The sequence below is a fragment of the Luteibacter sp. UNCMF331Sha3.1 genome, assembly GCF_900109915.1.
Lineage (GTDB): Bacteria > Pseudomonadota > Gammaproteobacteria > Xanthomonadales > Rhodanobacteraceae > Luteibacter.
Window position 1 is genome coordinate 279129 of the sequence record NZ_FOBU01000002.1, and the last position, 110831, is coordinate 389959.

The window sequence follows — 110831 nt, forward strand, 5'->3', positions numbered from 1 at the left end:
GATCATGGGTCACTCCAGCTCGCGGTGGAAGGTCAGCACGTTGCCGCGCTCGGCCCGGAAATGCTGGGCCAGCTTTTCCACAAGGTACACCGATCGGTGGCGGCCGCCGGTGCAACCGATCGAAACGGTGACGTAACTGCGGTCTTCGCCCTCGAAACGGGGCAGCCAGGTGTCGAGCCAGCGGGCGACATCGGCGTAGTACTCGGCCACCAGCGGATTCGCGTCGAGGAACTCGCGCACCGGGAGATCCTTGCCGGAGAACGGCCGCAGGCGGGGCTCCCAGTGCGGATTGGGCAGGCAGCGGGCGTCGAAGACGAAGTCGGCGTCGGACGGCAGGCCGCGACGGTAGGCGAACGACTCGAACAGCAGCGTCGTGCCGTCGGACGCGGCGGCGTAGCCGGTGGCGAACAGGCGACGCAGCTGGTGGACGTTGAGATCGCTCGAATCGATGACCTTTTCGGCGATCGACACCAGCGGCCGGAGCAGCTTGCGCTCCTGGGCGATGGAGTCCGCGAGCGACAGTTTTTCCGCCGCCAGGGGATGGCGGCGGCGCGTCTCCGAGTAACGCTTGATCAGGATGTCGTCGCGGCTGTCGAGGAAGATCAGGTGCACGTGCACGCCGGTGGCCGAAAGCTCTGACAACACGTGCGGCATGCGCGAAAGGTCGACACGGCGGTTGCGCACGTCGACGCCCACCGCGATGCGGCGACGCGGGCCGTGCTCGCCCTGGCTGACGGCGGCGACCAGCTGCGGGATGAGCTCCGCCGGCATGTTGTCGACGCAGTAGAACTCAAGGTCTTCGAGCGCGCGCAGGGCCACGGTCTTGCCGCCACCGGACATGCCGGTGAGCACCACGAGGTGAATGCCGTCGGGTTCGACGATGGGGCTGATGAGTTCGTCGGTCACGCGGTCACCACGGTGAGAAGCGGCGCATCTGGTGCGCCTGACGGTCGATGAAGGTCTGCGCGGGGTCGATCCCCTTGCTCTTGAGCACGTGGTTGCGCACGGCCGCCTCGACGAGCACCGCGAGGTTGCGGCCGGGCGCCACGGGGATGGTGATCTTGGGAACGTCGACGTCGAGCACGTTGCGCCGGCTCACGTCGCCGGTCAGGCGCGTCATGGCGTCGCTTTCCTCGCCTTCGCGCATCGGCTTCAGGTGGATCACGAGGCGAAGGTACTTGGACGGCTTGACCGCCGTGTGACCGAACATCTCGCGGATGTTGAGCACGCCGAGGCCGCGCACTTCGAGGAGGTCCTGCAGCAGCTCCGGGCAGGCGCCGTCGATGACGTCGGGCGCGATCAGCGTGAACTCGGTGGCGTCGTCGGCGACGAGGCGATGGCCGCGGCTGATGAGTTCCAGCGCGAGTTCGCTCTTGCCCGAGCCGGGGTCGCCCGTGATGAGGACGCCGATGGAGAACACCTCGAGGAAGACGCCGTGCAGGGTCGTGCGCGGCGCGAGCGTGCGCGCGAGGTGATACTGCAGGTAGGTCAGCAGCTCGTGGCCACGCTTGGTGCTCTGCCACAGCGGCGTGTTGGTTTCCTCGGCGACCTCGCGCAAGTCGGGCGGGATTGACTGGTCCTTCGTGACGATGAGCGCGGCGGGCTGGTAAGCGGCGATCTTGTGGATGGCTTCCCAGCGCTGGCGGGAATCGAGGCCGTCGAGGTAGTTCAGTTCCTCGGTGCCGATGATCTGCACCTTGTTGGGGTAGATCACGTTGAGGTAACCGACCAGGGACGGGCGGCGGCTCTGTTTCGCGTTCGGCTCGAGCACGCGCGATTCGCCGCGCATGCCCGCCGCCCAGCGGAGTGCCATGCGCTCGTGTACGCCGTCGAAGAGTTGTCTGGCGGTCAGCCGGTCCACGCGTTGGTCCCTTGAAGGAAAAAAGCCGGCACGCGGTGCGTGCCGGCTCATGCCTATTGTGCCATCAAGGGCGGGACGGGTCTCGCCGGGCCGTCAGATGGCCGTGCGGGCCTCGCGGACCTCGGCGTTGTGATGGTCCTTGAGCTTTTCCTTGTGCTTCCTCAGCTGGTCGGCGAGCTTGGCGATCATGGCGTCGATCGCGTTGTAGAGCGTGTCACCCTTTTTCTCGTCGTCGAGGCGGGCCACGCCGTCGGCGTGGAGACGGGTGCCGGCGCAGTGCAGGGTCCCGCTGGCCTTGTGCTCGTTCTTGTCGACCGACAGCACGACGTCGAGGGCCTTGATGTTGTCGAAAAGGCGTTCGAAGCGACCGATCTGCTGTTCCACGCGCTCGCGCAGGGCGGGGGTGATGTGGATGTGCTGGCCGCTGATCTGGATTTGCATTGACGCCTCCTGAGTACTGAGGGTGCCGCCGTTCGGCGACGAAATCGGAACGACGCCTGTGTCGTTCCTCTAGCCTTGAACTGGTGGGACCGTGGACCTCCGCAAGGGTTCCTTCGATGCCGTCAATGGGCGCGGACGCGTTCGCTGGAACTCGGGATCCGCATCGCTTCCCGGTACTTGGCTACCGTACGGCGGGCAACCTGAATACCGCGTCGATGGAGTTCCTCGGCCAGTGCCTGGTCGGAAAGCGGACGGCGTACGTCCTCGGCCGTGATGAGCTTGCGCAGCATCGCCTGGATCGCCGTGGCCGACGCGCTGCCGCCGTCTTCGGTGGCCACGCCGCTGGAGAAGAAATGCTTCAGTTCGAACGTGCCACGTGGCGTGTGCATGTACTTGCGCGTGGTCACGCGGGAGATGGTGGACTCGTGCATGCCGACTTCCTCGGCCACCTCGCGAAGCACCAGCGGGTGCATGGCCTCGGGGCCGTAGTCGAGGAAGGCGCTCTGCCGGCGCACGATCACGTCGGCCACCTTCTGCAGGGTCTCGGCGCGCGACTGCAGGCTCTTCAGGAGCCAGCGGGCCTCCTGGAGCTGGCCTTTCATCCAGCTCGCGTCGTCGCCCCGCGCACGCGCGATGAGGTTGCAGTAATGCTGATTGAGGCCCAGCCGCGGCTGGGCGTCGGGATTGAGGCTGACCTGCCAGCGACCGTTCTCGCGACGTGCGTAGACGTCCGGCGCGACGTATTCCACCGGCGTGGCGTCCAGCGCCGCGCCGGGACGCGGGTCGAGGCTACGGATCAGGCTGGCGGCCGCGGCGACATGGTCTTCGGCGGCCTTGAGCCGCCGCGCGATCTTCGCCGTGTCGTTGCGCGCGAGCAGTTCGAGTTCTTCGTTGACGATGCGGATGGCCAGTTCGCGATGCGGCGTCGAGAGCGCGAACTGCGCCAGCTGGCAGAACAGGCAGTCGCGCAGGTCGAGGCTGGCGATGCCGGTGGGATCGAAGCGCTGCACGCGCTGGCGCACGGCTTCGATGTCGTCGAGATCGGCGTTCAGCTCGGGGGGCAGGGCGGCCTGCACGGCCTCCACGCCATCGCGCAGATAGCCATCTTCGTCGAGCGCGTGGATGATGGCAGTGGCGATCGCGTGGTCGCGGGGCGAGAACTGCGACAGGTTGAGCTGCCACTCCAGGTGCTGCTGGAGGCTTTCGGGCGCCGCGTTCTGCGGCTCGAAGCCGTCGTCATCCGCGCCACCCGCCCGTGACGGGGCACCGGCATAGTCGCCGGCCTCGCCATGGAAACGGTCGTCGTCCCAGTCGGGAGCCAGCTCTTCGGAAGGGGTCGCGATGAATTCGTCGTCGTCCTTGGACGACTTCGCGGGCGCTTCGTCCCGGGGAGGCGGCGCGTAATCGCTGGTGTCGAAACCGGCCTCGTCGTCCGCGCCGTCGTCCTCGGATTCGGCATCTTCGGCGAACTCCAGCAACGGGTTGCTTTCCGCGATCTGGCGGAGTTCGGCCTCGAGCTCGAGCTGCGACAACTGCAGCAGGCGGATGGCCTGTTGCAGCTGCGGTGTCAGCGTGAGCTGCTGGTTGAGGCGAAACTGAAGTCCGGGTTTCATGCCTGCGACGCTTGGGGTTCCCGATCCATCCTAACCCCTGAGGGGGCCCGCAAACCAGCGTCGCGGCGGGCTATGCCCAACGGTGTCTCAAATACGGAATTCACGGCCCAGATACACCTCGCGAACCTTCTCGTCCGCCAGGATGTGCTGGGGCGTGCCGCGGGAGAGGACCTCGCCGTCGTTGAGGATGTAGGCGCGGTCGCAGATACCGAGCGTTTCGCGGACGTTGTGGTCCGTTATCAGCACGCCGATGCCGCGCTCCTTGAGGTGACGCACGATGCGCTGGATCTCGCCCACGGAGATCGGATCGACGCCGGCGAACGGTTCGTCGAGCAGCATGTACCTGGGGCGGGCGGCCAGGGCGCGCGCGATTTCCACGCGTCGGCGCTCGCCGCCGGAGAGGCTGATGCCCTTCTGCTCGGCGATGTGCGAGATCTTCAGCTCGTCGAGCAGGCTTTCCAGCTCCTCGTCGCGCTGCTTCTGGGTCATGCCGTCGCGGAGTTCGAGCACTGCGAGGATGTTGTCGGCGACGCTGAGGCGGCGGAACACCGAGGCCTCCTGCGGCAGGTAGCCGATGCCCAGCTTGGCGCGCGCGTGCATCGGCAGGCCGGTGATGTCCTGCTGGTCGAGCTTGATGGTCCCGGCGTCGGCCTGGATCAGGCCCACCACCATGTAGAAGCAGGTCGTCTTGCCGGCGCCGTTGGGACCGAGCAGGCCGACGACCTCGCCTTCGCGGATCGAGAACGCGAAATCGCGGACCACCTGGCGCGCACGGAAGCGCTTCTGCAGGCCTTGGGCTGAAAGCATGGGATCAGGGCTTCTTCTTGTCGGGCGCCGCCGGAGTCGCCGGAGCGGCCGCGGGCGTCTTGTTCTTGGGCTGGAACGTCATGTGCACGGGGGCGCCGCCGCTGCTCTCGCCGGTCATCGTGCTGTCCTTGGTGTTGTAGGTCAGCTTGTCGCCTTCGGCGCTGCCCTTGGCGGGCTGGTTGACCCACGCGTTGCCGGTGAGGACCGCGACGTCCTGATCGATCTTGTAGTCGATGTTGTTGGCCCGTCCGTCCATCGGCTGGTTCTGATCGTCGAGCTGGTGAATCGTCGCCGGGCTGCCATCGACCACGACGCGCTTGAGGTTGTTGTCGCCGTCGAGGTAGCCGGTCGCCTTGTCGCCCGTGACCTTGAGCGTGCCCTGCTTGAGGAGGACGTTGCCTATCCAGATCACCTTGCCGTTCGGTTGCTGGTTCGTGCCGTCGAACTTGGTCGACGTGATGTCCGTCGGCTGGTCGCGATCCGACTGTTTCGCGATCGCTGGCGCAGCCGCCGCGGCAGCTACGACGAGCAACGCGGACAGGACCTTAGCGCTTGCGCGGCTGGTACGTGCTGTGGACTGCATCGAGAAGCTCCAGGTGCTTGGTGTCGAGATTGGCGCGCATGCCAACGCCTTCCATTGTAGAGGTTCCCTGAACGATACGCGCCGCCTCGGCGGTTTCCAGCCGGTTGTCCTTGGGCCACGCCGTGACCTCGGAGGTGTCGATGCTCGCGGGCGGCGTGGTGCCGAACGCCACGCGATCCATGTGCACCTTGCCCTGCAGCTTGAGCAGGCTGCCGTCCTTGTTCACCCAGCCGTACTGCGAATGCCCCTTCCACGGCGGCACGTCGGCTTCTTTCGTCGACGGCAGGATGAAGTCCGGCGCGTTGATGTAGAGCGATTCGTCGCCCTCGCGGCGCTCGAGGTGCGGCGCGATCAGCGTGAAGGCCGGCTTGCCTTCCTCGTTGAACGAATCGAGGTCGAAGTTGGTGAGCACGTAGCCCGAGCGCGGCGGTCCGACGAAATCCTGGACCTTCTTCTCGGGCGCGGTCGCGTAATAGAGCAGCACGCTGGCGCCGAGCACCAGGGCCAGCATCCCCGCGACGCTCGTGGCGCTGCGGTCGGTGAAGAAGTTCGCGACGCTCACAGCCAGCGGTCCCGCTCGGCTTCCGCCTTGCCCTGTGCGGCCAGGATCATGTCGGACACTTCGCGCGCCGCGCCGTAGCCGCCGATCAGCCGTGTGCGCCAGTGCGCGCGCTCGGCGACCCATGGGTGGGCGTTGGCGGTGGCGATCGCCAGGCCGGCGATGCCCATGGCGGGCAGGTCGGGCAGGTCGTCACCTACGAAGGCCGCCTGGTCGGGGGTCATGCGCAGCGCGTCGAGCAGCCCGGTCAGGCAGGCGCGCTTGTCCTTCTGGCCCTGGTAGACATTGGCGATGCCGAGTTCCTCGGCGCGCAGGGAGACCGGATGGCTGATGCGCGCGGTGATGATGGCGACCCGGATGCCGTTGCGCTCCAGCGCTTTCAGGCCGAGGCCGTCGTGCACGTGGAACACCTTGGTCTCGCGGCCGTCTTCGCCGTACCAGAGGCGCCCGTCGGTCAGCGTGCCGTCGACGTCGAAGACGACCACGCGGATCCGTGCCGCGCGTTCGGCGACATCGGCGGGAATCTCGGTGTAATGGGTGTAGGCCATGGTTCGCTATGTGGGGGCGGTCGGGCGTGTGGGGAACGCCCTTGGGGCGACGTCGTCAGACGACGCGGGCACGGAGCAGGTCGTGGATGTTCAGGGCGCCAACCGCGCGGCCATCGGCATCGACGACGAGCAGGGCGTTGATCTCGTGCTTTTCCATCAGCTGCGCGGCTTCGACGGCGAGCTTGTCCGAGCCGATCGTCTTCGGACCGCGGGTCATCAACTGGGCGACCGAGGCGCTGCGGAGGTCCACGGCGTCGTCGTCGAGCGCGCGGCGAAGATCGCCGTCGGTGAACACGCCGAGGAGGCGGTCGTCGTCGTCGACCACCGCCGTCATGCCGAGGCGTTTGCGCGACATCTCGACCAGCGCCTCGCTCAGGGTGGCGCCCAGACGCACGCGGGGCACGTCGTCGCCGGAATGCATCACATCGGAGATGTGCAGGAGCAGGCGGCGCCCGAGGCTGCCGGCCGGATGCGAACGGGCGAAGTCGTCGGACGTGAAACCCCGGGCCTCGAGGAGCGCCACCGCCAGGGCGTCGCCCATCACCAGCGCCGCCGTGGTGCTGGCCGTGGGGGCCAGTCCGTGCGGGCAGGCTTCCGACGCCACGTTGGCGTCGAGGTTGAGGTCGGCCTGCGTGGCCAGCGACGACTTGGGATTGCCCGTGATCGAGATCAGCGCGATGCCCTGCCGCTTGATCGCCGGGAGAATGTAGAGGAGTTCGTCCGTCTCGCCGGAATACGAGATTCCCAGCAGGAGGTCGTCCGGCTGGATCATGCCGAGGTCGCCGTGGCTCGCCTCGCCCGGGTGCACGAAGAACGACGGGGTGCCCGTGGACGCCAGCGTGGCGGCGATCTTGCGCGCGATATGACCCGACTTGCCCATGCCGGAGACGACCACGCGTCCCTTGCAGGACAGGATCATCTGGCATGCCTGGACGAACGCGGCGTCGACCCGGGCCTCGAGCGCCCGTATGGCGGCGGCCTCGGTCTTTATGACGGTGCGCGCGCTGCGAATGATGGTGTCGGCATTCACGAGGCTGGCGTCGGCTGGCGGGGCGGTGCGTGCGTTCATGCGAGCTCGGTTCCGGGCGGGTTCTGTCCCTGGTCACCCGGGATGTCCATTTCTGCGACACCGGATTTCCATTACCATTACATATTCTCATTTTATCGTCGCTGGCATCGACGGGTGATTCAGGGTCCGTTTCGGAACCGGCACCCCCGCCGCGACCCCCTTACCGGAGACTCCATGGACGCTGCGCGCATCCAGGCATTGATCGAAGCCGGCCTGCCCGGCGCGCGAGCGGACGTTCGTGGCGACGACGGCGTTCATTTCGAAGCCGAGGTGATCTCGGATCAGTTCGCGGGCAAGCTGCCGCTCGCCCGTCACCGCCTCGTCTACGCGACGCTCGGCGACCTCATGGGCGGTGCCATCCACGCCCTGGGCCTCAAGACCCTCACCCCCGAAGAAGCCGCCGGTCGCCGCTGATCACGCGCGCCGGGCCTTCTCGCTCCGTCCTCCTTTCAAGGCACCCCCTTCCATGGCCAAGATCCTTATCAGCGGCGGTCAGCCGCTCCATGGCGAGGTGAGCATCTCCGGCGCCAAGAACGCCGTGCTGCCCATCCTCGCCTCCTGCCTGCTCGCCGACGAACCGGTCAGCATCGGCAACGTGCCGCACCTGCACGACGTCACCACCTTCATCGAACTGCTCGGCCGCATGGGCGTGCGCGTGGTGCTCGACGACCGCATGAAGATGCACATCGACCCGCGACCGGAAAATTCCTGCGTGGCGCCGTACGACCTCGTGCGCACGATGCGCGCGTCCATCCTCGTGCTCGGTCCTCTGGTGGCCCGTCACGGCAAGGCCGAAGTGTCGCTGCCGGGCGGTTGCGCCATCGGCTCGCGTCCCGTCGACCAGCATATCCGCGGTCTGCAGGCGCTGGGCGCCGACATCACCGTGGAGAACGGTTTCATCAAGGCGAAGGCCGGCCGCCTGAAGGGCGCGCGCATCGTCATGGACATGGTCACGGTCACCGGTACCGAAAACATCCTGATGGCGGCCACGCTGGCGCAGGGCACCACCATCATCGAGAACGCGGCGCAGGAGCCGGAGGTCGTCGACCTCGCGCACTGCCTGATCGCGATGGGTGCGAAGATCGACGGCATCGGCACGTCCACGCTGATCGTCGAGGGCGTCGAGCGCCTGCACGGCGCGCATTACGAAGTGCTGCCGGACCGCATCGAAACCGGCACGTTCCTCGTCGGCGCCGCGATGACCGGCGGCAAGGTCCGCGCTCGTGGCGCGCGTGCCAACACGATGGACGCCGTGCTGCAGAAGCTCGAGGAATCCGGCGCGCACATCAGCACGGGTCCGGACTGGATCGAGCTCGACATGCAGGGTCGCCGGCCGAAGGCCGTCAACCTCGTGACCGCGCCGTACCCCGCGTTCCCCACCGACATGCAGGCGCAGTTCACCGCGCTCAACTGCGTCGCGGAAGGCGTGGGCGTGATCACCGAAACGGTGTTCGAGAATCGCTTCATGCACGCGCTGGAACTGCAGCGTCTCGGTGCGGACATTCGTCTCGAAGGCAACACCGCCATCATCACGGGTGTCGCCAAGATGAGCGGCGCGCCGATCATGGCGACCGATCTGCGCGCCTCGGCGTGCCTCGTGCTCGCGGGCCTGGTCGCCGAAGGCGACACCACCGTGGATCGCGTGTATCACATCGATCGCGGCTACGAGAACATCGAGGAAAAGCTGGGCGTACTGGGCGCGCGTATCCGCCGCCTGCCGGGCTGATGCCTGATTGGGTGGGAGCCAGCAGGCTGGCTCCCACCGATTACTTCGTGCTGTAGCTGACCAGCTCGAGCGTGAGGTCGCCGCCGTCGGTCTGCGCGAGCTTCACCGGCACCGGGTATTTCGCCGGCACGTACCACGCGGTGAAGCCCTTCTTCTCGTCGACGCGGTCGACGCGCACGGCGTTGAACGTGCCGGCCGTGACCTTGACCTGCTCGTTGCCGGCGGCCTTGAACTGCTGGCTTTCCACCGCCTGCTTCACCGCGACGGGCATCGTGATGTCCTTCTTCCCGGCGCCGAGCGCGACGCCCAGGGCCAGCGGCAGCGTGTTGCGGTCGACCATGCCCGGCTGCACGGGATAGCTGTAGCTCTTCTTGTTGTCCTGCACCTGCACGGTCGCGCCCTGCACCGTGACGTCGCGGGTCTTCGGCTTGAAGCCTTCCATCGCGTACGTGTAGCTCACCAGCTGCGGCACGTTGCCCGCCCAGGTGAAGCGCGAGGTTTCGGAGGCGCTGACGCCGAGCATCGCCGCGAGTCCGGCCGTGCCCTTGCTCTGGTTCGTGTAGACGAACTGCCCGCCGCCGGCGGGCGCGAGGTGGATCGTCGCCGTGCCGAGCGGGCTGTCGCCCTGCAGCACGTTGTACGTGGCCGTGAAGGTCTGCGGCACGTTCGCGGCGAAGGCGGCGACGGGCAGGGCGAGGGCCAGCGCGAAGCCGGCGCGGAGCAGGGTGGTGGTCTTCATGCTGCCGAGTTTAGCCACCACGGCTGAATGCCGGGCGACGGCGAGGGCTCTGGTGGGAGCCAGCCTGCTGGCGATGGGTGCTCGCGGCAAGCACCCATCGCCAGCAGGCTGGCTCCCACCGATGCGCTGGTCACGCCGTCAGAGCGAGGCGAGATCCAGCGGTCGATCAAGCGCCACCCCATCGAACACCGGGCCGCCGGCCCAGCCGAGCCTGCCCGATGCGATCGCCCCGATCACGGCTGGCAGCAGCTTGTGTTCTTCGATCAGCAGACGTTCCGCCAGGTCGGCCTCGGTGTCGCCCGCGTGCACGGGGATGCGCGCCTGGGCGACGACCGGGCCGCCGTCCAGTTCGGCGGTGACGAAGTGCACGCTGGCGCCGTGTTCGGTATCGCCGGCGTCGAGGCAGCGGCGATGCGTATGCAGTCCACGGTACTTGGGCAGCAGGGAGGGGTGTACGTTGATCGCGCGGCCTTCCCACGCCGAGACGACGGCGGCGTCGACGATGCGCATGTAGCCCGCGAGCACCAGGAGGTCGGCGCCACTGTCGGCGACGCGGCCGAACAGCGCCGCGTCGAAGTCGGCGCGGGTGGCGTAATCCTTCGGGCTGAGCGAAACGGTGGGAATGCCCGCCGCCGCGGCGATGGCGAGTGCGCCCGCCTGTGCCTTGTCGCTACCGACCAGCGTGAACTCCACGGGCAGGCGCCCGCTGTCGCGGGCCGCGATGAGCGCGGCGAGGTTGCTGCCGCGCCCGGAGGCGAGCGCGGCGACGCGCAGGGGACGACCCATGACCGCGATCAGGCGATGTGGACGCGCTCGTCGCCCGAGGCGACGACGACGGAGCCGATGGTCCAGCTGGCGAGGCCATGCGCCGATAGCGCGGCCTTCGCGGCGTCGACCTGGTCCTTTGCGAGCAGCACCGTGAAGCCGATACCGCAGTTGAACGTGCGCCACATCTCTTCGCGGGCGACGTTGCCTTCACGCTGCAGCCACTGGAACACGGGCGGCAGTTCCCATGCCGACGCGTCGATCGACAGGCCAAGGCCCTCGGGCACGACGCGGATGATGTTCTCGGTGAGGCCGCCGCCCGTGATGTGCGCCATGCCGTGGACGTCGACCTTGCCGATCAGCTCGAGCATCGGTTTGACGTAGATGGTGGTCGGCGCCATCAGCGCGTCGATCAGCTTCACGCCGCCGACCTCGGCATCCAGCGGCGAGCCGGCGCGCTCGAGGATCCGGCGGATCAGCGAGTAGCCGTTCGAGTGCGGGCCCGAGGACGCGACGCCGAGGATCACGTCGCCGGCCACGATGGACGAGCCGTCGTTCATCGCCGACTTCTCGACCGCGCCCACGGTGAAGCCGGCCAGGTCGTATTCGCCCGGCGGGTACATGTCCGGCATCTCGGCGGTCTCGCCGCCGATCAACGCGCAGCCCGCCAGTTCGCAGCCGCGCGCGATGCCACCCACGACCGACGCGGCCGTGTCGACGTCGAGCTTGCCCGTGGCGAAATAGTCGAGGAAGAAGAGCGGCTCGGCGCCCTGGACCAGGACGTCGTTGACGCACATGCCGACGAGATCGATGCCGATCGTGTCGTGGCGGCCGAGCTGCTGGGCGAGCTTGAGCTTGGTGCCCACGCCATCCGTGCCGGAGACCAGCACCGGCTCCCTGTATTTACCGGAGAGGTCGAACAGACCGCCGAAGCCGCCGAGCCCGCCCATCACCTCCGGGCGGAACGTGCGCTTCACCAGCGGCTTGATGCGCTCGACGAGGGCATTGCCGGCATCGATGTCGACGCCAGCGTCGCGGTAGGTGAGGGAGCCCTGGTCGGAGGACATAAGCGGTACCGGCGCGTATTGGAAACCGCGCATGATAACAGCATGCGGCCCGCCGGCCCCGCCCTGCACGCCGTCTCGATGGACGGCATGGCAAGGTTTCGGCAGACTGCCCGTCTTCACGAAAGCGACCCCAGACCATGCGCCCAGCCCGCCTCATCGCCTCCCTGCTGTTCCTCGTGATGGCCAGCTTCGGCGTGGCCGTCGCGCAGACGTCGATCTACACGGTGACCGTGCCGGTGGCCGATACGAGCGCCGCGGTACGCGATCAGGCCTTCGCGACCGGTCTGACGCAGGTGCTCGCCCGGGCCTCCAATGGGGCCGATCCGCGCGGCAAGCCCGGCTTCGCCGACGCGATGAAACAGCCCGGCGGCCTGGTGCAGCAGTACCAGTACGCCCGCACGAACGGCGCCAACGGCGCACCGCTGAGCCTCGACATCGTGTTCGATCCGGGTGCCATCCGCCGTGTGCTTGCCGTCGGCGACGCCGCCGTCGCCGCACCGAAGGCCCCCGTACTGGTGGTGGCCCGCGACGCCTCCGGCAGGCTTCTCGGCCAGCAGGATCTCGCGCCGCTGGCGCAGATGGCCGACGCGCGCGGCTATGCCATCGTCGTCCCGAAGGACGGCTCGAACCCCGACGTGAACGCCCTCGCCACCGGCGATGCCGCAGCCGTCGCCACGGTGGCGCGCCAGTACAACACCGGCGTGGTGCTGGTGGGGCGGATCGGCGACGGCCAGACGGACTGGACGCTGGTGTCCGCGGGTCGTACGTCCAGCTGGCAGGACAGTGGAGAGGCGCGCGCCGCGTTGCTGACCAACGGCGCGAACGCCATGGCCGACAAGCTGGACCGCCAGTTCGCGGCCACGCAGGGCGGCAGTGCGAGCGGCAGGATCTGGGTGTCGGGCCTGCGTTCGGCGCACGACTACGCCGGCCTCCTCGCCACGTTCCAGAACGACCCCTCGGTGAAGACGGTCGCCCCGGTCGGCGCGACGGCGGATGGCGTGTTGCTCGCCGTGAGCGCCACCGCGCCGCTGGCGCGCCTCGTCGCCGGCTACGCCTCGGGCGGCCACATCCTCGCGGCCGATGGCCACGACGGGGCCGACCTGGCGGTTCGCTGGGTGCCCTGACCGCGCCGATTCGCCCAAACGGGGGCGATCCGCGACAATCGCATCACCCGCGCCCAGGGACCATGGCCGCGGGCCTCAACGACGAACCTGGACTCGCATGACTCACGACACCTCGCGCCGCTGGCAACTGCTCGCGATCAGCGCCGTCATCATCTTCGTCATCTGGCTGCTGGCCCCGGTCCTGATGCCCTTCGCCCTCGCGGCGATGCTGGCCTATCTGGGCGACCCGCTGGCCGACCGTCTGCAGCGACTGGGCATGGGCCGCACGTGGGCCGTCAGCATCGTTTTCACCGTGCTATCGCTGGTGGTGATCGGCGTGCTGCTCCTGCTGATCCCGCTCATCCAGCACCAGTTCGAAAACCTGTCGGAGAACCTGCCGCGCTACGTCGACTGGGTGCGCGGCACCGCGCTGCCGTGGATCCAGACCCGTCTGCGCCTCGACCCCAACGTCTTCGATACCGATCGCCTCCTCGCGACCGTGCGCGAACACATCGGATCGGTGGGCAGCATCGCGGCGAAGACCGTCGCCAAGGTCACGCAGTCCGGCATGGGCATCGTCACCTGGCTCACGAATGCCGTGCTCGTGCCGGTGGTGGCGTTCTACCTGCTGCGCGACTGGGACACGATGATCGCGCACATCCAGCGCATGCTGCCGCGCTCGATCGAGCCGACGGTCGTGCGCCTGTCGCGCGAGTCCGATCAGGTGCTCGGCGCCTTCGTGCGCGGCCAGCTGCTGGTCATGCTCGCGCTCGGGGTGTTTTACGGCCTGGGCCTGACGCTCGTCGGCATCTCGATCGGTCCGCTCATCGGCATGGTCGCGGGCCTGCTCAGCTTCGTGCCGTACCTTGGCTTCATGATCGGCTTCGTCGCCGCGCTGATCGCCGCGCTGGTCCAGTATGGCGACTGGCTGCACGTCATTCTCGTGGCGGTGGTGTTCACCGTTGGCCAGCTGCTCGAAGGTTACGTGCTGGTGCCGCGCCTCGTCGGCGGCAAGATCGGCCTGCATCCGGTGGCCGTGATCTTCGCGGTCCTGGCGGGTGGCCACCTCTTCGGTTTCCTCGGCGTGCTTCTCGCGTTGCCGGCGGCGTCGGTCGTCGTCGTGCTGATGCGCTACGTGTTCACGCGCTATCGCGAGAGCGAGCTCTACACCGGCGGGCCCGTGAGTTCCGACGCGGACGCGCCGGTAGAGATCGATGTCGAGGTCAGCGTGGAAGCACGCAGTCCGCGCCCCTTGCCCGGTGAAGGCGGTCCATGACGACCCAGCTTCCCCTCGCACTGCGCTGGCCGCGTCGCCAGCGCTTCGAGCATTTCCATCCCGGCGAGAACGCGCCGGCGGTCGAGGCCCTGCGAGCGGCGGCCGTCGATGCGTCGGCGCCCTGGGTGTTCGTGGCGGGGCCCGTCGGCAGTGGCCGGACGCATCTGCTGATCGCCGCATGTCAGGCGGCCATCGATGCCGGCCGCACGGCGCAATACCTGCCGCTGGCGGGGCTGCGCGGCTCGCGCGCCGACGCCATCCGCGCGATGGCCGGCAGCGACGTGCTGGCCATCGACGATATCGATTCGATCGCGGGCGAGGCCGATGCCGAACACGCGTTGTTCGACACGTTCAACCGCTACCGCGCCGAGGGGTGCACGCTGCTGTTTTCCGGCACGGCCGCGCCGGTCGCACTCGACATCGCGCTGCCCGACCTGCGTTCGCGTCTCGGATCGCTCACGCAGGCGGTGCTGAAACCGCTCGCCGACGCGGAGCGTCGCGACGTGCTGCGCGAACAGGCCGGCGCGCGTGGCATCGAACTCGACGACGTCGTGCTCGACTGGCTTTTCGCCCATCACGCGCGGGACCTGGGGACGTTGCTGGATCTGCTCGACACGCTGGATCGCGCATCGCTCGCCGCGCAGCGGCGCGTCACCGTGCCGTTCCTGCGCAACCTGCTTCGCGACGGCCACGGCTGACGTCGCAGCCGTGGCGTCGCGAGCCGACGCTTATGCCTGCAGGAGGCGAGCCGTCGCGTTCGCGCCGATGACGGTCGTCATGGCGGCGGCCACCTTGTGGTTGGCGGCGATGATGTTGCCGTTCTCCGGCAGGCCTTCGCGACCGGCGAAATCGCCGTAGACGCCGCCGGCTTCGCGCACGAGCAGGGCGCCCGCGGCGATGTCCCACACGTTGAGTCCCGGCTCGAAGAAACCGTCGACGCGGCCGGCGGCCACGTAGGCGAGGTCGAGCGCCGCCGAGCCCATCCGGCGGATGTCTTCGGCTTCCTTCAGAAGCTCGGCCGTCATCGCCAGCTGCGCTTCGAGGTGGTTGCGCGCGCGGTACGGGTAACCCGTGGCGATCAGCGCGCCGGACAGGCCTTCGCGCTTGCCGACGCGGATGCGTCGATCGTTGAGGTAGGCGCCGTCGCCCTTGCTGGCGGTGAAGAGCTCATCGCGCAGGGGATCGAACACCACGCCGTAGACCGGCTCGCCCTTTTCGACGAGGGCGATCGACACGCAGAAATGCGGGATGCCGCGGAGGTAGTTGTGGGTGCCGTCGAGCGGATCGATCACCCAGGTGAGCGGGCCCTTGCCGATCTGGCCCGACTCCTCGCCGAGGATGGCGTGGGTGGGGTAGGCGCGGCGGAGTTCCTTGACGATCTCGGCCTCCGCGAGGCGATCGACCTCGGTGGCGAAGTCCATCCGCTGCTTCTCGACGACCGTGAGGCCTTCGATGCGATTCATGTAGCGCAGGATGATGTTTCCTGCGGAGCGCGCGGCGCGCGCCGCGACGTTGACGGCGGGTCTTGGCATGGGGATCGGCTTGGCAAAAGAACAGGGGAAGCGGTCGGGCCGCGTCGGTCGCGAAGTTTAGCACCGCACCGGCCCTCGCCCAAGTCGTTGGCGTTGTAGACTTTCCGGTCCTTCCGTCAGCCGCCCGCCGCCCATGGCCCTTTCCGAGCTTCACGACCGCCTTCGTTTCGTCCTCGTCCGCACGTCGCACTCGGGCAATATCGGCTCGGCGGCGCGAGCGATCCGCACGATGGGCTTCGACCGGCTGACCCTCGTGGCGCCGCACCGCTTCCCCGATCCGGAGGCCACGGCCCTGGCCGCCGGCGCCGACGACGTGCTGGCCGCCGCCGCGATCCACGACGATCTCGTCGCGGGCCTCGCCGGGACCACCTTCGCGCTGGGCCTGTCGGCGCGGCGCCGCGGCGTGAACCTCCCGGAGCTCGATCCCCGCGAAGGCGCCGCCCAGGCGATCGCCGCGGCGCGACGCGGCGAGCAGGTGGCGCTGGTCTTCGGCAACGAGCGCACGGGGCTGGAAAACGACGAGCTGTCGCGCTGCCATGCCATGGTGCGCATCCCCAGCGTCGACGACTTCAGTTCGCTCAATCTGTCGCAGGCCGTGCAGGTGGTCGCCTACGAACTTCGCACGGCCCTGCTGGCCGACGAGCAGGTGACCGCGCCCGTCGAGGCGGATCCGGACGAGGTGCCCGCGGACGCGGAGCAGCTCGAACGCTTCTTCACCCATCTGGGCCAGATGCTCGACGACATCGAGTTCCACAAGGGCCGCTCGCCGACCACGATCATGCTCAAACTGCGCAAGCTCTTCCTGCGCGCCCGTCCGGAGCTGCGCGAGCTGCGCATCCTGCACGGCATCCTGGCCGACGCCCAGCGCATGGCGGAGATCGCCCACAAGGGCGACTGACCCCAGGCCGTCATACCGGCGCACGACGGTTCCCACGTCCCCGGTTCCCGGGGGCTCGATCTCACGCCCGGCGAAGCGAGCGCATCGCCGTGGGCCCGCCAAAGCGAGGCATTGCTGGCCGCGCTAGAAGAGATCGCGAAATAGCCCCGCCAGCGCGCGGCTGAAGGTGGCCGATGCGACCACCACGATCACGGTCGTCGTCCACACCGCGAGCAGCAGCGCGCCGTCGCGCTCGACCAGCGCGAATGCGAAAGCGATCAGCATCGCGCCGAACACGTAGTTGGTGAACGGTATCGGCAGGGCGAGCAGGATGCCGATGAGGATCATGATCGCGCCGGAGACGAAGGTGAAAGGGCGCCGCGTGAGCCGCTGCATGCGCGGCTTGCAGATGCGCTCGAGCCGCTGGGTCACGGGCGCGATCCGGTCGAGGAAGCGCAGCAGGCCCTCGCGCGACATCGTGCGCCGGCGCAGGAAGCCCGGTATCCAGGGATGTTCCAGCCCGATCAGCATCTCGAGCCCGAGCGCGACGACCAGCACGCCCATGACGCCGCCGATGCCGAGCGGCACGGGAATGAAATTCGGGATCGCCAGCAACAGCAGCAGGAAACCGAACGCGCGACGCCGCAGCGGCTCGAGCAGCTGCTCCACGGTGATGCGTTCGCCGGGCGCCGACATGAGCGCGGCCCTGAGCAGGGCGGCGGTCTTGTCCTCGCGGGGTTCCTTGGGTGTCATGGTCCGACTGTCGCCGGACGGGCTTGAACCGGCATTGAATCGCGCCGGTTTACTCCGCGGCGGCGATCTCGTCGGTGCCGACGCTGCCGACCAGCACCTTGTCGATGCGCGCGCCATCCATGTCGACGACCTCGAAGCGGTTTCCCTGCCAGACGAACGACTCGCCGGCACGCGGGATGTGGCCGAACTGCGTGGTGACCATGCCGGCCACGGTGCGGAAATCGTGCTCTTCCTCGTTGGGCAGGCGGTCCAGCTGGAGCAGCTCGCGAAGATCGTCGGCGGGCAGCGAGCCGTCGATCAGCCAGCTGCCGTCCTCGCGACGGAGGATCGGGCCCTCGTGGGCCACGTCGTCCGCGGCCGGCGCGGTGGCGCCGACCACCGCCGTGAGCAGGTCGTTGAGCGTGACCAGTCCTTCGATGTCGCCGTATTCGTCGACCGCCAGCGCGAGCTGGGTGTCGGCGTCGCGGAAGGCTTCGAGCAGGTCGAGGGCGCGGGCGGCGGCGGGTACGAAGAGCGGCCGGCTCACGTGGCCGAAGAGATCCACCGGGCCGCGCTCCAGCGAGCCGATCAGCGACTTGACCTCGACGGTGCCCACCACCTCGCTCTCGTCCCGCCGGTAGACGGGATAGCGCGAGAACTGGGAGTGCCGCAGCGTTTCGAGGTTGTCCTCGCGGGACGCGTCGACGTCCAGCCAGGCGATCTTCATGCGCGGCGTCATCACCGAACCCACCGTGCGGTCGCCCAGCCTGAGCACGCGGTTGACCATGTTGCGCTCGTCGCTGTCCAGGATGCCCTGTTCGGCGCTTTCGGCCACGAGCAGCCGGATCTCCTCTTCCGTCGCCGCGCCGGCCGCGGTCCGGTGCAGGTTCATGACCCGCAGGATGCCCGTCGAGAGGTGGTTGAGCAGCCAGACCATCGGGAGCGTGATCCGGGAAATCACCAGCATCGGCATGGCGATCTGGCAGGCGATGCGCTCCGGCGCCGAGAGCGCGGCGCGCTTCGGCACCAGCTCGCCGATCACGATCTGCACCAGTGACATGAGCAGGAACCCGATGAGCCACCCCAGGGCGCGCGACCAGGGCTCGAACCAGGTGGGGGCGTCGCCATGCACGATCTCGGCGAAATGCTCGCCCAGGCGGTCGCCGGCCACGGCACCCGTGACCAGGATGATAAGGGTCATCCCGACCTGCACGGTCGAAAGGAAACGTTCCGGCGCCTCGGCGAGCTGCAGGGCGACGCGGGCGCGGCGGCTGTCGCGGGCCATCTGCTTCAGGCGGCTCTTGCGCGAGGCCACCACGGACATTTCGGACAGCGCGAAGAACGCGTTGCCGAGGGACAGGACGAGTAGGAGGAGGAGTTCGCTGAGCATGCCGGGCTTATATAGCAGATGCACCGTCCGGGTCGTGGAAGATCGCGGACGACCGGTGAGCCCATGCCGGCGGCCAGTCCGGTAACATTAGCGTCACAATTCCCCCAGGTTCCCCCAGGCGACCCCATGTTTTCACTCCAGACGATCTTCGGTAAGGGCGACAAGTTCTACGGGCTGCTCGAAGCGAGCGCCGAGGCTGCCCGCGAAAGCGCCCGGGCCATGCACGAACTCGTGACCCAGACCGACCGCACCCCGGTGATGGCCGCCTTCAGCACCGCGCGTGCCCGGGAGAAGGCGCTGCACGGGCAGATCGGCGAGGAACTGGTGAACACGTTCGTCACCGCGCTCGACCGCGAGGACATCGAGGCGCTGAATTCCGCGCTATACAAGATCCCGAAGACGATCGAAAAGTTCGCGGAACGCTACGTCATCGTGGGTGACCGTCTGCACGGTATCGATTTCGGCCAGCGCGCCGCGCTGCTCGAGCGCTCGGCCGACGTCGTGGTGGCCATGATCGGCCAGCTGCGCCATGGGCTGAAGATCGATCCGGTGAAGAAACTGCGCGATCAGCTGCAGGCGCTCGAGTCCGAGGCCGATCGCCTGCTGCTCGATCCGTACCGCACGCTCTACGCCGAAGGCTCGGATCCGCTCAAGGCGATCCTCGCGAAGGATCTCTTCGAGCTGGTCGAAAAGGCCGTCGACAAGTGCCGCGACGTGGGCAACGTGGTCTATTCCATCGTGCTCAAGAACTCCTGACGGCGGGCGTCCCATGAGCATGGTCATTGCGGTCGTCCTGATCGCACTCGCGTTCACCTACATCAATGGCTTCCACGACACGGCGAACTCGATCGCCACCGTGGTCGCCACGAAGGTACTCACCCCGGGCCAGGCGGTGCTGCTCGCGGCGGTGACCAACCTCGCCGGTGCCCTGTGGGGCACGGCGGTCGCCGCCACCATCGCGTCGGGCCTGATCGACACCGGTGTCGTGGAGGTCGGCTCGCACCTGCTGATCAGCGCGCTGCTCGGCGCCACGATCTGGAACCTCATCACCTGGTGGCTCGGCCTGCCGTCGAGCTCCAGTCACGCACTGGTCGGTGGCCTGTGCGGCGCCGCGCTCGCCGCGGCCGGCGACAACCTGCACTCCATCATCTGGTGGCAGGGCGGGGCGCACTGGTGGCTGGGCAAGGGCGTCGTGCCCAAGGTCATCGTGCCGATGATCGTCTCGCCCTTTCTCGGCTTCGTGATCGGCTTCGCGATCATGGGCGGCCTGTACGCGCTGCTCGGGTTCTTCTCCAGTCGCAAGGGGCCGCTGCGTCGTTTTGGCCGCACGCCCTTCGTCAACAGCTTCTTCGGCAAGGCGCAGATCCTGTCGGCGAGCGCCATGGGTCTCTCCCACGGCATGAACGACGCGCAGAAGAGCATGGGCATCATCGCGCTGGCGCTTGCCGGCGCCACGGCCGCGGGTCAGTTCGACCACCTGCCGACCATGCTGCATTTCCTGCGGATTCCACACGATCCCGCGGCCGCGGGTGGCTTCCCGATTCCGGTCTGGGTCAAGGTGGTCTGCGCGCTCACGATGGCCGGCGGCACCGCCGGCGGCGGCTGGCGCATCATCAAGACCCTCGGCCACAAGATGGTGAAGCTGCATCCGATCAACGGCTTCGCCGCGGAAGGCAGCTCGGCCGCGGTCATCCTCACGGCGTCGATGCTCGGCGTGCCCGTCTCGACCACGCACAACGTCTCGGCCTCGATCATGGGCGTCGGCGCGGCGAAGCGCTTCAACGCCATCCGTTGGTCGGTCGTCGAACGCATGGTGTGGGCGTGGATTCTCACGCTGCCGATCACGGCGGGGCTCGGCTATGGCCTGGTGAAGCTGGGGCATTGGTTCTTTTGATGGGGTGTTGTTGACGGCTCGGCTTGCGCCATCGCGTTTTGCCTCGCGCTATCGCGAAGAGCCGTCGGCCACCGCCCTCGGCGCTCCGGGCTTCACCGTCGCTTGGGAAAGGATGCCGCTGCGCGGCCGTGTCTTATGGCTGACGCCCCTGCGCGCCCGCGCGGCGAGCGGGGGTTTTCGACTCGGCTCCTGCCTCGACGAAAACGGCCGGCCGTCCGGGCCGGCCCCCTGCGGGCCTGATCCGCTCGCCGCGCTCGGTTCCGCAAGTCGCGCCGAGGGCGGCGGCCGACGGCTCTGCCAATCCGCGAGGCAAGCGGCTGTGTAGGAGCCGCTATAGCGGCGAGCTCGTGTGGGAGCGGCCTTGGCCGCGATGGGCCTGCCGCGAGCTCCCATCGCGGCCGAGGCCGCTCCCACGGAGAAAGCCCGACTCTCGTAGCAGCGGTTATCGTGAGCGCGCGCCGATTCAGAGCGCGTCGGCCTCGCCGTTGACCACCTGCTCGAGCTGATCGCCGGTCGCGCCCAGTTCTTCGATCAGGCGGGCGAGCTCGTGCTCGTCGAGGTAGTCGTAGGGGCGGTTCTCGCACAGATGCAGGAACGGTGAGCCGTCGAGGTCGGCTTCGGCGAGGTAGCCGGTGCGCTGTTCCCAGTTGAAGCGGAGGCAGCGGCGGGCGTCGACGCCTGCCAGCGGGCCGATCGGCGTCGACAGGCGCAGGAAGCGGCGGCCTTCGCCGTCTTCCAGCTCCGCGAGGTAGATCCCCTGATGCCGGCCGTCCGGCAGCTCCAGGTCGAAGCTGATGAGATAGGGTTCGTTCTGTCGCAGCCGGTGGATGGCGCCGACATGGGAGCGAATCGCCTCGAAGTGTCGCATGGCCGTCCATAGGTCCGTCGTGGGGAAGCCCGATGGTACGCTCAACGGTTCCGGCGGACATGCACGAAACCACCATGAGCGACGATTCCGACGACGTTGACGATGACCGCGCCCTGCGGGCGCGACGGATCATCGAGGCCGTGGCCGCCATACCGCGCGGACGCGTGGCGAGCTACGGCGCGATCGCGGCGCGGGCGGGCTATCCCGGCCGCGCGCGCCTCATCGGACGCGTGCTGGGCGACGCTCCGAATCGCCTCGATCTGCCGTGGCACCGGGTGCTCCGGGCGGACGGGAGGATCGGTATTCCCGCCGGAACCGCCGGGTTCCGCGAACAGTGCAGACGCCTCAGGGCCGAGGGCGTGGTGGTGAAGGATGGCAAGGTGCCGATGAGCGCCTTCGGCCTGGACCACGACCTCGATCGAGCGATCTGGGGATTCGCGGACTAGCGATACGTGACTTCGATCAGCCGCCACGAGCGCTCGGGCTCGCGGGTCACCGCGTAGGCGAAGAGCGGGGCGCGCAGGTGCCGGCGGGCGGCGTCGGCGTCGAATCGCTCCAGCCGGGCGTCGATCGGGTGACCCGGCGGGCACGCCAGCCTTTGATCCCGTACCGCACAGCCCTCTTCGACGATCGCGCCGCGAAACGCGACGACACCGGCGGGCGCAGCAGGCGCGAGCATGAAAAGGATGGCCGCGAGGGCCGTCGTCGAGAGCGCTCTGTTCATGGGATCCCCCCCTCTAGAAGGATGTGGAACGCATTGTCGGTGGGCGAGGTGCCCGGCTTCATTAGCTGCCGATGCGGTCCAGAAGAAAACAACCTTCGTCGCAAATCGGTGTAGGCCTTCACCTCGTTCAGCGACCGTCTCACTGCCGGGGCCGGGTACCGGTTTGTTAGCATGGGCGGATGCAGTCTCAGGCTCTCGACCTTCTTCACTCCGTATTCGGCTATCCGGGCTTCCGTGGCCAGCAGCAGGCCATCGTCGAGGAAGTCGCCGGTGGCGGCGACGCCCTCGTGCTGATGCCCACCGGCGGCGGTAAATCCCTCTGCTTCCAGATTCCGGCGCTGATGCGCCACGGCACGGGCATCGTGATTTCGCCGTTGATCGCCCTGATGCAGGACCAGGTCGATGCCCTGACCGAGGCCGGCGTACGGGCCCGTTATCTCAACTCGAGCCTGGATGCCGCGACCCAGCGCGAGGTCGAAGATCTCCTCCTCGCCGGCGACCTCGACATGCTCTACGTCGCGCCCGAGCGTCTGCTGACCGGCCGATTCCTCGCATTGCTCGACCGGATCCCCATCGCGCTCTTCGCCATCGACGAGGCGCATTGCGTCTCGCAGTGGGGTCACGACTTCCGGCCCGAATACCGCGGCCTCGCGCTGTTGCACGAACGGTTTCCCGAAGTACCGCGCATCGCGCTCACTGCCACCGCCGACGACCGCACGCGAGAGGAGATCGTCGAGCGGCTGGGCCTGCACGAGGCCCGGCGTTTCGTCTCCAGTTTCGACCGCCCCAACATCCGCTATCGCGTCGCACCCCGGCAGAACGCGCGCCGCCAGCTCGTCGACTTCCTCGACGCGCATCGGGGCGAGGCCGGCATCGTGTATTGCCTCAGCCGCCGCAAGGTGGACGAGACGGCCGCCTGGCTCGCGGAGGCCGGCGTCGAAGCCCTGCCGTACCACGCGGGCCTCGATGCCGAGACGCGCACGCGCCACCAGCAGCGATTCCTGCGCGAGGACGGCGTGGTGATGGTGGCGACGGTCGCGTTCGGCATGGGCATCGACAAGCCCGACGTGCGGTTCGTCGCGCACCTCGACCTGCCGCGCAGCATGGAAGGCTACTACCAGGAAACCGGGCGTGCGGGCCGCGATGGCCTGCCGGCCGAGGCATGGATGGTCTACGGGCTCGGCGACGTCGTCACCATGAGCCAGATGATCTCCCAGTCCGAAGCGGGCGACGATCGCAAGCGGATCGAGCGGCTCAAGCTCGACTCCCTTCTCGGCTATGCCGAGGCGACGCGCTGCCGGCGCCAGCTGCTGCTCGAGGCGTTCGCGGAGATCTACCCCGAGCCCTGCGGCAACTGCGACAACTGCCTCGTGCCGCCGAAGACGTGGGACGCCACCGTCGCCGCGCAGAAAGCGATGTCGTGCATCTACCGCAGCGGCCAGCGCTTTGGCGCGGGTCACCTGATCGACATCCTGCGCGGCGAGGCGAGCGAACGCGTGCGCGAACTCGGCCACGACAAGCTCAGCGTGTTCGCGAAGGGCGCCGATGCCGATGCCACGCAGTGGCGGTCGGTGTTCCGCCAGCTGCTCGCCGCCGGCCTCATCGAAGCCGATCCCGAGGGCTACGGCACGCTGCGCCTGTCGGCCACCAGCGGACCGGTGCTCAAGGGCGAGCGCAAGGTATGGCTACGCGAGGATGCGCGTCCCGCGAAGGGGCGGCGCACGTCGTCGCGCGGCACGCCCGCGGCGGCCGGCGCATCGCTGGGCATCGAGGAGATCGAGCAGCCGCTGTGGAACGAACTGCGCCGCGTGCGTGCGGAGCTGGCCCGCCAGCACGGCGTGCCGGCTTACGTCATCTTCCACGACGCGACCTTGCTGGCGATGCTGCGTGCGCTGCCCGGAGACGAAGAGGAGCTCGCGTCGATCAGCGGCGTGGGCGAGAACAAGCTCAAGCGCTACGGCAAGGATTTCCTCGCGGTGCTGACCGCCGCCGGCTGACGCGACTGGCGGCGGCCCTCGTTATGAGGTAATTCTGAAAACGCACGATTTCATGGGATTTTCGTGCGGGTGCCGCTTGCATGCCCCCCGGTTCGTCCCCAATGCTTTTGGGACGACCCATTCGATACGTTCGCGATTCACGACGTGACGAGACAAGGGTGCATGCCGTGGTTGTGACCGCGGCCAACGACGACTCGGGGAGCCGCCCATGCACGACGCCACGCCACTCATCGCCACCATCGTCGGTGGTCTCGTTCTCGCTTTCTTCTTCGGTGCCATCGCGCATCGATTGCGGCTGCCGGTGCTGGCGGGCTATCTCGTCGCGGGCGTGGTCGCCGGTCCGTTCACGCCGGGCTACGTCGCCGACGCGGGTATCGCGCAAGAGCTCGCCGATCTTGGCGTGATCCTGCTGATGTTCGGCGTGGGCCTGCACTTCTCGCTGAAGGACCTGCTCGCGGTCAAGGCGATCTCCATTCCCGGCGCCGCCGTGCAGATGGCCGTGGCGACCGGTCTCGGCATGTTGCTCGCGTGGGGCCTCGGCTGGCCCGTGGCGGAAGGATTCGTCTTCGGTCTCGCGCTGTCGGTCGCCAGCACCGTCGTGTTGTTGCGTGCGATGGAGGAGCGTCGCCTGCTCGACAGCGATCGCGGTCGCATCGCGGTGGGCTGGCTCATCGTGGAGGATCTCGCGATGGTCCTCGCGCTGGTCCTGTTGCCCGCGATCGGCGGCTTCCTCGGCGCGGAGCAGGGTGGCACCACACCGAGCGTCGGTGCGCTGGTCGAGACCGTGGCGTGGACGATCGGCAAGGTCGTCGTCTTCGTCGCCCTCATGCTCATCGTCGGCAAGCGCCTTATCCCCTGGATGCTGCAGGCGGTGGCGGCAAGCGGCTCGCGCGAGCTGTTCCGCCTCGCGGTGCTGGCCATCGCGCTGGGCGTCGCCTTCGGCGCGGCGCACCTCTTCGACGTCTCGTTCGAGCTCGGCGCGTTCTTCGCCGGCATGATGATGGGAGAGTCGAAACTGTCGCAGCGCGCGGCCGAAGAAACGCTGCCGTTGCGCGATGCCTTCGCCGTGCTGTTCTTCGTGTCGATCGGCATGCTCTTCAATCCGCACATCCTCGTGGAGCGACCGTGGGTGGTGCTCGCCGCCTGCCTGATCATCGTCATCGGCAAATCCGTGGCGGCGTTCGCCATCGTGCGCCTGTTCGGACGCCCGACGAAAACCGCCCTCACCATCGCGACCAGCCTCGCGCAGATCGGCGAGTTCTCCTTCATCCTCGCGGGCCTCGGCGTGTCGCTCGGCCTGCTCAGCGCGCAGGGGCGCGACATCCTCCTCGCCGCGGCCATCGTGTCCATCCTCGTCAATCCGCTCCTCTTCGCCGCCCTCGATCGCTGGATCGCGAAGCACGACGCCGATGCGCCCGACGATCATCCCGACGCCATCGCGGGGCACACCGTGCTGGTCGGCCACGGCCGCGTCGGTCGCCGCGTGCTCGCCGAACTGCAAGCCACGGGTGCGCGCACCCTGGTGATCGAGTCAGACGAAGACGCGGTGCGCGACCTGCGGGAACGCGGCGACGTGGAACTCGTGATCGGCAACGCGGCGTCGGCGCCCGTGCTCGCGGAGGCGAACATCGCCGGTGCGCGCGCCCTGATCGTCGCCGTCCCGGATCCGTTCGAAGGCGGGCAGGTGGTGCGTGCCGCGCGCGCGTTGCGTCCGGACCTGCCCATCGTCGCGCGAGCGCATTCGCCGGACTGCGTCGGTCACCTGTCGGGCCTTGGCGCGAGCGAAGTGATCTATGGCGAGCAGGAACTGGCGCGCAGCATGTTCGAAGCGGCGCAGCCGAAGCGGGAGTCGCACGGGCATTGAGGACGGGCGGCAGTTGCGAGGATCATCGTCGTGGGAGCGGCGATGGCCGCTACCGCAATGCTTTCAGGCGGTTTCTCGCGGGATTCTCCGCACGGCCCTGCAAGGCGCGGCAAGATCCGCCACCGATCGATACGCCGGCCTAACACCGTCGTCGCTACCGTTTAAGGGATGGCTCACAACCTGGCGAGGACAGCATGGCATCCCGGATCGAAGACTACGCGATGCTCGGCAACTGCCGTAGCGCGGCACTGGTGGCCCGGAACGGGTCGATCGACTGGGCATGCCTTCCGCGATTCGATTCGGCGTCGAGCTTCGCGGCACTGATCGGCGACGAGGACAACGGTCGCTGGCGCGTCGCGCCCGCGGATCCCGATGCGACGTGCACCCGTCGTTACATCGACGGCAGCCTCGTGCTGGAGACCGAGTGGCAAACCGCCACCGGTCGCGCGCGCGTGACCGACTTCATGCCGATGGCCGGCGACGAGGTCGGCATCGCGCGCATCGTCGAGGGCATCGAGGGGCGCGTGGATTTCGAAACCGTGCTGACCATCCGCTTCGATTACGGCAACGCGGTGCCCTGGGTGAGTCGCGTCGACGACGAAACCACCACGGCGGTCGCCGGACCGGATCTGCTGGCGATCCGCAGCCCGGTGTCGTTCGAAGGCGAGGGCATGCACAGCACGTCGCGCTTCGCGGTGGGGCAGGGCGAGTCCGTGCCCTTCATGCTGACATGGGGTCCGTCGCACCTGCCGCCGCCGGCGCCACGCGACGCGTCCGCCGCGCTCGACGAGACGCTCGCCTTCTGGAAGGACTGGTCGGCCCGCTGCAACGATTCCGGCGAATGGAGCGACATCGTGCGCCGTTCGCTCGTGGTGCTGAAGGGCCTCAGTTACCTGCCGACCGGGGGCATCGTCGCCGCGCCGACGACGTCGCTGCCGGAGCAGCTCGGCGGCCAGCGCAACTGGGACTACCGGTTCTGCTGGGCGCGCGATGCCACGTTCGTCCTCTCCGCGCTCGTCAACGCCGGTTACCACGACGAGGCCAGCGCATGGCGCGACTGGGTGCGTCGCGCGGTGGCCGGCTCGCCGGGTCAGCTGCAGGTGCTCTACGGCCTGGCCGGCGAACGTCGCCTCGAGGAATTCGAGGTGCCGTGGCTGGCGGGGTACGAGGGGTCGAAGCCGGTACGCATCGGCAACGCCGCCTCGGTGCAGTTCCAGCTCGACATCTTCGGCGAACTGGTCGGGGCGTTCGCCCACGCCATCCGCCACGGCGTCACGCTGCAACCGGAAGCCGACGAGGTGCAGGCCGTGTTCCTCGAGCACCTGGAGCAGATCTGGCGCTCGCCGGACGAAGGCATCTGGGAGATCCGCGGCGAGCCGCGTCATTTCGTGCACTCGAAGGTGATGGCCTGGCTCGCGTTCCAGCGCGCCGCGGAGCAGGACAGGCAAGGCCGCGATCCCGCTTTCACCCGCCGCTGGCAGGCGGTGGCCGACGAGATCCGTGCCGACATCCTCGCCAAGGGTGTCGACCCCGAACGCGGGTGTTTCACCCAGTCGTACGGTTCGAAAGAACTCGATGCCAGCCTGCTGCTCGTCACGCTCACCGATTTCCTGCCACCCGACGATCCACGCATCGCCGCGACGGTCCGGGCGATCGAAGAGGATCTGCTGGTGGAGGGCTTCGTCCGTCGCTACGACACGCGCAGCGGTGTGGACGGACTGCCGCCGGGCGAGGGCGAGTTCCTGCCGTGCAGCTTCTGGCTGGTGGAGAACTACGTGCTCCTCGGTCGCCTGGACGAAGCGCGCGCGCTGTTCGTGCGCCTCGCCGGGCTGACGAACGACCTCGGCCTGCTCGCGGAGGAGTACGATCCCCGTTCGAAGCGGCTGCTGGGCAATTTCCCACAAGCCTTTTCGCACGTGGCGTTGATTAATGCCGCTTTCTCCCTCGCGCACGGTTACAGCGCGACGGCGGATGTCCACGCCACCCCCGAATCCCTCGATCCCCAAGGAGTACGTGCATGAGCCAAGCCCAACCGAAGCGCGCCACGTCCCGCGCTCATCCGGCCGACCCGTGTACCGTCGTCATTTTCGGCGCCGCCGGCGACCTCACGAGCCGCCTCGTCGTGCCTGCGCTCTACAACATGCGCCGCACCGGTCTGTTGTCCGACAACTTCAACGTGATCGGCTTCAACCACGGCAAGATGACCGACAACGCGTGGCGGGGCAGCCTGCGCACGTCGCTGGAGCGCTTCGTCTCGAACTCGGGCGGCAAGCTCGACGAGGAAGCCTGGGGCTGGCTGAGCGGCCAGATGAGCTACCACGCCGGCGACTTCGACGACCTCTCGGCGTTCCAGAGCCTTGGCGTGAAGCTGCGCGACGCCGAGCGCCGGCGCGGTACGAAGGGCAACGTGCTGTTCTACCTCGCCACGCCGGAGCGCTTCTTCGGCGACGTCATCGAGAAGCTGCGCGACGCGGGCCTGGTCGACGACGGCGGCCACGACGGTCCGTTCTGGCGCCGCGTGATCATCGAAAAGCCGTTCGGTCACGACCTCGCCTCGGCCCATTCGCTCAACGAGCGCATCCTGAAGGTGCTGCGCGAGGACCAGATCTATCGCATCGACCATTTCCTCGGCAAGGAAACGGTGCAGAACATCATGGCGTTCCGCTTCGCCAACGGCCTGTTCGAGCCGATCTGGAACCGCGACCGCATCGACCACGTGCAGATCACCGTCGCCGAAACCGTCGGTGTCGAGCGCCGTGGTTCGTTCTACGAGCAGACCGGCGCACTGCGCGACATGGTGCCCAACCACCTGTTCCAGCTGCTCGCGATGGTCGCGATGGAGCCGCCGACCTCCTTCGACGCCGAAGCCGTGCGCACGCGCAAGGCCGAGACGATCGAGGCCATCCGGCCGATCCAGCCCGAAGACGCCGTGCGCGGTCAGTACGGGCCCGGCGCCGTGAACGGCCAGCTGGCGATTTCCTACCGCGACGAGCCGAACGTCGCGCCGGATTCGGTCACGGAGACGTTCGTGGCGATGAAGCTGTCGATCGACACCTGGCGCTGGTCGGGCGTGCCGTTCTACCTGCGCACCGGCAAGCACATGGGCCGGCGTACCACCGAGATCGCGATCCGCTTCAAGTCCGCGCCGTTCGCGCCGTTCCGCGGCACCGGGATGGACGCCTTCGGTCCGGACTGGCTCGTGCTGCAGATCCAGCCCGACGAGGGCATCTCGCTGCAGTTCGACGTCAAGCGGCCCGGCCCGCGCGTCGAGCTCGCGCCCGTCCGCATGGATTTCAAGTACGCCGACTGGTTCCGCGCCGAGCCGAACGTGGGCTACGAAACGCTGCTCTACGACTGCATGACCGGCGACGCGACGCTCTTCCAGCGTGCCGACATGGTCGAAGCCTGCTGGCGCGCGGTGCAGCCGATCCTCGACGACTGGGCGCAGCGCTCCCCGGCCGACTTCCCGAACTATGCGTCCGGCAGCGCGGGTCCGGCGTCGGCGGACACGTTGCTGGCGCTCGGGGGCCGTTCGTGGCGCCCGCTGAACACGTCGACGGAGCCGACATCGCGTCGTGCGGCGAAGCCGAAGGTCGACACGGCGCCTGCGGAGAACGCGCCGGTGCGTCGGGCCGCGAAGAAGGGCGCGGCGGTCAGGAAGGCCCTGCGCAGCACATCGGTCAAGAAGGCCGTGCCGGCGAAGAAGGCGACCGCCAAGAAAGTGGCGACCAAGAAGGCGGCACCGAAGAAGGCGGCGGCGAAGAAGCTGGTCGCCAGCAAGACGGCCACGGCACGGCGGCGCGGGAAGTAACGGCTTCCGGTCCTCCCCTTGCAGGAGTCGCCATGGCGGCTCCTGCAAGGGGCGGCGGCCCGCGGCAGATACAAAAAAACTCGCCGCTTCCGGCGCGTGAATCTTCGCTGCATCGCAGCAATCCCGGCGACGCCGACGCGCGACCCGGCAATATCCCCTGAAAAGTGCTTTCCGTCCGGTGCTTTAGGACGATCCATCGTGCCTCTGGGGAGGGCATGGATCGATCCAAACCGGTAAGCGGCTATGGCGCACCGCAGTATTTTCGATATTTCCTAAACCACTTAATATTCAATGCTTTGCATGGTGGTCGTCAGCTTTAGATCGAGTTAAATTATCAGTTGACAACGTTGTCAGCGGGCTCTGAGAATCCTTCGGTCACACCGCTGAAACACCCATGCGCGACGCGTTTCACGCCCCGGCCCTCTCGGACCGGCGGCTCGCGGCAGGGGCGACGGCGGTGACGCATCCAACGGGACGAACGGCACTGACGCGGACGGGATATCCGCGCGGGGGGCGTACGTCCCGGCGATCAGATCCCCGCAGGGACGGGTACGGCCGCGAAAGCGGGCGTGTTTCGTCCTGTATTCCTTCCCCAGGAGACTTACGTGAATCACCGCATCAGCGCGCTTTCCATGGCCATCATGGCCGGCCTGTTCGCCACGGGCAGCGCCGTCGCCCAGGACGCGGGCACCACGCCCCCGGCCACCCAGACGCCCGCCGCCGCCCAGACCGACGCCGCCAATCTCGAAGGCGTGACCGTCACCGGCATCCGCGCGAGCCTGCAGAAGTCGCTCGACCTCAAGCGCAACTCCGATTCGATCGTCGACGCGATCTCCGCGGAAGACGTGGGCAAGTTCCCGGACACGAACGTCGCCGAGTCGCTCTCCCACCTGCCGGGCCTCAGCGTCGACCGCAACTTCGGCGAAGGCGACAAGGTCAGCATCCTGGGCACCGATCCGGCGCTGAACCGCCTGCTGCTCAACGGCCAGACCGTCGCGTCGACCAACTGGACGTCGGATCCGAACAACCCAGACAGCCGTTCGTTCAACTACAGCCTGCTCGCGTCGGAAATCATCGGTAACGCCCAGGTCTACAAGACCCCGCAGGCGAACATCGACGAAGGCAGCATCGGCGGTACCGTCATCGTCAACACGCGTCGTCCGCTCGACCTGCCGGCGAACACGCTGACGGGCAGCGTCAGCTACGGGTACAACGATCGCGCTGACAAGGGCAAGCCGAACGCGTCGCTGCTGTACAGCTGGAAGAACAAGGAAAGCACCTTCGGCGTCATCGGTTCGCTGATGCACTCCGATCGCATCATCGATCGCCAGGGCACCGAGATCTTCGGCTACCAGCGCGTCAACGATCCGACCGACACGAACCCGGACCACCAGTTCAACCCGGCCGTCGTGCCGCCGAACGCGCAGGGCGTGTACCCGACCGCGATCAACACGGCGTGGTTCCAGCAGCGCCGCACGCGCGACGGCGTGTCGACCGGCCTGCAGTGGAAGCCGAACGACGCGTTCGAACTGAACTTCACCGGCCTGTACGTCACCGAGAAGTTCAACAACTTCAACCAGAGCCACTACGGCGAATGGTCCGGCTCGGCCGCCAACGCCACGGCGCTGGGCTTCAACAACGGCGTCGCGACGAGCGGCAGCTACAACGCCAACACGTCGACCTACCTCGACGGTTACGAGCGCGATTCGACCGTGAACACGGGCGTCGCCAACCTGCGCGCCGACTGGTTCGGCGACGGCTGGACCGCGTCGAGCCAGATCGGCTACACCGGCTCCACGGGCGGTTCGGATGGCATCTGGAACACGCAGTTCCAGGGCTTCGGCGGTTTCGACTGGAACCTCAAGGGCCAGCATCCGCAGATCAACTACAACAACGCCGACAACCCGACGGCGATGCTCCTGCACGGTGCCGGCTACAGCTACGCGCCGAGCTACGATCGCGAGCGTTACTTCCAGGCCGACTTCTCGCACGACGTGAGCTGGGGCCCGCTGAACCAGATCGAGGTCGGCATCAAGGCGACCAACCACATCGACGGCCAGGACGCTTACGCGGCCCGCCTGCCGTCGCAGGACGGCAGCGGCCTGTCGCTCAACGACTTCGCGCACGGCGGCACGCCTGGCGGTTACCTCGACGGCCTCAGCTCGGCCGGCAACATGGGTGACTGGACGACGATCGATCCGGGCCTGATGAAGGCGTACATCCAGCAGCTCAAGAACGGCACCGTCTCGCTCGATCCGAAGGCCACGTACAGCGTGGTCGAGCAGAACCGCGCGTTCTACATCCAGGGCGATTTCGCCGGCGACGACTACCGCGGCAACCTCGGCGTACGCTACTTCCGCACCCGCGATACCGTGGACGGCTACAACGCCATCGGTGGCGACACCTACGGTCCGGTCAACAAGCGCAGCGCGTATCACGACTGGCTGCCGTCGTTCAACATCGCCTACGACGCGACCGACAGCCTGACGCTGCGTTTCGCCGCCGCCAAGGCCGTGGCCCGTCCGCGCTACCAGCAGATGACGCCGTACGTCGCGCTCGACGACCGCACGCTGACCGGTTCGCGTGGCAACACCGATCTCGGCCCGTACAAGTCGACCAACTACGACGCCTCGGCCGAGTGGTACTTCTCGGAGAACAGCGTGCTCGCCGCCGAGCTGTTCTTCCGTCGCATCTCGGGCTACATCCTCAACACCAACGTCGCCGAGACGCATTACAACCTGACCAACCTGCGTGACGACGTGTACCAGATGCAGGTGCCGATCAACGCCGGTGTCGCCAAGGTCAAGGGCGCGTCGATCAGCTACCAGCAGAACTTCCGCTACGGCTTCGGCATGCTGGCGAACTACACGTACTCCGACGCGGACACCAGCAACGACTTCCCGCTGCCGTACAACTCGAAGAACTCGTTCAACCTGTCGCCGTTCTACGAGAAGGGTCCGTGGAGCGCGCGCCTGACCTACAGCTGGCGTTCGTCGTACTTCACCTCGATCGCGCAGCTGCAGTCGCAGCAGATCACGGGCATCTTCCGTCAGCTCGATGCCTCGGTCGGCTACCAGATCAACGACCACATCCGTGTGTCGCTGGACGCCACCAACCTGCTCGACGAGACCTACTTCGTCTACAACAACACCCCGGCGCAGCCGCTCAACGCCTATAAGAACGGTCGCACCTACACCGTCACGATGGGCTTCAAGCTGTGATGCGCCGCGCGTCGCTGGTGCTGGTGGCCTGGCTCGTCGCTGGCGTCGCCAGCGCGGCCACGCCGGTGGAGAAAGATCTCTCCGCCGGCTGGCGCTTCCGGCTGGCCTCCGAAGGAAAGGCGGACGCGTTCCGCGGTACTTCGGGTGGCCTCACCGTGGCAAAGGCCTGCGACGCGCACTGCAAGTCGTTCACGGATTGGCAGCCGGCACACGTGCCGGGTGCCGTCCAGACGGACCTGCTCGCACTGGGACGGGTCGAGGACCCGTTCTGGCGCGACAACGAGGCGGCCCTGCAATGGGTCGGCCTCTCCGACTGGGATTACACGCTGGACTTCGACGTCGACGCGGCCACGCTCAAGCGGGGCCACGTCGATCTCGTTTTCGACGGCCTCGACACGTTCGCCGAGGTCACGCTCAACGGGAAGAAAGTGCTCGCCGCGGACAACATGTTCCGCCAGTGGCGCCTCCCGGTGAAGAACACGCTCCGCGCGGGGAGCAACACGCTCACCGTGCACCTGCAATCCCCGATCGCCCGGCTGCAGCCGTGGCTGATGAAGCAGCCGTATTCGCTGCCGGGTGAATTCGATACCGTCTTCGGCGACGAGCCGAAGGGCAAGCAGACATCCAACTACGTTCGCAAGGCGAACTATCAGTACGGCTGGGACTGGGGTCCGCGCATCGTCACGCTCGGCATCTGGCGCCCGGTGCGCCTCGAAAGCTGGGACGCCGTCCGCGTGGCGGACTTTCACATCGCCCAGCAGTCCGTCGACGCCGACGCGGCGAAGCTCGCGGCGCAGTTCGACGTGCGCGCCGACAAGGCCGGCACCCTGACGCTCGCCGTCGCGTGGACGGGGCCGGACGGCAGGCAGGGCGTCGAAAAGCGCGACGTGCCCGTCAAGGCCGGCGAGAACCACGTCGAGGTGCCCGTCGCCATCGACCGGCCGCAGCGCTGGTGGCCCGTCGGTTACGGCGAGCCGAACCTCTACCGTTTCCACGGCAGCGTGTCCGCCGGTGGCGAGACGCTGGCCGAAGCCGATCGCGAGACCGGCCTGCGCAAGGTCCAGCTGCGTCGCGACAAGGACCAGTGGGGCAGGAGCTTCGCGTTCGTGGTCAATGGCGTGCCCATCTTCGCCAAGGGCGCCAACCTCATCCCGTACGACGCCTTTCCCTCGCGCGTCACGACCGCGCGCCTCGAGGCCATCCTTCGCTCCGCGAAGGACGCCAACATGAACATGCTGCGCATGTGGGGCGGCGGCACGTACCAGGACGACGCGTTCTACGCGGCGGCCGATCGCATGGGCCTGATGATCTGGCAGGACTTCATGTTCGGCGGTGCGATCACGCCCTATGACGACGCTTTCCGCGAGAACACCCGCATCGAGGCGATCGAACAGGTGACGCGCCTGCGCGACCATCCGTCGATCGTGCTGTGGGCCGGCAACAACGAAGTGCAGACCGGCTGGGAGTCGTGGCCGAACCGCGACGACTTCCGCCAGTACATCAACGCCGACGAGGTGCGTCGCGTGGAAGACGGCATGCGCGAGCTGTTCGGCACGACGCTGCGCAAGGTCGTCACCACGCTGTCGCCCGACGTACCTTATTGGGCGAGCTCGCCCAGCACGGATTACGAACGCGAAGCGAACGTGCTCGACGACGGCGACTACCACTACTGGAAGGTCTGGTCCGGCTCCGAGCCGATCGCGAACTACCTCGACGTCACGCCACGCTTCCAGTCCGAGTACGGCCTGCAGTCGTTCCCGGTGATGGCCACGATCAAGGCCTTCGCGACGGCGGAAGACATGCAGCCCGAGTCGAAGGTGATGCGGGCCCACCAGAAGTTCGCCAACGGCGACGGCAATCAGCGCCTTCTGCTGTACATCCGCGCGGAATACGGCGAGCCGAAGGACTTTCCGTCGTTCGTTTACCTGAGCCAGGTGATGCAGGCCGAAGGGATCGAGCTCGCCGCCGAACACCTGCGCAGCGCGCGTCCGCAGAGCATGGGCTCGCTGTATTGGCAGTTGAACGACGTGTGGCCCGGCGCGTCCTGGGCGAGCGTCGACTACTTCAACCGCTGGAAGGCGCTGCAGTTCCATGCGAAGCGCTTCTACGCGCCGGTCGACGTCGTGCCGTTGCGTCGCGGCACGCGCACCGAGGTGTTCGCCGTTTCGGACCGCACGAGCGACTTCGACGCCACGCTGCGCACCCGCGTCTACGACATGGGCGGCAAGCTCCTGCGCGAGACGAGCCAGCCCGCGCGCACGGCCGCGCTCGCCAGCACGAAGGTGGCGACGCTCGACGACGCCGCGCTGCTGAAGGGCGCCGACCCGCGCAAGACGGTCGTGGCGTTCGACCTGCTCGAACAGGGCAAGCCGGCGGCGCACCATCTGCTCTACTTCGGCGCGGCGCGCACGCTCGCACTGCCGACGCCGGAGCTTTCCACGAAACTTCGTAACGATGGCGATCGCATCGTGCTCACCGTGACCGCGAAACGCCTCGCGCGCGCGGTGTGGGTCGACACCGGCGATCTCGACGTCCGCCTGTCCGACAACGCGTTCGACCTGTTGCCCGGCGAAAGTGTCGACATCGTCATGGAAGGCAACGTTGATATCGATACGCTTCGCCGCACATTGAATGTACGCTCCCTGGTCGATGCCCTGAAGGAAGCCACGCCGTGAACCCAAGTCGTCGCAATCTCGTCAAATGGCTCTCGCTCGTTCCCGGCGTCGCGATGGCGGCGGGCGTGAGCATCCGCGCCGATGCCGCGCCCCGTTTCGCGACGAAGCGTCCGCCGCTGGCGAAGCGCAAGTTCACGAGCGAATCGGTCGAGGCACTCATCGCGTCGACGAAGAAGAAGATCGCCGACCCCGAGCTGGCGTGGCTCTTCGAGAACTGCTTCCCGAACACGCTCGATACGACCGTGGAGCTCGGCAAACTCGACGGCTACGACGACACCTTCGTGGTGACCGGCGACATCGACGCCATGTGGCTGCGCGATTCCTCCGCGCAGGTGTGGCCGTACCTGCCGCTGACCGCGAAGGACGATAAGCTCCGCAAGCTGTTCCGCGGCCTGATCCGTCGCCAGGCACGCTGCATCGCCATCGATCCGTACGCCAACGCCTTCCTGCCCGATCCGCGCGGCAAGAGCGAGCTCGACTGGGCGCAGGCCGACATCACGGACATGCGTCCCGGCGTGGCCGAGCGCAAGTGGGAAATCGATTCGCTCTGCTACCCGGTGCGCCTCGCGCACGGTTACTGGCAGACCACGGGCGACCGCGAGCCGTTCGACGACGCGTGGCGCGCATCGACGCAGCTGATCGTCAAGACGTTCCGCGAGCAGCAGCGCAAGGACGGCCACGGGCCGTATCACTTCCAGCGCCAGTCGCCGAAGCCCACCGAGAGCCAGTTCCTCGACGGCTACGGTCAGCCGACGCGTCCGGTGGGCCTGATCCACGCGATGTTCCGTCCGTCGGACGACGCGACGGTGTATCCGTTCAACATCCCCGGCAACCTGTTCGCGGTGGTGACGCTCCGTCGCCTCGCGCAGATGCACGGCACGCTCTTCGGCGACCAGGCGTTCGCCAACGAGTGCAACGCGATGGCCGACGAGATCGCCGCCGCGCTCGATCAGCACGGCACGATCAAGGGCGAGAAGGGCGAGCACTGGGCCTATGAAGTCGACGGCTACGGCAACACGCTCTTCATGGACGACGCGAACGTGCCGAGCCTTCTCGCGCTGCCGTACCTCGAGTGCACGCCGCGCGACGCGCGTTACGCGCGCACCCGCGACGCCGTCTGGAGCACGGAGAACCCGTACTTCTTCAAGGGCACGGCGGGTGAAGGCATCGGCGGCCCGCACGAAGGCCTGCGCATGATCTGGCCGATGTCGATCATGATGAAGGCCTTCACGACCGACGACACCGCCGAGATCCGCCAGTGCCTGCACTGGCTGAAGACGACCCACGCCGGCACGGGCTTCATGCACGAAGCCTTCGACCAGGACGACCCGAAGAACTTCACGCGTTCGTGGTTCGCCTGGGCCAACACCCTCTTCGGCGAGCTGATCGTCCACCTCGCCGACAAACATCCCGAGACCCTGCGACGCGTCTGACGCGTCGCGACAGAAGGAGCGATTCATGGTTACCCGTCGACGTTTTCTGCAGGGAATGGCCGCCGTCACGGCCGTCGGTCCGCTCGGTTCCCTCACCGCGCTGGCTCATGGCGTGCAGGATGGTCTGAAAGCGCCCTCGACCGGCGGCGGCACCGCCGGCGAGGGCGTCCTGCGTCACGTCGACGTCTTCGTCGGCACGGGCGGTCACGGTCACACCTTCCCCGGTGCGACGCGACCGTTCGGCATGGTGCAGCTGAGCCCCGATACCTATAACGCGCAGTGGGACGGCTCGTCCGGCTACCACCAGGGCGACGGTTCGATCATGGGCTTCTCGCACACGCACCTTTCCGGCACCGGGGCGAGCGACATGCTCGACTTCCTCGTGATGCCGTCGATGGGTCCGGTCCTGCTGCAGCCGGGCGATCGCGATTTCGACGGCGTGAACTACGTGTCGCGCTTCGATGCGAAGAAGCAGGGCGGCGGCAAGGCCGAGAAGGGCTACAAGACCGGTGTGAAGGGCTACCGCTCGCACTACACGGGCGAACAGGCGCACCCGGGGTATTACCGCGCCAAGCTGACGCGTTTCGACATCCTCGCCGAAATGACGGCGACCCTGCGCGCCGGCATGCACCGCTACACCTTCGGCAAGGACGGCGAGGCGCACCTGCTGATCGACATGACGCACGGCTTCGCCGATGCGATGGACAAGCCGGCCAACGTCACGGATGCCGAGCTCACGCTCGTCAACGGCGACACCCTGGTCGGCGGCCGTCGCGTCTGGCAGTGGGCGGCCGGTCGCGTGATCTACTTCGCGATGAAGCTGTCGCGCCCGGTGAGCAGCGTCACGCTCTACAGCGAAGACAAGGCGCTGCCGAAGGGTACGACGACGGCAAAGGGCGATCACCTCAAGGCCGCGCTGCATTTCGACAACGCGTCGAAGGAGCCGCTGCTGGTCAAGGTCGGCATCTCCGGTGTCGACATCGACGGCGCGATGCGCAACGTCGACGGGGAAATGCACGGCTGGGACTTCGACGGCATCCGCGCATCGGCCGAAGCCGAGTGGGAAACCGAACTCTCGAAGATCCGCATCCAGTCGTCGTCCGACAAGGTGATGCGCACGTTCTACAGCTCGATGTACCACACGATGCTCGCACCGACCGTCTTCAGCGACATCGACGGCCGGTACCGCGGCATGGACAAGGCGATCCACACGCTGCCGGAAGGACGCCACAACTACAGCACGTATTCGCTGTGGGATACCTACCGCGCGGAGCACCCGCTGTTCACGCTCTACCAGTCGGAGCGCGTGCCCGATCTCGTCGACGGTCTCGTGCGCCTCGCGGTCGAGAGCCCGAGTGGCGCGCCCGTGTGGCCGCTGCAGGGTATCGAGACGGTCTGCATGATCGGCTACCACTCCGCGGTGGTGGTGGCCGAGGCTCAGGCGAAGGGCTTCACCGGCATCGATTACGCGAAGGGCTGGCCCGTGTTCCGCCGCCGTGCGATGCAGGACGACTACTTCGGCCTGCCGTACTACCGGAAGATGGGCTTCATCCCCAGCGACAAGGAAGGCGAGGCCGTCAGCAAGACCCTCGAGTACGCATACGACGACTGGGCGGTCGCGCACATGGCCGAAGCGCTCGGTCACGCCGACGAGGCCGAGACGCTGCGCAAGCGTTCGCAGAATTACCGCAACGTGTTCGACAAGGCGTCGCAGTTCGTGCGCCCGCGCGCCGAAGACGGCACGTGGATCGAGCCGTTCAATCCGGTGTCCATCGGCCACTCGAAGCGCTGGCGCGACTTCACCGAGTCGAACGCATGGCAGGCCACGTTCCTGAACCAGCACGACGTCTACAACTACATGGATCTGTTCGGCGGCGCGGCAGGCTTCGAGAAGAAGCTCGACGAGCTCTTCAATACCGATCCCGTGCTGCCGGAGAACGCTCCGCCGGACATCGCCGGCATGGTGGGGCAGTACGCGTTCGGTAATGAGCCGGGCCACCACATGCCCTATCTCTACGCCTACACCGGCGCGCACCACAAGACGCAGGCGCGTGTGCGCATGCTCCTGGACACGATGTACCTGCCCGAGCCCGACGGCCTGCCCGGTAACGAAGACTGCGGTCAGATGAGCGCGTGGTACATCATGAGCGCCATGGGTCTGTATGCCGTGGATCCGGTCAGCACCAACTACGTGTTCGGCAGCCCGCTGCTCGATCGCGCCGAGGTGCAGGTGGGTGCCGGCCGCACGCTGACGATCGAGGCGAAGGACAACGGTCCGGACCGCCCTTACATCCAGTCGGTCAGCTGGAACGGCAAGCCGTGGACGAAGAGCTGGATCCCGCACAAGGACCTGGCGGCCGGCGGCACGCTGACGTTCGTCATGGGCGACAAGCCCAACGAGGCGTTCGGCAAGGCCCCGGAAGACCGCCCGCCGTCGTTCGGGGTGCAGGCGAAGGCCTGACGCGCCACGGTGGGAGCCAGGCTGCTGGCTCCCGCCCTCGTCCCCGTTCACAATCGGTAGACCGCCCAGCAGACAATCTCACTCCGCCGGGAGGACCCGGAGGGATAGGGGATCGTCATGTCGTATGCGGGCCGCATGGTCTTTCGGATGTACCTGCCGGGCGTCGTCGTGCTCGCGGCAGGCGCGATCGCGGCCGCGGGCCTCAAGGCGATCCAGCAGCTGCCCGGGGACCTGGGCACGCTTTCCCTTTATTCGAACCTGCCGGCGTGGACCCTCGGGGTGTCGCTCGTCGTGTCCCTGTCCGTCGCGGCCGTGCAGACGGTGCGTCTGCGGCTGTGGGATCGCGGTGCGATCGCGGGCTGTTACGTCTGTGGATGCCTGCTCGGCGCGCCGCGCGCCGCGCGTCGCGGCCTCGGGCTGACCCGGCACTGCCTGGGCTGCGGCAAGGTGCACGGTGTGAACCACCATCGGCTATCGCCGACGGTCATTCCCCTGGCGGTGGCCGTGAAGGACACCGCGAACGCTCCCGTCAGGAGCGTACGTTAGTCACGGTGATGCGGTGACCCACGCGCTCGAGCAGCGAGCGCAGCGCTTCGGCGTCTTCGACCGAGGTGCCTTCCTCCAGCGACAGCCACAGGGTGTCGCCCGAAAGGCCATGGACCTTCTCGTGAAATTCGATCTCGACGGCGACCTTGCCACCGGGTTGAACGACCGATACGCCGAAATTACGTGACTGCACGCCGTGTGTTCCTTTGCTCTGGCTGGAAAGGGATTTTACCGGGGTGGCGGGGAAAAAGGCGGCCCCACGGGTCGAGGCGTGAACCACGCCACGTTCACCGTGGCGCCACGTCGCTTTCCGGCTAATCGAGGCACCGAGGAGGAACACTCATGCTGCAACTGAATCCGCCGCTTCCGCTCAATACGCCCAAGGGCGAGGGTTTCGCCCATTTCCTGATCGACTATGGTCCGGAGTCCGATCTCTACTGGACCGTCTTCATCACGGCGACCGGCGAGATCTGGACTTTCGCGAACCGCGAGGTCCGTGCCTCGAAGAACATCACCCTCGGCCGTACCGCGCCGTCGTCGCCCCGTCCCGCGGCCCAGGCACCGCGCCGCGCCGCCGTGGACACGACCGGCGTGCTGCCGTTCGCGGTGGCCGAGCCGCAGACCTGACGTCGGGCGTCAGCGCGGCACGCGATACCCGCCAGCGACGCCGCCTGGCGATAGCGTGAGCTGCCAGAGCTGGTCGCGCCGGCTGCGGAACACGCCCGCCGAGCAGCCGAGGTAGAAGTCCCACATGCGCCGGAAGCGCTCGTCGTAGCGCGCCGCAAGACGCGGCCACGCCGCATCGACGTTGGCTTTCCACGCCATGAGGGTGCGGTCGTAGTCGGTACCGAAGTTGTGCCAGTCCTCGACCACGAAGAGCCCCTCGAGCGCAGTGGCCACCTGGCTCATCGCCGGGATCACGGAGTTCGGGAAGATGTACTTCTCGATCCACGGATCCGGACGGCCGGGCGTGCCGTTGCTGCCGATGCAGTGGAGCAGGGCAAGACCCTCCGGGTGCAGGCAGCGCCGCGCCACCTCGAACCACGAACGATAATTCCTGGCGCCGACATGCTCGAACATGCCGACGGAGAGGATCGCGTCGAACCGCTCGTCGAGTTCGTGGTAATCCTGCAGCCGGATCTCGATCGGCAGCCCCTTGCACAGTTCGCGCGCGAACTCGGCCTGTTCCTTCGAGATCGTGACGCCGACGCCGCTGACGCCGTAGCGTTCGGCGGCGAACTTCAGGGCCTCGCCCCAGCCGCAGCCGATGTCGAGAACGTGCTGTCCGCGACGCAGCTGCAGCTTCCGGCAGATCAGGTCGAGTTTCGCTTCCTGCGCGTCGTCGAGGTTCTCGGCCTGTGCCCAGTAGCCGCACGAGTAGACGAGCCGCTTCCCGAGCATCGCCTGGAAGAGGTCGTTGCCCAGGTCGTAGTGCTGTCGCCCCACCTCCCACGCGTGCTCGCCGCGTTGCATGTTGAGGAAGCGCGCCTTCAGATGAACGATGAGGGCATCGAGTGTGCGAAGCGATTCATCCACGTGCGACGAGAGAACGCGGCTGAAGAAGCCGGCGAGGTCGGAGACGTCCCACCAGCCGTCCATGTAGGCCTCGCCAAGCCCGAGCGACCCGTGGGCGAACACGCGGGCGTAGGTCCGCTCGTCGTGGACGACGAGATCGGTGGGACGGTTGCCGCCGAGAGTGATCCCGGCGTGCTGGAGCAGGTCGTGTGCGCGTGCCTTCAGCGACGAATGATCGTGATTCATCGAAAGCTCTCTGTTGACCCGTGTGCGCCGCTCCGCGCGGCGTTCCGCTTGCTCAGAACTGCTTCAGTACCCCGCGCGTGACGACGAGCCCGATCACGGTGAGCGTGATCGACCCTGCGAGATTCATGGCGACATGGGCCGCGAACCAGCCGTACTGCGCCCGCAGGAGCAGCATCGAGGCTTCGGCCGAGAAGGTCGAAAAGGTGGTGAGGCCGCCCAGGAAGCCGGTGGCGACCAGCAGGCGCATCTCGACGGGCAGGGCCTGGAAGTGGTCGAAGACCCCGAGCACGATACCCATCAGCAGGCCGCCGACGAGGTTCGCGGTGAGCGTCCCGAGCGGCACCGTCGGGAACAGGGGATTGAGCAGGATCGCAAGCCACCATCGCAGCCAACAGCCCAGTGCGCCGCCGACCCCGACGGCAAGGAATCCGGTGTAGTTCACGCCACCCCCAGTCAAAGCTCTCCTGCCCGATTATGGGCCGGCGACGGCCCGGCGGCGAGCAGGCGCGCACGGTTATACTGCACCGACTTCCCCCGTACGGCCTTGCAGGACCATGTCCTCCGCGACCCGCGACCCGCGTCGCTACCTCCCGCTGTTGCTCGCGGCCCTGACGATGATCGGGCCGTTCTCGATCGACGCGATCTTTCCGGGATTCCCGGACATCGGGCGCGACTTCGGCGTCGGCGTGGTGGGGCTGCAGCAGCTCCTCAGCGTCTACCTCCTCGCCTACGCGGTGATGAGCCTCTTCCACGGCGCGCTGTCCGACGCCTACGGGCGCAAGCCCGTCATCGTGATCGCCATGGCCATTTATACCTTGGCCTCCGTCGGTGCCGCGCTCGCTCCCAGCTTCACCTTCCTGCTGGGCTGCCGCGTGCTGCAGGGCCTCTCCGGCGGCGCGGGCATCGTGGTGGGCCGCGCGGTGGTGCGCGACACGCTGCAGGGCGAGGATGCCCAGCGCATGATGTCCAAGATCATGATGATCTTCGGCATCGCGCCGGCCATCGCTCCCATCGTGGGTGCGTGGCTGCTCGGCATCGACGGCTGGCGCGGCATCTTCTGGGCGCTCTCCGGCTTCACGACGTTGCTGACGCTCGCCATCGCGTACCGGCTCGACGAATCGCACCCCGTCGAGCGGCGTACCGTGTTCCGGCCGCGCCCGCTGCTCGCGAGCTACGGGCGCATCGTGCGCGACGTGCCTTTCTGGCCGCTGGCCATCGCCGGTTCGATCAACTTCGCCGGCCTGTTCCTGTACGTCGCGTCGGCGCCGCGCCTCATCCGCGACCTGCTGCATCTCGGCGCGAACGGCTTTCCGTGGCTGTTCGTGCCCGTGGTGACCGGCATGGTGACCGGCGCCTTCATTTCCGGCCGGGTCGCGGGGCGGGTGAGCGCGCTGCGCACCGTGTCGTGGGGTTACATGGCGATGCTCGGCTCCTGCGCGCTCAACCTGCTGCTGGCCGTGCTGCTCGATGCGCCGCGCGTGCCGTGGTCGACGCTGCCCCTGGCGCTTTACGGCTGTGGCGTGCAGCTGGCATTCCCGACCCTGACGCTCCTGCTGCTGGACCGGTTCCCGGATCAGCGCGGCGGGGTGTCGTCGGTGCAGGCCTTCGGCAGCCTGACATTCACGGCGCTGGTGGCGGGCGTGCTTTCGCCCGCCTTGTCGGGAAACATGCTGACTCTCGCCCTGGGTTCGTCGGCGATGTGTCTCATCGGCCTCGCGGCATGGACCTGGTACACGCGGATCGAGCGCCGTCGCGTGGCCCACGCCACGGCGGCGGCCGCGACGAGCGTTCCGTCGCAGGTGGAGCGCAACGAGCCGGGCTGACCCGGCTGGCTCCCACCGACACGCTCAGGCGCCGAGCAACCCGCGAGCCCGCAGGAACGCCTGTGCTTCCGGCGCGTCGTGTTCGAACCATGCCTGGGTCGAGCCAAGCCGGTACGTGTAACCCCAGCGATCCATGTCGACCATGAGCCGCGGTGAGCCCACCGACGGCAGCTGGCCGGCGAGGACGATCTGCAGGTAGCAGGTGGCGTCTTCTTCTTCGATGGAATCCGTGGCGTCGGTATGCACGAGCGCGCGCTTTTCCTCCGGCAGCACGATGAGATGGCACGCCTCGTGGAGCAGCGAATGCACCGGCGTATCCCTGCGCGCGTAAACCGTGGTGCCGATGATGCCGGCCTCGGTGTCGCCCCAGAAACTGCCCGGGATCGGCGCGCCGTCGGCGACCTCGACAAGGGCGAGGCCGTACCGGGCGAGAAGGGCGCGCGGTTCGTCGAAGCCGATGTCGCCGACGCGCATGACGAAGTCGGCGGGATCGGCGCCGGGGGCCGTGGCGGCCCCGGCGGTGGTGTCGTTCATGACGGGAAAACCGGCTTAGATGACCGGCTTGCCGTCGGGCAGTGCCACGGAGAGTTCGAGCACTTCGTGGCCGCTGTCGCGTTCGAGGTTGATGTTCACGGCCTCGACGTCGACATTGACGTACTTGCGGATGACTTCGAGCAGCTCGTTGCGCAGCAGCGGCAGGTAGTCGGGGCCGCCGCGCGTCGAGCGCTCCTGGGCGACGATGATGCGCAGGCGTTCCTTCGCGACGCCAGCGCTCGGCTCGGGCTTACGCTTCAGGAAATCGAGGATACCCATGCTCAACCTCCGAAGACGCGCTTGAGGAAGCCCTTCTTGACCGGCTCGAGGAAGCGAAGCGGACGCTCTTCGCCAAGAATGCGTGCGACGGTGTCCTTATACGCCGCACCGGCGTTCGAGTTGTCGTCGAGGATCACGGGCACGCCGGCGTTGGACGCCGCGAGCACGTTCTCGGATTCCGGGATCACGCCCACGACCGAGATGCCGAGGATCTCCTCGACGTCCTTCACGCTGAGCATTTCACCGGCTTCGACGCGATTCGGGTTGTAGCGCGTGAGCAGCAGGTGCTGCTGGATCGGCGATTCACCCTTCTCGGCGCGACGCGTCTTGCTGGCGAGCAGGCCCAGGATGCGATCGGAATCGCGCACCGAGGAAACCTCTGGGTTGACGACGACGACGGCGTGATCGGCAAAGTACATCGCGAGGTGCGCGCCCTTCTCGATACCGGCCGGCGAGTCGCAGACCACGTAATCGAAGTTTTCCTTGGCCATCTCGTCGAGGACCTTCTCCACGCCTTCCTGGGTGAGGGCGTCCTTGTCGCGCGTCTGCGACGCGGCGAGCACGAACAGGTTCTCGTGGCGCTTGTCCTTGATGAGCGCCTGCTTGAGCGTGGCTTCGCCGTGCACGACGTTGACGAAGTCGTAAACCACGCGACGCTCGCAACCCATGATCAGATCGAGGTTGCGCAGGCCGACGTCGAAGTCGATGACGGCGACCTTCTTGCCGGCCATGGCGAGGCCGGTGGCGAGGGAGGCGCTGGTGGTGGTCTTGCCGACTCCGCCTTTGCCGGAGGTGACGACGATGATTTCAGTCAAGGGATGTCTCCGAATAGTGCAGGGCGGCTGCGTTCACAGCCGCGCGATCATGAGTTTTCCATTCTCGAGCCAGCATTGCACGGCCTGGCCTTCGAGGTCCTTCGGCATGTCTTCGAACACGCGGTAATGCCCGGCGATCGCGACGAGCTCGGCGCGGAAGTCGGAACAGAAGATGCGTGCCGATTCGTCACCCTGCGCGCCTGCCATGGCGCGACCACGCAGGGTGCCGTAGATGTGGATCGATCCGTCCGCGATCACTTCCGCGCCATTGGCGACGGTGGCGCTGACCACGAGGTCGCGCTCGCGCGCGTAGACCTGCTGGCCGGAACGCACCGTGCCATCGCCGTGGCGCTGCGCCGTGATCGTGCCGCCGAGGTCGTCGCCGGCGTCGCTGACGACGGCCGCGGCGCGAGCGGCGGGTTCGCGGGCGATCGCGGGTGCGGCCGGGGCGGCGTCGCCCTGGCCGGGTTCGTATTGCGCGCGGAACTTGGCGATCAGCGGCAGACCCATGCGCTCGGCGAGCGCCTCGGTCTCGCTGGTGCCGTAGGCGAGGCCGACGGGCAGCATGCCCGCGCTGCGGATGGCTTCGAGCAAGGCGTCGACCATGCCGTCGTCCGGCAGTTTCGGCAGGTGCGAGAGGTCGAGCACCACGGCGGCGCGCGCGAACATCTGCGGCGCGGAGCGCACGCGGCGCTCGAGTTCTTCGACCAGCGCGGCGGCGTCGACGCGACGCAGGCGCACGCAGGCGATGCCCACCTGGCCGAAGCGCAGGTCGCAGGCGGCTTCGAGGGATTCGGCGCGGGCGTTCATGCGGCCACTCCGTCGGCGGGACGGGCGCGTTCCGCGAGCCATTCGACCGCCGGCAGGCCATCGTGGTCGAGATAGCGCTCGCGAACGAACGGGAAACTCGGCAGTTCGCGGGCGAGGAGGCTCACCTTCGGGCCGTCGTGACCCATCTTCTGCTGGCCGACTTCCTGGAAGCCCATGGTGCCGTGGAAGAGGACGGTCTGGTCGTCGCGGGGTTCGAGGAACACCTCGCAGGTCAAAAGGGGCACACGTACCTCTGCATAGCTCTGTACATCGCAATAGAAGATCCGGCCGAGACCGTGGCCGCGCGATTCCGACGCGATCACGATGCGGTCGATATACACGAAGCTTTCGTAATGGGCCTGGAACCAGCGGAAGTTCGGGCTGTCGTAGTCGGCGTCCTGGCGCATGGCGATGAGGAAACCGAGGATGCGGCCGTCCTGCTCGGCCACGCGGAAGTAGTGCGCGATCTGGTACAGGTGACGCAGGCGGTCGGTGTCCGTGGCGAGGATGCCTGTGCCTGCCTCGTTGTTGAGGCTCAGCACCGCAGCCAGGTCGTGCTCGCGCACGTCGCGGATGGCAAGGGCCATTCGTTGCTCCGCTGGAGTGATCTTGGAAAAGCGACCCCCGGGCCGCCGAATGCGCGGCATTATGGCACGCCGCGGTCTCGCCGGGGAGCGCGCCGCGCTTGTAAAAGCGTTGTAAAGCCGACGCTTGCCGTGCCCCGGCACGTGACTTCAGTCAGGTGGTGCCGGCCGCGCGAAGCCCTATGATGCGGGCATGTCCAAGGTCCAGTTCAATCACGTCCGCCTGCTGCGCTACGCGACGTATTTCGTCTTCCTGTGCGCGGGGCTGCCGCTGTCGATGCAGCGCGCCGGCTCCGGCCCGGGGGCGATCGGCGACATGGCCCTGCTGGCCTGGACCGCGTGCTACCTCGTGTTCGGTCTCGTCCACTGGCTGCTCACGAACCAGCTCGGTGCGCGCCTGAACGGTGCGACCCGTGTCGCGGTGCTGGTGATCCTGACGGGCACGGCGCTGGCCATCGGCGCGCTCAGCAAGAGCGGCGTCGGCGCGCTGCTGCTGATCATCGTGGCCACGGTGGTGCCGTGGCTGGTGAGCCTGCCGCTGGGCATCGCATGGATGGTCGTGGCGCACGTGGCGCTGGTGCCGGTGTTCGCCGAGGTGCCCGGATGGGGTGTCGTGAGCGCGCTGATGCAGGCCTGCCTCTATTTCGGGTTCTCCGCGCTCGTGTTCATCGCGTCCATGGTCGCCAGCCAGCAGGCGGAAGAACGCGAGGAACTGCGTCGCCTGAACTCCGAACTGCGCGCCACTCGCGCGCTGCTCGCGGAATCCACGCGCATCGCCGAGCGCATGCGCATCGCGCGCGACCTGCACGACCTCGTCGGCCATCACCTCACCGCGCTCAGCCTGAACCTGGAGGTGGCCAGCCACCTCACCAACGACGTGGCGCGGGAGCACGTGCTGAAGGCCCAGAGCACCGCGAAGCAGCTCCTGGCCGACGTGCGCGAGGTGGTCAGCGAACTGCGCCAGGACGACGCCATCGATCTCACGCAGGCCCTGCGCAGTCTCACCGAGGGTGTTCCGGGGCTCGACGTGCGCCTGTCGGTGCCGCCGCGCTTCGGGGTGGAGGATCCGCGCCGCGCGCAGATGTTGCTGCGCTGCGTGCAGGAGATCCTGACCAATACGGTGCGCCACGCGAGCGCCCGCCACCTGTGGCTCACGTTCCGCCACACCGGGCCCGACGAGCTCTGCCTCGACGCACGCGACGACGGGCGCGGGAGCGGCGAATTCCAGCCCGGCAACGGGCTCAACGGCATGCGCGAACGGCTCGCCGAATTCGGCGGCACCCTTGCGTTCCGTACCGACCCGGCGGGTGGTTTCGCGCTCACGGCGCGACTGCCTCTCGGTGAAGAACCCACACTGGCCCACACGCCCGCGCGCAAGGTCCTCGACGCGGGCACAAGCGACGAGCCCGAGGGCCTGCCGCGTGCCAAACTCTCCGTTCCTTCCGAGGATCTTCCATGATCTCCGTTTGCCTCGTTGACGATCAGAACCTGGTTCGCCAGGGCATCCGCTCCTTGCTGGACCTCGCCGGCGACATCCGGGTCGTGGCCGAATGCGCCGACGGCGCCCAGGCCGTGCAGTCGATTCCCGTGGTGCGACCGGACGTCGTGCTGCTCGACCTGCGCATGCCGAACATGAGCGGGCTCGAAGTGCTGCAGGCGCTCGGCGGCCGCAACGAACTTCCGCCGACGATCATCCTGACCACCTTCGATGACGACCAGCTCGTGCTGGCCGGGCTCAAGGCCGGCGCGCGGGGCTACCTGCTGAAGGACGTCTCGCTCGACCAGCTCGTGGAAGCCGTCCGCACGGTGGCGGCGGGCGGCTCGCTGGTGGCACCGATGGTGACCCAGCGCCTGCTCGCCGGGGTCGGTCGCATCCAGAACCAGTTCTCGAGCCTGGAACAGCCGGATCCTCTCACCGAGCGTGAGACCGAAATCCTGCGGCTGCTCTCCGGTGGCTACAGCAACAAGGAGATCGCCAATTCCCTCCGCGTGGCCGAGGGAACGGTGAAGAACCACGTCTCCAACATCCTTTCCAAGCTCGGCGTGCGCGACCGCACCCGCGCCGTGCTCAAGGCCCTCGAGCTCGGGATCGTCTGACCCGGGCCGGCACCGCCGGCCGGAGCCGGCTCCAGCCTTGCCGAAAAGCCGCTTGAAGCAGGTTGCGAAAAAGGGCAGGGGACCCAATGGCGTTCGCCGTCGCGAGCAAGTACCATCGGTCCTTTCGGCGCGGGCGAACCCCTGCCACGGGCCGATTCTTCAGGGGTGACCGCTGGCCTCGCTGGCCTTGCGTGGAGCCCGTTCGTGAGACGTTCGGAGAACCGTGGAATGACGCGTCTGTTAGAATTTATTGTCGCCCTCGTCATCGTCGCCATACTCGGTGTCGTGGCCGGCATAGCGATGCCCTCGACTGGACATGTCGAGCGCGAAATGCTGATCAGCAAGGACTTGCGCCAGGTTTACGACGTTTTCAGCAACTTCCGTCGCTTCCCCGACTACACCGTCCTGCGCTCCTTCGATCCGAAGGTGCAGTTCGAGCTGTCGGGCAAGGCGTATGGCGTTGGCTCGAAGATCGCCTGGAAGGCCGCCGACGAGAAGGTCGGTGACGGCTCCCTCGAAATCGCCTCGATCGATCCCGGCTTCGCTCAGGTGTCGGACGCCGGCAAGGGCACCATTGTCTGGAACCTGGACAACGGCTGGCGCGGCAGCGACAAGAAGTTCACCATCAAGCTCGAGCGCAGCGGTCGCAGCCAGAAGCTCGTGAAGGTGAACTGGGCCTACGACGTCTCGTACGGCTTCAACCTGATCAACCGCTTCTCGAATCTCTACATCCATGGCGATCCGGATTCGCTGATCCAGTTCAGCCTGTCGAACCTGCAGAACCTGATGGCGTCGATCCCCAACATCGACTACAGCAAGATGGTTCCGTCGATCGTCGAAACGCCTGCCAAGCCGGTGCTGCTGGTCTCGACCACCGCTCCGCGCACGCTCGACGACGTCGACACCGCGTCCGACAAGGCCATGGCCGAGATCCAGGCCGCCGCCAAGAAGCTCGGCGTGAACATCGTCGGCCCGCGCATCACCTTCACCACGAACTGGGGCGACCAGAACTACACGTTCGACGTGGCCGCCGAGATCGACGCCACCACCCTGAAGATCAACGGTCAGGACGTCGAGCTCACCGCCGCACAGCGTCCGGCGCTCGACGCCGCCGCGCCGGCCGAAGCGTCGACGGCCGCCGCGCCGGCCGATGCCGCTGCCGCTGCCCCGGGCACCAAGGACAAGTTCGGTCGCGTGATCGTCGATGGCAACGTCAAGGGCGTGCTGGCGTTCGGTGGCAAGGCCCTCAAGGCCGACTGGAACGGCACGGGCGCCGGTCTCCCGCAGACCCGCCAGATGCTCGCTGCCTACTCGCAGACGCATGGCTACAAGTACGACGACGTGACCTACCGCGCCTACGACATCCAGGTGAAGGCGCCGGTGAACAACAAGGGCACGATCGAGGGTTACGACGAGCAGAAGTTCGAGATCTATCTCCCGCTGCAGGGCGACAACATCCCGGACCAGACGCCCGAGCAGGAAGCCGGCATGAAGCAGCCGGGTCTCGAAGAGTCGGCCCCGGCCGGTTCCTCGACCGCTCCGGCCGCTGCGGGCACGGCCCCGGCTCCCGCGGGCACCGCCCCGGCGCCGGCCAGCACCGCCGCCGCTCAGTAAGTCGTTCGCCTCGCGCGACGTGAAAAACCCCGCCGGAGACGGTGGGGTTTTTTTTGCTTGTTGGTTGGACGGCTCGGCTTCGCCATCGCGTTTCGCCTCGCGTTACCGCGAAGAGCCGTCGGCCGCCGCCCTCGGCGCTCCGGGCTTCACCGTCGCTTGGGAAAGGATGCCGCTGCGCGGCCGTGTCCAATGGCTGACGCCCCTGCGCGCCCGCGCGGCGAGCGGGGGTTTTCGACTCGGCTCCTGCCTCGACGAAAACGGCCGGCCGTCCGGGCCGGCCCCCTGCGGGCCTGATCCGCCCGCCGCGCACGGTTCCGCAAGTCGCGCCGAGGGCGGCGGCCGACGGCTCCACCGACCGGCGAGGCAAGCTGCTTGTGTAGGAGCCGCTATAGCGGCGAGCTCATGTGGGAGCGGCCTCGGCCGCGATGGGTGCTCGCGACAAGCACCCATCGCGGCCGAGACGCCTGAGGGCCGACGGCTCTTCGCGGCCACGCGCAAGCCAACACGATGGCGAAGCCGGGCCATCCACCCGTTACACTGCCCGACGATGATCGAAGCCGACCGACTGACCCGCTGCTATGGCCCGCTCACCGCGGTCGATTCGCTGACCTTGCGCGCCGAGCCGGGGCAGGTGCTGGGGCTGCTCGGGCCCAATGGTGCGGGCAAGTCGACGGCCATGCGCATGATCGCGGGGTTCCTCACGCCGACCTCTGGCACCGCGCGCGTCTGCGGACACGACGTCCGCAAGGCGCCGCTCTCGGCCAAGCGCGCGCTCGGGTACCTGCCGGAGGGCGCACCCAGTTACGGCGAGATGACGATCCGCGAGTTCCTCGTGTTCATGATCCGCGTGCGGGGGCTGGAGCGCGATGTCGCGTTCCGCCGCTTCGACGAGGTCGTCTCGCGGCTGGAGCTGGAAGACGTGCTCGACCAGACGATCGGCACGCTGTCGAAAGGCCTGCGCCGCCGCGTGGGCCTGGCCCAGGCGATCCTTCACGACCCCCCGGTGCTCATGCTCGACGAACCCACCGATGGCCTCGATCCCAACCAGAAACATTCCGTCCGCATGCTGATCGACGCCATGGCGCGCGAGCGCACGATCCTCATTTCCACGCACCTGCTCGAAGAGGTGCACGCGTTGTGCAACCGCGTCGCGATCATCGCGAACGGCAGGCTGCTTGCCGACGCGACGCCGGCGGAACTGGAAGCGCGCTCGCGTTACCACGGCGCCGTGTCGTTCAGCGCGCAGGGCAGCGGCGTGTCGCGCGAGATGCTCGCGCGCATTCCGAACGTGTCGATGGTGGAAGTGGATCCGCTGGACGGTCGCGTCACCGTGTTCCCCCGCGCGGGTCTGCCCATTCTCGAAGACGTGCAGGCGCTGCTGCGCACGCAGAATCTCGAAGTGTCGGAGATCCAGCTCGAACGGGGACGCCTCGACGAGGTGTTCCGCCAGATCACCACGGCACCGCGGGAGGCGCAGGCATGACGGCGGTATCGGCGATCGCGCGACGCGAGTTGTGGAGCTACTTCGTCACACCCGTGGCGTACGTCTTCATGGTGATCTTCCTCGTGCTGGCGGGCCTGCTGACGTTCTACGCGGGCGATTTCTACGATCGCGGCCTGGCGGACCTGCAGCCCTTCTTCGACATGCATCCGTGGCTCTACCTCGTGCTGGTGCCCGCGGTGACGATGTCGATGTGGGCGGAAGAACGCGCGTCGGGCACGCTGGAACTGCTGTTCTCGCTTCCGGCGTCCATCGCGCAGGCGGTGCTCGGCAAGTTCCTCGCCGCGTGGGGCTTCATCGGCATCTGCCTGGTGCTGACGTTCCCCATCTGGATCACGGTGAATTATCTCGGCGACCCCGACAACGGCGTGATCCTCGCCGGCTACGTGGGCAGCTGGCTCATGGCGGGTGCGTTCATCGCGATCGGAGCGTGCATGTCCGCGTGCACGCGTAGCCAGATCGTGGCGTTCATCCTGACCGCCGCCCTGTGCTTCGTGCTGCTGCTGATCGGCCAGCCGCAGGTCGTCGATTTCTTCCAGGATTCGCTGCCGCCGCGCCTGCTCGGCGCCATGGGCCAGCTGAGCATCGCGCGGCACGCCAACGCCATCGCGCGCGGCGTGCTCGACCTGCGCGACCTCGTGTACTTCTTCGCCACCATCGTCGCCTGGCTCGCGGCGAGCGTGGCGATGCTCGACCTGAAGCGGACGCGCTGACGATGCGGCACCTGCACCTGACACGCGCCTTCCGGCTGCGCCTCGCCCTGGTGGCGATCGCGGTGCTCTTCCTCGTGACGATCGCCTTCAGCTCGATGTCGCTGCGCACGGCGCGCGTCGACCTGACGGAAGACCGCATCTACACGCTGACGCCCGGCACCCAGCAGATCGTGGACAGCCTGCGCAAACCGCTGACCCTGACGCTGTACTTCTCCGATCACGCCACCCGCGACCTGCCGCAGATCCGCAGCTACGAGCAGCGCGTGCACGAGATGCTCCGCGAGATCGCCGTGCGCGCGCACGGACGCATCCGCTTCAAGGTCATCGACCCCGTTCCGTACTCCGACGACGAGGACGCGGCCGAGAGTTACGGCCTCTCGCCGGCGAGCGGCGGCAGCAACGGCGAGCGCGTGTTCTTCGGGCTGGTCGGCATGGGTGGCCCGGGCGACGTACCGCCACAGGCGATCCCCTTCTTCGATCCGGCACGCGAACCGTTCGTCGAATACGACATCGCCAAATTACTCTACGAAGTCGGCATGCCGACGAAGCCGCGCATCGGCCTGATCAGCAGCCTGCCGGCGGAAGGCAACCTCGTGATCGGCGAACCGGCGTGGGCGGTGGTGAGGCAGATCGACCAGCTCGCCGACGTGACCACGCTCGATCCGGACGGCCTGAAGCACATCGACGACGGCATCAAGGTGCTGCTGCTGATCCATCCGAAACACCTGCCGGAGGACGCGCAGTACGCGATCGACCAGTACGTGTTGCGCGGTGGCCACCTCGTGGTGTTCGTGGATCCCGACGCGGAAATGGACAACGCGCCGCTGATCGATTCGCGCGGCATCGTGGACGACCACGATTCCGACCTGCGTCGCCTGTTCGAAGCCTGGGGCGTCGTCTACGACCCGACGAAGGTCGTTCTCGATCGCGCGCAGGCGCTGACGATCGAACTCAACGGCAACACCGTCGTGCATCCCGCCATGCTTGGACTCGGCGCGCAGGATCTGAACCACGACGACGTGGTCACGGCGAGCCTGCAGCGCGTGAATTTCTCGACGGCGGGTTTCTTCGAGCTGGCGCAGGACACGAAGGCTCGGTTCACGCCGCTGGTGCAGACTTCCGACGAGGCCGCCGTGGTGCCTTCGCAGCGTGTCCGCGATGCGACGTCGGATCCGTCGGCGTTGCTGGAGAACTACGAGCCCACCCACGAGCGCTACGTGATCGCCGGGCGTCTTCGCGACACGTTCCGCACGGCGTTCCCCGAGCGCAACGAGAAGGGGCATCTCGCGCATGCCGCCGCACCGGGCGAGGTCGTGCTCGTGGCCGATACCGATGTGCTGACCGATCGCCTGTGGCTCGACGTGCAGCCGCTGCTGGGCCAGCAGCAGATGACGCCGTTCGCGAACAACGGCGACTTCGTGGCGAACATCGTCGATAACCTCGGTGGCTCCACGGCATTGCTTTCGATCCGCGGCCGTGTGAACTCGCAGCGCCCGTTCACGCGCGTCCGCGCGCTGCAGGCGGCGGCGGATCGCAAGTTTCTGGTCAAGAAGCGCGAGCTGGAGACCGAGCTCTACGACACGCAGCGCCGCCTGAGCGAACTGCAGCCGACGAAGAACGGCACGGGTCCGTCGACGGCGACGGTGGAGCAGCGTCGCGAGGTCGAGCAGTACCTGCAGCGCAAGCTGGCCATCGGCAAGGAGCTGCGCGACGTGCAGCACCAGCTCAACGCCGAGATCGACGCGCTGGGTCTGCGCCTGAAGTTCATCAACATCGTGCTGGTGCCGGGCATCGTCGCACTGATCGGCCTGATCTACGGCTGGCGGCGTACCCGTCGCAGCCGCCGCGTGGTCTGAGTCATGCTGGCCGCCATGACGAAGTGGATCGTGCCCTGGGAGTTTTCCTGGGTGTTTCTCGTCGTGTTCGCAGGCGCCGCATGGCTCTACGTTCGAGGCACGCGCCGCCTGCACGTTCCCGCGACGCGCCAGGCCGCCTTCTGGACCGGCATGGCGATCGTCTACGTCGCCCTGCACACGTACTTCGATTACTACGCGGAACATGAGTTCTTCATGCACCGCATCCAGCAGGTGTTCCTGCATCATCTCGCGCCGCTGCTGATCGTCGCGGCCTATCCGGGCACCGTGCTGCGCGCCGGGCTGCCGCTGCCATGGCGGGCGCGCCTGCGCCGGATCGCGCGTTCGACCGCCTGGCGCGCCGTCAGCGCCGTCGCGCTGAATCCCGCGTTCGTCACCGCGTCGTTCGTCGCGCTGATCCTCGTCTGGCTGATTCCCGACATGCAGACGCTGGCGATGCTGGACTGGCGTCTGTACCGCGCGATGAACTGGTCGATGATGATTTCGGGCCTCGCCTACTGGTGGATCGTGCTCGACCACCGGCCGAAGCCGCCCGGCCGCATGGCGCCCGGCTGGCGCGTCCTGTCGCCGGCGATCACCATGACGCCGCAGATCGTCGCCGGAGCGATCGTCACCTTCTCGCGTGTCGACCTGTATCCCATCTTCGAGATCTGCGGTCGTGCGTTCACGATGAACGTCCTCACCGGCCAGTTGATCGGCGGCGTGATCATGTGGGTGCCCGCGGCGATGATCGAATCGGCCGGCGGCCTGCTGGCGTTGCGCCAGTGGTTGCGCCTGTCACGCAACGGGCGCCTGCCGCGCCGCCCCGTGCGCCCGCGCCGTCCTACGGCCGTGCGTTCGTAGCCCGGCACCTCTCCGACCACCGAGGTGGCGCGTTGGGTGAGCAAGGGGCAGGCGCCGCGGGCATGAGTAATGCCGAAAGGGCATGGGGGGGATGGCGTGCGACCGAGTCCTTGCTCTCGTACGGTGGATCGCTTGCTACCGAGCACTCGCTGGCACTGGTGAAGATTCTGGACATCGCGGGCGATCGTGCCGATCAGTAAACCTTCGGCACGCGCTCGCCCTTCGCCGTGACCTTGTCTTTTTTCGGCTTGCCGGCCAGGGGCGGCAGGTCGAAGGGCTTGTCCGGCGTCAGTTTGTCGGGGATACGGTCGAGCAGGTGACGGATGAGGTTCAGGCGGCCCGTCTTCTGGTCGTTGAAGTCGGCGACGAACCAGGGTGCATCGTCGGTATCCGTATGCTGGATCATGGCATCGCGGAGATCGCCGATCTCGGCGTACTTGTCGCGCGCCTTGATGTCCACGGGCGACAGCTTCCAGCGCTTGAGCGGATCCGCCGCACGGTCGGCGAAGCGTTCTTCCTGCTCCTTCTGGTCGACCGAGAGCCAGTACTTGATCAGGATGATGCCGTCGTCGACGAGCATCTTCTCGAAGACGGGGCAGACCTTCATGAACCGGTCGTATTCCTCTTCGGTGCAGAAGCCCATCGCGGGCTCGACCACGGCGCGGTTGTACCAGCTGCGATCGAACAGCACGAGCTCGCCGGCGGCAGGCAGTTCGGCCACGTAGCGCTGGAAATACCATTGCGTGTCTTCGGTCGCCGTGGGCTTCGACAGCGCGACCACCCGCGCGGCACGCGTGTCGAGCTTGTCCGTGATGGCCTTGATCGTGCCGCCCTTGCCGGCCGCGTCGCGGCCTTCGAAGACCACGACCATCCGCTTGCGCGTGTGGCGCAGCCACCGCGTCAGGCCGACGAGTTCGACCTGGAGTTCCTCGAGCGCCTTCTCGTACTTCTTTTTCTTGCCCATGCGTGGAAGCCCTTGGGTTGGGGCCATCACTATGCCGCATCGAACGTCGTCGCGACGTGGGAGCCAGCCTGACGGCGATGGGGCGTGTGGCAAGCACGCATCGTCAGCAGGCTGGCTCCCACCACGGGGGTTATCGCCAGTGGCCTGCTTCTCAGCCGGTATTCCGGATCAGCCGCCGGCCGTCAGCGTCTGCAGCTCGTCCGCCTGGTTCTCGCGGGTGAGGGTGTCGATGAGTTCGTCGAGGTCGCCCTGCATCGTCTCGGTCAGCCGGTACAGGGTCAGGTTGATGCGATGGTCGGTGATGCGGCCCTGCGGGAAGTTGTAGGTGCGGATGCGCTGACTGCGATCGCCGGAGCCCACCTGCAGGCGACGCGATTCGGCCTGCGCGGCGCTCTGCTTGCTGCGTTCCGCGTCGAGCAGGCGGGCCTTCAGCAGGCTCATCGCGCGGGCGCGGTTCTTGTGCTGGCTACGCTCGTCCTGGCACTCCACCACGGTGCCCGTGGGCAGATGGGTGATGCGGATGGCGGAGTCGGTCTTGTTGACGTGCTGACCGCCGGCGCCGGACGCGCGGAACGTGTCGACCTTGAGGTCGGCGTCGCGCAGTTCGATGTCGTCGACTTCGTCCTGTTCGGGCAGGATCGCCACGGTGGCGGCGGACGTGTGGATGCGGCCCTGCGATTCCGTCTCCGGCACGCGTTGCACGCGATGCGTGCCCGATTCGAATTTCAGCTTCGAGTACGCGCCGCGCCCTTCGATGCGGGCCACGACTTCCTTGTAGCCGCCGTGCTCGCCTTCGTTGGCGTTGAGGATCTCCACGTGCCACCGCTGCCGCTCGGCATATCGCGCGTACATGCGGAACAGGTCGCCCGCGAAGATCGCGGCCTCGTCGCCGCCCGTGCCCGCGCGGACTTCGAGGAACAGGTTGCCTTCGTCGCGCGGGTCCTTCGGCAGGAGCAGCACCTGCAACTCGGCGTCGAGACGGGCGAGCTGCGCCTCGACGCGTTCGATGTCGTCGGCCGCCATCTCGCGCATCTCGGGATCGTCGAGCATCGCGCGCGATTCGGCCAGTTCGCGCTCGGCGTCGTCGTGGTGCTTCAGCGAGGCGGCCACGGGTTCGAGCTGCGCGTATTCGCGGGAGAGGTCGCGAAAACGCTGGCCATCGGCGAGCACGTCCGGCTGCGCGAGGAGCAGCCCGATCTCTTCGTGGCGTTCGGCGAGTGCTTCGAGTTTGCGGCGGATCGAGGGGGTCATGCGGTGCGTGAAGTCCGGCTGGGTGGAAGTCCCAAGCCGCACATCATGCGGAAACGTCGTCGTCCGGGTCCAGTCCATACAGCCGGCCGGCAGCGTGGAGGAGGTCGAGGTCGCCCGACATGGCCGCGTCGCGAAGGCGCGCGCTGGGCGTGTGCAGGAGCTTGTTGGTGAGGGTGTTGGCCAGGAAGGCGAGGGCTTCCTCGGCCGTGCGACCCCGGCTGAGCATGGCCTGGGCCTTGGCCAGCACCTCGTCGCGCTGAGCCTCCGCGGCGACGCGCATGTCGACGGCGGGATTGCGCAGGCCGAGGGCGCGGCGCCACGACATGTAACGCTCGACCTGGAGGTCGATGATCGCATCGGCCTCGCGGGCGGCCAGCTCGCGCGACCGGCGGTTCTCGTCGATGACCTGGCGCAGGTCGTCGATGCCGTAGAGATAGACGTCGTCGAGCGCGGCCACCTCGGGCTCGATGTCGCGGGGCACGGCGATATCGACCATGAACATCGGGCGCCTGCGCCGGGCGGCGATCGCGTCGGCCACCATCGGGCGCGTGACCACCGGGACGCGCGAGGCCGTCGACGTGATGACGATGTCCGCCTCGGCGAGATGTCGCGGCAGGTCGGCCAGCGAGATGGCGTAACCGGCATAACGGCTCGCCAGCTCCTGGGCGTTCTCGAGCGTGCGGTTGGCGACGATCAGCCGGCGGACGTTCTTGTCGGCAAGGTGTCGCGCGGCGAGTTCGATCGTTTCGCCCGCACCGATCAGCAGGACGCAGGCCTGGCGCAGATCGGTGAAGACCTGTTCCGCCAGACGCACGGCGGTGTAGGCCACCGAGACGGTATGCGCGCCGATGCGGGTATCGGTGCGCACGCGCTTGGCCACGGCGAACGTATGCTGCAGCAGGCGCTCCATCGGTGCCCGCAGGGTCTGTGCCGAGCGCGCGTGCTGGTAGGCGTCCTTCACCTGACCAAGGATCTGCGGTTCGCCGAGCACCATCGAATCGAGGCCGGTCGCGACGCGGAACATGTGCCTCACGGCGTCCTGTTCGTCGTGCCGGTAGAGGAACTCGTCGAGCCGTTGCGGGGTCAATCGGTGCTGGCGCGACAGCCACTGGCCCGGCACGCCCTCGAAGCCCTCGGCCACGCTGCAGTAGAGCTCGGTGCGATTGCAGGTCGACAGGATCATCGCCTCCTCGATCCCGGGCTGCCGGGTGAGGTCGTCGAGCGCCTCCGGCGTCACCGCGGCGTCGAATGCCACCTGCTCGCGCAGGCTGACCGGCGCGCTGAGGTGATTGAGCCCGAGGGCGATGAGTGGCATGACGGGCTTGGGTCGGCTTGGGTCGGCTTGGGTGGCGTCGGCTAAGCTAAGGGCGCATTGTGCGCTGAGATGGAACCGGGTGCTTGTTGGCACCTGTCCTGAAACGACGGAGAGTAGTGTGCTGACGGGTCGGTCCAAGTTCAAGCAACTGCGGCAATTCGTGGCCCTCGCGGCCCTCGCCGCCGCCCTGGCCGGCTGTGCCGCCGGGCCTGCGAAGGTTCCCGCCGAGGCGCCCCGGGCCGTTCGCACCGGCGTGCAGCCGCTGGACCGGCTCCAGGTGGCTATCGTGCCTCCCGAGCGCGATCTCCAGGCCCTGCTGATGGCCGGCGACTTCGCGTTGGCCGCCAACGATCTCAAGGCCGCCTCGGACGCCTACGTGAAGGCGGCGGCAATCAGCGACGACCCCAAGGTGGCTTCCCGGGCCGTCGAGCTGGCCCTCGCGGTGCACGACCAGGCCGGCACGGAAAGCGCGGTGAACCGCTGGGCGGCGCTCGGTGCGAGCCCGGCCGACCTCGCCAGTGCCCGTGCCCGCGTGGCGCTCGATACCGGCAATACGGCGGAGGCCCAGCGCCAGCTCGATCTGCTCGTCTCCAGCGGCGCGCCGGACGCCTGGCGTGAGTTCGGTCGCATCGTGGTCACGGCACGCGACGCGGCGCAGGCCGGCGTGCTGCTCGAGCGCATCGCCACCCCGCAGCGCCTGCCGAACGACGCTACGGCGTGGCTGGCCATGAGCGAGCTGGGCGAGAACCTCGGCCGCCACGATTACGCGAAGCGCATCGGCGACGCCGCCCTCGCCCGATTCCACGACGGCACGACCTACGCATGGGCCGGCCAGCAGGCGTTCCGCGCCGGCGACAAGGCGGGGGCGAAGAAGCTGTTCGCGAAGGCCGTGGCGAAGGATCCGAAAAACGCGCGCCTGCGCCTGGCCTACGCCACGCTGATGATCCAGGACGGCGACACGCGCGGCGCGGCGTCCCTGCTGTCCGTGGGCACGCAGAACGCCGACACCTATGCGATGCGCATGAGCCTCGCGGCACGCGCGGGCGACAAGCCCGCCCTCGCGCGCCTCTATCAGGAAATCCGTCGCCGGCCCGACGCGGTGCAGACCGAGAACGCGTTCGTCCTCGGCCAGCTGGCCGAGCTGCTGGGGCACGACGAGGACGCGCTGGACTGGTATGCCGCCGTGGGCGACGACGATCCGCGTATCTTCGACGCGTCCGTGCGCAGCGCGGTCGTGTTGCACCAGCAAGGCAAGGACGACGACGCGCAGGAAATCGTCGCCGGGCTGCAGACGTCCTACGCGGATCACCCCGATCGGTTGCGCCAGGCCTACGCGCTCGAAGGCGAGCTGAACATGGACGGGCGCCAATTCGACGCCGCCGCGACGGCTTACGACAAGGCCCTTCGCGTCAAGCCCGACGACACCGACATGCTGTACGGCCGCGGTCTCGCCTATGCGGAGGCGGGACGCATCGATCAGGCCGTCACCGATTTCCGCCGGGTGCTGGAGCTGAAGCCGGGCGACATCGAGGCGAGCAACGCGCTCGGTTACACGCTGGCCGACAACGGCCGCGATCTCGGCGAGGCGCAGGCCCTCATCGAGGCCGCGCGCACGGCACGCCCGGACGATCCGTCGGTGGCCGATTCGTGGGGCTGGCTGAAATTCCGCCAGGGCCAGCTCGATCAGGCCGAGGTCACGCTGCGCGGTGCATGGGCGAAGCGCAAGGACGCCGACATCGGCGTCCATCTTGCCGAGGTGCTGTGGAGCCGCGGCCGCCACGACGAGGCGCGCAAGCTGCTCAACGAGGTGCGTCGCATCGACCCGAACAACGCATCGCTCGAGAAGACCGAGCGGAAACTGAACCCCTGATGGCGTCCATCGTCCGCATGATTGCCCCCAAACGTGTCCTCGCCACGCTGCCGATCCTCCTTCTCGCGGCGTGTGCGACCACGCGTCCCCCCGTGCGTAACGCCGGCGACGCCGTCACCCTTGGCCTGCAGGAGCAACGCGAGCGCGCGCTGGGCGACACCGATCACTGGACGCTGGAGGGCAGGCTGTCCGTCGCCAGCGACAAGGACTCCGGCTCCGGCAGCCTCACCTGGCGCCAGGAAGGCGACCATTACGACTTCACCGTGCGTGGTCCCGTGACCGGGCGCACGTTCCGCCTGAGCGGCGGCCCCGACGGCGCCGAGCTCGAAGGGCTCGAGGGCGGCACCCGCCGCGGGCCGGACGCCGAAACGCTCATGGCCGAGACGGTGGGTTGGCAGATCCCCATGGCCGAACTGAAGCGCTGGGTACTCGGGCTACGCGCCGACCGTGGCCCGGCCGACATCGCGTTCGGCGCCGACCGCCTGCCTTCCCGGCTGGTGCAGGACGGCTGGACGGTCGACTACCGGCAATGGGATGCCACGAAGCAGCCCGCGATGCCCTCGCGCGTGTTCGCGGAGAAGCCGCCGTACAAGGTCCGCCTGTCGATCGACACCTGGTCGCTCGGCCGATAATCGCCTTCGGTGGGAGCCAGCCTGCTGGCGAAGGGTGCTTGTCGCGAGCGCCCAGCGCCAGCAGGCTGGCTCCCGCCAAGGCGGGCTCTCGAAGTGCGCGGCTATACTTCCCGGCTTCCGTCAGCCGGCCCCGCCATGCACTTCACCATCTCCCGCGCCCACGACGACGACGCCGCGCACCTGTGCGCCATCGAGCGCGCCGCGGTGGAGCTGTTCCGCGGGCACGAGGCATGGCCGTCCTATTCGGGCATGTCGCTGCCGGTCGACGTGGTGCGCGACCTCATCGCGCGCGGGCTCGTCTGGCTCGCCTCGGTGGATCGCGAGGTGGTGGGCTTCGTCTGTCTCGATCCGGACGGCGCGCACGATGCGATCGGCATCGCCGAGATCGACGTGCTGCCGGCCTTCGGTCGCCGGGGTATCGGAGCGGCCCTGCTGGAGCATGCCTGCACCTGGGCGCGCGAGGCGGGCTACCGGCGCGTCGATCTGGGAACGCTGTCGGACGTCCCCTGGAACGCGCCGTTCTACGCGAAACACGGCTTCGTGGCCGTCGACAAGCACGCGCCGTCGTTCGCGCGGGCGCTGGCCCGCGACCGCGAAAACGGCTTTCCGGATCACCTGCGCGTCTTCATGAGCCGGACGCTGGCGCCGCTGGCCCCCTGCGACTGGACGGTCTGGCCCGCGCCCGCGAAGCTGAACCTGTTCCTGCGGATCGTGGGCCGTCGCGACGACGGCTACCACGAGTTGCAGACGGTCTTTCGCTTGCTCGACTGGGGCGACGAAGTGCGCCTGCGCGTCCGGGGCGACGGTGTGGTGACCCGTCCCAGGGCCATCGCGGGCGTGCCCGAAGACGAGGACCTCACCGTCCGCGCGGCACGGCTGCTGGCGTCGGCGACGGGTACGTCTCACGGCGCCGAGATCGAGGTCGCCAAGCGCATTCCCATGGGTGGCGGCCTGGGCGGCGGAAGCTCCGACGCGGCCTCCGTGCTGGTGGGACTGAACGAGCTCTGGGGTACCGGACTCGGGGAAGACGCCCTGGCCGAGCTCGGCCTGCAGCTGGGCGCCGACGTTCCCGTTTTCATCCGGGGCCGGTCGGCCTGGGCGGAAGGCATCGGCGAGGAGCTCACGCCCATGCGTCTGCCGCGCCGCTGGTACGTGGTGGTGGACCCCCACGAGCATGTCCCCACGGCAGCCCTTTTTGCGGCGCCCGAATTGACACGCCAGGCCCCGCGGGCGACAATTTCGTCCTTTGTTTCCGGGGCTTCGGCGGAAAACGCCTTCGAGCCGGTCGTTCGCGCGCGCCACCCCCGGGTGGCCGCGGCGCTGGACTGGCTGGGTGGCTTCGGCCATGCCCGATTGTCGGGTAGCGGTGGTTGCGTCTTCCTGGAAACCAGAACCCACGAGGCGGCGCTCGGCGTCGCCTCGCGTTGTCCCGGGGGCTTCACGGCCCACGTGGCGGCGGGCATCGATCCGTCACCGCTGCTGATCGCGCGGAGCCGGATCGGGGCGAAGGGAATCGTGTCGTAAGCAAGGGTAGGGCCGCGGGCTGCGGCAAAGCCGGGGCAGGCCGAAAGGTCCGCCGGAATGCATTGTTGGGGCGTCGCCAAGCTGGTTAAGGCACGGGATTTTGATTCCCGCATGCGCAGGTTCGAATCCTGCCGCCCCAGCCACCGTTCGCGGTGGCAGAACGAACCACCCCCTCTCTCACGCCAGGAGCTCCTTCGTGGATACGTCCACCCCGATGCTTTTCAGCGGCAATGCGCACCGCGCGCTTGCCGACGATGTCGCCTCCCGCCTCGGCATTCCGCTTGGCAAGGCCCTCGTCGGCCGGTTCAGCGATGGCGAAGCGCAGATCGAGATCGAAGAAAACGTCCGCAAGCAGGAAGTGTTCGTCATCCAGCCGACGGGCGCCCCGAGCGCGGAGAACCTGTTCGACCTCCTGGTCCTGGTGGACGCGCTCAAGCGCGCCTCGGCCGGTACCGTCACCGCGGTGATGCCGTATTTCGGCTATGCCCGCCAGGATCGCCGCCCGCGCTCGGCGCGCGTGCCGATCACGGCGAAGCTGGCCGCGAAGATGATCGCCACGGCCGGCGCCGACCGCGTGCTCACGATCGACCTGCACGCCGACCAGATCCAGGGCTTCTTCGACATTCCGGTCGACAACGTGTACGCCTCGCCGGTGCTGCTGGCCGACATCTGGCGCCACCACAGCATGGACGACCTGATCGTGGTCAGCCCGGACGTCGGTGGCGTGGTGCGCGCCCGCGCGCTGGCCAAGCGCCTCGACGACGCCGACCTGGCGATCATCGACAAGCGCCGCCCGAAGGCGAACGTGGCCACGGTCATGAACATCATCGGCGACGTGGAAGGCAAGACCTGCGTGCTGGTGGACGACATCGTCGACACCGCCGGCACGCTGTGCGCGGCCGCGGCGGCGCTGAAGGAAAAGGGCGCCCGCAAGGTCGTCGCCTATTGCGTCCATCCGGTGCTCTCGGGCGCCGCGATCGACAACCTGGAAGGCTCCCAGCTCGACCAGCTGGTGGTCACCAATACGCTGCCGTTGCGCGACAACGCCCGTAACTGTGCGAAAATCCGTCAGTTGTCGGTCGCGGAACTGCTCGCGGAGACGATCCGTCGCATCGCCTATGGCGAATCGGTGAGCTCGCTCTACATCGACTGATACCGTTTTTTTCGGGCTCCCCTGGTCGCGGGGGAGTCCTTTACCCACCGCCGCGAGGCGGTTTAACTGAGGCAACACCCATGGCTACCAATCATCAGCTCACGGCCACGAGCCGCAAGATCGAAGGGAAGGGTGCGAGCCGCCGCCTTCGCATTGCGGGCTACGTGCCGGCTATCGTGTACGGCGCGGGCGAAGCTCCGCAGGCGATCCAGATCCTCCACAACGACATCCTGCTCGGTTCGCGTTTCGAGTCGTTCTACTCGTCGGTCATCGAACTGACGGTCGACGGCAAGAAGCAGAGCGTCCTGATCAAGGACTGGCAGAAGCACCCGTTCAAGCAGCTCATGCTGCACATGGACTTCCAGCGCGTTAACGAGAACGAGACCGTTCGCGTCGCCGTGCCGGTGCACTTCCTGAACCAGGAAAAGTCCCCGGCCGGCAAGACCGCGGGTCTGGTGATCTCGCACAACCTGACGGAAGTCACGGTCTCGTGCCTGCCGAAGAACCTGCCGGAGTTCATCGAACTCGACCTGGCCGACCTGAAGGCCGGCGACATCGTCCACCTGTCGGACCTCAAGCTCCCGGCCGGCGTGGAAATCCCGGAACTCGGCCTCGGCAAGGAGCACGACGTCGCCGTCGTCACCGTGGCTGCGATCCAGGAAGAAGTCGACCCGACGACCGCCGAAGGCGGCGACGCCCCGGCCGAAGAGAAGAAGTAATCGGCTCCGGCCCGTACGCGCGTCGCGTGCGGGCCGGTTCCCCTTCTCTGGCACATGGCGACACTTCGTCTCATCGTCGGCCTCGGTAACCCCGGGGCCGAATACGTCAGGACCCGGCACAATGCCGGGTTCTGGTGTGTCGACGCCCTGGCGATGGATCAGGGAGAGCGTTGGACCTTCGACGGCAAGCTGCATGGCGAAACCTGCAAGCTGCGCATCGGTGGCGAAACGGTCTGGCTGCTCAAGCCCGCGACCTTCATGAACAAGAGCGGCATCGCCGTCGCCTCGGCGCTGCGCTACTACAAGATTCCGCCGGAAGAGTGCCTCGTCGCCCACGACGAGCTCGACCTCTCGCCCGGCACCGTGCGCATGAAGTTCGACGGCGGCCACGGCGGCCAGAATGGATTGCGCGACATCGTGGCTCACCTGGGTCACGGCAAGTTTCATCGCCTGCGGGTCGGCATCGGCCATCCGGGGCACAAGGACAAGGTCACCCCCTGGGTGCTCGGACGTCCCAGCGCGGCCGACGAGGACGCCATCATGCACGGCATCGGGCGCGCGTTCGACGTGCTGCCGCTGGCGCTCGATGGCAAGTTCGAAGAAGCCATGAAGCGCCTGCATACGGTCGCCTGACCCCACTTACTCCTACCGGACACAGATTCGCCATGGGCATCAAATGCGGCATCGTCGGCTTGCCTAACGTCGGCAAGTCCACCCTGTTCAACGCGCTGACCAAGGCCGGCATCGCCGCCGCCAACTTCCCGTTCTGCACGATCGAGCCGAACACCGGCATCGTCCCCGTGCCGGACCCGCGCCTGGGCGAGCTCGCCGCTATCGTGAAGCCGCAGCGCATCATCCCCACCACCATGGAATTCGTCGACATCGCGGGCCTCGTCGCCGGCGCGTCGAAGGGTGAGGGTCTGGGCAACAAGTTCCTCGCGCACATCCGCGAGACGGACGCCATCGCGCACGTCGTGCGCTGCTTCGAGGATGGCAACGTCATCCACGTGGCGAACAAGGTCGATCCCATCGCGGACATCGAGACGATCGACACCGAGCTGGCGCTCGCCGATCTCGAGGCCGTGCTGAAGGCACTGGACCGCGCCACGCGCGCCGCCAAGGCCAACGACAAGGAGGCGCTCGCCCGCAAGCCGGTGCTCGAGAAGCTCGCCAAGGTGCTCGATCAGGGCAAGTCGGCGCGTACCGCCGGCCTCGACGCCGAAGAGAGGGCGCTCGTGCGCGACATGTTCCTGATCACGCTGAAGCCGATCATGTACATCGCCAACGTGGCGGAAGACGGTTTCGAGAACAACCCGCACCTCGACGCCGTGCGCGCCCGCGCGCTGGAAGAAGGCGCCGAGGTCGTGCCGGTGTGCGCCGCGATCGAGGAAGAACTCGCCCAGCTCGACGACGCCGATCGCGACGAGTTCCTCAAGGACCTCGGCCTCGAGGAGCCGGGCCTCAATCGCGTGATCCGCGCCGGCTACCGCCTGCTTGGCCTGCAGACGTACTTCACGGCGGGCGTGCAGGAAGTGCGCGCCTGGCAGCTCCGCGCCGGTTCGACCGCGCCGCAGGCGGCGGGCGTGATCCATACCGATTTCGAGCGCGGCTTCATTCGCGCGGAAACGGTGGGGTACGACGACTACATCAAGTTCAATGGCGAGCAGGGCGCCAAGGAAGCCGGTCGCCTCCGCCTCGAAGGCAAGGAATACATCGTCAAGGAAGGCGATATCCTGCACTTCCGCTTCAACGTCTGACGAAAGACCCCGGCCACGCCGGGGTTTTTTTTGCCCCCGCACGCGGCATCGCTGTTGGCGCAATTCAATCGCTTGCAATTCAATACCGACGTCCCTACCTTGGCTTCATGAGCAACGATACGAAGCCCGCCGGCACCGTCGAACCGCCGCGCACCCTCGACGGGCAGCTGTGCTTCGCGCTGTATTCGGCCAACCTCGCGATGGGCAAGCTCTACCGCCAGCTCCTGGCGAAACTGGACCTGACCTATCCGCAGTATCTGGTGATGCTCGTGCTCTGGGAGCGCGACGGCATCACCGTGTCCGACCTGGGCGAGCGGCTGTTCCTCGATTCCGCCACGCTGACGCCGTTGCTGAAGCGCCTGCAGGGGGCGGGCCTGGTGCAGCGCACGCGCGGCACCGCCGACGAACGCCAGGTGATCGTGACGCTCACGGACGAGGGCAGGGCGCTGCGCGAGAAGGCGGCCGACGTGCCCGTGGACGTCTTCTGCGCCACGGGTTGCGAGGTCGACCAGCTGGTCGATCTGAAGGGCGGCCTCGAAACGCTTCGCGCCGGCCTGATCGACTACAACCGGCGCTGAGTCAACCCGAACCGGTCATCTGCCGCTGCATGTGGTCGAGGTACTGGTCGAGTTCGTCGATGGTGGCGAACACTTCGGCGACCGGCACCGCCTTGACGATGTCGAAGACCTTCTTCACCTGCGGCTGCGGGTTGACCAGCAGCGTCCGTCCGCCGCGGTCGTGCAGGCCCTTGCGCAGCTGCGCGAGACTGCGCAGCCCGGCGCTGCTGATGTAGTCGAGCGCCGAAAGATCGATGACGAGCGTGCCGCCGTTGTCGACGAGCGGCGTGATGTCGCGCATCGCCTCGTCGAACGCGGTGAACGTCGCGGCATCCAGCCGACCCTCCAGCCAGACGACGCTACGATCGGTGGTGGGGGCTTCGCTGCGAACGATGAGAGTCATGTGGCGGGCTCGTCTGAAGGGGCGAATCGGATGACGACGCAATTGCCGCTCGCGTCGCGTGCATAGTGGAAATCGCTGGCGATGCTTCGCGCGAGGTGCAGGCCCAGCCCGCCGATCTCGCGCCGTGCGATGTCGCCGGGCAAGTCGGGCGTTTCGTACTGGAGCGGATCGAAGGGCACGGCGTCGTCGCGCAGTTCGAGGTGCACGATGTCGCTCTCTACTCTGAGCGTGATCTCGATGCTGCCGTCGCGACCATCGGGATACCCGTGGCGAACGGTGTTCACGAGCAGCTCCTCCAGCACCAGTCGCACGTCCGCGCGACACGACGCGTCGATGTCCGCGCGATCGAGCGTTCCCTCGGCCCGGTTCAGGGCGAGGAACACGTCTTCCAGCCGGTTAGGAATTCGCAACCGCATCGAGTGGCACCTCCGTGACCCCGTGCTCGTGCCAGGTCAGCGCAAGCAGCGCGATGTCGTCGTAGGCGGGAGCGCCGGCGGTATACGCGTCCACGTCGCCCAGCACCTGGTCGATGTAGGCCTCTGTGGAGGCACCGTCCTGCACGCGCGCGACGCTATCGAGGATCGCGTGGGTGCCGTAGAGCTTCTGATTGTCCGCATGCGCCTCGCTGACGCCGTCGGTGTACATGAGCACCGTGTCGCCCCCAAGCAACGTGAGTACGCGTACAGGGTAGCGCGCTTCGCGGTCGATACCGAGAGCCGGGCCGGTTTCGACGTCGACCAGCAGCGCGCTGCCGCCGGCGTGAAGCACGGGCTGCTCGTGGCCGGCGCTCGCCAGCGAGAGCAGGCCCGTCTCGGTTTCGAGCACGCCGCACAGCAGCGTGACGAACATGCAGGTGTCGTTGCCCTTGCACAGTTCGCGGTTGAGCGATCCGAGGATGTCGCTCGGCGAACGCGCATGCGTCGCGAGCGTGCGCGCCAGCGTGATCGTGCGCGCCATGAAGAGTGCGGCGGGGATCCCCTTGTCCGACACGTCGCCGACCATCACGCAGATATGTCGCGCACCGAGCGCGAAATACGTGTACAGATCGCCGCCGACGGCGCTGGCGGGTCGCAGCGCCGCGTGCACTTCCACATGCCCGTCCGCGGCGAGCCAGTGCGGTTCGGGAATCAGGGCGAGCTGGATCTGTCGCGCGATGTCGAGTTCGCTCGCCATGCGCTCCTGCTCGCGCGCGATCTGCTTGGCGCTGTCGATGTGGCCCGCGAGCTGGCGGCGCATCTGGTCGAACGCGCGGGTCAGCCGACCGACCTCGTCCCGCCGCCGGACGTTGGGCAGCGCGAAGTCGAGCTCGCCCCGTGCGACGTCTTCCGCGCGATCGGAAAGCACGGCCAGTGGCGCCATCAGGCGACGCGTGATGACGAGCGCGATCAGCGATACGCCGGCCAGCGCGACGAGGCCGAGCAGGATGTCGACGTAGTAGGTGCGACGCAGGTCGGCGAGCACCTCGCGCTCCGGCATCGTCAGGCCGGCCGTCCAGGTCGTGCCGGCGATCGGCACGAAATAGACCCACACCGGCTCGCTGACGCGACCGCCCATCTCCGGCGTGATCCGCACCGGGTTGCGATGCGCCGCGAGGGCGGCGACGAACGGCTTGCTGCCGCGCGTACCGACGTACGAGGACCAGTCGTGCGCGAGGAACATGCCGTTCGCGTCGACGACGAACGCGGAAGCGTGGTCGGGTTTGTTCAGCTCGCCGAGCAGCTGCTGGAGCCAGCCGACGCTGATCGTGACGTCCGCGACACCGGCGACCGAGTCGCCATTGCCCGGAATGGCCACGGAGTAGCCCACGAGCGTGTCGCTTCGGCCCGGCATGCGGAAGGGCGCCTGCCAGCAACCGCGCTCGCAGTTAAGGCCGCGCACGAACCACGGCGCCATCCAGTAGGTCTCCGCATCGGCGAGACGGCTGGAAAGGGTCAGGCTGCCATCGTTCCCGCGCCGTGCGAGCGGGGCGTCCGCGTCGCGCGGGGCCGAGGTGTTCCGGGGGATGAAGGCCGCGGTGATGTCGACGACCTCGGGATTGACGGCGAGCGTATCGCGGATGATCGCGGGCGCCTCGTCGCGCCGGCTGCCCAGAATGCCCGCCATGACGCGGGCCACGCGGGCGACGGCGTCGAGGCGGCCTTCGATGCGTGTCGCAGCCCATCCTGAGACGGCCGAGGCTTCCTGCTCGGTCTGCGCGAGCATCTGCTCGCGCGTGTGGGAAAGCATCAGGCCGCCCGTCACGACGAGGACGATCGCCGAGCCCACGAGCACGCCCAGGGCAAGCCGCGTTGCGACACTGCGAAGGACCATGGGCGGCTCCAGGGGGATATGGAGCGAATCTATGCCCGCGGGGCCGGGCCGGCAAGCCACCGGAAGGTCATAATGCGACTTTCCCCCAGCATAGGTAAGGGCATGCCCGGCACCCAGCGTGAAGTCGAGTTTCGTTTCCTGGCCCAGCCGACCGACGTGAATTTCGGCGGCAAGGTCCACGGCGGTATGGCCATGAAGTGGCTCGACCAGGCGGGATATGCCTGCGCGGTGGGCTGGAGCGGCGCCTATTGCGTCACGGCGTCGGTCAGCGGCATCCAGTTCCTGGCGCCGATCCTCATCGGCGATCTGGTGACGGTGAGAGCCCGGCTGATCCATACCGGCACGTCCAGCATGCACCTGGCCGTCGACGTGCTGGCCCGCGATCTGCGCAGCGGCGAACAGCGTCTCGCCACCAGCTGCGTCATGGTGTTCGTCGCCCTCGACAAGCCGGACGGCGGCAAGCCCACGCCCGTGCCGCCATGGAAGCCGGTGGAAGAGCGCGACCTGAAACTGCAGGAATACGCGTTGAAGCTGATGGAGATGTCGCGCGCCATGGAGCCGCTGGTGGTCGCCACCCGCGAGATGTAGGTCGTCCGCTCGCATGGGTCTTTCTTTCCCCTCGCGGCATCGCTAAACTGCGCGGCCGCCCACGCCGCAGCCGCGCCGTGTGGGTCGTAAGACACCGTTGTGAAACGGGGCCCGGGCGTGATTTCCACGTGCGGAAGTTGTTGACAGTTTCCAGGACGCTCGCGACAATAGGCGTTCTTTGTTGGAGGAATACCCAAGCGGCCAACGGGGGCAGACTGTAAATCTGCTGGCTTACGCCTTCGGTGGTTCGAATCCACCTTCCTCCACCATACGAGTTCCGCGCAGTGCGGGAGTAGTTCAATGGTAGAACTTCAGCCTTCCAAGCTGATTGTGCGGGTTCGATTCCCGTCTCCCGCTCCATTGAATTTACGCGCGTTGCGTCACGTGCTCATGTAGCTCAGTCGGTAGAGCACTTCCTTGGTAAGGAAGAGGTCGCTGGTTCGATTCCAGTCATGAGCACCATCTTCGTCGTCCGCGGCGGTTCCTTTTTTACTATCTCATTGGCTCCAGCGGAGTTTAGCGCTCATGGCAAAGGGTAAGTTCGAACGTAAGAAGCCGCACGTCAACGTCGGCACCATCGGTCACGTCGATCACGGCAAGACCACGCTCACGGCTGCCCTGACGAAGATCGGCGCCGAGCGTTTCGGTGGCGAATTCAAGGATTACGGTTCGATCGACGCCGCGCCGGAAGAGAAGGCACGCGGCATCACGATCTCGACGGCTCACGTCGAATACGAATCGCCGACGCGTCACTACGGTCACGTCGATTGCCCGGGACATGCTGACTACGTCAAGAACATGATCACGGGTGCGGCGCAGATGGACGGCGCGATCCTGGTGTGCTCGGCCGCTGACGGCCCGATGCCGCAGACGCGCGAGCACATCCTGCTGTCGCGTCAGGTCGGCGTGCCGTACATCGTTGTCTTCCTGAACAAGGCGGACATGGTGGACGACGCCGAGCTGCTCGAGCTGGTCGAGATGGAGGTGCGCGAACTGCTGTCGAAGTACGAGTTCCCGGGCGACGACACCCCGATCATCGCGGGTTCGGCGCGTCTGGCGCTGGACGGCGACCAGTCGGACATCGGCGTGCCGGCGATCATCAAGCTGGTCGACGCGCTCGACAGCTGGATCCCGGAGCCGGAGCGCGACATCGACAAGCCGTTCCTGCTGCCGGTGGAAGACGTGTTCTCGATCTCGGGTCGCGGCACGGTGCTGACCGGTCGCGTCGAGCGCGGCATCATCAAGGTGGGCGACCCGGCGGAAGTCGTGGGCCTGAAGGACACCCAGACCACGACGGTCACGGGCGTGGAGATGTTCCGCAAGCTGCTGGATCAGGGTCAGGCCGGTGACAACGTCGGCGTGCTGGTCCGCGGTCTGAAGCGCGAAGACGTCGAGCGCGGTCAGGTGCTGTCGAAGCCGGGTACGGTGACGCCGCACACGGAGTTCGAGGGTGAGGTGTACATCCTGTCGAAGGACGAGGGTGGCCGTCACACGCCGTTCTTCAGCAACTACCGTCCGCAGTTCTACTTCCGCACGACGGACGTCACGGGCTCGATCAAGCTGCCGGAAGGCACCGAGATGGTGATGCCGGGCGACAACGTGAAGATCGCGGTGACCCTGGGCTTCCCGATCGCCATGGACGAAGGCCTGCGTTTCGCGATCCGCGAAGGCGGCCGCACCGTCGGCGCCGGCGTGGTCTCGAAGATCACCAAGTAAGACGGATCGCAGGGCAGGGTGACCTGGCCCGCATCGAAAAACGGAGGCGAAAGCCTCCGTTTTTTTATGTCCGTCGTTTAAGGGCTTCCCATGCCCCGAAGGATAGGGTATAGTCGTCGGGCTATATCTCCCGCACGCCTCACGCAGGCGGACGGACCACGCGAAATGAGGTGCACGGAATGTGCTTCGAGTTCGCAGGCATGGACGCCGAATAGAGTGCCAACCTGGCCACGGGGCGCGAGCTCTGTTGACCCATGTCGTTGCGTATTCTATACTTTTCTGTCTGGGCGGGCCGTTTATGCGGCCTGCCCGACTTTTTCGGGTCGTTCGGGTGGCTTTTTGGCCACTGCGGAGCGGCCCGTTGCGGTACCCGTAGTTTGTAGTTTTGGGTTGTGCGGGGTGGCGAGAAGCCCCTCCGAATCACAAGAACGTTCTTTCGATAACAGGACACGGTTTTATGGCGAACCAAAAGATTCGCATCCGGCTCAAGGCGTTCGATCATCGTCTGATCGACCGTTCGGCCAGCGAAATCGTCGAGACGGCCAAGCGCACCGGCGCTACGGTCCTCGGCCCCATCCCGCTGCCGACCAAGATTGAGCGCTACACCATTCTGGTGTCGCCGCACGTCGACAAAGATGCCCGCGACCAGTACGAGACTCGTACTCACAAGCGCGTTCTGGACATCATCGACCCCAACGACAAAACCGTGGACGCGCTCATGAAGCTCGATCTCGCGGCTGGCGTTGACGTCCAGATCAAGCTCGGCTGAGCGGAACAAAGGATACGAAGATGAGTATCGGACTGGTTGGCCGCAAGTGCGGCATGAGCCGGCTCTTCACCGAAGACGGCCGCTCGATTCCGGTGACGCTGATTGAAGCGACCCCGAATCGTGTGACGCAGGTGAAGACCGAAGAAAACGACGGCTACAGCGCCGTGCAGGTCACGACGGGCGCGAAGCGCGCCTCGCTCCTGACGGCTCCGCTGAAGGGCCATTACGCCAACGCCAAGGTTGAGCCGGGTCGTGGCCTGTGGGAATTCCGCGTGTCCGCGGAAGACGCGGGCAAGTACGCGATCGGCACCGAGATCAAGGCGGACGACGTGTTCACCGTCGGTCAGACGGTCGACGTCGCCGGCGTGTCGAAGGGTAAGGGTTTCCAGGGCACCATCAAGCGTCACCACTTCAAGATGGGCGACGCCACGCACGGTAACTCGCTGTCGCATCGCGCCCCGGGCTCGATCGGTCAGCGCCAGACGCCGGGCCGCGTGTTCCCTGGTAAGAAGATGTCGGGCCACATGGGTGCGGTCAACCGCACGCAGCAGGGCCTCGAAGTTGTCAAGGTCGACGCCGAGCGCCACCTGATCGCGGTCAAGGGCGCAGTCCCGGGCGCGCCGGGCGGTGACGTCGTGATTCGTCCGACGACCAAGGGCTGAGGAGAGACGCCATGGAACTCAACGTTATTGGCGCCAAGGCGCTCACCGTGTCGGACGAAGTGTTCGGCGGCGAGTACAAGAAGGCCCTCGTCCACCAGGTCGTCACCGCCTATCAGGCGGCTGGCCGTGCCGGTACGAAGGCTCAGCTGTCTCGCGGTCAGATGTCCGGTACGACCAAGAAGTTCAAGAAGCAGAAGGGCGGCGGCGCTCGTCACGGCGATTACCGCGCTCCGATCTTCGTCGGTGGTGGTGTGACGTTCGCAGCGAAGCCGCGCAGCTTCGAGCAGAAGGTCAACCGTAAGGCTTACCGCGTCGCGATCCGTTCGATCGTCGCCGAGCTGAACCGTCAGGATCGCCTGAAGATCGTCTCCGAGCTGTCGATGGAAGCCCCGAGCACCAAGGGCATGATCGCCAAGCTCGCCGAGCTCGAAGTCAAGGGTCGCGTGCTGCTGGTGTCGGAAGACGCCACCGAAGCGCTGTACCTGTCCGCTCGCAACATTCCGTACATCCACGTCGTCGACGTGCTGGCCCTGAATCCGGTCAGCCTGGTCGGCAGCGACTACGTCGTCATGACGGTGGACGCGGTCAAGAAGGTCGAGGAGTGGCTCGCATGAGCACCGAACGCACGCTCAACACGCTTCGCGCGCCGCACATCTCCGAGAAGTCGGCTCGCCTTGCTGAGAACAACCAGTACGTTTTCGTCGTGGCGCCTGAGGCGACCAAGGCCGATGTCCGCGCAGCGGTCGAGCACCTCTTCGACGTCAAGGTCGAGGAAGTGAACGTCGTGAATACGAAGGGCAAGGTCAAGTCGTTCCGCAATCGTGCTGGCAACCGCCAGGGCAAGCGTAAGGCCTACGTGCGCCTCGCCGACGGTCACACGATCGACGTGTCGGCCAAGGCCTGAGCCAGGAGTTGAATTGAGATGGCACTGATCACTCACAAGCCGACCTCCCCGGGACGCCGCGACGCAGTCAGCGTGCGGACCGAAGGTCTGCACAAGGGCGCACCTTACGCGCCCCTGACCGAATCGCAGTCGAAGACCGGCGGTCGTAACCACTATGGTCGCATCACGACGCGTCATCGCGGCGGCGGTCACAAGCAGGCTTACCGCATCATCGATTTCAAGCGTGACAAGGAAGGCATCGCCGCCGTTGTCGAGCGTCTTGAGTACGATCCGAACCGCACCGCGCACATCGCGCTGCTGTGCTACGCCGACGGCGAGCGCCGCTACATCATCGCGCCGAAGGGCGTGGCGGTGGGCGACCGTCTCGTGTCGGGTTCCGACTCCCCGATCAAGCCGGGCAACTGCCTGCCGCTTCGTTCGATCCCGGTCGGTTCCACGATCCACTGCATCGAAATGAAGCCGGGCAAGGGTGCGCAGATCGCGCGTTCCGCCGGTGCGTCGGTCCAGCTGGTCGCTCGCGAGCAGGGCTATGCCACGCTGCGTCTCCGCTCCGGCGAAATGCGTCGCGTGCCGGTCGAGTGCCGCGCCACCATCGGCGAAGTCGGTAACTCGGAACACAGCCTGCGCAAGCTCGGCAAGGCCGGTAAGAAGCGTTGGGCGGGTATCCGTCCGACCGTCCGCGGCGTGGTGATGAACCCGGTCGACCATCCGCATGGCGGTGGTGAAGGCAAGACCTCTGGCGGCCGTCACCCGGTCAGCCCGTGGGGTACGCCGACCAAGGGTTACAAGACGCGCAACAACAAGCGCACCCAGCAGTTCATCGTGCGTCGTCGCAAGTAATAGGAAACGATCATGCCGCGCTCTCTAAAGAAAGGTCCGTTCGTTGACCTGCACCTCGTAAAGAAGGTGGAAGCCGCCGTTTCCGCCAATAACAAGCGTCCGATCAAGACCTGGTCGCGTCGTTCGATGATTCTGCCGGAGATGGTCGGTCTGACCATCGCCATCCACAACGGCCGCCAGCACGTGCCGGTGTTGATCAACGAGAACATGGTCGGGCACAAGCTCGGCGAGTTCGCGGTGACCCGCACCTACAAGGGCCACGCCGGCGACAAGAAGGGCAAGTGATGAGCACTGAAGCCAAAGCGATCCTGCGCAGCGCCCGCATCTCGGCGCAGAAGGCACGCCTGGTGGCTGACCTGGTCCGCGGTATGCCCGTGGGCCGAGCCAGCGACGTGCTCGCCTTTACCAACAAGAAGGCCGCTCACCTTGTCCGCAAGGTGCTGCTCTCCGCCGTCGCCAATGCCGAGAACAATCTCGGTGCCGACGTCGACGAGCTGAAGGTCGCTCGCATCTTCGTCGACGAAGGTCCGGCGATGAAGCGTATGTATGCCCGCGCCAAAGGCCGCGGTTCGCGCATCCTGAAGCGCACCAGCCACATCACTGTGGTTGTGGGCAACTGACTGGGGTAAGAGACGATGGGTCACAAAGTTCATCCCACCGGTATCCGCCTCGGCATTGCCAAGGACTGGAACTCGAAGTGGTACGCAAACAAGGGTGAGTATGCCCAGTACCTCGCTGCCGACCTCAAGGTCCGCGAGATGCTGCGCAAGAAGCTCGCCGCTGCCGGCATCTCGAAGATCCAGATCGAGCGTCCGGCCAAGACCGCCCGCGTGACGATCCACACCGCCCGTCCGGGCGTGGTGATCGGCAAGAAGGGCGAGGACATCGAGAAGCTGCGTAAGGAAGTCACCGACATGATGGGCGTTCCGACGCACATCAACGTCAGCGAAGTCCGTAAGCCGGAGCTCGATGCCCAGCTCGTCGCGGAGTCCATCGCTCAGCAGCTCGAGCGCCGCATCATGTTCCGCCGCGCGATGAAGCGCTCGGTCGGCAACGCGATGCGTCTCGGTGCCCTCGGCATCAAGATCAACGTCTCCGGCCGTCTCAACGGCGCCGAAATCGCACGCTCCGAGTGGGCTCGCGAAGGTCGCGTTCCGCTGCACACCCTGCGTGCGGACATCGACTACGGCACCGCCGAGGCCAAGACCCAGTACGGCATCATCGGTGTCAAGGTTTGGGTCTACAAGGGCGAGATCTTCGATCTGGCGGCCGCTACGGCCGAGTCGAAGGAAGAACAGCAGCCTCAGCAGTCGTCGCGCCGCGAGGGTGGTGAAAACCGCCGCGAGCGTGAGCGCGCTGCCAAGTAAGGAGCGTTGCCATGTTGCAACCTAAGCGTACCAAGTACCGCAAGATGCATAAGGGTCGTAACGACGGCCTGGCATTCAATTCCAACCTCGTGAGCTTTGGCGAGTACGGCCTCAAGGCGACGACGCACGGTCAGCTGACCGCTCGTCAGATCGAAGCGGCCCGTCGTTGCATCACGCGCTTCGTCAAGCGTGGCGGCAAGCTCTGGATCCGCGTGTTCCCGGACAAGCCGATCACCCGTAAGCCCATCGAAGTCCGAATGGGTGCAGGTAAGGGTGGCGTCGAGTTCTGGGTCGCACTGATCCAGCCCGGTCGCATGCTTTATGAAATCGAAGGTGTCGACGAGACGACGGCACGCGAAGCGTTCCGTCTGGCGGCTGCCAAGCTCTCCGTCCAGACCCAGTTCGTCTCCAGGGCGGTGATGTAATGGCCAGCAAAGAAATCAAAGAGAAGTCGGCGGAAGAGCTGAAGCAGCATCTGCTGGACCTTCGCAAGGAGCAGTTCAATCTGCGCATGCAGAAGGGCTCCGGGCAGCTCACTCAGCCGCACCAGCTGCGCCGCGTTCGGCGTGACATCGCCCGCACGAAGTTCGTGCTCGGCGTTAAGAAGTAAGGACGGCGGACATGAGCGATAACACGAAGACGGCACGCACCCTCACGGGTCGTGTCATCAGCAACAAGATGGCTAACACGGTAACGGTGTTGATCGAGCGCCAGGTGCAGCATCCGCTGCTCGGCAAGATCATCCGCCGTTCCACGAAGCTCCATGCGCACGACGAAACCGGCGCGAACGAGGGTGACCTGGTTCGCATCGCGGAATGCCGTCCGCTGTCGAAGACCAAACATCACCGCGTGGTCGAAATCGTCACGCGCGCTGAAGTCTAAGGAGAGCTGCGATGATTCAGGTACAGAGCATGCTTTCCGCGGCTGACAACAGCGGCGCGAAGGAAATGATGTGCATCAAGGTGCTGGGCGGCTCCAAGCGTCGCTACGCCAGCGTCGGCGATGTCATCAAGGTGACGATCAAGGACGCGATCCCCCGCGGTAAGGTCAAGAAGGGTGAGGTGTACAACGCCGTGGTGGTTCGCACCGCCAAGGGTGTGCGCCGTCCCGACGGTTCCGTGATCCGTTTCGACGGCAATGCGGCCGTCATCCTCAACAACAAGCTCGAGCCGATCGGTACCCGTATTTTCGGGCCGGTTACCCGCGAGCTGCGCAGCGAGAAGTTCATGAAGATCGTCTCGCTCGCGCCCGAAGTGCTCTGAGCGGAGGCCAGATCATGAACCGTATCCGCAAGGGTGATAACGTCGTCGTCATCACCGGCAAGAACAAGGGTCAGCGCGGCGACGTGCTGCGCGTCGATGGCGACCGCGTGGTCGTCTCGAACGTGAACCTGGTCAAGCGCCACACCAAGCCGAATCCCCAGGCCAACCAGCCGGGTGGAATCGTCGAGCGTGAGGCCTCGATCCATATCTCCAATGTCCAGCTCTTCAACTCCGCCACGAACAAAGGCGAGCGCGCTGGCACCAAGACGCTCGAGGACGGGCGCAAGGTGCGCGTGTTCCGTTCGGGCGAAGTGGTCGACGCGTAAGGAATCGAAGTCATGACCCGCCTTGAAACGTTTTACAAAGAGTCGGTAATGAAGAAGCTCACTGAGCGCTTCGGTTACCAGAACGTCATGGAAGTGCCGCGCATCACGAAGGTCACGCTCAACATGGGCGTCGGCGAAGCCGCCGGTAACAAGAAGATCCTCGAGAACGCGGTCGCCGACATGACCAAGATCGCCGGTCAGAAGCCGATCACGACGAAGGCCCGCGTGTCGGTCGCCTCGTTCAAGATCCGCGACGGTTGGCCGATCGGTTGCAAGGTCACGCTTCGTCGTGCCCAGATGTGGGAATTCCTGGACCGCCTGATCAACATCTCGCTGCCGCGTACGCGCGACTTCCGTGGTGTCTCGGGCCGTGCCTTCGATGGCCGTGGTAATTACAACTTCGGTATCAAGGAACAGATCATCTTCCCGGAAATCGACTTCGATCAGGTCGACGCGCTGCGCGGTATGGATATCTCCATCACCACCACCGCCAAGACCGACGAAGAAGCCAAGGCGCTGCTGGAAGCCTTCAGCTTCCCGTTCCGCAACTGATTACAGGTAGAACATGGCTAAGACCTCGATGATCGAGCGCGATGTTAAGCGCTCCAAGCTCGTCAAGAAGTTCGCCGCCAAGCGCGCCGAACTGAAGGCGATCGTCCTGAGCGCCACCGCCTCGTATGACGAGAAGATGGAAGCCCAGACGAAGCTGCAGAAGCTTCCCCGTGATGCGAGCCCGTCGCGCCAGCGTAACCGCTGCGCCCTGACCGGTCGTCCGCGCGGCGTCTACAGCAAGTTCGGCCTGGGCCGCAACAAGCTCCGCGAAGCCACCATGCGTGGCGACGTTCCGGGCCTGCGCAAGGCTAGCTGGTAAAAACTCGCCATTGGCGGGACAAGCTGTTATAGTCGTCGGTCTGCGCAACGCAGACCGACGGTTGTCGGCTATACAATTTAAGATTTCCGGTAATTCGGATATCGGTGCACTCTCAAGGGTTTTCTTATGAGCATGACTGATCCCATCGCCGATCTGTTTACGCGCATCCGCAATGGCCAGGCCTCTGGCAAGTCGGTTGTCCGTATGCCGTCGTCGAAAATGAAGCAGGCGCTTGCCACGCTTCTGCAGAACGAAGGCTACATCCTCGACGCCCGTACCGCTGACGAAGCGGGCAAGCCGGTCCTCGAGATCAAGCTGAAGTACTTTGAAGGCCGTCCGGCCATCGAAACCATTTCCCGTGTCAGCCGTTCCGGTCTCCGCGTCTATCGCGGCAAGGACGAGCTGCCGAAGGTCCTCGGCGGCCTGGGTATCTCGATCATCTCGACTTCCGCCGGTCTCCTGACCGACGCGCAGGCCCGTGCGAAGGGTCTGGGCGGCGAAGTCATCGGCCAGGTGGCGTAAGGAGTCCCGACATGTCACGTGTAGCCAAGAAGCCCATCACCCTCGCGAAGGGCGTCGAAGTCTCGGTCGCCAACGGCACCGTCACCGTCAAGGGCCCGAAGGGCACCCTGACCACCCATGAACTGCCGGGCGTTTCGCTCCAGCAGGAAAATGGCGTGCTGAACATCGTCCTCGCCGATGGCGCCGACGACAAGTTCGGTGGCACCGCCCGCGCGATCATCGCCAACATGGTCCAGGGCGTTGCCAGCGGCTTCGAGAAGAAGCTCGAGCTCGTCGGCGTCGGTTACCGCGCCCAGCTCACCGGCAAGTCGGTGAACCTGTCGCTCGGTTTCTCGCACCCGGTCGTGTTCGACGCGCCGGAAGGCATCACCATCGAAGTCCCGACGCAGACGGAAATCCTCATCAAGGGTTCCGACAAGCAGCTCGTGGGCCAGGTGGCAGCGAAGATCCGCGCGTTCCGTTCCCCCGAGCCCTACAAGGGCAAGGGTGTCCGTTACGCCGGCGAGACGATCATCCTGAAGGAAGCCAAGAAGGCCTAATCGGCCTATCCGCTTTCTGGAGACGAGACGATGAACAAGAACGAATCCCGCCTGCGCCGCGCCAAGTCGACCCGTGCCCACATCCGTGAGCTCGCCGTCGCCCGCCTGAGCGTGCACCGCACCGGTCAGCACATCTACGCCCAGGTCTTCGCACCGAACGGCACCGTCGTGGCAGCCGCCTCGACCGTGCAGAAGTCGGTGGCCGAAGGCCTCAAGAGCAAGAAGAACGTCGAGGCCGCCACCACGGTGGGTCGCATCGTCGCCGAGCGCGCCAAGGCCGCCGGCATCGAAGCCGTCGCGTTCGACCGCTCGGGTTTCCGTTATCACGGTCGCATCAAGGCGCTTGCCGATGCGGCGCGTGAGGCCGGCCTCAAGTTCTAAGAGGCGTCAGGCCACGGCATCGGCCCCTCGGGGCCGGTGTCGCCTGAGGTAACTACAACTCCAAGCGGCGACCGAGCCGTAAACAGAAGTCCCGGCATGGTCCGGGCAGACAGGAATAGAGATGTCCTCGACAGATCGCGAAAATTCGGACGGCATGCTTGAAAAGCTGATCGCCGTCAACCGCGTGGCCAAGACCGTCAAGGGTGGCCGCCAGATGAGCTTCACCGCGCTGACGGTTGTCGGTGATGGCGAAGGTCGCGTCGGTTTCGGTTATGGCAAGGCGCGCGAAGTGCCGGTCGCCATTTCCAAGGCCATGGAACGCGCCCGCCGCAACATGGTGTCCATCGAACTCAACAACGGCACGCTCTGGTACGCCATCAAGGCTAACCACGGCGCGGCCCGCGTCTACATGCAGCCTGCCTCGCAGGGTACCGGCGTCATCGCCGGCGGCGCCATGCGCGCTGTCCTCGAAGTGGTTGGCGTGAAGGACGTTCTGGCCAAGGCCGTCGGCTCCCGCAACCCGATCAATCTCGTCCGCGCGACGATCAAGGGTCTGCAGGCTGTCGCCTCGCCGAAGCGCATCGCCGCCAAGCGTGGCAAGACGATCGAAGAGGTGCTGGGTAATGGCTAAGAACACCGAAACCACCGGCACCGTCCGCGTGCGCCTGGTCAAGGGCCTGCGCGGTGTGCAGGGTCGTCATCGTCTGAGCGTCAAGGCCCTCGGCCTCGGCAAGCTCAACGATGTCCGTGAACTTAAGGATTCCCCGCAGGTTCGTGGCCTTATCAACAAGGTCTACTACCTGGTCCGGGTCGAGGAGTAATCATCATGCGTCTTAACGACCTCAGGCCCGGTAAGGGCGCTCGCAAGTCCCGTACCCGCGTCGCCCGCGGTATCGGTTCCGGCCTCGGCAAGACCGCCGGCCGCGGCCACAAGGGTCAGCACGCACGTGCGGGTAACACGCACCGCGTCGGTTTCGAAGGTGGTCAGATGCCGCTGCAGCGTCGTCTTCCGAAGGTGGGCTTCCGCTCGCTGAAGAAGGCCGACACCGAGCAGGTCATGCTGTACCAGCTGGCTTCGGTCAAGGCCGACACGATCGACCTGATCGCTCTGCACGCCGCCGGTCTCGTGACCAGCCGCGCCAAGAAGGTCAAGGTGGTGCTGAAGGGCGAGATCGACCGCGCCATCAAGCTCCAGGGCGTGCTTGCGACGGCCGGCGCCAAGGCGGCTATCGAAGCCGCCGGCGGCAGCGTGGAGTAATCAGGTGGCTGCAGCGCAGGGCACAACGCTCGGCTCGCTGGGCAAACTGACGGAACTGCGTCAGCGCATCTTTTTCCTCATCGGTGCGCTGATCGTCTTCCGCCTCGGTTCGTTCATTCCCGTTCCGGGCGTGAACCCCGAAGCGATGACGAGCCTGGTCGAAGGCGGTGGCGGTCTGCTGAACATGGTCAACATGTTCTCGGGCGGCTCGCTCTCCCGCTTCTCGGTCTTCGCCCTCGGTGTCGTGCCGTATATCTCGGCATCCATCGTGGTGCAGATGATGGGCTCGGTCATTCCGTCGCTCCAGGCACTGCGCAAGGAAGGCGAGTCGGGTCGTCGCAAGATGACCATGTACACGCGTTTCGGCACGGTGGGTCTCGCGGCATTCCAGGCGTTCGGTATCGCCGTGGCGCTCCAGAAGCAGGTCGCTTCGGGTGGCGCACCGGTGGTCTACATGCCGGGTGCGGGCTTCGTCCTGGCATCGGTCGTCGGCCTCACCGCCGGCACGATGTTCCTGATGTGGCTCGGCGAGCAGATCACCGAGCGGGGTATCGGTAACGGTATCTCGATGCTGATCTTCGCCGGCATCGTCGCGGGTCTTCCCGCAGCGATCGTGCACACGCTGAGCATGGCGAACAACGGTGAGCTGTCGGTACTGAAGCTGCTGATGGTCGTGGTGGTGATTCTGGCGGTAACGGCTTTCGTGGTGTTCATGGAGCGCGCCCAGCGGCGCATCACCGTGAACTACGCGAAGCAGGGCAGTCAGCGTCAGTTCCAGCGTCAGACCTCGCATCTGCCGCTGAAGATCAACATGGCGGGTGTCATTCCGCCGATCTTCGCGACGAGCCTGCTGCTGTTCCCTGCCACCGCTGCGACCTGGTTCGGCACGGCCCACCAGTCCCGTTGGCTGCAGTGGTTGACCACGGCGCTGAGCCCGGGCGAGCCCGTGCACGACATCGTGTTCGCGGTGCTGGTCATCGGGTTCGCCTTCTTCTATACGGCGATCGTGTTCAACTCGCAGGAAACGGCCGATAACCTCAAGCGTTCGGGCGCATTGATTCCAGGCATCCGCCCGGGTCGTGCGACGGCAGACTACATCGATGGCGTCATGACCCGGCTCACCGGTGTTGGCGCGCTCTACATCGTGCTGGTCTGCCTGGTGCCCACGTTCATGCAGAACGCCTGGCACGTCCCGTTCTATTTCGGCGGCACTTCGCTGCTGATCGTGGTGGTGGTGGTGATGGACTTCACGGCTCAGGTCCAGGCCCATCTCGTCAGCCACCAGTACGAGAGTCTGCTCAAGAAGTCGAATCTCCGTCGCAGCTGAGACGCGACGGTTAAAGCCCCCAAGTAGGGGAGGCCGCGGCGCCCGGCGCCGCAGGACTTCCCGTTTAGGTTAATTCAGGTTAGAATTGCGCGTTTACCGCGCACGAAACGCATCGGAGACAGTACATCATGGCGCGCATCGCGGGTGTCAATTTGCCGGTCCAGAAGCATGTCTGGGTTGGTCTGCAGAGCATTTACGGAATCGGCCGTTCGCGGGCCAAGCAGGTCTGCGTGGACGCGGGCGTGGTTGCGACCACTCCCATCAAGTCGCTGAGCGAAGGCGAGGTCGAGAAGATCCGCGCCGAAATCGCGAAGTATACGGTCGAAGGCGACCTGCGCCGCGAAATCGGCATGGCAGTCAAGCGCCTGATGGACCTTGGTTGCTACCGTGGCCTGCGCCACCGTCGCGGCCTGCCGGTGCGCGGCCAGCGCACGCGTACCAACGCCCGTACCCGCAAGGGTCCGCGTCGTCCGATCAAGAAGTAACGGATACCGAACATGGCTAAGCCTGTTAAGCAAAAGAAGAAGATCAAGCGCGTTGTCACGGATGCCGTGGCCCACGTGCAGGCTTCTTTCAACAACACCATCGTCACGATCACCGATCGCCAGGGCAACGCCCTGTCGTGGGCGACGGCGGGCGGCGCGGGTTTCCGCGGTTCCCGTAAGTCGACCCCGTTCGCAGCGCAGGTTGCCGCCGAGAAGGCTGGCCGCGCCGCGGGCGACTACGGTGTGAAGACCGTGGAAGTGCGCATCAAGGGCCCCGGCCCGGGCCGCGAGTCGGCCGTGCGCTCTCTGAACGCGTTGGGCTACAAGGTGCTCAACATTATTGACGTCACGCCGATTCCGCATAACGGCTGCCGTCCCCCCAAGAAGCGTCGCGTCTAAGGAGCATACCCATGGCCCGTTATCGTGGAGCTACCTGCAAACTTGCGCGTCGTGAAGGTGCCGACCTCGGTCTGAAGAGCCCGGCTCGCGCGCTTGATTCCAAGTGCAAGCTCGAAAACAAACCCGGTCAGCATGGCGCCAACAAGCGCGCCCGTCTGTCCGACTACGCTGTTCAGCTTCGTGAGAAGCAGAAGGTCAAGCGCATCTACGGTGTGCTCGAGCGTCAGTTCAGCAACTACTACACCAAGGCTTCGACCCAGAAGGGCAACACGGGTGAAAACCTGCTTCGCCTTCTGGAAAGCCGTCTCGACAACGTCGTCTACCGCATGGGTTTCGCGGTCACCCGCGCCCAGGCTCGCCAGCTCGTTGCCCATAAGTCCGTCACGGTCAATGGCAAGAAGGTCAACGTGCCTTCCTACCACGTCCGTCCGGGCGATGAGGTTTCGCTGACCGAGAAGGCCCGTACGCAGCTGCGCGTGCAGGAAGCGGCGACGATCTACGACACGATGGATCTTCGTCCGTCGTGGGTCGAGGTCGACAGCAAGAAGTTCGCAGGCACGTTCAAAGCCGTTCCGGATCGTGGCGATCTGCCGGCCGATATCAACGAAGCCCTGATCGTCGAGCTTTACTCGAAGTAATCCACCGGAGCCTTGCATGGCAGTTTCGTCAACTAGTGTGCTGCGGCCTCGTGGCCTCAGCGTCGAGCAGCTTGGAGCGAACCGCGCGAAGGTGGTGGTCGAGCCGCTCGAGCGTGGCTTCGGTCACACCCTGGGCAACGCGCTGCGTCGCGTGCTGCTCTCTTCGATTCCGGGCAGCGCCATCGTCGAGGTCGAAATCGACGGCGTGCTGCACGAGTACACCACTCTGGAAGGCCTGCAGGAGGACGTGATCGAAGTCCTGCTGAACCTCAAGGACGTCGCCATCCGTCAGCATACCGGTGACGAAGTCACCCTCACGCTGGCCAAGAAGGGCAAGGGCGTGGTCACTGCAGGCGACATCGCGGTCGACCACTCCGTTGAGATCGTCAACCCGGAGCACGTGATCTGCCACCTCACCAAGGATGTGGCACTGAACATGCGCCTGAAGGTGCGTCGCGGCGTCGGCTACCAGCCGGCCAGCGCGCGCCAGCACCCGGACGACGAGACGCGGCCGATCGGCCGTCTGCAGCTCGACGCGTCGTTCGCGCCGGTCCTGCGCGTGGCTTACGAAGTGGACGCGGCTCGTGTCGAGCAGCGCACCAACCTCGACAAGCTCGTGCTCGATATCGAGACGAACGGCACGATCGGCGCTGAAGACGCTGTCCGCAAGGCGGCTGAAATCATCAACGACCAGCTGTCGGTTTTCGGCGATTTCTCGCGCCGCGAGAGCGATTCGACCAAGGCGGAGAAGGGCGGTTTCGATCCGCTGCTGCTTCGTCCGATCGACGATCTCGAACTGACGGTCCGTTCGGCGAACTGCCTCAAGGCGGAGAGCATCTACTACATCGGCGACCTGGTCCAGAAGACCGAGGTCGAGTTGCTGAAGACGCCGAACCTTGGCAAGAAGTCGCTGACGGAAATCAAGGACGTGCTCGGTGGGCGTGGTCTTGCCCTCGGCATGAAGCTCGAGAACTGGCCGCCGCCGGGTTTGTCCCACGGCATGCAGCTCGGCTGATGTTTTCGGGGCGATCGGTATCGATCGCCCCGATGCTTTGCACCATCCGGCGGATGCCACGCGCATTTCCTCCGGCAAGACTCAGCGGTCCACAGAGGCCGTGCTCTTATAACGAGGCGTTTTGACAGCCTCGAATAGCGGGTAACCGCGGGAAGTCGGCGCATCCTGTCCGGCTTTTCATAACAACAGACATAGAGAGTAATCGCCATGCGCCACCAGAAATCCGGTCGCAAGCTCAACCGCACGAGCAGCCACCGCGAAGCGATGTTCAAGAACATGGCTTCGTCGCTGATCAAGCACGAGCTTATCCGCACCACCCTTCCGAAGGCGAAGGAACTTCGTCGCGTCGCCGAGCCGCTCATCACGCTCGCCAAGACCGACGGCGTCGCCAACCGCCGCCTCGCTTTCGCGCGTCTCCGCGACAAGCAGGCTGTCGGCAAGCTCTTCGTCGAGCTGGGTCCCCGTTACCGCGAGCGTCCCGGCGGCTACCTGCGCATCCTGAAGTGCGGCTTCCGCCCGGGCGATAACGCGCCGATGGCTTATGTCGAACTCGTGGATCGCCCGGCCAAGTCCGAGGCTGTCGACGCCGAGTAAGCCTCACGGCACTCGGTGTGAAGAAACCCGGCCGGGGAACTGGCCGGGTTTTTTTGCTTGTGGTTTGGACGGCTCGGCTTGCGCCATCGCGTTCGGTTTGCGTTGTCGCGAAGAGCCGTCGGCCGCCGCCCTCGGCGCTCCGGGCTTCACCGTCGCTTGGGGAAGGATGCCGCTGCGCGGCCATGTTCGATGGCTTACGCCCCTGCGCGCCCGCGCGGCGAGCGGGGGTTTTCGACTCGGCTCCTGCCTCGACGAAAACGGCCGGCCATCCGGGCCGGCCCCCTGCGGGCCTGATCCGCTCGCCGCGCTCGGTTCCGCAAGTCGCACCGAGGGCGGCGGCCGACGGCTCTACCGACCCGCGGGGCAAGCTGCATGTGCAGGAGCCGCGATAGCGGCGAGCTCGTGTGGGAGCGGCCTTGGCCGCGATGGGTGCTCGCGGCAACCACCCATCGCGGCCGAGGCCGCTCCGACAGACAAGCTGCGAGGGCATCGCGCGTGATGGCGAGCACCCATCGCCAGCAGGCCGGCTCCCACCGGGCAGTAGCGTTGCCACTTGGCTGCTTTTTCCGCCCGGCGCCTCGACGGTCGGCAGGGCCGACGGCTCTTCGCGACTACGCGAAACACAACGCGATGGCGCAGCCGAGCCGTCGCAACGACAACCACCCACCGCAAGTCATTGACATGGTTGCAAACGAAACTTCGCGGGACTACTGACAAGACCCTCCACAAACGGTTAACGTGGGTGTCCCGCATCGCACCATCCCCTGAATGAACCCTCGCACCTGGTCGTTTCGCACCCGTTATCTTGCTGGCTTCGCGGTCTGCGTCGGATTGATGGCGTTCGCGCTCTACTCGCAGTACGTCATGCATCTCGACCCGTGTCCGCTGTGCATCTTTCAGCGTATCGCGGTGTGCTTCATGGGCCTGTTTTTCCTGATCGGCGCACTGCATGCGCAACGCGCGAGCCGCGCGCGACCGCTCTACGCGACGCTGATCACGCTCGGCGGGCTATGGGGCGTCGCCACTGCCGGCCGGCACCTCTGGCTGCAGTCATTGCCAGCGGACCAGGTACCGGCCTGCGGTCCGGGGTTGGGCTATCTCTTCGACGCGTTTCCCTTCATGAAGATGCTGAAGCTCGCGTTCACCGGTTCGGGCGAATGCGCGAAGATCGAGCCGGTGCTCGGCCTGCCCATGCCCGGCTGGACTCTCATCTGGTTCGTTCTCCTCATCGTCTGGGCTCTCCTGGCCCTTCGTCGCACCGTTCGTTGACCCCCGCGCCTTTCCCCGCGCCACCGAAGCAGAGCACTGTCATGTCCCACTCCCTCCAAGCCGTCGCACCGCCGTCCATCGACTGGACGCCGGCTTCCTGGCGCTCGAGGACCGCCCTTCAGCAGCCGACGTACGAAGACGCCGATGAGTTGAATCGCGCCCTCGCGCAGCTCGGCGAACTGCCGCCGCTGGTCACCTCGTGGGAGATCCTCGCGCTCAAGCAGCGGATCGCCGAGGCGCAGGCTGGCGAGCGCTTCCTGCTGCAGGGTGGCGATTGCGCGGAGAGCTTCGCGGATTGCACGAGCCCCATCATCTCGAATCGTCTGAAAGTGCTTCTGCAGATGAGCCTCGTGCTCGTCCACGGCCTGAAGAAGCCCGTGCTCCGCGTCGGACGTTTCGCGGGCCAGTACGCGAAGCCGCGCTCGGCCGATACCGAAACGCGCGACGGCGTCACGCTGCCCGCGTTCCGCGGCGATCTCGTCAACAGCCCGGCATTCACGCCCGAGGCGCGTCGCGCGGATCCGAACCGCCTGATCAAGGCGCACGCCCGTTCGGCGATGACGATGAACTTCGTCCGTGCGCTGATCGACGGCGGTTTCGCCGATCTGCATCACCCGGAATACTGGGACCTCGCGTGGGTCGAGCACTCGCCCCTCGCCGCCGAGTACAAGCGCATGGTGGCCAGCATCGGCGACTCGTTGCGCTTCATGGAGACGCTCGCCGGTCAGTCGATCTCGAGCTACTCGCGTGTCGATTTCTACACGTCGCACGAAGCCCTGCTGCTGCATTACGAAGAGGCGCTCACGCGCCGCGTGCCGCGTCAGGACGGCTGGTTCAACCTGTCCACGCATTACCCGTGGATCGGCATGCGCACCGCCGCGCTCGATGGTGCGCACACGGAGTACTTCCGCGGCATCCGCAATCCGATCGCCGTGAAGGTGGGTCCGACCGTGCAGGCCGACGATCTGCTGCGCCTCATCGACGTGCTCAACCCGAACGACGAGCCGGGTCGCCTGACGCTGATCCACCGCATGGGCAACGACAAGATCGGTACGCAGTTGCAGCCGCTGCTCGAGGCGGTGAAACGCGAAGGCCGCCGCGTCCTCTGGGTCGCCGACCCGATGCACGGCAACACCGAGAGCACCAGCAACGGCTACAAGACCCGTCGCTTCGCCAACATCGCCGGCGAGCTCGATCAGGCGTTCGACATCCACGCCGCGGCGGGAACGCGTCTGGGTGGCGTGCATCTCGAACTCACGGGCGAAGACGTCACCGAGTGCCTGGGCGGCGCGCGCGATCTCGTGGAGCGCGATCTCGATCGTGCGTACCGCTCGATGGTCGATCCCCGCCTCAATTACGAGCAGTCGCTCGAAATGGCGATGCTGATCGTGCGTAAGTCGGGGGGCATGGCCTGAGTTACGGCGTGGCGTGCCGGCCCAGCGCCCACGCCACGTGCTCGCGCACGACCTCCGATGGATCGTCGGCGCGCGCTCGTAACGCGTCGACGATGTCCGGGCTGGTGCGTGCGTTGCCCAGTCCGACGGCGAGATTCCGCAGCCAGCCTTCGTAGCCGGTGCGCCGGATGGCCATGCCTTCGGTTCGCGTGAGGAACTCCTGCTCGCTCCACGCGAAAAGCTCCACGAGCCGCGGGCCGTCCAGGCTGTGGCGCGGTGCGAAATCCGGTTCCGTGGCGTCCTGCGCGAACTTGTTCCATGGGCAGATCAGCTGGCAGTCGTCGCAGCCGAAGATGCGGTTGCCCATCGGCTCGCGTAGCTCGACGGGGATGCTGCCTTTCAGCTCGATCGTGAGATACGAAATGCAGCGACGCGCGTCGAGCCGATAGGGTCCTACGATCGCCTGCGTGGGGCAGATGTCGATGCAGCGGCGGCAGCTGCCGCAATGCGCGCTGGCGGGGGCGTCGACCGGCAGCGGCAGGTCGGTGTAAAGCTCGCCGAGAAAGAAGTACGAGCCGGCCCGTTTGTTGATCAGCACCGTGTGCTTGCCGATCCAGCCGAGCCCCGCGTTGCGGGCGATGGCCTTTTCGAGCACGGGTGCCGAGTCGACGTAGGCGCGGTAGCTGAAATTGCCCACGCGCTCCTGGATGCGCGACGCCAGCTTCTGCAGCCGGTTGCGCATCACCTTGTGATAGTCGCGGCCCAGCGCATACCGCGCGACGTACGCCTTGTCGTCGTCGTGGATGACGTCCCACGCGTTGTTCGTCCCCGGCGGCACGTAATCCATGCGCACCGACACCACCCGGAGCGTGCCCGGTTCGAGCTCGGCGGGGCGGCTCCGCCGCGTGCCGTGCCGGGCCATGTAGTCCATTTCGCCGTGGTGGCCATCGGCCAGCCAGCGTTCGAGGTAGCTTTCGTCGTCGCCGAGGTCCGTGCCGGCGATGCCGACGTCGGCGAACCCGAGTTCGCGCGCCCAGCGCTTGATGTCGTCGGCAAGCGTCGCGTAGTCGATGGCGGTGGAAAGGGGCATGCGCCGAGGGCCTGATCGAACCATGTGAACAGGCCCATTGTAGCGGGGCCTATAATCGGCCGATGAGCGCCTTCGAAACGGACACCGCCCTCTTCACATCCGAGCAGACCCGCGCCATCGACCGGCGCGCCATCGACGAGCTGGGCATGCCCGGGTTCGAACTGATGACGCGTGCGTCGGCCGCGGCCTTCGCCATGCTGCGTCGACGGTGGCCTTCGGCGTGCCGCGTGCGCGTGGTGTGCGGTGTCGGCAACAACGGTGGCGACGGCTACCTGGTCGCGCGCGATGCGCTGGCGAGCGGCATCGCCGTCGACCTGATCGCGCTCGATGTCCCGCGTGGCGACGACGCCGTGCGCGCCCGGGAGGCTTTCGTCTCGCTCGGCGGCCGTGCCCAGACGCTCGACGCGTGGAGCACGCTGCCGCCGGCGGACGTGATCGTCGACGCGATCTACGGCACGGGCCTGAATCGCCCGCCGGAAGGCGCCGCCCGCGACGCCATCGATGCGATCAACGCGGCCGGCTTGCCGGTCCTCGCGCTCGACGTGCCGTCGGGTCTGGCGGCCGACTCGGGCGACTGCCCCGGCGTGGCCGTGCGGGCGAGCGCCACCGCCACGTTCATCGTTCGCAAGCGTGGCATGTATACGCACCGCGCCGCGGTGGCCGGGGCCATCGAAGTCTTCGATCTCGCCGTGCCCGTGCGCGCGACCGACGTCCCCGACGCGCGGCTCCTCGTCGCGCGCGGCCTGCCGCCCCGGCCGGCCGACTCGCACAAGGGCAGCAACGGCCACGTGCTGGCCATCGGCGGCGATCACGGCACCGGCGGCGCCATCCGGATGGCGGCCGAGGCCGCCTTGCGCACAGGCGCCGGACTGGTGAGTGTCGCGACCCGCGACGAGAACGTCCTCGCGATGAACGCGGCGCGCCCCGAGCTCATGGCCCATGGAGTCAACGGCCCGCAGGCGCTCGAGCCGATGCTGGGCAAGGCGTCGGTGCTCGCGCTGGGTCCCGGCCTCGGGCAGGCCGCCTGGGGGCATGCGCTGTGGACGACGGCGCTCGACGCCGGGTTGCCGACCGTGCTCGACGCCGACGGGCTGAACCTGTTGCATGCCGAGCCCCGGCCATTGCCGGGCAAGGTCGTGCTGACCCCGCATCCGGGCGAGGCCGGCCGTCTGCTCGGCATCGACACGGCCGCGGTGCAGGCCGATCGTTTCGCCGCGGTGCGCGAGCTCGCGCGCCGTTACGCCGCGGTCGTGGTGCTGAAAGGCAACGGCAGCCTCATCGCGTCGCCGGAAGGCGAGGTCTCCGTCTGTCCCTGGGGTAATCCGGGCATGGCCAGTGGTGGCATGGGCGATACGCTCACGGGCATCGTTGCTGGCCTCCTGGCCCAGGGGTGCGAACCCTACGAAGCCGCCTGCCTCGGCGTCGGGCTGCACGCGCGCGCCGCCGATATCGCGGCGCGGGCAGGGCAGCGCGGCCTGCTCGCGGGCGATCTGCTCGAGCCGCTGCGCCGGCTCGTCAACGGAGTCGACGCATGAGCACACTCGAACTACGGCTGGCCGACGAAGACGCGACCACGGCGCTCGGTCAGCGTGTCGCGGCCGTGCTTCCGGAGGGGCTGGTGGCGTTTCTCCACGGCGACCTCGGCGCCGGCAAGACCACGTTCGCGCGGGCGTTCCTGCGTGCGCTCGGCGTCGGCGAGCGGGTCAAGAGCCCCACCTATAGCCTCGTCGAGGGCTACGATCTCGCCGACCGGCGCGCCTTTCATCTCGACCTCTACCGCATCGCCGATCCGGGCGAGCTCGAATGGCTGGGCCTCGACAGCCTTGCCGAGCCGGGCGCCATCGTGTTGGTGGAGTGGCCCGAGCGCGGGGCCGGCGCCTTGCCTCCCGTCGATCTCGAACTCCACTTCCGTCACGAGGGTGCCGGGCGCGCCGTCCGGTTCGAGCCGCGCTCCGACATCGGGCGCCGGGTAACGGAAGCGCTCGAGGGCTGAAGCTCACTCTTCTGTCAGTTTGCGGTCCTTTCCTGTACGTTAGTTGACGAAGTCTTCGCAGGTCATGGATTAGCAAGGAAAAACGTCTTGCATTCAGTCTTCGCTTGCAGTTCAATCCCGGTCGTATGAGGGGAATCACTACCAAACTTGGCCTGATTGCATGCGTGACCGCCGTCGCGACGCTCGCGCCTGCCGCTTCGTCGGCGGCGGACGTCAAGGCCGCCCGCGTCTGGGCGGGCCCGGAATACACCCGTGTCGTGTTCGATCTCTCGGGTCCGGCCACTTACAAGATGTCCCAGGGCGACACCCCGGGCAGCGTCGTGCTCGACATCGCGGGCAGCGCCGTCGCGGGTGATTTCGCGGCGCCGGGCGGCCAGGGCTTGTTCAAGTCCATGACCACGGCGAAGCAGGGTGGCAGCGCGCGAATGGTCGCCACCGTCGACGCGCAGGCCAAGCCGAAGAGCTTCCTGCTCAAGCCCGCCGGCGACTATGGCTATCGCCTGGTCCTCGATCTCTATCCGGGCGGGCAGAGCGACCCGGGCGACAACCCGGTGACGGACGACGCGCCGTCGATCGCCGACGCCCCGGCCGACGCACCCGTCGCGACGCCCTCGCGCGGCAGTCGCGCGAAACAGGTGCCGCCGGGTAAGCCGCCGCTGCTCGCGGCCGAGCGCAAGGTCGTGGTCGCCATCGACGCCGGCCACGGCGGCGAAGATCCGGGCGCCCGTGGCGCCACGGGCCTGCGCGAGAAGGACGTCACGCTCCAGGTGGCGCGCGAACTCGCCGACCAGATCAACCGCCAGCCGGGCATGCAGGCCGTGCTCACGCGCAACGGCGACTACTTCATCCCGCTCAAGCGCCGCTATCAGATCGCGCGCGAGCACAACGCCGACATGTTCGTGTCCATCCACGCGGACGCGTTCAAGAACAGCGACGCCAAGGGCTCGTCCGTCTGGGTGCTCTCGCCCCGCGGCAAGACCTCCGAGGCCGCGCGCTGGCTGGCCGACCGCGAAAACCGGGCCGACCTCGTGGGCGGCGTGTCTCTGGACGACAAGGACGACACGCTGGCGGCCGTGCTGCTCGACCTGCAGCAGGGTTACGCCATGCAGGCCAGCGAGTCCATCGCCGGCAACGTGCTGAAGGCGCTGGGCCGGCTGGGCCCGACGCATCGCGGCTACGTCGAGCGCGCCAACTTCGTGGTGCTGCGCTCGCCGGACGTCCCCTCGATCCTGGTCGAGACCGCGTTCATCACGAATCCCTCCGAGGAAAAGCGCCTACGCGACGACGGTCATCGCCGCACGCTCGCCACGGCCGTCCTCGGCGGTGTCCGCAATTATTTCGAATCCATGCCGCCGCCGGGCACGTGGTTTGCCGCGCAGGCCGCGCGGCGCAACGGCGGTTCGGTGGCCTCGGTGCCGCCGCCGGCACCGGTGGCGACACCGGACGACGACGCGCCAGCGAAGACGCCTCCACGCAGCGCACCGCCCCGGAAGGCCGCCGACAAGGTCGTCGCCCGGGCGGAGACGCCCGCGCCCGCGAGGAAGGACGGCCGGGCCGACGACAACGTCCGCGACGTGCACCGCGTCAACCGCGGCGAGACGCTGACGGGCATCGCCCAGCAGTACGGCGTCTCGGTCGGCGCGCTGAAGCTCGCCAACAAGATGACCGACAACAACGTGCGCATCGGCGCGGTCATGGTCATTCCATCCAGCTGATCCACCCGTTGGAGCGCGTCCCGTGCGGGACCGCTCCTCGCCCTGGCTTCGATCATCGCGCCCCAGCGCCGGCCCGGGGACGCCGACCGATCGCGCGCGGACGCGCCCCTGCCAGCCGCTTCGGCTATCCTTCGCGGCTTGCAAGCCCGTCAGGTCATGCCGTCATGCCCATCCGTCCGCTCCCGCCCGAGTTGATCAACCAGATCGCGGCGGGTGAAGTCATCGAACGCCCCGCCTCCGTGGTGAAGGAGCTCGTCGAGAACAGCATCGACGCCGGCGCGCGTCGCATCGAAGTCGACATCGAGCAGGGCGGCGTGCGGTTGATCCGCGTTCGCGACGATGGCGGCGGCATTCCGCGCGACGAGTTGCCCCTCGCCGTCGCCTCGCACGCCACCAGCAAGATCGGCAGCTTCGACGATCTGGAACGCGTCGCCAGCATGGGCTTTCGCGGCGAGGCTCTCGCCTCGGTCTCGTCCGTGGCGCGTTTTTCGCTCACCTCCCGCCAGGCCGGCGACGACTCGGCGTGGCGCATCGACGTGGATGGCGGTCGCCTGCAGGAGGCGCGTCCCGCGCAACACCCGCAGGGCACCACGATCGAGGTGCGCGACCTGTTCTACAACGTGCCCGCGCGCCGCAAGTTCCTGCGCGCCGAGCGCACGGAATTCGCGCACATCGACGATCTGCTGAAATCGCTGGCGCTCGCGCGCGAAGGCGTCGACATCCGGCTCAGCCACAACGGCAAGCCGGTGCGCCTGCTCAAGCCGGCACGCGACGAGAACGCGGCGCTCGCGCGCGTGGCCGAGGTGCTCGGTCCGGAGTTTCCCGGGCAGGCGCTGCGTGTCGAGCACGAAGCGGCGGGCATGCGGCTGTCGGGCTGGGTCGGACTGCCGACCGCCTCGCGTTCGCAGGCCGACCAGCAGTACTTTTACGTCAACGGTCGTCTCGTGCGCGATCGCGTCGTCGCGCACGCCGTTCGCCAGGCTTACGCCGACGTGTTGTTCCACGGACGTCACGCCGTGTTCGTGCTCTTCCTCGAACTCGATCCCGCCGGTGTCGACGTCAACGTCCATCCGGCGAAGAGCGAAGTCCGGTTTCGCGAGCAGCGTCTGATCCACGATTTCCTCTTCCGCACGTTGCACGAAGCGCTCGCGCATACCCGCGCCGGCCTTTCGGGTGCCGCCATCGAGTCGTCGCCGTCGCCGGTCGGCGCCATGCCGACGACGGGCAGCTTCGCGCCGTCCACCTCGCCGGCGCACGCATGGCCGCAGGCGAGCAGCCAGTCACGGCTGAGTCTTGGCGTGCGCGACGAGCCGCTGGCCGGCTACGCGACCCTGTTCGGCACGCCGACGCCCGCGGCGCTGCCGACGGGCGCATGGACGCCACCTGCGACGAGCGAGGACGACGAAGCCGCCGGCGTGCCGCCGCTGGGCTATGCCATCGCGCAGCTGAAGAACATCTACGTGCTCGCCGAGAACGCGCACGGCATGGTGCTCGTCGACATGCACGCGGCGCACGAACGCATCACGTACGAGAAGCTCAAGAACGGTCGCGTGGCCGCGAATCTGCGGTCGCAGATGTTGCTCGTGCCGCTGTCGATCGCCGTGAGCGCGAAAGAGGCGGCCGCGGCCGAGGAACATGCCGACGCGTTGGGCGAATGGGGTCTCGAGCTGTCGCGCAGTGGTCCGGGCGGTGTCGTCGTTCGCCGCATTCCTTCGCTGCTGGAAGGTGCCGACGTCAGCCAGCTCACGCGCGACGTGCTCGCGGAACTCGCGCAGCATGGCAGCTCGCGTCGACTGGAAGAGCTCGAGAACGAGCTGCTGTCGACGATGGCGTGCCACGGTTCGGTGCGTGCGGGGCGTCGCCTCGGCATTCCCGAAATGAACGCGCTGCTGCGGGAGATGGAAGCCACCGAACGTTCGGGCCAATGCAACCACGGTCGACCGACGTGGGTACAGCTGTCGCTCGGCGAACTCGATCGTCTGTTTCTCCGCGGGCGGTGACGTAGACTCGCGGCCACGAACACGACATGCCTTGCAGGCAGAACCGAGGACACATAGTGACGGACGATCTCGACACCGCTCGCGCCACCCGTATCGCACGCCTGACCGCACCCGATGGGTGGCTGACGCTCGTTGGCTTCGAACGGCTGAGCGAAGGCGCCAGTCGCGTCGGCGCGGCGGCGGACAACGACATCGTGCTCAACGCAGGCCCGGCGCATCTCGGCACGATCTCGCTCGGTGCCGATGGGACGACCACCATCGACTTCGCACCGGGCGTCGACGCACGTGTCGACGGCGCGCCCGCGGTCAGCGCGGCGTTGCATGACGATGCCGGCGGTCGCTCGCCGACGGAAGTCGCCGTGGGTTCGGTCCGGCTCATCGTGATCGTCCGCGACGGTCGCAAGGCGCTGCGCGTGCGGGACGAGGCGGCCCCGACGCGTACCGGTTTCAAAGGTCTCGCGTATTTTCCGGTCGACGCGTCATGGCGCGTCGTGGCGGACTGGGTACCGTTCGATCCGCCGTACGAACTCGAACTGGGCACGGTGATCGGCACGATCGAGAAAGAGTTCGTCCCGGGCAAGGCCGTATTTACCCGCGACGGAAAAACACACGAGCTGTATCCGTACCACGAGACGCCCGACGCGCTGTTCTTCGTCTTCGGCGATCTGACGAGCGGCAAGGAAACCTACGGCGCCGGCCGTTTCCTCGACACCGGCCTGCCGGAGAACGGCAAGCTGGTGCTCGACTTCAACGAGGCGCGCAATCCGCCGTGCGTGTTCACTCCGTACGCGACCTGCCAGCTGGCGCCGCCGGAGAACCGGCTCGATGTACGTGTCGAGGCAGGCGAAGTGAAGTACGCGGCCGCATCGCACGGATGACCGGCGAGGGGGGCGCGTGTCGCCGATCGCGCCGGCGACACCGGCGGAGCGAGTGGCTCAGGTTCCCTTGAACGCAGGCTTGCGGCGCTCGAGGAACGCGCCCGTGCCCTCGCGCATGTCGTCGGTGGAGAACGCGATCGCGAAGCCCTGCGTTTCGAACGCGAGCCCCTGGTCGATCGCGCATTCGCCGCCTTCGATCACGGCCTCGAGGATGCCCTTCAGCGCGAGTGGCGCGGCCGCGGCGAGCTGGTCGGCCATGGCGTCGACGCTGGCATCGAGTTCGTCGGCGGCCACGACGCGCGTGACCAGTCCCAGACGCTCCGCACGCGCCGCGTCGATCTGCTGACCGAGCAGGCACAGCTCGAGCGCCGCGCCACGGCCCGTCAGTCGGGTAAGGCGCTGCGTGCCGCCGAAGCCCGGAATCAGGCCGAGGCCGATCTCGGGCTGGCCGAAGCGTGCCTTGTCGCTGGCCACGCGCAGATGGCACGCCATCGCCAGTTCCATGCCGCCGCCCAGCGCGTAACCCTGGATCTTCGCGACCACCGGCTTGCCCAGACGCTCGACGGTGAGCATCAGCTCCTGACCGGCGCGAGAGGCGGCCTGCGCCTTCACCGGCGACCACGCGGTCATCTCGGAGATGTCGGCACCCGCGACGAAGGCCTTCTCGCCGGCACCCGTCAGCACGACCACGCGTACCGCGTCGTCGGAGGCGGCCTGGCGAAACGCCAGCGTCAGCTCGCCGATGGTTTCCCGGTTCAGCGCGTTGAGCTTGTCGGGACGATTCACGGTGATGGTGCGGACGGCGCCGCGGTCGGCGGTGGTCAGGGTGCGATAGGCCATGGAGGTTCCCGGGAGGTCAGGGCGAGGAGCCGGATGGTATCAGGCGGGGAACCTTTACCCCTCCCCAGGCGTCTCAGGACGGATGGGCGGGTCGCGTGCCGATGGTCTATCCTCATGCACGCCCAGAGTTCCGGGTTCACGGAGAGCGGGATGTCACCTTTGCGTTTCCTGGTCATGCTCGCCGCGCTGTCGCCTCTCGCAGGTGTCGTGTCGGCGCAGAACGCGCCCGCGGCGCCGGTCTCCGGCGCGCCGGCGATCGACAAGACCAGGCTTTCGTACGCCATCGGCTACCAGATCGGCACCCAGTTCGCGAACAGCGCGCAACCGGATGTCGACATCGCCGTACTCGTCAAGGCGCTGCAGGACGGCTACGCGAAGCGCCCGCCGGGCGTGCCGGTCGACGCGATGCAGCAGCAGCTCGTCAATTTCGACGCGAAGGTGCAGCGCGATTCCGTGGTCGAGTTCCGCCGCGTCGCAGCGGCGAACGCGAAACGCAGCGCCGATTTCCTCGCCCGCAATCGCACGCGGTCCGGGGTGGTCACGCTACCGTCGGGCATCCAGTACGCCGTGCTCGCCAAGGGCAACGGTCCCCAGGCGCAGGTCACCAGCACCGTCGTGGTCAACTATCGCGGCGCGCTGATCGACGGCACGGAGTTCGACAGCTCGTACGCGCACGGCAAGCCCGTCACGTTCACGGTCAATCGCGTCATTCCCGGCTGGCAGGACGTCATCCCCCGCATGCGCGTGGGCGACCGGTGGAAGGTCGTGATCCCGCCGGCGCTGGCGTACGGCGAGCGTGGCGAGCTGCCGCGCATCGGCCCGAACGAAGCCCTCGTGTTCGAGATCGAGCTGGTCGACGTCCGGCCGTAGCCGTCGCATGGGCCTCGCCCCGACGCGCTAGAATGGCCGACGGTATGGCCATCCCTTCCTCCACCTCCCTTCCGCTCTCGCCCTGCACGGGCGTCTGCCGCCTCGACGCGCGCGGCCTGTGCATGGGGTGCCTGCGCACGGGCGACGAGATCGCGCGATGGTCCACGATGCCGACCGCGCAGAAGCTCTGGTTGATGGACGAGGTGCTGCCTGCGCGCGAGGCGCTGTCCGAATGATCGACGACACGCTCGCGCGGTTGCGTGGCGCGCTGCTTCCGCTGGAAGCGCCGCCGGGGCCGCGTGGCTGGAACCACGACGACATGGCGCAGCTGATCGGCGACACGCCGAGGCGTCACGCCGCGGTGCTGATCGGTATCCGCGACGATCGCGAACAGAATGTGCTGCTGACGCTGCGCACCGACACGCTCCAGCAACACGCCGGACAGGTCGCGTTTCCTGGCGGCCGTGTGGAGCCCGACGACGTCGACGTCGTGGCGACCGCGCTGCGTGAAAGCCACGAAGAGATCGGTCTCGACGCGTCGATGGTCACGCCGCTCGGATTCCTCGAAGCGTTCGAGACGATCAGCGGCTATTCGGTCACCCCCGTCGTCGCGCGGGTCTCCGCCGACGCGGTGCTCAAGCCCGATCCCGGCGAAGTCGCCGAGGTGTTCGAAGTGCCGTTGGCCTTCTTCCTCGAACCGGCGAACCTGCGCCGTTACACGATGGATTTCCGCGGCCACCGCCGCGACATGGTCGAGTTCCTCCACGCGGGCTACCGTATCTGGGGTGTCACGGCGGCCATCCTGTTCAACCTGCTGAAGCGGATGGGACACCCATGCTGATCTCGCGCACGCTGATCGATGTCGCCCTGGCGGCCGACCTGCCGCAGGACGACGTCCTGTTCGTCGACGCACGCTTCGACCTCGCCCAGGCGGACAAGGGCGATCGCGACTATGCGCACTCCCACGTCCCGGGCGCGGTGCGTGCCGATCTCGATCGCGACCTCGCCGACATGGCGACGCCGTCTAACGGTCGTGGCAGACATCCGCTGCCGTCGGCGAGCGACTTTTCCGCGTGGTTGTCGAAAGCCGGCTGGCGGCCCGACCTGCAGGTCGTCGTCTACGACGCCGCGGGCGGCGCGCTCGCGGCGGCGAGATTCTGGTGGCTCGCGCGCCTCGCCGGCCTCGACAACGTCGCCGTGCTCGATGGCGGATGGCCGGCGTGGGTCGCGGCCGGTCTTCCTGTCGACGCCGCGCTTCCGGTGCGCGCGCCGACCGCCGTGCACGTCGTCTTCGACGACGCCGGCACCGTGCATGCCGACGAACTCGCGGAGGGCGTCGCGTCCGGCCGGATGTTACTCATCGACGCGCGTGCCGCGCCTCGTTACAACGGCGAGGTCGAGCCACTGGATCCGGTGGCGGGGCATGTTCCCGGCGCACGGAACCGCCCGTTCGGCGACAACCTCGATGCCGGGGGACTGTTCCGCACGAAGGAAGAGCTATGCCTCGGCTTCCGCGGCATCATCGGACCGCACGATCCGGAAGACGTCGTGCACATGTGCGGTTCCGGCGTCACCGCGTGCCACAACCTGCTCGCGATGGAGCACGCGGGTCTGTGTGGCTCGCGTCTCTACGCACCGTCGTGGAGCGGCTGGATCAGCGACCCGTCGCGCGGCGTGGCCACCGGCGATCACTGATCCGGTGGGAGCCAGCCTGCTGGCGATGGGTGCTCGCCGCGAGCACCCATCGCCAGCAGGCTGGCTCCCACCCGATCAGAGAACTACGGTACGGCGGTCACGCGCGCTCACCTGCGCCGCCTCGATCACCCGGATCACATCGCGAGCCTCGCGTGGGTCGACCGGTAGCGGCGCACCGTCGCGAATCGCCGCGGCCACGCCGTCGTAGAACGCGGTGTAGCGGCCCGGCAACGTGTCGATGGTCGCCACCGTCCCGTCGACGTCGGTGAAGCGCCCGAACAGGGCCGGCGCATCCTCGCCCCAGCCGGCACCACCCGGACGGCCGCCTTCGCGCAGCGCGGCTTCCTGGCCGTCGATGCCGTATTTCACGAAACTGCCGCCGTCGCCGTGCACCAGGTAACGCGGGCCAGGGTCGCGCACGAGCACCGACGCATGTAGCACGGCGCGTCGCGTGCCGTAGTCGAGCACGAGGTGGAAATAATCGTCCGCTTTCGCGGCGGCGCGCTGGCGCGTCACGTCCGCCGTCACCGCGCGGGGCATGCCGAACAGGACGATCGCCTGATCGATCAGATGCGCGCCCAGGTCGTAGAGCAGGCCGGATCCGGGCGTCTCCGTCTCGCGCCAGCCTTGCTTGATCTCCGGGCGGAACCGGTCGAAGTGCGCCTCGTAGTAAGCCACCTCGCCAAGCCGGCCGTCCTCGACCATGCGCCGCACGGTGAGGAAGTCGTTGTCCCAGCGACGGTTCTGGAACACCGTGATCCTGCGACCGACGCGATCGGCCAGCGCGATCAGCGCCTCGGCCTCCGCAGCCTCCAGCGTGAACGGCTTGTCGACCACCACGTGCTTGCCCGCCTGCAATGCCTCGCGCGCGAGGGCGGCGTGACTGTCGTTCGGCGTGGCGATCACCACGAGCTCGATCGCGGGGTCGGCGAGCAGGGATTGAGGATTTTCGTAAGCCTTCGCTTCGGGAAAGTCGCGCTCGATGGCCTCGGCGCGCCGGCTGCCGATGGCTGTCAGGCGCAGTCCGGTGGCCGCGGCGATCAGGGGCGCATGGAAGACGGCGCCCGCCGTGCCATAGCCGATGAGGCCGGTGGGGATCGGTTGCATGGTCGTTCCGACAGGGGACATGACACGAAGCGTAGCGCGGCGGGCCTGATCGTTTCGTTTAGGATCGTGCGGTTCCGACGCCTCCGCCCTCCGGTACCGCATGACCGCCATCGACATCGACGCTTCCCGACCCGCGCGGCTACCCCGCCAGATCCCCTACATCGTGGGCAACGAGGGCTGCGAACGCTTCAGCTTCTACGGCATGCGCAACATCCTCACGCCGTTCCTCGTCACGTCGCTGCTGATGTACCTGCCCGAGGCCGACCGGCCGGGCGCCGCGAAGGACGTCTTCCATACCTTCGTCATCGGGGTCTATTTCTTCCCGTTGCTGGGCGGCTGGCTGGCGGATCGCTGGTTCGGCAAGTACAACACCGTGCTCTGGCTGAGCCTGCTCTACTGCGTGGGCCACGCCTGCCTCGCGATCTTCGAGCACAGCGTGGCGGGCTTCTACACCGGGCTGGCGCTGATCGCGCTCGGGGCGGGCGGCATCAAACCCTGTGTATCGGCGTTCGTCGGCGACCAGTTCGACGAAAGCAATCGCAAGCTCGCGAAGATCGTGTTCGACGCGTTCTACTGGATGATCAACGTCGGCTCGTTCTTCGCCTCGCTGCTCATGCCGTATTTCCTGCGGCACTACGGCGCGGCCGTCGCCTTCGGCATTCCCGGCGCGCTCATGTTCGTCGCGACGCTCGTGTTCTGGAGCGGTCGCAAGCACTACGTCATGGTGCCTCCGACGCTTGCCGATCCACACGGTTTTCTCAAGGTCGTCCGCACCGCGCTGCTCGCGCACGCGCCGGGGCAGGGCCGTCCGGGCCTCGTCGTGGCCGCGCTGTCGGTCGTGCTGGCGGCAGGCGCGCTGGCGTTGACGCCGTCGCTGGGCGTCGTCGCCGCGTTCTGCCTCGCTTTCGTGTGCGTGCTCGGCGGCGTGGGTATCGGCGCGCGCATGCAGCTCGATCGCGCGCGGGGCGCGCACCCGCACGAAGCGATCGATGCCGTCGCGGTCGTGCTTCGCGTGCTGGTCGTTTTCGCGCTGGTCACGCCGTTCTGGTCGCTCTTCGACCAGAAAGCCTCGACGTGGGTGCTGCAGGCGAACGCGATGGTCGTACCCGACTGGTTGCACCCGGCGCAGATGCAGGCAGTCAATCCCGCGCTCGTGCTCATCCTCATCCCGTTCAACAACCTCGTCGTGTATCCGTTGCTGCGACGCTTCGGTATCGAGCCGACCGCGCTGCGGCGGATGACGACGGGTATCGCGCTCGCGGCCGTCGCGTGGGTGATCGTGGGCGCGATCCAGCTCGCCATCGATGGCGGCGACGCGGTGTCGGTCTTCTGGCAGCTATTGCCCTACGTGTTCCTCACTATGGGCGAGGTGCTGGTGTCGGCCACCGGGCTCGAGTTCGCGTACAGCCAGGCGCCGCCGTCCATGAAAGGCACGTTGATGAGCTTCTGGACCCTGAGCGTGACCGTGGGCAATCTCTGGGTGCTGCTCGCCAACGCCGGCGTCCGCAACGACGCCGTGCTCGCCGGCATCGCGGGTACCGGGCTAGGGACCACGGCGTTCCAGATGTTCTTCTTCGCGGCGTTCGCGGGACTGGCGGCGCTCGCGTTCGGCCTCTATGCGCGGCGTTACCGCGAAGTGGCCTATTACCGACCCGCGTGACGTTTCCTCCACGGCGTCGTGCGGACCATCCTCGTGTCGCCCACCGGAGTCACACCATGGTCTCGCCCAGACACGCATCGCCCATTCCAGCCGCTGCCATCGGCGAGTGGCCGGGCAAGGTCGTCCTCGTCACCGGCGGTGCGCAGGGTATCGGCAAGGGCATTGCCGAGGCCGTGCTGGCGGCGGGTGGTAGCGTGCTGATCGGCGACCTCGACGCGGAGGCCGGCAAGGCCTGCCTCGACGAGTGGAACGTGCCGGAACGCGCCGCGTTCCTGGTGCTCGATGTGTCGAAAGAGGCGAGCGTGAAGCGCTTCGTCGACGGCGCGCTGCGTCGCTTCGGTCGCATCGACGGACTGGTGAACAACGCGGGCATCGCGGATCCTGTCACCGGGCCGCTCGAAACGCTCGACTGGAGCGAGTGGAAACGTCGCATCGACACCAATCTCGGCGGTGTCTTCCTCTGCTGCAAGCACGCGCTGCCGGCGCTGAAGAGGGCGAACGGCGCGATCGTCAACATCGCCTCGTCGCGCGCGCACCAGTCCGAACCCGACACGGAAGCCTACGCGGCGAGCAAGGGTGGCATCGTGGCCTTTACCCATGCGCTGGCCATCAGCGCCGGCCCGGTGCGCGTCAACGCGATCAATCCCGGATGGATCGCGGTCGACGACTGGAAGAAACCTTCCGCAAGGCGCAAGCCGAAGCTGACCGCCGCCGACCATGCGCAACACCCCGTCGGCCGTGTCGGCGTGCCCCCGGACATCGGCGCGCTGGCGGTGTTCCTGCTGTCGTCGCAGGCGGGTTTCATCACGGGTGAGAACATCACGTTGGATGGTGGTGTCACACGGAAGATGCACTACGTCTGATGCCGGCATGCGATCAGGCGCCTGCGGGAGCGCGCTCGCGCGCGATGGGTGCTCGCGACAAGCACCCATCGCGCGCGAGCGCGCTCCCACAGGAAAGCTGACCCGTTACCGGGATGTATATCGTTCCAGCGGCACCGAGGTTCTCGCACCTGCCACGAAGCGCTTCGCCGCCTCGTCGTAATCCCATTGCTCGACGACGCAGACCGACCGATCTTGCGCCGGATCGTGATGCAGCACATGGAACGAATTGCTGATGCCTTCGCGGATGCGCGTCGACAGCGCGGTGCCTGCCTGTACGGACCATAGCTCGCTCGCGAGACGGCGCGTCTCGTTGTTCAGCGGACGGACGTAGGGCAGGTGGATGTGCCCACCGAGCACGAGGTCGGCGCCGGAGGCGGCCCATGCGGCGATGGCGGCCTCTCGGTTGATCAGCAGGTTTTCGATGTCCTTGTCGCGGATGACGTGCACCGGTTGATGCGTCACGACGATGCGTAGCTGCGCATCGTCGGCATCGCGCAGTCGACGCGCCACGCGTTCGATCTGCGCATCGGAGACTTCGCCGTTCTTGTGGCGGGCGGGGCGCACCGTGTTGACGCCGATGGCGAGGACATCGGCGCTGGCGAACTCGGGTTCGAGGTCGTCGCCAAACACGCGGCGGTATTCGGCGAAAGGCGAGAACGCGCGCGCGAAGAGATTGAGCAGCGGGACGTCGTGATTCCCGGGAATCACGAGGGTAGGGCGCGCGTAAGCGTCGATGAAGCACCGCGCCGCCTCGAACTGCGAGCGTCGCGCGCGCTGCGTCACGTCGCCCGACAGGATCACGAGTTCGGGCTGCATCGCGACGATCGCGTCGCGCAGCGCCTCCACGACGTCGGGGCGTTCCGTGCCGAAGTGCGGGTCGGATATCTGGACGATCACGCTCAACCCGGGTCCTCCCCGGGCTGCCGCACGCCGTCGGTCAGCAGCCGAAGCGGTCGCGGGGCGGCGCGGAACACGATCGGCGGCTTCAGCCAGACGATCTCGCCATCCACGGCGACCTTGATCGCGTGACGATGGCGCTTCGGCGTGACCTTGATCTCGCGGAACGCAAAACTCACGGCGTTCTCGGCCTCGCCGAGCTTGCCGAGCGCGCCGCGCAGGATCAGGCCGAGCATGGTCAGGCGGCCGATCGGTTTCAGTACCAACCCGGCGAGGACACCGTCGTTGCGGCGTACATCGTCGGCCTCCGGCAATCCGATCTTTTCGAGCTGCAACGCGTTGTTGCCCACGAAAAGCGTCGGCGTGCGCAGGTCGCGGGTCCGCTCGCCGTCGCTGACTTCGATGCGCAGGGGCCGGTAGCCACGCATCATCGTCGCGAGCCCCGACCACAGCGCCACGATGCGGTGGCGACCGAACCGCTGTTTCCATGTCTCGCGATCTTCGAGCACCTGCGGGTAGAGGCCGAGGCTCGCGTTCACGAGGAAGACGCGGTCGTTGACCATGCCGATCTGCGCGTCGCAGAGGCTGGCCCGGAGCAGCGCCTCGGTCGCTTCGCGCGTTTCCGTGGGAATGCCGTGCGTGCGGCCGAAGAAGTTGAAGGTGCCCTGCGGCAGGACGCCCATCGGGAGGTCTTCTTCCCATGCCGTACCGGCGACGCAGTTGATGGTGCCGTCGCCACCCGCGGCGACGATGGCGCCACCTTCGGCCTTCGCGTGTGCGGCGGCGTCGCGCACGACGTCCTTGATATCGCGGCTGCCGTCGATGAGGAAGAAGCGATGCCGACGACCGGCGGCATCGAGGATCGACGCGATCTCGTCGCGGGCCGCTTCGGCCTCGCGGCTGCCGGAGCCGGCGTTCATGACGATGGCGAAAGATGAGGGGGTCATCGCGACAAGGAACCATTCGCGCCGTCACGATCGCATGAAATTACTGGCCGGCGCGGCGTCCTTCCCGCAGGCGCAGGTACTCCGCGCTGCCCACGCAGAGCGTCACCCAGGCCAGGCCCGTGGCGTAGCCCGCCATCACGTCGCTGAAGTAATGCACCTGGAGCAGGATGCGGCTGACGCCGACGATGGAAATCATCGCCACGGCGGCGATCACGATCGTGCGATGCCAGCGTGGCGGGCAGAGCACGAGGAGCACGTACCCGAGCATGCCGTAGAAGACCATCGAGCCGGACGCGTGGCCACTCGGAAAGCTGTAGCTGTGTTCCACGACGTACCCGTGATCGTGCAGCGGGCGCTCACGCTGAAACCAGGACTTCAAAGCGGTGTTGATCGACGCCGTGCCCACCAGCGTCACGATCCATGTGATGGCGAGCCGCAGGTGCCGGCGCACGAGCAGGACGACGAACACCACGAGCGTCGCGATACCGAGCACCAACGCATCGCCGGCGTGCGTGAGCCACGCGATGGCACGCAGCACGGGGAGCGGCGTGTTCGCGCGCAGGTCGCTCGCGAGGTTGGCATCGAAGACCGTCAGGCCGGCGGCGTCGCGAACCTCCACGGCGATGGCGGCGGCGATGGCGAGCATCGCCACCACGACCGCCATCGCCGTCACGGGGCGCAGGAAGGTCCGCGCGGCCGCATCCAGGCCCTCGCGACGTCGCACGGCCCGACGCCATGCGACATCGGCACCCGCGAGTGCGGCGGCGAGCAGCACCGCCCACAGGGTCACGGCGTGCCGGCTGATCCAGTCCGCGTCCATTTCGCTCGCTCCTCGACTCGTGGCAGGATCGACCATGTTGCCACGCCGCGACCGCGGCCCGAAAAGGGGATCCACCCGATGAAGCACCTGCCCGTCCGCTCGGTTCTCGCGCTCGCGCTCCTCACCACGGTGGGCTTCGCCGCCCAGGCCGACGAGGCGCCGCTGGCGCACCGTATCGTCCGCGTGTCCCTCGACGGCGCGACGGACAAGGGCACGTCCGGCCGGCTGCTCCTGTTCGCCGCGCCCGCGTCCGCCGCGAAGGACGGCAAGATGGAGTCGGTCGACACCAACCCGTTCCAGCCGAAGGCGGTTTCCGTCGCCGGGCGGGAGGTGGACTGGATGGCGCCCGGGCAATCCGTCGACATCGATGCCGACGGCGAAGCGTTCCCGGCCGGCTTCTCGTCTCTGCCGCCCGGCGACTACCTGGTGCAGGCCGTGCTCGACGTCGGCCACGATTACAACTACTCGGGGCGTCACGCCGGCGATCTGGTCAGCGAGGTGACGCCGGTGAAACTCACGCCAGGCGGCAGCCTGCCGGTGTTGAAACTGACGAAGACCGTGCCGGCGAAGGACCCCTGGGACCTGCCGTCGCAGGCGCCGAAGGAGGTGCGCGACGCCGTGCCCGAAGCGCGCAAGCATGCGCACGCGGAGGTCTTCCAGAGCCCGTCGCTGACCGCGTTCACCGGTCGTCCGCAGTCGATCCGTGCGTGGGTCCTGACGCCGCCCGGTTACGATCCGAACGGCAGCACGCGGTACCCGGTCGCGTACGTCACCCACGGCTTCGGTGGCGGGTTTGATCGCTTCACCGGCAACGTCGCGTTCCTGTGGTCCGCGATGGCGAAGAAGGACATGCCTCCGATGATCTGGGTGCTGCTGGACGAATCGGGGCCCACCGGCACGCACGAATTCGCCGACTCGGTGAACAACGGGCCGTGGGGACACGCGCTGATCGCCGAATACATCCCGTGGCTCGAAAGCCGCTATCGCATGGATGGCAAGGCCAGCGGCCGGTTCCTCAATGGCCACTCGTCCGGCGGCTGGGCCACGTTGTGGCTGCAGACGGCGTATCCGAAGACCTTCGGCGGCACGTGGTCCACATCGCCCGATCCGAGCGACTTCCACGACTTCACGGGCATCGACCTGTACGCGACCGGTGCCAACGCCTATCGCAAGCCGGACGGCAGCGCGAATCCGCTCGTGCGTGACAAGGGCCAGGTGATCGCCACCTTCGAAACGTTCGCGAAGCTCGAGCGCGTGCTCGGTTCCTACGGTGGCCAGCTGGCCTCGTTCGAATGGGTATTCTCGCCGCGCGGGAAGGACGGCCGTCCGCAGCCGATGTTCAATCGCGATACCGGCGCGGTCGATGCCGACGTGGCGGCGTACTGGCGCGAGCACTACGACATTTCTCAGCGCGTGCGCACGAACTGGCCGGCGCTCAAGCCTGACCTCGACGGCAAGATCCACCTCATCGTGGGAACCGCCGACACCTTCTACCTTGACGGTTCGGCGAAGCTGTTCAAGGCGACGCTCGACGAATTGCACGCGAAGAGCGACTTCCGCTTCCTGCCCGGCAAGACGCATTTCGACCTGTACACGGAGGGCGAGGATCGGCAGGCGCTGCTGAAGAAGATCGCGTGGGAGATGTACGGCGTGGCGCGGCCGGGGCAGAAGCGGTAAGACCGCTTCCACCACGCCGTCTCATCGCACGACCAGGGAGACCGCACCCATGCCCTACGAAGACATCTGGCGCCGCTCGGTCGACGACCCGGAGGGGTTCTGGGGCGAACAGGCGGGACTCATCCACTGGGATACGCCGCCCGCGCGCATCCTCGATGCGTCGTCGCCGCCGTTCCGGCGCTGGTTCGTCGGCGGCACGACCAACCTCTGCCACAACGCGATCGACCGGCACCTCGACGCACGCGGCGATCAGCTCGCGATCGTCGCGGTATCGACGGAAACGAACCAGACGCGCGAGATCACGTACCGCGAGTTGTACCGGGAAGTGAACGCGTTCGCGGCCATCATGGTGTCGCTCGGCGTCGGCCGCGGCGACCGCGTCGTGATCTACATGCCCAACGTCGCGGAGGCCGTGTTCGCGATGCTCGCCTGCGCACGCATCGGCGCGATCCATTCCGTGGTGTTCGGTGGTTTCGCGGCGCACAACCTGGCGCTGCGCATCGACGACGCGGAGCCGGCGCTGCTCGTGTGCGCCGACGCGGGCATGCGCGCCGGCAAGACGATTCCCTATAAACCGCTCGTCGACGCCGCGCTGCGCGAGAGCCAGTCGCCGCCGGCGCACGTGCTCGTCGTGAACCGCGGGCTCGACCCCGCGATGCACGTGCAGCCGGGGCGCGACGTGGATTACGCGTCGTTACGCGCGCAGCACCTCGATGCCTCGGTGCCGGTGGCATGGCTCGAATCCAACGAGCCCAGCTACCTGCTCTACACGTCGGGAACCACCGGCAAGCCGAAGGGTGTGCAGCGCGACGTCGGTGGTCACGCCGTCGCGCTCGCGCTGTCGATGACCGCCATCTTCGACCTGCGACCCGGGCAGACGATCCTGTGCACGTCCGACGTGGGCTGGGCGGTCGGGCACTCGTACAACGTCTACGGACCGCTCATCGGCGGATGCACGGCGATCCTCTACGAAGGCGTGCCCACCGGTCCCGATCCCGGCATCTGGTGGCGGCTGTGCGAGACATACGGCGTGCGCACGATGTTCTCCTCGCCGACGGCGATCCGCCTGCTGAAGAAACAGGACGCGGCGTGGCTGTCGCGCTACGACCTTTCCGCGCTGAAATGGATCTTCCTCGCCGGCGAACCGCTGGACCGGCCGACGTACGACTGGCTCTCCACGGGCACGGGCAAGACCGTCATCGACAATTACTGGCAGACCGAGACCGGCTGGCCGGCGTTGTCGCTGATGCCGGGGCTGGACCTGAAACCGGTGAGGCCGGGTTCGCCGGGTTTCCCCACGTTCGGCTACCGGATGCGAGTCATCGACGAGACGACGGGCGTGGAGAAACCGCCGGGCGAGAAGGGCGTGCTCGTGATCGAGCCGCCGTTGCCGCCGGGCTGCCTCACGACGATCTGGCGCGACGACGAACGCTACCGGCGCAGCTACTTCGGGCATTTCAGGGAGTGCCTGTACAGCTCGCTCGACTGGGCCGTGCGGGACGCCGAAGGCTATTTCTTCATCCTCGGCCGCACCGACGACGTCATCAACGTGGCCGGGCATCGACTCGGCACGCGCGAGATCGAAGAATCCGTCGCCAGCCTCGGCGCCGTCGCCGAGGTGGCCGTCGTCGGCATCGTCGACGACCTGAAGGGCCAGGTGCCCGCGGTGTTCGCCACGCTGAAGCAGGGCGTCACCGACGACCCGCGCGACGTCGCGCAGGCCATGGAGCGGCGGGTGGTGGAACTGCTGGGCGCCCTCGCGCGGCCAGCCTGCGTCTATGTCGTCGCCGCGTTGCCGAAGACGCGCTCCGGCAAGTTGCTGCGACGGTCGTTGCAGGCACTCATGCAGGGCACCGATCCGGGCGACCTGTCGACGCTCGACGATCCCGGCGCGCTCGACGCCGTGCGCGAGGCGATCGAGCGCGGGCCCGATTGCGGTTCTCCGCGAGCGTGAATCGCCGGCAGGCTGGTTCCCAGCCTCCGGTATGCAGCCTCCTGCCAATCGCTGCCGCCTACCAAAGGGCGGGAGCCAGCCTGCTGGCGAAAGCCCACGGAGCGGCTTAGCCGCACCGCAACAACCGGTAAACACCGCCCCGCGCTAAAATGGCGCTCTTTATGCGGAGAGTTCCATGGCACAGCAACCCTCGGCCGGCGCGCGTTTCCGCGCCGCCCTCGCGGCCGAACGGCCGCTGCAGGTCATCGGTGCGATCAACGCCAACCACGCGCTGCTGGCGAAGCGGGCTGGCTTCCGTGCCATCTACCTGTCGGGCGGTGGCGTGGCCGCTGGATCGCTCGGCCTGCCGGACCTCGGCATCAACACGCTCGACGACGTGCTGACGGATGTACGGCGCATCACCGACGTGTGCGACCTGCCGTTGCTGGTCGACATCGATACGGGCTTCGGACCGAGCGCGTTCAACATCGCACGCACGGTGAAGAGCCTCATCAAGTTCGGCGCTGGCGCATGCCACATCGAAGACCAGGTCGGCGCCAAGCGTTGCGGCCATCGTCCCGGCAAGGAAATCGTCGGCGTCGGCGAGATGGCCGACCGCGTCAAGGCGGCGGCCGACGCGAAGACCGATCCCGATTTCTTCCTCATCGCGCGCACCGACGCGATCGCCGTGGACGGCGTGGACGCCGCGATCGAGCGCGCCATCGCCTGCGTCGAAGCGGGCGCCGATGCGATCTTCGCGGAGGCCGCGTACGACCTGCCGACGTACAAGCGCTTCGTCGATGCGGTGAAAGTG

The 110831-nt window shown here is 67.1% G+C and carries 115 protein-coding genes, 4 tRNA genes and 1 pseudogene (1 of these 120 only partly in view); 83 read left to right on the forward strand and 37 right to left on the reverse strand.

Annotation, left to right across the window (positions count from 1 at the left end; all coding sequences use genetic code 11):
• Positions 1-9: 9 nt before the first annotated feature.
• From rapZ to BMX32_RS09565, 9 genes are all read right to left on the reverse strand, one after another.
• Positions 10-906, reverse strand: a complete 897-nt coding sequence (gene rapZ, locus BMX32_RS09525) for an RNase adapter RapZ (protein WP_089977925.1) — start codon at positions 904-906, stop codon at positions 10-12.
• Between the two features lie 4 nt (positions 907-910).
• Complete coding sequence (gene hprK, locus BMX32_RS09530; RefSeq protein ID WP_089977930.1) at positions 911-1861, reverse strand: HPr(Ser) kinase/phosphatase; 951 nt, start codon at positions 1859-1861, stop codon at positions 911-913.
• A 93-nt stretch (positions 1862-1954) separates the two neighbouring features.
• Complete coding sequence (gene raiA, locus BMX32_RS09535; protein ID WP_089977933.1) at positions 1955-2302, reverse strand: ribosome hibernation-promoting factor, HPF/YfiA family; 348 nt, start codon at positions 2300-2302, stop codon at positions 1955-1957.
• Between the two features lie 122 nt (positions 2303-2424).
• The gene (locus BMX32_RS09540) at positions 2425-3915 is read right to left on the reverse strand and encodes an RNA polymerase factor sigma-54 (RefSeq protein ID WP_089977936.1); all 1491 of its coding nucleotides are present in this window, start codon (positions 3913-3915) and stop codon (positions 2425-2427) included.
• A gap of 87 nt (positions 3916-4002) precedes the next feature.
• Complete coding sequence (gene lptB / locus BMX32_RS09545; RefSeq protein WP_089977940.1) at positions 4003-4722, reverse strand: LPS export ABC transporter ATP-binding protein; 720 nt, start codon at positions 4720-4722, stop codon at positions 4003-4005.
• 4 nt (positions 4723-4726) lie between these two features.
• Positions 4727-5305 (reverse strand): lipopolysaccharide transport periplasmic protein LptA, encoded by a 579-nt coding sequence (gene lptA / locus BMX32_RS09550; RefSeq protein WP_089977943.1) that lies wholly within the window; start codon positions 5303-5305, stop codon positions 4727-4729.
• The gene (lptC, locus tag BMX32_RS09555) at positions 5268-5867 is read right to left on the reverse strand and encodes an LPS export ABC transporter periplasmic protein LptC (protein ID WP_244511487.1); all 600 of its coding nucleotides are present in this window, start codon (positions 5865-5867) and stop codon (positions 5268-5270) included. The genes lptA and lptC overlap by 38 nt, the downstream gene beginning before the upstream one ends.
• Positions 5864-6412 carry a KdsC family phosphatase gene (locus BMX32_RS09560; protein ID WP_089977945.1) on the reverse strand — a complete coding sequence of 183 codons (549 nt, stop codon included), beginning with the start codon at positions 6410-6412 and terminating at the stop codon, positions 5864-5866. Before BMX32_RS09560 ends, lptC begins: the two co-directional genes overlap by 4 nt.
• A 55-nt stretch (positions 6413-6467) precedes the next feature.
• Positions 6468-7481, reverse strand: coding sequence for a KpsF/GutQ family sugar-phosphate isomerase (locus BMX32_RS09565; RefSeq protein ID WP_089977947.1), 1014 nt, complete (start codon positions 7479-7481; stop codon positions 6468-6470).
• Positions 7482-7655: 174 nt separating this feature from the next.
• On the opposite strand from BMX32_RS09565, the gene BMX32_RS09570 reads away from it, so the two are divergent.
• Both BMX32_RS09570 and murA read left to right on the forward strand, forming a co-directional pair.
• On the forward strand, positions 7656-7895 hold the full coding sequence (locus BMX32_RS09570; protein WP_089977949.1) for a BolA family protein: 240 nt from the start codon (positions 7656-7658) through the stop codon (positions 7893-7895).
• Positions 7896-7947: 52 nt separating this feature from the next.
• Entirely contained in the window at positions 7948-9207 is a 1260-nt protein-coding gene (gene murA, locus BMX32_RS09575) for a UDP-N-acetylglucosamine 1-carboxyvinyltransferase (protein ID WP_089977951.1), read from the forward strand.
• A gap of 40 nt (positions 9208-9247) precedes the next feature.
• Here murA and BMX32_RS09580 read toward each other — a convergent pair whose 3' ends face one another.
• The 3 genes from BMX32_RS09580 to purM form a co-directional block, all read right to left on the reverse strand.
• A complete protein-coding gene (locus tag BMX32_RS09580) occupies positions 9248-9946 on the reverse strand; it encodes a DUF3108 domain-containing protein (RefSeq protein WP_089977953.1) in 699 nt (232 codons plus the stop codon).
• Between the two features lie 138 nt (positions 9947-10084).
• Entirely contained in the window at positions 10085-10732 is a 648-nt protein-coding gene (gene purN, locus BMX32_RS09585) for a phosphoribosylglycinamide formyltransferase (protein ID WP_089977956.1), read from the reverse strand.
• An 8-nt stretch (positions 10733-10740) separates the two neighbouring features.
• Positions 10741-11778, reverse strand: a complete 1038-nt coding sequence (gene purM / locus BMX32_RS09590) for a phosphoribosylformylglycinamidine cyclo-ligase (RefSeq protein ID WP_089977959.1) — start codon at positions 11776-11778, stop codon at positions 10741-10743.
• Positions 11779-11915: 137 nt separating this feature from the next.
• Here purM and BMX32_RS09595 point away from each other — a divergent pair, with 137 nt between their 5' ends.
• The 3 genes from BMX32_RS09595 to hda all read left to right on the forward strand — a co-directional run bounded on the left by BMX32_RS09595 (position 11916) and on the right by hda (position 14855).
• Complete coding sequence (locus BMX32_RS09595; protein ID WP_089977962.1) at positions 11916-12902, forward strand: DUF2066 domain-containing protein; 987 nt, start codon at positions 11916-11918, stop codon at positions 12900-12902.
• A 97-nt stretch (positions 12903-12999) separates the two neighbouring features.
• Complete coding sequence (locus BMX32_RS09600; RefSeq protein ID WP_089977965.1) at positions 13000-14157, forward strand: AI-2E family transporter; 1158 nt, start codon at positions 13000-13002, stop codon at positions 14155-14157.
• Positions 14154-14855, forward strand: coding sequence for a DnaA regulatory inactivator Hda (gene hda, locus BMX32_RS09605; protein ID WP_089977968.1), 702 nt, complete (start codon positions 14154-14156; stop codon positions 14853-14855). Before BMX32_RS09600 ends, hda begins: the two co-directional genes overlap by 4 nt.
• Positions 14856-14885: 30 nt before the next feature.
• Here hda and BMX32_RS09610 read toward each other — a convergent pair whose 3' ends face one another.
• Positions 14886-15689 (reverse strand): inositol monophosphatase family protein, encoded by an 804-nt coding sequence (locus tag BMX32_RS09610; protein WP_089977971.1) that lies wholly within the window; start codon positions 15687-15689, stop codon positions 14886-14888.
• Positions 15690-15822: 133 nt separating this feature from the next.
• Between BMX32_RS09610 and BMX32_RS09615 the strand changes: the two genes are divergently transcribed.
• Complete coding sequence (locus BMX32_RS09615; RefSeq protein WP_089977974.1) at positions 15823-16587, forward strand: RNA methyltransferase; 765 nt, start codon at positions 15823-15825, stop codon at positions 16585-16587.
• 123 nt (positions 16588-16710) lie between these two features.
• Here BMX32_RS09615 and BMX32_RS09620 read toward each other — a convergent pair whose 3' ends face one another.
• Both BMX32_RS09620 and BMX32_RS09625 read right to left on the reverse strand, forming a co-directional pair.
• Positions 16711-17319, reverse strand: a complete 609-nt coding sequence (locus BMX32_RS09620; RefSeq protein WP_170843624.1) for an exopolysaccharide biosynthesis protein — start codon at positions 17317-17319, stop codon at positions 16711-16713.
• Between the two features lie 49 nt (positions 17320-17368).
• On the reverse strand, positions 17369-18688 hold the full coding sequence (locus tag BMX32_RS09625) for a hemolysin family protein (protein ID WP_089977979.1): 1320 nt from the start codon (positions 18686-18688) through the stop codon (positions 17369-17371).
• A 126-nt stretch (positions 18689-18814) separates the two neighbouring features.
• On the opposite strand from BMX32_RS09625, the gene BMX32_RS09630 reads away from it, so the two are divergent.
• Together BMX32_RS09630 and BMX32_RS09635 are read left to right on the forward strand one after the other, a co-directional pair.
• Positions 18815-19444, forward strand: coding sequence for a DUF47 domain-containing protein (locus BMX32_RS09630; protein WP_089977982.1), 630 nt, complete (start codon positions 18815-18817; stop codon positions 19442-19444).
• A 13-nt stretch (positions 19445-19457) separates the two neighbouring features.
• On the forward strand, positions 19458-20582 hold the full coding sequence (locus tag BMX32_RS09635) for an inorganic phosphate transporter (RefSeq protein WP_089977989.1): 1125 nt from the start codon (positions 19458-19460) through the stop codon (positions 20580-20582).
• 463 nt (positions 20583-21045) lie between these two features.
• Here the strand turns inward: BMX32_RS09635 and BMX32_RS09640 are convergent, their stop codons facing one another.
• The gene (locus tag BMX32_RS09640; protein ID WP_089977994.1) at positions 21046-21450 is read right to left on the reverse strand and encodes a hypothetical protein; all 405 of its coding nucleotides are present in this window, start codon (positions 21448-21450) and stop codon (positions 21046-21048) included.
• 74 nt (positions 21451-21524) lie between these two features.
• Here BMX32_RS09640 and BMX32_RS09645 point away from each other — a divergent pair, with 74 nt between their 5' ends.
• Positions 21525-21896 carry an MGMT family protein gene (locus BMX32_RS09645; protein WP_089980172.1) on the forward strand — a complete coding sequence of 124 codons (372 nt, stop codon included), beginning with the start codon at positions 21525-21527 and terminating at the stop codon, positions 21894-21896.
• On the opposite strand, the gene BMX32_RS09650 is transcribed toward BMX32_RS09645, so the two are convergent.
• Positions 21893-22174, reverse strand: a complete 282-nt coding sequence (locus BMX32_RS09650; protein ID WP_089977997.1) for a hypothetical protein — start codon at positions 22172-22174, stop codon at positions 21893-21895. The genes BMX32_RS09645 and BMX32_RS09650 overlap by 4 nt on opposite strands.
• Before the next feature lie 179 nt (positions 22175-22353).
• On the opposite strand from BMX32_RS09650, the gene recQ reads away from it, so the two are divergent.
• From recQ to BMX32_RS09695, 9 genes are all read left to right on the forward strand, one after another.
• Positions 22354-24171 (forward strand): DNA helicase RecQ, encoded by a 1818-nt coding sequence (recQ, locus tag BMX32_RS09655; protein WP_089978001.1) that lies wholly within the window; start codon positions 22354-22356, stop codon positions 24169-24171.
• Positions 24172-24379: 208 nt separating this feature from the next.
• Complete coding sequence (ybaL, locus tag BMX32_RS09660) at positions 24380-26035, forward strand: YbaL family putative K(+) efflux transporter (RefSeq protein ID WP_089978004.1); 1656 nt, start codon at positions 24380-24382, stop codon at positions 26033-26035.
• Positions 26036-26229: 194 nt separating this feature from the next.
• The gene (locus BMX32_RS09665; RefSeq protein WP_089978008.1) at positions 26230-28056 is read left to right on the forward strand and encodes a glycoside hydrolase family 15 protein; all 1827 of its coding nucleotides are present in this window, start codon (positions 26230-26232) and stop codon (positions 28054-28056) included.
• Positions 28053-29846: a glucose-6-phosphate dehydrogenase gene (gene zwf / locus BMX32_RS09670; protein ID WP_089978011.1), complete on the forward strand. Its 1794-nt coding sequence runs from the start codon at positions 28053-28055 to the stop codon at positions 29844-29846. The genes BMX32_RS09665 and zwf overlap by 4 nt, the downstream gene beginning before the upstream one ends.
• A 605-nt stretch (positions 29847-30451) precedes the next feature.
• Complete coding sequence (locus BMX32_RS09675; RefSeq protein ID WP_244511488.1) at positions 30452-33067, forward strand: TonB-dependent receptor; 2616 nt, start codon at positions 30452-30454, stop codon at positions 33065-33067.
• A complete protein-coding gene (locus tag BMX32_RS09680; protein ID WP_089978015.1) occupies positions 33067-35742 on the forward strand; it encodes a beta-mannosidase in 2676 nt (891 codons plus the stop codon). The genes BMX32_RS09675 and BMX32_RS09680 overlap by 1 nt, the downstream gene beginning before the upstream one ends.
• Before the next feature lie 53 nt (positions 35743-35795).
• Positions 35796-37175 (forward strand): glycoside hydrolase family 125 protein, encoded by a 1380-nt coding sequence (locus BMX32_RS09685; RefSeq protein ID WP_089980176.1) that lies wholly within the window; start codon positions 35796-35798, stop codon positions 37173-37175.
• A 25-nt stretch (positions 37176-37200) separates the two neighbouring features.
• Positions 37201-39636 carry a GH92 family glycosyl hydrolase gene (locus BMX32_RS09690; protein ID WP_089978019.1) on the forward strand — a complete coding sequence of 812 codons (2436 nt, stop codon included), beginning with the start codon at positions 37201-37203 and terminating at the stop codon, positions 39634-39636.
• A 117-nt stretch (positions 39637-39753) separates the two neighbouring features.
• A complete protein-coding gene (locus BMX32_RS09695) occupies positions 39754-40182 on the forward strand; it encodes a hypothetical protein (RefSeq protein WP_089978023.1) in 429 nt (142 codons plus the stop codon).
• Here the strand turns inward: BMX32_RS09695 and BMX32_RS09700 are convergent.
• Entirely contained in the window at positions 40166-40375 is a 210-nt protein-coding gene (locus BMX32_RS09700) for a hypothetical protein (protein ID WP_089978026.1), read from the reverse strand. The genes BMX32_RS09695 and BMX32_RS09700 overlap by 17 nt on opposite strands.
• 149 nt (positions 40376-40524) lie before the next feature.
• On the opposite strand from BMX32_RS09700, the gene BMX32_RS09705 reads away from it, so the two are divergent.
• Complete coding sequence (locus BMX32_RS09705; protein WP_211664202.1) at positions 40525-40809, forward strand: hypothetical protein; 285 nt, start codon at positions 40525-40527, stop codon at positions 40807-40809.
• A gap of 9 nt (positions 40810-40818) precedes the next feature.
• On the opposite strand, the gene cfa is transcribed toward BMX32_RS09705, so the two are convergent.
• Together cfa and crcB are read right to left on the reverse strand one after the other, a co-directional pair.
• Positions 40819-41943: a cyclopropane fatty acyl phospholipid synthase gene (gene cfa, locus BMX32_RS09710; protein ID WP_089978029.1), complete on the reverse strand. Its 1125-nt coding sequence runs from the start codon at positions 41941-41943 to the stop codon at positions 40819-40821.
• A 52-nt stretch (positions 41944-41995) separates the two neighbouring features.
• The gene (crcB, locus tag BMX32_RS09715; RefSeq protein WP_089978032.1) at positions 41996-42385 is read right to left on the reverse strand and encodes a fluoride efflux transporter CrcB; all 390 of its coding nucleotides are present in this window, start codon (positions 42383-42385) and stop codon (positions 41996-41998) included.
• 112 nt (positions 42386-42497) lie between these two features.
• Between crcB and BMX32_RS09720 the strand changes: the two genes are divergently transcribed.
• On the forward strand, positions 42498-43766 hold the full coding sequence (locus BMX32_RS09720) for a multidrug effflux MFS transporter (RefSeq protein ID WP_089978036.1): 1269 nt from the start codon (positions 42498-42500) through the stop codon (positions 43764-43766).
• Positions 43767-43790: 24 nt separating this feature from the next.
• Here BMX32_RS09720 and BMX32_RS09725 read toward each other — a convergent pair whose 3' ends face one another.
• Genes BMX32_RS09725 through BMX32_RS09745 form a run of 5 tightly spaced genes read right to left on the reverse strand, consistent with a single transcriptional unit; the run spans position 43791 to position 46791 of the window.
• Positions 43791-44300: a hypothetical protein gene (locus BMX32_RS09725; protein WP_089978039.1), complete on the reverse strand. Its 510-nt coding sequence runs from the start codon at positions 44298-44300 to the stop codon at positions 43791-43793.
• 15 nt (positions 44301-44315) lie between these two features.
• The gene (gene minE / locus BMX32_RS09730; RefSeq protein WP_089978043.1) at positions 44316-44579 is read right to left on the reverse strand and encodes a cell division topological specificity factor MinE; all 264 of its coding nucleotides are present in this window, start codon (positions 44577-44579) and stop codon (positions 44316-44318) included.
• 2 nt (positions 44580-44581) lie between these two features.
• The gene (minD, locus tag BMX32_RS09735) at positions 44582-45394 is read right to left on the reverse strand and encodes a septum site-determining protein MinD (RefSeq protein ID WP_089978047.1); all 813 of its coding nucleotides are present in this window, start codon (positions 45392-45394) and stop codon (positions 44582-44584) included.
• A gap of 33 nt (positions 45395-45427) precedes the next feature.
• Entirely contained in the window at positions 45428-46204 is a 777-nt protein-coding gene (gene minC / locus BMX32_RS09740; protein WP_089978052.1) for a septum site-determining protein MinC, read from the reverse strand.
• Positions 46201-46791, reverse strand: a complete 591-nt coding sequence (locus BMX32_RS09745; protein WP_089978055.1) for a GNAT family N-acetyltransferase — start codon at positions 46789-46791, stop codon at positions 46201-46203. Before BMX32_RS09745 ends, minC begins: the two co-directional genes overlap by 4 nt.
• A 190-nt stretch (positions 46792-46981) precedes the next feature.
• Here BMX32_RS09745 and BMX32_RS09750 point away from each other — a divergent pair, with 190 nt between their 5' ends.
• From BMX32_RS09750 to BMX32_RS09780, 7 genes are all read left to right on the forward strand, one after another.
• On the forward strand, positions 46982-48247 hold the full coding sequence (locus tag BMX32_RS09750) for a sensor histidine kinase (RefSeq protein WP_089978059.1): 1266 nt from the start codon (positions 46982-46984) through the stop codon (positions 48245-48247).
• Entirely contained in the window at positions 48244-48885 is a 642-nt protein-coding gene (locus BMX32_RS09755) for a response regulator (RefSeq protein ID WP_089978062.1), read from the forward strand. Before BMX32_RS09750 ends, BMX32_RS09755 begins: the two co-directional genes overlap by 4 nt.
• A gap of 228 nt (positions 48886-49113) precedes the next feature.
• Positions 49114-50499 carry a polyketide cyclase gene (locus BMX32_RS09760; protein WP_089978066.1) on the forward strand — a complete coding sequence of 462 codons (1386 nt, stop codon included), beginning with the start codon at positions 49114-49116 and terminating at the stop codon, positions 50497-50499.
• Between the two features lie 547 nt (positions 50500-51046).
• Entirely contained in the window at positions 51047-51982 is a 936-nt protein-coding gene (locus BMX32_RS09765; protein ID WP_089978070.1) for an ABC transporter ATP-binding protein, read from the forward strand.
• The gene (locus BMX32_RS09770; RefSeq protein ID WP_089978074.1) at positions 51979-52713 is read left to right on the forward strand and encodes an ABC transporter permease subunit; all 735 of its coding nucleotides are present in this window, start codon (positions 51979-51981) and stop codon (positions 52711-52713) included. The genes BMX32_RS09765 and BMX32_RS09770 overlap by 4 nt, the downstream gene beginning before the upstream one ends.
• Positions 52714-52715: 2 nt before the next feature.
• Positions 52716-54569, forward strand: a complete 1854-nt coding sequence (locus BMX32_RS09775; protein WP_089978077.1) for a GldG family protein — start codon at positions 52716-52718, stop codon at positions 54567-54569.
• A gap of 3 nt (positions 54570-54572) precedes the next feature.
• A complete protein-coding gene (locus tag BMX32_RS09780; protein WP_089978081.1) occupies positions 54573-55430 on the forward strand; it encodes a cytochrome c oxidase assembly protein in 858 nt (285 codons plus the stop codon).
• 193 nt (positions 55431-55623) lie between these two features.
• Here BMX32_RS09780 and ppk2 read toward each other — a convergent pair whose 3' ends face one another.
• The 3 genes from ppk2 to hemA form a co-directional block, all read right to left on the reverse strand.
• Positions 55624-56394, reverse strand: coding sequence for a polyphosphate kinase 2 (ppk2, locus tag BMX32_RS09785; protein ID WP_089978085.1), 771 nt, complete (start codon positions 56392-56394; stop codon positions 55624-55626).
• A 168-nt stretch (positions 56395-56562) separates the two neighbouring features.
• Positions 56563-57645, reverse strand: a complete 1083-nt coding sequence (gene prfA / locus BMX32_RS09790; protein WP_089978088.1) for a peptide chain release factor 1 — start codon at positions 57643-57645, stop codon at positions 56563-56565.
• A 43-nt stretch (positions 57646-57688) separates the two neighbouring features.
• Entirely contained in the window at positions 57689-58960 is a 1272-nt protein-coding gene (gene hemA / locus BMX32_RS09795) for a glutamyl-tRNA reductase (protein WP_089978092.1), read from the reverse strand.
• A 118-nt stretch (positions 58961-59078) separates the two neighbouring features.
• Between hemA and BMX32_RS09800 the strand changes: the two genes are divergently transcribed.
• The 9 genes from BMX32_RS09800 (at position 59079) to BMX32_RS09840 (ending at position 67193) form a co-directional block, all read left to right on the forward strand.
• Entirely contained in the window at positions 59079-60830 is a 1752-nt protein-coding gene (locus BMX32_RS09800) for a tetratricopeptide repeat protein (protein WP_089978096.1), read from the forward strand.
• Positions 60830-61462, forward strand: a complete 633-nt coding sequence (gene lolB / locus BMX32_RS09805) for a lipoprotein insertase outer membrane protein LolB (protein WP_089978099.1) — start codon at positions 60830-60832, stop codon at positions 61460-61462. The genes BMX32_RS09800 and lolB overlap by 1 nt, the downstream gene beginning before the upstream one ends.
• Positions 61463-61597: 135 nt before the next feature.
• The gene (ispE, locus tag BMX32_RS09810) at positions 61598-62986 is read left to right on the forward strand and encodes a 4-(cytidine 5'-diphospho)-2-C-methyl-D-erythritol kinase (protein ID WP_089978105.1); all 1389 of its coding nucleotides are present in this window, start codon (positions 61598-61600) and stop codon (positions 62984-62986) included.
• Positions 62987-63052: 66 nt separating this feature from the next.
• Positions 63053-63129: transfer RNA gene (locus tag BMX32_RS09815), tRNA-Gln, on the forward strand.
• A gap of 53 nt (positions 63130-63182) precedes the next feature.
• The gene (locus BMX32_RS09820; protein WP_280140832.1) at positions 63183-64139 is read left to right on the forward strand and encodes a ribose-phosphate diphosphokinase; all 957 of its coding nucleotides are present in this window, start codon (positions 63183-63185) and stop codon (positions 64137-64139) included.
• Positions 64140-64219: 80 nt separating this feature from the next.
• Complete coding sequence (locus BMX32_RS09825) at positions 64220-64858, forward strand: 50S ribosomal protein L25/general stress protein Ctc (RefSeq protein WP_089978111.1); 639 nt, start codon at positions 64220-64222, stop codon at positions 64856-64858.
• A gap of 54 nt (positions 64859-64912) precedes the next feature.
• Positions 64913-65491 (forward strand): aminoacyl-tRNA hydrolase, encoded by a 579-nt coding sequence (gene pth, locus BMX32_RS09830; RefSeq protein ID WP_089978114.1) that lies wholly within the window; start codon positions 64913-64915, stop codon positions 65489-65491.
• A gap of 32 nt (positions 65492-65523) precedes the next feature.
• Positions 65524-66615, forward strand: a complete 1092-nt coding sequence (ychF, locus tag BMX32_RS09835) for a redox-regulated ATPase YchF (RefSeq protein WP_089978118.1) — start codon at positions 65524-65526, stop codon at positions 66613-66615.
• A gap of 107 nt (positions 66616-66722) precedes the next feature.
• Positions 66723-67193 (forward strand): MarR family winged helix-turn-helix transcriptional regulator, encoded by a 471-nt coding sequence (locus tag BMX32_RS09840; RefSeq protein WP_089978122.1) that lies wholly within the window; start codon positions 66723-66725, stop codon positions 67191-67193.
• A 1-nt stretch (position 67194) separates the two neighbouring features.
• Here BMX32_RS09840 and BMX32_RS09845 read toward each other — a convergent pair whose 3' ends face one another.
• Genes BMX32_RS09845 through BMX32_RS09850 form a run of 3 tightly spaced genes read right to left on the reverse strand, consistent with a single transcriptional unit; the run spans position 67195 to position 69885 of the window.
• Positions 67195-67575, reverse strand: coding sequence for an STAS domain-containing protein (locus BMX32_RS09845; protein WP_089978125.1), 381 nt, complete (start codon positions 67573-67575; stop codon positions 67195-67197).
• Complete coding sequence (locus tag BMX32_RS18920) at positions 67572-67991, reverse strand: ATP-binding protein (RefSeq protein ID WP_244511489.1); 420 nt, start codon at positions 67989-67991, stop codon at positions 67572-67574. Before BMX32_RS18920 ends, BMX32_RS09845 begins: the two co-directional genes overlap by 4 nt.
• Complete coding sequence (locus tag BMX32_RS09850) at positions 67972-69885, reverse strand: SpoIIE family protein phosphatase (protein ID WP_244511490.1); 1914 nt, start codon at positions 69883-69885, stop codon at positions 67972-67974. Before BMX32_RS09850 ends, BMX32_RS18920 begins: the two co-directional genes overlap by 20 nt.
• Before the next feature lie 102 nt (positions 69886-69987).
• Between BMX32_RS09850 and BMX32_RS09855 the strand changes: the two genes are divergently transcribed.
• From BMX32_RS09855 to BMX32_RS10020, 34 genes are all read left to right on the forward strand, one after another.
• The gene (locus BMX32_RS09855) at positions 69988-70473 is read left to right on the forward strand and encodes an acyl-CoA thioesterase (RefSeq protein WP_089978129.1); all 486 of its coding nucleotides are present in this window, start codon (positions 69988-69990) and stop codon (positions 70471-70473) included.
• Between the two features lie 183 nt (positions 70474-70656).
• Positions 70657-70742, forward strand: a tRNA-Tyr gene (locus BMX32_RS09860).
• Between the two features lie 17 nt (positions 70743-70759).
• Positions 70760-70833 (forward strand) — tRNA-Gly (locus BMX32_RS09865).
• 26 nt (positions 70834-70859) lie between these two features.
• Positions 70860-70935, forward strand: a tRNA-Thr gene (locus BMX32_RS09870).
• A 63-nt stretch (positions 70936-70998) separates the two neighbouring features.
• Positions 70999-72189: an elongation factor Tu gene (gene tuf, locus BMX32_RS09875; protein WP_089978132.1), complete on the forward strand. Its 1191-nt coding sequence runs from the start codon at positions 70999-71001 to the stop codon at positions 72187-72189.
• 457 nt (positions 72190-72646) lie between these two features.
• On the forward strand, positions 72647-72958 hold the full coding sequence (gene rpsJ, locus BMX32_RS09880) for a 30S ribosomal protein S10 (RefSeq protein WP_036140140.1): 312 nt from the start codon (positions 72647-72649) through the stop codon (positions 72956-72958).
• A 20-nt stretch (positions 72959-72978) separates the two neighbouring features.
• The gene (rplC, locus tag BMX32_RS09885) at positions 72979-73620 is read left to right on the forward strand and encodes a 50S ribosomal protein L3 (protein WP_089978135.1); all 642 of its coding nucleotides are present in this window, start codon (positions 72979-72981) and stop codon (positions 73618-73620) included.
• A gap of 11 nt (positions 73621-73631) precedes the next feature.
• Entirely contained in the window at positions 73632-74234 is a 603-nt protein-coding gene (rplD, locus tag BMX32_RS09890; protein WP_089978139.1) for a 50S ribosomal protein L4, read from the forward strand.
• Positions 74231-74524, forward strand: coding sequence for a 50S ribosomal protein L23 (gene rplW, locus BMX32_RS09895; protein ID WP_089978143.1), 294 nt, complete (start codon positions 74231-74233; stop codon positions 74522-74524). The genes rplD and rplW overlap by 4 nt, the downstream gene beginning before the upstream one ends.
• 18 nt (positions 74525-74542) lie before the next feature.
• Complete coding sequence (rplB, locus tag BMX32_RS09900) at positions 74543-75364, forward strand: 50S ribosomal protein L2 (RefSeq protein WP_046967253.1); 822 nt, start codon at positions 74543-74545, stop codon at positions 75362-75364.
• Positions 75365-75376: 12 nt separating this feature from the next.
• Positions 75377-75649, forward strand: coding sequence for a 30S ribosomal protein S19 (gene rpsS, locus BMX32_RS09905; RefSeq protein WP_029213892.1), 273 nt, complete (start codon positions 75377-75379; stop codon positions 75647-75649).
• Complete coding sequence (gene rplV, locus BMX32_RS09910) at positions 75649-75984, forward strand: 50S ribosomal protein L22 (RefSeq protein WP_029213891.1); 336 nt, start codon at positions 75649-75651, stop codon at positions 75982-75984. The genes rpsS and rplV overlap by 1 nt, the downstream gene beginning before the upstream one ends.
• 15 nt (positions 75985-75999) lie before the next feature.
• Positions 76000-76731, forward strand: coding sequence for a 30S ribosomal protein S3 (gene rpsC, locus BMX32_RS09915; RefSeq protein ID WP_029213890.1), 732 nt, complete (start codon positions 76000-76002; stop codon positions 76729-76731).
• Positions 76732-76742: 11 nt separating this feature from the next.
• Complete coding sequence (gene rplP / locus BMX32_RS09920; RefSeq protein WP_029213889.1) at positions 76743-77156, forward strand: 50S ribosomal protein L16; 414 nt, start codon at positions 76743-76745, stop codon at positions 77154-77156.
• A complete protein-coding gene (gene rpmC, locus BMX32_RS09925; RefSeq protein WP_029213888.1) occupies positions 77156-77341 on the forward strand; it encodes a 50S ribosomal protein L29 in 186 nt (61 codons plus the stop codon). Before rplP ends, rpmC begins: the two co-directional genes overlap by 1 nt.
• A gap of 11 nt (positions 77342-77352) precedes the next feature.
• Complete coding sequence (rpsQ, locus tag BMX32_RS09930) at positions 77353-77613, forward strand: 30S ribosomal protein S17 (protein ID WP_029213887.1); 261 nt, start codon at positions 77353-77355, stop codon at positions 77611-77613.
• A gap of 11 nt (positions 77614-77624) precedes the next feature.
• A complete protein-coding gene (gene rplN / locus BMX32_RS09935; protein WP_029213886.1) occupies positions 77625-77993 on the forward strand; it encodes a 50S ribosomal protein L14 in 369 nt (122 codons plus the stop codon).
• Between the two features lie 11 nt (positions 77994-78004).
• On the forward strand, positions 78005-78319 hold the full coding sequence (gene rplX / locus BMX32_RS09940) for a 50S ribosomal protein L24 (protein ID WP_029213885.1): 315 nt from the start codon (positions 78005-78007) through the stop codon (positions 78317-78319).
• A gap of 12 nt (positions 78320-78331) precedes the next feature.
• Positions 78332-78871, forward strand: coding sequence for a 50S ribosomal protein L5 (gene rplE, locus BMX32_RS09945; RefSeq protein ID WP_029213884.1), 540 nt, complete (start codon positions 78332-78334; stop codon positions 78869-78871).
• Positions 78872-78884: 13 nt separating this feature from the next.
• Positions 78885-79190 carry a 30S ribosomal protein S14 gene (gene rpsN, locus BMX32_RS09950; RefSeq protein ID WP_029213883.1) on the forward strand — a complete coding sequence of 102 codons (306 nt, stop codon included), beginning with the start codon at positions 78885-78887 and terminating at the stop codon, positions 79188-79190.
• A 126-nt stretch (positions 79191-79316) separates the two neighbouring features.
• Positions 79317-79712 (forward strand): 30S ribosomal protein S8, encoded by a 396-nt coding sequence (rpsH, locus tag BMX32_RS09955; protein WP_029213882.1) that lies wholly within the window; start codon positions 79317-79319, stop codon positions 79710-79712.
• Positions 79713-79723: 11 nt separating this feature from the next.
• Positions 79724-80251, forward strand: coding sequence for a 50S ribosomal protein L6 (gene rplF / locus BMX32_RS09960; protein WP_029213881.1), 528 nt, complete (start codon positions 79724-79726; stop codon positions 80249-80251).
• Positions 80252-80281: 30 nt separating this feature from the next.
• Positions 80282-80632: a 50S ribosomal protein L18 gene (gene rplR / locus BMX32_RS09965; RefSeq protein WP_029213880.1), complete on the forward strand. Its 351-nt coding sequence runs from the start codon at positions 80282-80284 to the stop codon at positions 80630-80632.
• Between the two features lie 121 nt (positions 80633-80753).
• Positions 80754-81263, forward strand: a complete 510-nt coding sequence (gene rpsE, locus BMX32_RS09970; RefSeq protein ID WP_029213879.1) for a 30S ribosomal protein S5 — start codon at positions 80754-80756, stop codon at positions 81261-81263.
• Positions 81256-81453 carry a 50S ribosomal protein L30 gene (gene rpmD / locus BMX32_RS09975; RefSeq protein ID WP_029213878.1) on the forward strand — a complete coding sequence of 66 codons (198 nt, stop codon included), beginning with the start codon at positions 81256-81258 and terminating at the stop codon, positions 81451-81453. The genes rpsE and rpmD overlap by 8 nt, the downstream gene beginning before the upstream one ends.
• Positions 81453-81890, forward strand: a complete 438-nt coding sequence (gene rplO, locus BMX32_RS09980; protein WP_170843696.1) for a 50S ribosomal protein L15 — start codon at positions 81453-81455, stop codon at positions 81888-81890. The genes rpmD and rplO overlap by 1 nt, the downstream gene beginning before the upstream one ends.
• Positions 81891-81894: 4 nt before the next feature.
• Entirely contained in the window at positions 81895-83217 is a 1323-nt protein-coding gene (gene secY, locus BMX32_RS09985) for a preprotein translocase subunit SecY (RefSeq protein WP_029213876.1), read from the forward strand.
• Positions 83218-83345: 128 nt separating this feature from the next.
• On the forward strand, positions 83346-83702 hold the full coding sequence (gene rpsM, locus BMX32_RS09990) for a 30S ribosomal protein S13 (RefSeq protein WP_029213875.1): 357 nt from the start codon (positions 83346-83348) through the stop codon (positions 83700-83702).
• A 12-nt stretch (positions 83703-83714) separates the two neighbouring features.
• A complete protein-coding gene (rpsK, locus tag BMX32_RS09995) occupies positions 83715-84101 on the forward strand; it encodes a 30S ribosomal protein S11 (RefSeq protein ID WP_029213874.1) in 387 nt (128 codons plus the stop codon).
• 11 nt (positions 84102-84112) lie between these two features.
• Entirely contained in the window at positions 84113-84739 is a 627-nt protein-coding gene (gene rpsD, locus BMX32_RS10000; protein ID WP_029213873.1) for a 30S ribosomal protein S4, read from the forward strand.
• 16 nt (positions 84740-84755) lie between these two features.
• The gene (gene rpoA / locus BMX32_RS10005; RefSeq protein ID WP_029213872.1) at positions 84756-85754 is read left to right on the forward strand and encodes a DNA-directed RNA polymerase subunit alpha; all 999 of its coding nucleotides are present in this window, start codon (positions 84756-84758) and stop codon (positions 85752-85754) included.
• A 207-nt stretch (positions 85755-85961) separates the two neighbouring features.
• Positions 85962-86348 carry a 50S ribosomal protein L17 gene (gene rplQ, locus BMX32_RS10010; RefSeq protein ID WP_029213871.1) on the forward strand — a complete coding sequence of 129 codons (387 nt, stop codon included), beginning with the start codon at positions 85962-85964 and terminating at the stop codon, positions 86346-86348.
• Between the two features lie 768 nt (positions 86349-87116).
• Positions 87117-87617, forward strand: coding sequence for a disulfide bond formation protein B (locus BMX32_RS10015; RefSeq protein ID WP_089978146.1), 501 nt, complete (start codon positions 87117-87119; stop codon positions 87615-87617).
• Positions 87618-87658: 41 nt separating this feature from the next.
• Complete coding sequence (locus BMX32_RS10020; RefSeq protein ID WP_089978152.1) at positions 87659-89032, forward strand: class II 3-deoxy-7-phosphoheptulonate synthase; 1374 nt, start codon at positions 87659-87661, stop codon at positions 89030-89032.
• Position 89033: 1 nt separating this feature from the next.
• On the opposite strand, the gene queG is transcribed toward BMX32_RS10020, so the two are convergent.
• Positions 89034-90101, reverse strand: a complete 1068-nt coding sequence (gene queG, locus BMX32_RS10025) for a tRNA epoxyqueuosine(34) reductase QueG (protein WP_244511491.1) — start codon at positions 90099-90101, stop codon at positions 89034-89036.
• 62 nt (positions 90102-90163) lie between these two features.
• Between queG and BMX32_RS10030 the strand changes: the two genes are divergently transcribed.
• The 5 genes from BMX32_RS10030 to BMX32_RS10050 all read left to right on the forward strand — a co-directional run bounded on the left by BMX32_RS10030 (position 90164) and on the right by BMX32_RS10050 (position 96687).
• Positions 90164-91636 carry an NAD(P)H-hydrate dehydratase gene (locus tag BMX32_RS10030; RefSeq protein ID WP_089978159.1) on the forward strand — a complete coding sequence of 491 codons (1473 nt, stop codon included), beginning with the start codon at positions 90164-90166 and terminating at the stop codon, positions 91634-91636.
• A complete protein-coding gene (gene tsaE, locus BMX32_RS10035; protein WP_089978162.1) occupies positions 91633-92094 on the forward strand; it encodes a tRNA (adenosine(37)-N6)-threonylcarbamoyltransferase complex ATPase subunit type 1 TsaE in 462 nt (153 codons plus the stop codon). Before BMX32_RS10030 ends, tsaE begins: the two co-directional genes overlap by 4 nt.
• Before the next feature lie 125 nt (positions 92095-92219).
• Complete coding sequence (locus tag BMX32_RS10040) at positions 92220-93809, forward strand: N-acetylmuramoyl-L-alanine amidase (protein WP_089980180.1); 1590 nt, start codon at positions 92220-92222, stop codon at positions 93807-93809.
• Between the two features lie 164 nt (positions 93810-93973).
• Positions 93974-95809, forward strand: coding sequence for a DNA mismatch repair endonuclease MutL (gene mutL, locus BMX32_RS10045; protein WP_089978166.1), 1836 nt, complete (start codon positions 93974-93976; stop codon positions 95807-95809).
• Between the two features lie 56 nt (positions 95810-95865).
• Complete coding sequence (locus BMX32_RS10050) at positions 95866-96687, forward strand: DUF1684 domain-containing protein (protein WP_244511492.1); 822 nt, start codon at positions 95866-95868, stop codon at positions 96685-96687.
• 57 nt (positions 96688-96744) lie between these two features.
• Here BMX32_RS10050 and BMX32_RS10055 read toward each other — a convergent pair whose 3' ends face one another.
• Positions 96745-97527, reverse strand: a complete 783-nt coding sequence (locus BMX32_RS10055; protein ID WP_089978172.1) for an enoyl-CoA hydratase/isomerase family protein — start codon at positions 97525-97527, stop codon at positions 96745-96747.
• A 150-nt stretch (positions 97528-97677) separates the two neighbouring features.
• Between BMX32_RS10055 and BMX32_RS10060 the strand changes: the two genes are divergently transcribed.
• From BMX32_RS10060 to BMX32_RS10075, 3 genes and pseudogenes are all read left to right on the forward strand, one after another.
• Positions 97678-98397, forward strand: a complete 720-nt coding sequence (locus BMX32_RS10060; protein ID WP_089978177.1) for an FKBP-type peptidyl-prolyl cis-trans isomerase — start codon at positions 97678-97680, stop codon at positions 98395-98397.
• 32 nt (positions 98398-98429) lie between these two features.
• Positions 98430-99238, forward strand: a pseudogene (locus BMX32_RS10070) (CoA pyrophosphatase).
• Positions 99232-100092 (forward strand): sulfurtransferase, encoded by an 861-nt coding sequence (locus BMX32_RS10075; protein ID WP_089978187.1) that lies wholly within the window; start codon positions 99232-99234, stop codon positions 100090-100092. Before BMX32_RS10070 ends, BMX32_RS10075 begins: the two are co-directional and overlap by 7 nt.
• 75 nt (positions 100093-100167) lie before the next feature.
• Here the strand turns inward: BMX32_RS10075 and BMX32_RS10080 are convergent, their stop codons facing one another.
• Complete coding sequence (locus tag BMX32_RS10080) at positions 100168-101199, reverse strand: oxidoreductase (protein WP_089978191.1); 1032 nt, start codon at positions 101197-101199, stop codon at positions 100168-100170.
• A 100-nt stretch (positions 101200-101299) separates the two neighbouring features.
• On the opposite strand from BMX32_RS10080, the gene BMX32_RS10085 reads away from it, so the two are divergent.
• Both BMX32_RS10085 and BMX32_RS10090 read left to right on the forward strand, forming a co-directional pair.
• Positions 101300-102859 carry a POT-type proton-dependent oligopeptide transporter gene (locus BMX32_RS10085; protein WP_089978194.1) on the forward strand — a complete coding sequence of 520 codons (1560 nt, stop codon included), beginning with the start codon at positions 101300-101302 and terminating at the stop codon, positions 102857-102859.
• Positions 102860-102915: 56 nt separating this feature from the next.
• Positions 102916-103722, forward strand: a complete 807-nt coding sequence (locus tag BMX32_RS10090) for an SDR family oxidoreductase (protein WP_089978197.1) — start codon at positions 102916-102918, stop codon at positions 103720-103722.
• Between the two features lie 105 nt (positions 103723-103827).
• Here the strand turns inward: BMX32_RS10090 and BMX32_RS10095 are convergent, their stop codons facing one another.
• Genes BMX32_RS10095 through BMX32_RS10105 form a run of 3 tightly spaced genes read right to left on the reverse strand, consistent with a single transcriptional unit; the run spans position 103828 to position 106407 of the window.
• Positions 103828-104640 carry a metallophosphoesterase family protein gene (locus BMX32_RS10095; protein WP_244511552.1) on the reverse strand — a complete coding sequence of 271 codons (813 nt, stop codon included), beginning with the start codon at positions 104638-104640 and terminating at the stop codon, positions 103828-103830.
• Between the two features lie 2 nt (positions 104641-104642).
• Positions 104643-105587 (reverse strand): diacylglycerol/lipid kinase family protein, encoded by a 945-nt coding sequence (locus tag BMX32_RS10100; protein ID WP_089978206.1) that lies wholly within the window; start codon positions 105585-105587, stop codon positions 104643-104645.
• Between the two features lie 40 nt (positions 105588-105627).
• On the reverse strand, positions 105628-106407 hold the full coding sequence (locus BMX32_RS10105) for a phosphatase PAP2 family protein (protein ID WP_089978209.1): 780 nt from the start codon (positions 106405-106407) through the stop codon (positions 105628-105630).
• A gap of 78 nt (positions 106408-106485) precedes the next feature.
• On the opposite strand from BMX32_RS10105, the gene BMX32_RS10110 reads away from it, so the two are divergent.
• The 3 genes from BMX32_RS10110 to prpB all read left to right on the forward strand — a co-directional run.
• Complete coding sequence (locus BMX32_RS10110; RefSeq protein ID WP_089978214.1) at positions 106486-108084, forward strand: alpha/beta hydrolase; 1599 nt, start codon at positions 106486-106488, stop codon at positions 108082-108084.
• A gap of 49 nt (positions 108085-108133) precedes the next feature.
• The gene (gene prpE / locus BMX32_RS10115; RefSeq protein WP_089978216.1) at positions 108134-110038 is read left to right on the forward strand and encodes a propionate--CoA ligase; all 1905 of its coding nucleotides are present in this window, start codon (positions 108134-108136) and stop codon (positions 110036-110038) included.
• Positions 110039-110213: 175 nt separating this feature from the next.
• Positions 110214-110831: the 5' portion of a methylisocitrate lyase gene (gene prpB, locus BMX32_RS10120; protein ID WP_089978220.1), read on the forward strand. Its footprint extends 270 nt past the window's final position; only the first 618 of its 888 coding nucleotides appear in the window; the start codon lies at positions 110214-110216; its stop codon lies off the right edge, out of view.

Bases quoted from the DNA above. Each gene is read 5' to 3' on its own strand.
- raiA (WP_089977933.1), bottom strand. From the start codon at position 2,302: ATGCAAATCCAGATCAGCGGCCAGCACATCCACATCACCCCCGCCCTG.
- BMX32_RS09540 (WP_089977936.1), bottom strand. From the start codon at position 3,915: ATGAAACCCGGACTTCAGTTTCGCCTCAACCAGCAGCTCACGCTGACA.
- lptB (WP_089977940.1), bottom strand. From the start codon at position 4,722: ATGCTTTCAGCCCAAGGCCTGCAGAAGCGCTTCCGTGCGCGCCAGGTG.
- lptA (WP_089977943.1), bottom strand. From the start codon at position 5,305: ATGCAGTCCACAGCACGTACCAGCCGCGCAAGCGCTAAGGTCCTGTCC.
- BMX32_RS09560 (WP_089977945.1), bottom strand. From the start codon at position 6,412: ATGGCCTACACCCATTACACCGAGATTCCCGCCGATGTCGCCGAACGC.
- BMX32_RS09565 (WP_089977947.1), bottom strand. From the start codon at position 7,481: ATGAACGCACGCACCGCCCCGCCAGCCGACGCCAGCCTCGTGAATGCC.
- BMX32_RS09570 (WP_089977949.1), top strand. From the start codon at position 7,656: ATGGACGCTGCGCGCATCCAGGCATTGATCGAAGCCGGCCTGCCCGGC.
- murA (WP_089977951.1), top strand. From the start codon at position 7,948: ATGGCCAAGATCCTTATCAGCGGCGGTCAGCCGCTCCATGGCGAGGTG.
- BMX32_RS09580 (WP_089977953.1), bottom strand. From the start codon at position 9,946: ATGAAGACCACCACCCTGCTCCGCGCCGGCTTCGCGCTGGCCCTCGCC.
- purN (WP_089977956.1), bottom strand. From the start codon at position 10,732: ATGGGTCGTCCCCTGCGCGTCGCCGCGCTCGCCTCCGGGCGCGGCAGC.
- purM (WP_089977959.1), bottom strand. From the start codon at position 11,778: ATGTCCTCCGACCAGGGCTCCCTCACCTACCGCGACGCTGGCGTCGAC.
- BMX32_RS09595 (WP_089977962.1), top strand. From the start codon at position 11,916: ATGCGCCCAGCCCGCCTCATCGCCTCCCTGCTGTTCCTCGTGATGGCC.
- BMX32_RS09600 (WP_089977965.1), top strand. From the start codon at position 13,000: ATGACTCACGACACCTCGCGCCGCTGGCAACTGCTCGCGATCAGCGCC.
- hda (WP_089977968.1), top strand. From the start codon at position 14,154: ATGACGACCCAGCTTCCCCTCGCACTGCGCTGGCCGCGTCGCCAGCGC.
- BMX32_RS09610 (WP_089977971.1), bottom strand. From the start codon at position 15,689: ATGCCAAGACCCGCCGTCAACGTCGCGGCGCGCGCCGCGCGCTCCGCA.
- BMX32_RS09615 (WP_089977974.1), top strand. From the start codon at position 15,823: ATGGCCCTTTCCGAGCTTCACGACCGCCTTCGTTTCGTCCTCGTCCGC.
- BMX32_RS09620 (WP_170843624.1), bottom strand. From the start codon at position 17,319: ATGACACCCAAGGAACCCCGCGAGGACAAGACCGCCGCCCTGCTCAGG.
- BMX32_RS09625 (WP_089977979.1), bottom strand. From the start codon at position 18,688: ATGCTCAGCGAACTCCTCCTCCTACTCGTCCTGTCCCTCGGCAACGCG.
- BMX32_RS09630 (WP_089977982.1), top strand. From the start codon at position 18,815: ATGTTTTCACTCCAGACGATCTTCGGTAAGGGCGACAAGTTCTACGGG.
- BMX32_RS09635 (WP_089977989.1), top strand. From the start codon at position 19,458: ATGAGCATGGTCATTGCGGTCGTCCTGATCGCACTCGCGTTCACCTAC.
- BMX32_RS09640 (WP_089977994.1), bottom strand. From the start codon at position 21,450: ATGCGACACTTCGAGGCGATTCGCTCCCATGTCGGCGCCATCCACCGG.
- BMX32_RS09645 (WP_089980172.1), top strand. From the start codon at position 21,525: ATGAGCGACGATTCCGACGACGTTGACGATGACCGCGCCCTGCGGGCG.
- BMX32_RS09650 (WP_089977997.1), bottom strand. From the start codon at position 22,174: ATGAACAGAGCGCTCTCGACGACGGCCCTCGCGGCCATCCTTTTCATG.
- recQ (WP_089978001.1), top strand. From the start codon at position 22,354: ATGCAGTCTCAGGCTCTCGACCTTCTTCACTCCGTATTCGGCTATCCG.
- ybaL (WP_089978004.1), top strand. From the start codon at position 24,380: ATGCACGACGCCACGCCACTCATCGCCACCATCGTCGGTGGTCTCGTT.
- BMX32_RS09665 (WP_089978008.1), top strand. From the start codon at position 26,230: ATGGCATCCCGGATCGAAGACTACGCGATGCTCGGCAACTGCCGTAGC.
- zwf (WP_089978011.1), top strand. From the start codon at position 28,053: ATGAGCCAAGCCCAACCGAAGCGCGCCACGTCCCGCGCTCATCCGGCC.
- BMX32_RS09680 (WP_089978015.1), top strand. From the start codon at position 33,067: ATGCGCCGCGCGTCGCTGGTGCTGGTGGCCTGGCTCGTCGCTGGCGTC.
- BMX32_RS09685 (WP_089980176.1), top strand. From the start codon at position 35,796: ATGGCGGCGGGCGTGAGCATCCGCGCCGATGCCGCGCCCCGTTTCGCG.
- BMX32_RS09690 (WP_089978019.1), top strand. From the start codon at position 37,201: ATGGTTACCCGTCGACGTTTTCTGCAGGGAATGGCCGCCGTCACGGCC.
- BMX32_RS09695 (WP_089978023.1), top strand. From the start codon at position 39,754: ATGTCGTATGCGGGCCGCATGGTCTTTCGGATGTACCTGCCGGGCGTC.
- BMX32_RS09705 (WP_211664202.1), top strand. From the start codon at position 40,525: ATGCTGCAACTGAATCCGCCGCTTCCGCTCAATACGCCCAAGGGCGAG.
- cfa (WP_089978029.1), bottom strand. From the start codon at position 41,943: ATGAATCACGATCATTCGTCGCTGAAGGCACGCGCACACGACCTGCTC.
- BMX32_RS09720 (WP_089978036.1), top strand. From the start codon at position 42,498: ATGTCCTCCGCGACCCGCGACCCGCGTCGCTACCTCCCGCTGTTGCTC.
- BMX32_RS09725 (WP_089978039.1), bottom strand. From the start codon at position 44,300: ATGAACGACACCACCGCCGGGGCCGCCACGGCCCCCGGCGCCGATCCC.
- minE (WP_089978043.1), bottom strand. From the start codon at position 44,579: ATGGGTATCCTCGATTTCCTGAAGCGTAAGCCCGAGCCGAGCGCTGGC.
- minC (WP_089978052.1), bottom strand. From the start codon at position 46,204: ATGAACGCCCGCGCCGAATCCCTCGAAGCCGCCTGCGACCTGCGCTTC.
- BMX32_RS09745 (WP_089978055.1), bottom strand. From the start codon at position 46,791: ATGGCCCTTGCCATCCGCGACGTGCGCGAGCACGACCTGGCTGCGGTG.
- BMX32_RS09750 (WP_089978059.1), top strand. From the start codon at position 46,982: ATGTCCAAGGTCCAGTTCAATCACGTCCGCCTGCTGCGCTACGCGACG.
- BMX32_RS09755 (WP_089978062.1), top strand. From the start codon at position 48,244: ATGATCTCCGTTTGCCTCGTTGACGATCAGAACCTGGTTCGCCAGGGC.
- BMX32_RS09760 (WP_089978066.1), top strand. From the start codon at position 49,114: ATGACGCGTCTGTTAGAATTTATTGTCGCCCTCGTCATCGTCGCCATA.
- BMX32_RS09765 (WP_089978070.1), top strand. From the start codon at position 51,047: ATGATCGAAGCCGACCGACTGACCCGCTGCTATGGCCCGCTCACCGCG.
- BMX32_RS09770 (WP_089978074.1), top strand. From the start codon at position 51,979: ATGACGGCGGTATCGGCGATCGCGCGACGCGAGTTGTGGAGCTACTTC.
- BMX32_RS09775 (WP_089978077.1), top strand. From the start codon at position 52,716: ATGCGGCACCTGCACCTGACACGCGCCTTCCGGCTGCGCCTCGCCCTG.
- BMX32_RS09780 (WP_089978081.1), top strand. From the start codon at position 54,573: ATGCTGGCCGCCATGACGAAGTGGATCGTGCCCTGGGAGTTTTCCTGG.
- ppk2 (WP_089978085.1), bottom strand. From the start codon at position 56,394: ATGGGCAAGAAAAAGAAGTACGAGAAGGCGCTCGAGGAACTCCAGGTC.
- prfA (WP_089978088.1), bottom strand. From the start codon at position 57,645: ATGACCCCCTCGATCCGCCGCAAACTCGAAGCACTCGCCGAACGCCAC.
- hemA (WP_089978092.1), bottom strand. From the start codon at position 58,960: ATGCCACTCATCGCCCTCGGGCTCAATCACCTCAGCGCGCCGGTCAGC.
- lolB (WP_089978099.1), top strand. From the start codon at position 60,830: ATGGCGTCCATCGTCCGCATGATTGCCCCCAAACGTGTCCTCGCCACG.
- ispE (WP_089978105.1), top strand. From the start codon at position 61,598: ATGCACTTCACCATCTCCCGCGCCCACGACGACGACGCCGCGCACCTG.
- BMX32_RS09825 (WP_089978111.1), top strand. From the start codon at position 64,220: ATGGCTACCAATCATCAGCTCACGGCCACGAGCCGCAAGATCGAAGGG.
- pth (WP_089978114.1), top strand. From the start codon at position 64,913: ATGGCGACACTTCGTCTCATCGTCGGCCTCGGTAACCCCGGGGCCGAA.
- ychF (WP_089978118.1), top strand. From the start codon at position 65,524: ATGGGCATCAAATGCGGCATCGTCGGCTTGCCTAACGTCGGCAAGTCC.
- BMX32_RS09840 (WP_089978122.1), top strand. From the start codon at position 66,723: ATGAGCAACGATACGAAGCCCGCCGGCACCGTCGAACCGCCGCGCACC.
- BMX32_RS09845 (WP_089978125.1), bottom strand. From the start codon at position 67,575: ATGACTCTCATCGTTCGCAGCGAAGCCCCCACCACCGATCGTAGCGTC.
- BMX32_RS18920 (WP_244511489.1), bottom strand. From the start codon at position 67,991: ATGCGGTTGCGAATTCCTAACCGGCTGGAAGACGTGTTCCTCGCCCTG.
- BMX32_RS09850 (WP_244511490.1), bottom strand. From the start codon at position 69,885: ATGGTCCTTCGCAGTGTCGCAACGCGGCTTGCCCTGGGCGTGCTCGTG.
- BMX32_RS09855 (WP_089978129.1), top strand. From the start codon at position 69,988: ATGCCCGGCACCCAGCGTGAAGTCGAGTTTCGTTTCCTGGCCCAGCCG.
- tuf (WP_089978132.1), top strand. From the start codon at position 70,999: ATGGCAAAGGGTAAGTTCGAACGTAAGAAGCCGCACGTCAACGTCGGC.
- rpsJ (WP_036140140.1), top strand. From the start codon at position 72,647: ATGGCGAACCAAAAGATTCGCATCCGGCTCAAGGCGTTCGATCATCGT.
- rplC (WP_089978135.1), top strand. From the start codon at position 72,979: ATGAGTATCGGACTGGTTGGCCGCAAGTGCGGCATGAGCCGGCTCTTC.
- rplD (WP_089978139.1), top strand. From the start codon at position 73,632: ATGGAACTCAACGTTATTGGCGCCAAGGCGCTCACCGTGTCGGACGAA.
- rplW (WP_089978143.1), top strand. From the start codon at position 74,231: ATGAGCACCGAACGCACGCTCAACACGCTTCGCGCGCCGCACATCTCC.
- rplB (WP_046967253.1), top strand. From the start codon at position 74,543: ATGGCACTGATCACTCACAAGCCGACCTCCCCGGGACGCCGCGACGCA.
- rpsS (WP_029213892.1), top strand. From the start codon at position 75,377: ATGCCGCGCTCTCTAAAGAAAGGTCCGTTCGTTGACCTGCACCTCGTA.
- rplV (WP_029213891.1), top strand. From the start codon at position 75,649: ATGAGCACTGAAGCCAAAGCGATCCTGCGCAGCGCCCGCATCTCGGCG.
- rpsC (WP_029213890.1), top strand. From the start codon at position 76,000: ATGGGTCACAAAGTTCATCCCACCGGTATCCGCCTCGGCATTGCCAAG.
- rplP (WP_029213889.1), top strand. From the start codon at position 76,743: ATGTTGCAACCTAAGCGTACCAAGTACCGCAAGATGCATAAGGGTCGT.
- rpmC (WP_029213888.1), top strand. From the start codon at position 77,156: ATGGCCAGCAAAGAAATCAAAGAGAAGTCGGCGGAAGAGCTGAAGCAG.
- rpsQ (WP_029213887.1), top strand. From the start codon at position 77,353: ATGAGCGATAACACGAAGACGGCACGCACCCTCACGGGTCGTGTCATC.
- rplN (WP_029213886.1), top strand. From the start codon at position 77,625: ATGATTCAGGTACAGAGCATGCTTTCCGCGGCTGACAACAGCGGCGCG.
- rplE (WP_029213884.1), top strand. From the start codon at position 78,332: ATGACCCGCCTTGAAACGTTTTACAAAGAGTCGGTAATGAAGAAGCTC.
- rpsN (WP_029213883.1), top strand. From the start codon at position 78,885: ATGGCTAAGACCTCGATGATCGAGCGCGATGTTAAGCGCTCCAAGCTC.
- rpsH (WP_029213882.1), top strand. From the start codon at position 79,317: ATGAGCATGACTGATCCCATCGCCGATCTGTTTACGCGCATCCGCAAT.
- rplF (WP_029213881.1), top strand. From the start codon at position 79,724: ATGTCACGTGTAGCCAAGAAGCCCATCACCCTCGCGAAGGGCGTCGAA.
- rplR (WP_029213880.1), top strand. From the start codon at position 80,282: ATGAACAAGAACGAATCCCGCCTGCGCCGCGCCAAGTCGACCCGTGCC.
- rpsE (WP_029213879.1), top strand. From the start codon at position 80,754: ATGTCCTCGACAGATCGCGAAAATTCGGACGGCATGCTTGAAAAGCTG.
- rpmD (WP_029213878.1), top strand. From the start codon at position 81,256: ATGGCTAAGAACACCGAAACCACCGGCACCGTCCGCGTGCGCCTGGTC.
- rpsM (WP_029213875.1), top strand. From the start codon at position 83,346: ATGGCGCGCATCGCGGGTGTCAATTTGCCGGTCCAGAAGCATGTCTGG.
- rpsK (WP_029213874.1), top strand. From the start codon at position 83,715: ATGGCTAAGCCTGTTAAGCAAAAGAAGAAGATCAAGCGCGTTGTCACG.
- rpsD (WP_029213873.1), top strand. From the start codon at position 84,113: ATGGCCCGTTATCGTGGAGCTACCTGCAAACTTGCGCGTCGTGAAGGT.
- rpoA (WP_029213872.1), top strand. From the start codon at position 84,756: ATGGCAGTTTCGTCAACTAGTGTGCTGCGGCCTCGTGGCCTCAGCGTC.
- rplQ (WP_029213871.1), top strand. From the start codon at position 85,962: ATGCGCCACCAGAAATCCGGTCGCAAGCTCAACCGCACGAGCAGCCAC.
- BMX32_RS10015 (WP_089978146.1), top strand. From the start codon at position 87,117: ATGAACCCTCGCACCTGGTCGTTTCGCACCCGTTATCTTGCTGGCTTC.
- BMX32_RS10020 (WP_089978152.1), top strand. From the start codon at position 87,659: ATGTCCCACTCCCTCCAAGCCGTCGCACCGCCGTCCATCGACTGGACG.
- queG (WP_244511491.1), bottom strand. From the start codon at position 90,101: ATGCCCCTTTCCACCGCCATCGACTACGCGACGCTTGCCGACGACATC.
- BMX32_RS10030 (WP_089978159.1), top strand. From the start codon at position 90,164: ATGAGCGCCTTCGAAACGGACACCGCCCTCTTCACATCCGAGCAGACC.
- tsaE (WP_089978162.1), top strand. From the start codon at position 91,633: ATGAGCACACTCGAACTACGGCTGGCCGACGAAGACGCGACCACGGCG.
- BMX32_RS10040 (WP_089980180.1), top strand. From the start codon at position 92,220: ATGAGGGGAATCACTACCAAACTTGGCCTGATTGCATGCGTGACCGCC.
- mutL (WP_089978166.1), top strand. From the start codon at position 93,974: ATGCCCATCCGTCCGCTCCCGCCCGAGTTGATCAACCAGATCGCGGCG.
- BMX32_RS10055 (WP_089978172.1), bottom strand. From the start codon at position 97,527: ATGGCCTATCGCACCCTGACCACCGCCGACCGCGGCGCCGTCCGCACC.
- BMX32_RS10060 (WP_089978177.1), top strand. From the start codon at position 97,678: ATGTCACCTTTGCGTTTCCTGGTCATGCTCGCCGCGCTGTCGCCTCTC.
- BMX32_RS10075 (WP_089978187.1), top strand. From the start codon at position 99,232: ATGCTGATCTCGCGCACGCTGATCGATGTCGCCCTGGCGGCCGACCTG.
- BMX32_RS10080 (WP_089978191.1), bottom strand. From the start codon at position 101,199: ATGCAACCGATCCCCACCGGCCTCATCGGCTATGGCACGGCGGGCGCC.
- BMX32_RS10085 (WP_089978194.1), top strand. From the start codon at position 101,300: ATGACCGCCATCGACATCGACGCTTCCCGACCCGCGCGGCTACCCCGC.
- BMX32_RS10090 (WP_089978197.1), top strand. From the start codon at position 102,916: ATGGTCTCGCCCAGACACGCATCGCCCATTCCAGCCGCTGCCATCGGC.
- BMX32_RS10100 (WP_089978206.1), bottom strand. From the start codon at position 105,587: ATGACCCCCTCATCTTTCGCCATCGTCATGAACGCCGGCTCCGGCAGC.
- BMX32_RS10105 (WP_089978209.1), bottom strand. From the start codon at position 106,407: ATGGACGCGGACTGGATCAGCCGGCACGCCGTGACCCTGTGGGCGGTG.
- BMX32_RS10110 (WP_089978214.1), top strand. From the start codon at position 106,486: ATGAAGCACCTGCCCGTCCGCTCGGTTCTCGCGCTCGCGCTCCTCACC.
- prpE (WP_089978216.1), top strand. From the start codon at position 108,134: ATGCCCTACGAAGACATCTGGCGCCGCTCGGTCGACGACCCGGAGGGG.